101 protein-coding genes (1 of these 101 only partly in view) are annotated in these 113,990 nt (G+C 65.5%); 62 read left to right on the top strand and 39 right to left on the bottom strand.

The window, feature by feature from the left end; genetic code table 11:
• From N0B71_RS00775 to N0B71_RS00760, 4 genes are all read right to left on the bottom strand, one after another.
• Positions 1-915: the 5' portion of an aminotransferase class V-fold PLP-dependent enzyme gene (locus N0B71_RS00775; RefSeq protein ID WP_259756607.1), read on the bottom strand. It extends 291 nt beyond the left edge of the window; 915 of the gene's 1,206 nt are visible here — the first part of the coding sequence; the start codon lies at positions 913-915; its stop codon lies off the left edge, out of view.
• A gap of 94 nt (positions 916-1,009) precedes the next feature.
• Entirely contained in the window at positions 1,010-2,044 is a 1,035-nt protein-coding gene (dapD, locus tag N0B71_RS00770; protein ID WP_259756606.1) for a 2,3,4,5-tetrahydropyridine-2,6-dicarboxylate N-succinyltransferase, read from the bottom strand.
• Between the two features lie 42 nt (positions 2,045-2,086).
• Positions 2,087-2,713, bottom strand: coding sequence for a LysE family translocator (locus N0B71_RS00765; protein ID WP_259756605.1), 627 nt, complete (start codon positions 2,711-2,713; stop codon positions 2,087-2,089).
• Between the two features lie 11 nt (positions 2,714-2,724).
• Complete coding sequence (locus tag N0B71_RS00760) at positions 2,725-3,033, bottom strand: arsenate reductase (protein WP_259759706.1); 309 nt, start codon at positions 3,031-3,033, stop codon at positions 2,725-2,727.
• A gap of 213 nt (positions 3,034-3,246) precedes the next feature.
• On the opposite strand from N0B71_RS00760, the gene N0B71_RS00755 reads away from it, so the two are divergent.
• Positions 3,247-4,908: a Na+/H+ antiporter gene (locus tag N0B71_RS00755; RefSeq protein ID WP_259756604.1), complete on the top strand. Its 1,662-nt coding sequence runs from the start codon at positions 3,247-3,249 to the stop codon at positions 4,906-4,908.
• Between the two features lie 114 nt (positions 4,909-5,022).
• Here the strand turns inward: N0B71_RS00755 and dapC are convergent, their stop codons facing one another.
• The 3 genes from dapC to map form a co-directional block, all read right to left on the bottom strand.
• Positions 5,023-6,219, bottom strand: coding sequence for a succinyldiaminopimelate transaminase (gene dapC, locus N0B71_RS00750; protein WP_259756603.1), 1,197 nt, complete (start codon positions 6,217-6,219; stop codon positions 5,023-5,025).
• Positions 6,220-6,261: 42 nt separating this feature from the next.
• Entirely contained in the window at positions 6,262-8,961 is a 2,700-nt protein-coding gene (locus tag N0B71_RS00745; protein WP_259756602.1) for a [protein-PII] uridylyltransferase, read from the bottom strand.
• Between the two features lie 144 nt (positions 8,962-9,105).
• Positions 9,106-9,888 (bottom strand): type I methionyl aminopeptidase, encoded by a 783-nt coding sequence (gene map / locus N0B71_RS00740; RefSeq protein WP_259756600.1) that lies wholly within the window; start codon positions 9,886-9,888, stop codon positions 9,106-9,108.
• A gap of 320 nt (positions 9,889-10,208) precedes the next feature.
• Here map and rpsB point away from each other — a divergent pair, with 320 nt between their 5' ends.
• From rpsB to ispD, 23 genes are all read left to right on the top strand, one after another.
• Positions 10,209-10,949 carry a 30S ribosomal protein S2 gene (gene rpsB / locus N0B71_RS00735; protein ID WP_259756598.1) on the top strand — a complete coding sequence of 247 codons (741 nt, stop codon included), beginning with the start codon at positions 10,209-10,211 and terminating at the stop codon, positions 10,947-10,949.
• A gap of 125 nt (positions 10,950-11,074) precedes the next feature.
• Entirely contained in the window at positions 11,075-11,944 is an 870-nt protein-coding gene (gene tsf, locus N0B71_RS00730) for a translation elongation factor Ts (RefSeq protein WP_259756596.1), read from the top strand.
• A gap of 205 nt (positions 11,945-12,149) precedes the next feature.
• Complete coding sequence (pyrH, locus tag N0B71_RS00725; protein ID WP_017521181.1) at positions 12,150-12,887, top strand: UMP kinase; 738 nt, start codon at positions 12,150-12,152, stop codon at positions 12,885-12,887.
• Position 12,888: 1 nt separating this feature from the next.
• Positions 12,889-13,446 carry a ribosome recycling factor gene (frr, locus tag N0B71_RS00720; RefSeq protein WP_259756593.1) on the top strand — a complete coding sequence of 186 codons (558 nt, stop codon included), beginning with the start codon at positions 12,889-12,891 and terminating at the stop codon, positions 13,444-13,446.
• A 16-nt stretch (positions 13,447-13,462) separates the two neighbouring features.
• Complete coding sequence (gene uppS, locus N0B71_RS00715; RefSeq protein ID WP_259756591.1) at positions 13,463-14,218, top strand: polyprenyl diphosphate synthase; 756 nt, start codon at positions 13,463-13,465, stop codon at positions 14,216-14,218.
• Positions 14,212-15,027, top strand: coding sequence for a phosphatidate cytidylyltransferase (locus N0B71_RS00710; protein ID WP_259756589.1), 816 nt, complete (start codon positions 14,212-14,214; stop codon positions 15,025-15,027). The genes uppS and N0B71_RS00710 overlap by 7 nt, the downstream gene beginning before the upstream one ends.
• Positions 15,024-16,214 carry a 1-deoxy-D-xylulose-5-phosphate reductoisomerase gene (gene ispC / locus N0B71_RS00705; protein WP_259756587.1) on the top strand — a complete coding sequence of 397 codons (1,191 nt, stop codon included), beginning with the start codon at positions 15,024-15,026 and terminating at the stop codon, positions 16,212-16,214. The genes N0B71_RS00710 and ispC overlap by 4 nt, the downstream gene beginning before the upstream one ends.
• A gap of 16 nt (positions 16,215-16,230) precedes the next feature.
• Positions 16,231-17,583 (top strand): RIP metalloprotease RseP, encoded by a 1,353-nt coding sequence (gene rseP / locus N0B71_RS00700; protein WP_259756585.1) that lies wholly within the window; start codon positions 16,231-16,233, stop codon positions 17,581-17,583.
• Positions 17,584-17,657: 74 nt separating this feature from the next.
• Positions 17,658-20,048, top strand: coding sequence for an outer membrane protein assembly factor BamA (gene bamA / locus N0B71_RS00695; protein WP_259756583.1), 2,391 nt, complete (start codon positions 17,658-17,660; stop codon positions 20,046-20,048).
• Positions 20,049-20,096: 48 nt separating this feature from the next.
• Positions 20,097-20,600: an OmpH family outer membrane protein gene (locus N0B71_RS00690; RefSeq protein WP_259756581.1), complete on the top strand. Its 504-nt coding sequence runs from the start codon at positions 20,097-20,099 to the stop codon at positions 20,598-20,600.
• Entirely contained in the window at positions 20,600-21,661 is a 1,062-nt protein-coding gene (gene lpxD, locus N0B71_RS00685) for a UDP-3-O-(3-hydroxymyristoyl)glucosamine N-acyltransferase (protein WP_259756579.1), read from the top strand. Before N0B71_RS00690 ends, lpxD begins: the two co-directional genes overlap by 1 nt.
• Positions 21,662-21,709: 48 nt before the next feature.
• Positions 21,710-22,150 carry a 3-hydroxyacyl-ACP dehydratase FabZ gene (fabZ, locus tag N0B71_RS00680; RefSeq protein ID WP_259756577.1) on the top strand — a complete coding sequence of 147 codons (441 nt, stop codon included), beginning with the start codon at positions 21,710-21,712 and terminating at the stop codon, positions 22,148-22,150.
• Complete coding sequence (lpxA, locus tag N0B71_RS00675; protein ID WP_259756574.1) at positions 22,147-22,923, top strand: acyl-ACP--UDP-N-acetylglucosamine O-acyltransferase; 777 nt, start codon at positions 22,147-22,149, stop codon at positions 22,921-22,923. Before fabZ ends, lpxA begins: the two co-directional genes overlap by 4 nt.
• 2 nt (positions 22,924-22,925) lie before the next feature.
• Entirely contained in the window at positions 22,926-24,068 is a 1,143-nt protein-coding gene (lpxB, locus tag N0B71_RS00670) for a lipid-A-disaccharide synthase (protein WP_259756572.1), read from the top strand.
• Positions 24,068-24,679 carry a ribonuclease HII gene (gene rnhB, locus N0B71_RS00665; RefSeq protein ID WP_259756570.1) on the top strand — a complete coding sequence of 204 codons (612 nt, stop codon included), beginning with the start codon at positions 24,068-24,070 and terminating at the stop codon, positions 24,677-24,679. Before lpxB ends, rnhB begins: the two co-directional genes overlap by 1 nt.
• 154 nt (positions 24,680-24,833) lie before the next feature.
• Positions 24,834-28,364: a DNA polymerase III subunit alpha gene (dnaE, locus tag N0B71_RS00660; protein ID WP_259756568.1), complete on the top strand. Its 3,531-nt coding sequence runs from the start codon at positions 24,834-24,836 to the stop codon at positions 28,362-28,364.
• A gap of 113 nt (positions 28,365-28,477) precedes the next feature.
• Positions 28,478-29,428 carry an acetyl-CoA carboxylase carboxyl transferase subunit alpha gene (gene accA / locus N0B71_RS00655; RefSeq protein WP_259756567.1) on the top strand — a complete coding sequence of 317 codons (951 nt, stop codon included), beginning with the start codon at positions 28,478-28,480 and terminating at the stop codon, positions 29,426-29,428.
• A 69-nt stretch (positions 29,429-29,497) separates the two neighbouring features.
• A complete protein-coding gene (gene tilS, locus N0B71_RS00650) occupies positions 29,498-30,817 on the top strand; it encodes a tRNA lysidine(34) synthetase TilS (RefSeq protein ID WP_259759705.1) in 1,320 nt (439 codons plus the stop codon).
• 170 nt (positions 30,818-30,987) lie between these two features.
• Positions 30,988-32,616: a CTP synthase gene (locus tag N0B71_RS00645; RefSeq protein ID WP_207885427.1), complete on the top strand. Its 1,629-nt coding sequence runs from the start codon at positions 30,988-30,990 to the stop codon at positions 32,614-32,616.
• 2 nt (positions 32,617-32,618) lie between these two features.
• Positions 32,619-33,464, top strand: coding sequence for a 3-deoxy-8-phosphooctulonate synthase (gene kdsA / locus N0B71_RS00640; protein ID WP_259756564.1), 846 nt, complete (start codon positions 32,619-32,621; stop codon positions 33,462-33,464).
• A gap of 107 nt (positions 33,465-33,571) precedes the next feature.
• A complete protein-coding gene (gene eno, locus N0B71_RS00635; protein ID WP_259756562.1) occupies positions 33,572-34,861 on the top strand; it encodes a phosphopyruvate hydratase in 1,290 nt (429 codons plus the stop codon).
• Positions 34,862-34,923: 62 nt separating this feature from the next.
• Positions 34,924-35,208, top strand: a complete 285-nt coding sequence (ftsB, locus tag N0B71_RS00630) for a cell division protein FtsB (RefSeq protein ID WP_017521200.1) — start codon at positions 34,924-34,926, stop codon at positions 35,206-35,208.
• Positions 35,205-35,903 carry a 2-C-methyl-D-erythritol 4-phosphate cytidylyltransferase gene (ispD, locus tag N0B71_RS00625; protein WP_259756561.1) on the top strand — a complete coding sequence of 233 codons (699 nt, stop codon included), beginning with the start codon at positions 35,205-35,207 and terminating at the stop codon, positions 35,901-35,903. The genes ftsB and ispD overlap by 4 nt, the downstream gene beginning before the upstream one ends.
• Before the next feature lie 370 nt (positions 35,904-36,273).
• Here ispD and yedF read toward each other — a convergent pair whose 3' ends face one another.
• From yedF to N0B71_RS00610, 3 genes are all read right to left on the bottom strand, one after another.
• Positions 36,274-36,522, bottom strand: coding sequence for a sulfurtransferase-like selenium metabolism protein YedF (yedF, locus tag N0B71_RS00620; RefSeq protein ID WP_259756560.1), 249 nt, complete (start codon positions 36,520-36,522; stop codon positions 36,274-36,276).
• Positions 36,488-37,714, bottom strand: a complete 1,227-nt coding sequence (gene yedE / locus N0B71_RS00615) for a selenium metabolism membrane protein YedE/FdhT (protein ID WP_259756558.1) — start codon at positions 37,712-37,714, stop codon at positions 36,488-36,490. Before yedE ends, yedF begins: the two co-directional genes overlap by 35 nt.
• Before the next feature lie 68 nt (positions 37,715-37,782).
• Positions 37,783-38,676 (bottom strand): LysR substrate-binding domain-containing protein, encoded by an 894-nt coding sequence (locus N0B71_RS00610; RefSeq protein WP_259756557.1) that lies wholly within the window; start codon positions 38,674-38,676, stop codon positions 37,783-37,785.
• Positions 38,677-38,891: 215 nt separating this feature from the next.
• Here N0B71_RS00610 and N0B71_RS00605 point away from each other — a divergent pair, with 215 nt between their 5' ends.
• The 8 genes from N0B71_RS00605 to rpoS all read left to right on the top strand — a co-directional run bounded on the left by N0B71_RS00605 (position 38,892) and on the right by rpoS (position 45,918).
• Positions 38,892-40,004: an S-(hydroxymethyl)glutathione dehydrogenase/class III alcohol dehydrogenase gene (locus tag N0B71_RS00605; protein ID WP_259756556.1), complete on the top strand. Its 1,113-nt coding sequence runs from the start codon at positions 38,892-38,894 to the stop codon at positions 40,002-40,004.
• Positions 40,005-40,049: 45 nt separating this feature from the next.
• On the top strand, positions 40,050-40,901 hold the full coding sequence (fghA, locus tag N0B71_RS00600) for an S-formylglutathione hydrolase (RefSeq protein ID WP_259756555.1): 852 nt from the start codon (positions 40,050-40,052) through the stop codon (positions 40,899-40,901).
• 59 nt (positions 40,902-40,960) lie between these two features.
• Positions 40,961-41,434 (top strand): 2-C-methyl-D-erythritol 2,4-cyclodiphosphate synthase, encoded by a 474-nt coding sequence (gene ispF, locus N0B71_RS00595; protein ID WP_259756554.1) that lies wholly within the window; start codon positions 40,961-40,963, stop codon positions 41,432-41,434.
• On the top strand, positions 41,431-42,489 hold the full coding sequence (truD, locus tag N0B71_RS00590) for a tRNA pseudouridine(13) synthase TruD (RefSeq protein ID WP_259756553.1): 1,059 nt from the start codon (positions 41,431-41,433) through the stop codon (positions 42,487-42,489). The genes ispF and truD overlap by 4 nt, the downstream gene beginning before the upstream one ends.
• On the top strand, positions 42,477-43,235 hold the full coding sequence (surE, locus tag N0B71_RS00585) for a 5'/3'-nucleotidase SurE (protein WP_259756552.1): 759 nt from the start codon (positions 42,477-42,479) through the stop codon (positions 43,233-43,235). Before truD ends, surE begins: the two co-directional genes overlap by 13 nt.
• 25 nt (positions 43,236-43,260) lie before the next feature.
• Positions 43,261-43,896: a protein-L-isoaspartate(D-aspartate) O-methyltransferase gene (locus N0B71_RS00580; protein WP_259759704.1), complete on the top strand. Its 636-nt coding sequence runs from the start codon at positions 43,261-43,263 to the stop codon at positions 43,894-43,896.
• Positions 43,897-43,969: 73 nt separating this feature from the next.
• Positions 43,970-44,818, top strand: coding sequence for a peptidoglycan DD-metalloendopeptidase family protein (locus N0B71_RS00575; protein WP_442964641.1), 849 nt, complete (start codon positions 43,970-43,972; stop codon positions 44,816-44,818).
• A 95-nt stretch (positions 44,819-44,913) separates the two neighbouring features.
• Positions 44,914-45,918 carry an RNA polymerase sigma factor RpoS gene (gene rpoS / locus N0B71_RS00570; RefSeq protein WP_054908164.1) on the top strand — a complete coding sequence of 335 codons (1,005 nt, stop codon included), beginning with the start codon at positions 44,914-44,916 and terminating at the stop codon, positions 45,916-45,918.
• Between the two features lie 435 nt (positions 45,919-46,353).
• Here the strand turns inward: rpoS and fdxA are convergent, their stop codons facing one another.
• Both fdxA and mutS read right to left on the bottom strand, forming a co-directional pair.
• Positions 46,354-46,677, bottom strand: a complete 324-nt coding sequence (gene fdxA / locus N0B71_RS00565) for a ferredoxin FdxA (protein WP_259756550.1) — start codon at positions 46,675-46,677, stop codon at positions 46,354-46,356.
• 65 nt (positions 46,678-46,742) lie between these two features.
• The gene (gene mutS / locus N0B71_RS00560) at positions 46,743-49,316 is read right to left on the bottom strand and encodes a DNA mismatch repair protein MutS (protein ID WP_259756549.1); all 2,574 of its coding nucleotides are present in this window, start codon (positions 49,314-49,316) and stop codon (positions 46,743-46,745) included.
• A gap of 82 nt (positions 49,317-49,398) precedes the next feature.
• Between mutS and N0B71_RS00555 the strand changes: the two genes are divergently transcribed.
• From N0B71_RS00555 to recX, 3 genes are all read left to right on the top strand, one after another.
• Positions 49,399-49,911, top strand: coding sequence for a CinA family protein (locus N0B71_RS00555; protein ID WP_259756548.1), 513 nt, complete (start codon positions 49,399-49,401; stop codon positions 49,909-49,911).
• 85 nt (positions 49,912-49,996) lie between these two features.
• Positions 49,997-51,052, top strand: a complete 1,056-nt coding sequence (recA, locus tag N0B71_RS00550) for a recombinase RecA (RefSeq protein WP_017518010.1) — start codon at positions 49,997-49,999, stop codon at positions 51,050-51,052.
• A gap of 5 nt (positions 51,053-51,057) precedes the next feature.
• The gene (recX, locus tag N0B71_RS00545) at positions 51,058-51,522 is read left to right on the top strand and encodes a recombination regulator RecX (RefSeq protein WP_017518009.1); all 465 of its coding nucleotides are present in this window, start codon (positions 51,058-51,060) and stop codon (positions 51,520-51,522) included.
• Positions 51,523-51,571: 49 nt separating this feature from the next.
• Here recX and N0B71_RS00540 read toward each other — a convergent pair whose 3' ends face one another.
• On the bottom strand, positions 51,572-52,645 hold the full coding sequence (locus N0B71_RS00540; protein WP_259756547.1) for a TIGR00730 family Rossman fold protein: 1,074 nt from the start codon (positions 52,643-52,645) through the stop codon (positions 51,572-51,574).
• 168 nt (positions 52,646-52,813) lie between these two features.
• Complete coding sequence (locus tag N0B71_RS00535) at positions 52,814-54,235, bottom strand: MBL fold metallo-hydrolase RNA specificity domain-containing protein (protein ID WP_259756545.1); 1,422 nt, start codon at positions 54,233-54,235, stop codon at positions 52,814-52,816.
• A gap of 124 nt (positions 54,236-54,359) precedes the next feature.
• Here N0B71_RS00535 and N0B71_RS00530 point away from each other — a divergent pair, with 124 nt between their 5' ends.
• Complete coding sequence (locus N0B71_RS00530) at positions 54,360-56,765, top strand: xylulose 5-phosphate 3-epimerase (protein ID WP_259756543.1); 2,406 nt, start codon at positions 54,360-54,362, stop codon at positions 56,763-56,765.
• A 40-nt stretch (positions 56,766-56,805) separates the two neighbouring features.
• Here N0B71_RS00530 and N0B71_RS00525 read toward each other — a convergent pair whose 3' ends face one another.
• Positions 56,806-57,021, bottom strand: a complete 216-nt coding sequence (locus N0B71_RS00525; protein ID WP_017518005.1) for a DUF3820 family protein — start codon at positions 57,019-57,021, stop codon at positions 56,806-56,808.
• A 9-nt stretch (positions 57,022-57,030) separates the two neighbouring features.
• Positions 57,031-57,438 (bottom strand): quorum-sensing-regulated virulence factor family protein, encoded by a 408-nt coding sequence (locus N0B71_RS00520; protein WP_259756538.1) that lies wholly within the window; start codon positions 57,436-57,438, stop codon positions 57,031-57,033.
• Positions 57,439-57,836: 398 nt separating this feature from the next.
• Here N0B71_RS00520 and N0B71_RS00515 point away from each other — a divergent pair, with 398 nt between their 5' ends.
• Positions 57,837-58,553, top strand: a complete 717-nt coding sequence (locus N0B71_RS00515; RefSeq protein WP_259756536.1) for a tRNA-uridine aminocarboxypropyltransferase — start codon at positions 57,837-57,839, stop codon at positions 58,551-58,553.
• 213 nt (positions 58,554-58,766) lie between these two features.
• On the opposite strand, the gene N0B71_RS00510 is transcribed toward N0B71_RS00515, so the two are convergent.
• Entirely contained in the window at positions 58,767-59,645 is an 879-nt protein-coding gene (locus tag N0B71_RS00510; protein ID WP_259756535.1) for a DMT family transporter, read from the bottom strand.
• A 265-nt stretch (positions 59,646-59,910) separates the two neighbouring features.
• Between N0B71_RS00510 and erdR the strand changes: the two genes are divergently transcribed.
• Both erdR and N0B71_RS00500 read left to right on the top strand, forming a co-directional pair.
• Positions 59,911-60,561 carry a response regulator transcription factor ErdR gene (gene erdR / locus N0B71_RS00505; RefSeq protein WP_259756534.1) on the top strand — a complete coding sequence of 217 codons (651 nt, stop codon included), beginning with the start codon at positions 59,911-59,913 and terminating at the stop codon, positions 60,559-60,561.
• 107 nt (positions 60,562-60,668) lie between these two features.
• Entirely contained in the window at positions 60,669-61,040 is a 372-nt protein-coding gene (locus tag N0B71_RS00500) for a diacylglycerol kinase (protein ID WP_024765290.1), read from the top strand.
• A 194-nt stretch (positions 61,041-61,234) separates the two neighbouring features.
• Here the strand turns inward: N0B71_RS00500 and N0B71_RS00495 are convergent, their stop codons facing one another.
• The gene (locus tag N0B71_RS00495) at positions 61,235-62,161 is read right to left on the bottom strand and encodes a LysR family transcriptional regulator (protein WP_259756533.1); all 927 of its coding nucleotides are present in this window, start codon (positions 62,159-62,161) and stop codon (positions 61,235-61,237) included.
• A 219-nt stretch (positions 62,162-62,380) separates the two neighbouring features.
• Between N0B71_RS00495 and fpr the strand changes: the two genes are divergently transcribed.
• Complete coding sequence (gene fpr, locus N0B71_RS00490; RefSeq protein ID WP_259756532.1) at positions 62,381-63,157, top strand: ferredoxin-NADP reductase; 777 nt, start codon at positions 62,381-62,383, stop codon at positions 63,155-63,157.
• A 354-nt stretch (positions 63,158-63,511) separates the two neighbouring features.
• Here the strand turns inward: fpr and N0B71_RS00485 are convergent, their stop codons facing one another.
• Entirely contained in the window at positions 63,512-63,925 is a 414-nt protein-coding gene (locus tag N0B71_RS00485; RefSeq protein WP_259756531.1) for a VOC family protein, read from the bottom strand.
• 60 nt (positions 63,926-63,985) lie between these two features.
• Here N0B71_RS00485 and N0B71_RS00480 point away from each other — a divergent pair, with 60 nt between their 5' ends.
• Positions 63,986-64,288, top strand: coding sequence for a putative quinol monooxygenase (locus N0B71_RS00480; RefSeq protein WP_259756530.1), 303 nt, complete (start codon positions 63,986-63,988; stop codon positions 64,286-64,288).
• 8 nt (positions 64,289-64,296) lie between these two features.
• Here N0B71_RS00480 and tsaA read toward each other — a convergent pair whose 3' ends face one another.
• Entirely contained in the window at positions 64,297-64,995 is a 699-nt protein-coding gene (tsaA, locus tag N0B71_RS00475) for a tRNA (N6-threonylcarbamoyladenosine(37)-N6)-methyltransferase TrmO (RefSeq protein WP_259759702.1), read from the bottom strand.
• 190 nt (positions 64,996-65,185) lie between these two features.
• A complete protein-coding gene (locus N0B71_RS00470) occupies positions 65,186-65,959 on the bottom strand; it encodes an SDR family oxidoreductase (RefSeq protein ID WP_259756529.1) in 774 nt (257 codons plus the stop codon).
• A gap of 173 nt (positions 65,960-66,132) precedes the next feature.
• On the opposite strand from N0B71_RS00470, the gene N0B71_RS00465 reads away from it, so the two are divergent.
• The gene (locus N0B71_RS00465; RefSeq protein ID WP_259756528.1) at positions 66,133-67,710 is read left to right on the top strand and encodes an ArnT family glycosyltransferase; all 1,578 of its coding nucleotides are present in this window, start codon (positions 66,133-66,135) and stop codon (positions 67,708-67,710) included.
• Here N0B71_RS00465 and N0B71_RS00460 read toward each other — a convergent pair.
• The 3 genes from N0B71_RS00460 to rimO are packed head-to-tail and all read right to left on the bottom strand — an operon-like array spanning position 67,658 to position 69,870.
• On the bottom strand, positions 67,658-68,026 hold the full coding sequence (locus N0B71_RS00460) for a DUF2784 domain-containing protein (RefSeq protein WP_259756527.1): 369 nt from the start codon (positions 68,024-68,026) through the stop codon (positions 67,658-67,660). The genes N0B71_RS00465 and N0B71_RS00460 overlap by 53 nt on opposite strands.
• 7 nt (positions 68,027-68,033) lie before the next feature.
• The gene (locus tag N0B71_RS00455; protein ID WP_259756526.1) at positions 68,034-68,495 is read right to left on the bottom strand and encodes a DUF1456 family protein; all 462 of its coding nucleotides are present in this window, start codon (positions 68,493-68,495) and stop codon (positions 68,034-68,036) included.
• Between the two features lie 52 nt (positions 68,496-68,547).
• On the bottom strand, positions 68,548-69,870 hold the full coding sequence (gene rimO, locus N0B71_RS00450) for a 30S ribosomal protein S12 methylthiotransferase RimO (protein WP_259756525.1): 1,323 nt from the start codon (positions 69,868-69,870) through the stop codon (positions 68,548-68,550).
• Positions 69,871-70,114: 244 nt separating this feature from the next.
• Between rimO and N0B71_RS00445 the strand changes: the two genes are divergently transcribed.
• A complete protein-coding gene (locus N0B71_RS00445; RefSeq protein ID WP_259756524.1) occupies positions 70,115-72,019 on the top strand; it encodes a potassium transporter Kup in 1,905 nt (634 codons plus the stop codon).
• 248 nt (positions 72,020-72,267) lie between these two features.
• Here the strand turns inward: N0B71_RS00445 and N0B71_RS00440 are convergent, their stop codons facing one another.
• From N0B71_RS00440 to N0B71_RS00425, 4 genes are all read right to left on the bottom strand, one after another.
• Entirely contained in the window at positions 72,268-72,534 is a 267-nt protein-coding gene (locus N0B71_RS00440; protein WP_259756523.1) for a DUF2790 domain-containing protein, read from the bottom strand.
• A 254-nt stretch (positions 72,535-72,788) separates the two neighbouring features.
• Positions 72,789-73,019, bottom strand: a complete 231-nt coding sequence (locus N0B71_RS00435; RefSeq protein ID WP_259756522.1) for a cbb3-type cytochrome c oxidase subunit 3 — start codon at positions 73,017-73,019, stop codon at positions 72,789-72,791.
• 1 nt (position 73,020) lies between these two features.
• Complete coding sequence (gene ccoN / locus N0B71_RS00430; RefSeq protein WP_259756520.1) at positions 73,021-74,448, bottom strand: cytochrome-c oxidase, cbb3-type subunit I; 1,428 nt, start codon at positions 74,446-74,448, stop codon at positions 73,021-73,023.
• A 151-nt stretch (positions 74,449-74,599) separates the two neighbouring features.
• The gene (locus N0B71_RS00425; RefSeq protein ID WP_259756519.1) at positions 74,600-75,034 is read right to left on the bottom strand and encodes an NUDIX hydrolase; all 435 of its coding nucleotides are present in this window, start codon (positions 75,032-75,034) and stop codon (positions 74,600-74,602) included.
• Between the two features lie 121 nt (positions 75,035-75,155).
• Between N0B71_RS00425 and rluB the strand changes: the two genes are divergently transcribed.
• Positions 75,156-76,544 carry a 23S rRNA pseudouridine(2605) synthase RluB gene (rluB, locus tag N0B71_RS00420; protein WP_442964640.1) on the top strand — a complete coding sequence of 463 codons (1,389 nt, stop codon included), beginning with the start codon at positions 75,156-75,158 and terminating at the stop codon, positions 76,542-76,544.
• Positions 76,545-76,814: 270 nt separating this feature from the next.
• Here the strand turns inward: rluB and N0B71_RS00415 are convergent, their stop codons facing one another.
• From N0B71_RS00415 to N0B71_RS00395, 5 genes are all read right to left on the bottom strand, one after another.
• Positions 76,815-77,741, bottom strand: a complete 927-nt coding sequence (locus N0B71_RS00415) for a GGDEF domain-containing protein (RefSeq protein WP_259756518.1) — start codon at positions 77,739-77,741, stop codon at positions 76,815-76,817.
• A 265-nt stretch (positions 77,742-78,006) separates the two neighbouring features.
• Positions 78,007-78,750: a YciK family oxidoreductase gene (locus N0B71_RS00410; RefSeq protein WP_259756516.1), complete on the bottom strand. Its 744-nt coding sequence runs from the start codon at positions 78,748-78,750 to the stop codon at positions 78,007-78,009.
• A 94-nt stretch (positions 78,751-78,844) separates the two neighbouring features.
• Positions 78,845-79,522, bottom strand: coding sequence for an N-acetylmuramic acid 6-phosphate phosphatase MupP (mupP, locus tag N0B71_RS00405; protein ID WP_259756515.1), 678 nt, complete (start codon positions 79,520-79,522; stop codon positions 78,845-78,847).
• Positions 79,519-80,217: a bifunctional 2-polyprenyl-6-hydroxyphenol methylase/3-demethylubiquinol 3-O-methyltransferase UbiG gene (ubiG, locus tag N0B71_RS00400; protein WP_259756513.1), complete on the bottom strand. Its 699-nt coding sequence runs from the start codon at positions 80,215-80,217 to the stop codon at positions 79,519-79,521. The genes mupP and ubiG overlap by 4 nt, the downstream gene beginning before the upstream one ends.
• Positions 80,218-80,531: 314 nt before the next feature.
• Positions 80,532-81,857 carry a TRZ/ATZ family hydrolase gene (locus N0B71_RS00395; RefSeq protein WP_259756512.1) on the bottom strand — a complete coding sequence of 442 codons (1,326 nt, stop codon included), beginning with the start codon at positions 81,855-81,857 and terminating at the stop codon, positions 80,532-80,534.
• 152 nt (positions 81,858-82,009) lie between these two features.
• Between N0B71_RS00395 and mtnA the strand changes: the two genes are divergently transcribed.
• The 11 genes from mtnA to rarD all read left to right on the top strand — a co-directional run bounded on the left by mtnA (position 82,010) and on the right by rarD (position 96,934).
• Entirely contained in the window at positions 82,010-83,086 is a 1,077-nt protein-coding gene (gene mtnA / locus N0B71_RS00390) for an S-methyl-5-thioribose-1-phosphate isomerase (RefSeq protein WP_259756510.1), read from the top strand.
• A gap of 233 nt (positions 83,087-83,319) precedes the next feature.
• Positions 83,320-86,100 carry a DNA gyrase subunit A gene (gyrA, locus tag N0B71_RS00385; protein ID WP_259756508.1) on the top strand — a complete coding sequence of 927 codons (2,781 nt, stop codon included), beginning with the start codon at positions 83,320-83,322 and terminating at the stop codon, positions 86,098-86,100.
• 14 nt (positions 86,101-86,114) lie between these two features.
• Positions 86,115-87,200, top strand: coding sequence for a 3-phosphoserine/phosphohydroxythreonine transaminase (serC, locus tag N0B71_RS00380; protein WP_259756507.1), 1,086 nt, complete (start codon positions 86,115-86,117; stop codon positions 87,198-87,200).
• On the top strand, positions 87,200-88,297 hold the full coding sequence (gene pheA / locus N0B71_RS00375) for a prephenate dehydratase (RefSeq protein ID WP_259756505.1): 1,098 nt from the start codon (positions 87,200-87,202) through the stop codon (positions 88,295-88,297). The genes serC and pheA overlap by 1 nt, the downstream gene beginning before the upstream one ends.
• Positions 88,297-88,902, top strand: a complete 606-nt coding sequence (gene cysC, locus N0B71_RS00370; protein ID WP_259756504.1) for an adenylyl-sulfate kinase — start codon at positions 88,297-88,299, stop codon at positions 88,900-88,902. Before pheA ends, cysC begins: the two co-directional genes overlap by 1 nt.
• Positions 88,903-88,928: 26 nt before the next feature.
• Complete coding sequence (gene hisC, locus N0B71_RS00365) at positions 88,929-90,041, top strand: histidinol-phosphate transaminase (RefSeq protein ID WP_259756503.1); 1,113 nt, start codon at positions 88,929-88,931, stop codon at positions 90,039-90,041.
• Positions 90,034-92,259: a bifunctional prephenate dehydrogenase/3-phosphoshikimate 1-carboxyvinyltransferase gene (locus tag N0B71_RS00360; protein ID WP_243808804.1), complete on the top strand. Its 2,226-nt coding sequence runs from the start codon at positions 90,034-90,036 to the stop codon at positions 92,257-92,259. The genes hisC and N0B71_RS00360 overlap by 8 nt, the downstream gene beginning before the upstream one ends.
• Entirely contained in the window at positions 92,259-92,948 is a 690-nt protein-coding gene (cmk, locus tag N0B71_RS00355) for a (d)CMP kinase (protein WP_259756502.1), read from the top strand. The genes N0B71_RS00360 and cmk overlap by 1 nt, the downstream gene beginning before the upstream one ends.
• A 400-nt stretch (positions 92,949-93,348) precedes the next feature.
• Positions 93,349-95,031, top strand: a complete 1,683-nt coding sequence (rpsA, locus tag N0B71_RS00350; RefSeq protein ID WP_259756501.1) for a 30S ribosomal protein S1 — start codon at positions 93,349-93,351, stop codon at positions 95,029-95,031.
• Between the two features lie 140 nt (positions 95,032-95,171).
• A complete protein-coding gene (locus N0B71_RS00345) occupies positions 95,172-96,041 on the top strand; it encodes a carboxylate/amino acid/amine transporter (protein WP_259756499.1) in 870 nt (289 codons plus the stop codon).
• Entirely contained in the window at positions 96,038-96,934 is an 897-nt protein-coding gene (rarD, locus tag N0B71_RS00340; protein WP_259756498.1) for an EamA family transporter RarD, read from the top strand. The genes N0B71_RS00345 and rarD overlap by 4 nt, the downstream gene beginning before the upstream one ends.
• A 51-nt stretch (positions 96,935-96,985) precedes the next feature.
• On the opposite strand, the gene N0B71_RS00335 is transcribed toward rarD, so the two are convergent.
• The 3 genes from N0B71_RS00335 to N0B71_RS00325 form a co-directional block, all read right to left on the bottom strand.
• Complete coding sequence (locus tag N0B71_RS00335; protein ID WP_442964639.1) at positions 96,986-97,543, bottom strand: C40 family peptidase; 558 nt, start codon at positions 97,541-97,543, stop codon at positions 96,986-96,988.
• Between the two features lie 391 nt (positions 97,544-97,934).
• A complete protein-coding gene (locus N0B71_RS00330; RefSeq protein WP_259756496.1) occupies positions 97,935-98,339 on the bottom strand; it encodes an NUDIX hydrolase in 405 nt (134 codons plus the stop codon).
• Positions 98,336-98,881, bottom strand: coding sequence for a dihydrofolate reductase family protein (locus N0B71_RS00325; RefSeq protein WP_259756495.1), 546 nt, complete (start codon positions 98,879-98,881; stop codon positions 98,336-98,338). Before N0B71_RS00325 ends, N0B71_RS00330 begins: the two co-directional genes overlap by 4 nt.
• 169 nt (positions 98,882-99,050) lie before the next feature.
• Between N0B71_RS00325 and N0B71_RS00320 the strand changes: the two genes are divergently transcribed.
• The gene (locus N0B71_RS00320) at positions 99,051-100,388 is read left to right on the top strand and encodes a DEAD/DEAH box helicase (protein ID WP_259759700.1); all 1,338 of its coding nucleotides are present in this window, start codon (positions 99,051-99,053) and stop codon (positions 100,386-100,388) included.
• Between the two features lie 192 nt (positions 100,389-100,580).
• Here the strand turns inward: N0B71_RS00320 and N0B71_RS00315 are convergent, their stop codons facing one another.
• Positions 100,581-102,245, bottom strand: a complete 1,665-nt coding sequence (locus N0B71_RS00315) for an MFS transporter (RefSeq protein ID WP_259756493.1) — start codon at positions 102,243-102,245, stop codon at positions 100,581-100,583.
• A 220-nt stretch (positions 102,246-102,465) separates the two neighbouring features.
• On the opposite strand from N0B71_RS00315, the gene N0B71_RS00310 reads away from it, so the two are divergent.
• Positions 102,466-103,776: a phospholipase gene (locus N0B71_RS00310; RefSeq protein ID WP_259756492.1), complete on the top strand. Its 1,311-nt coding sequence runs from the start codon at positions 102,466-102,468 to the stop codon at positions 103,774-103,776.
• Positions 103,777-103,834: 58 nt separating this feature from the next.
• Here N0B71_RS00310 and N0B71_RS00305 read toward each other — a convergent pair whose 3' ends face one another.
• Together N0B71_RS00305 and N0B71_RS00300 are read right to left on the bottom strand one after the other, a co-directional pair.
• Positions 103,835-104,098, bottom strand: coding sequence for a DUF2790 domain-containing protein (locus N0B71_RS00305; RefSeq protein ID WP_259756491.1), 264 nt, complete (start codon positions 104,096-104,098; stop codon positions 103,835-103,837).
• A 660-nt stretch (positions 104,099-104,758) separates the two neighbouring features.
• A complete protein-coding gene (locus N0B71_RS00300; protein ID WP_259756490.1) occupies positions 104,759-106,906 on the bottom strand; it encodes an FUSC family protein in 2,148 nt (715 codons plus the stop codon).
• Between the two features lie 328 nt (positions 106,907-107,234).
• Here N0B71_RS00300 and N0B71_RS00295 point away from each other — a divergent pair, with 328 nt between their 5' ends.
• The 5 genes from N0B71_RS00295 to acs all read left to right on the top strand — a co-directional run bounded on the left by N0B71_RS00295 (position 107,235) and on the right by acs (position 113,498).
• Entirely contained in the window at positions 107,235-108,182 is a 948-nt protein-coding gene (locus N0B71_RS00295; protein WP_259756488.1) for a LysR family transcriptional regulator, read from the top strand.
• Positions 108,183-108,385: 203 nt separating this feature from the next.
• Positions 108,386-109,402, top strand: coding sequence for a TRAP transporter substrate-binding protein (locus N0B71_RS00290; RefSeq protein WP_259756487.1), 1,017 nt, complete (start codon positions 108,386-108,388; stop codon positions 109,400-109,402).
• A gap of 62 nt (positions 109,403-109,464) precedes the next feature.
• A complete protein-coding gene (locus tag N0B71_RS00285) occupies positions 109,465-110,103 on the top strand; it encodes a TRAP transporter small permease (RefSeq protein ID WP_259756485.1) in 639 nt (212 codons plus the stop codon).
• On the top strand, positions 110,100-111,380 hold the full coding sequence (dctM, locus tag N0B71_RS00280; RefSeq protein WP_259756484.1) for a C4-dicarboxylate TRAP transporter large permease protein DctM: 1,281 nt from the start codon (positions 110,100-110,102) through the stop codon (positions 111,378-111,380). Before N0B71_RS00285 ends, dctM begins: the two co-directional genes overlap by 4 nt.
• Positions 111,381-111,542: 162 nt before the next feature.
• Positions 111,543-113,498, top strand: a complete 1,956-nt coding sequence (gene acs, locus N0B71_RS00275; RefSeq protein ID WP_259756483.1) for an acetate--CoA ligase — start codon at positions 111,543-111,545, stop codon at positions 113,496-113,498.
• The last annotated feature ends 492 nt before the right edge of the window (positions 113,499-113,990 follow it).

Raw genomic sequence — 113,990 nt, 5'->3', positions numbered from 1 at the left:
GAGGAAGTCCTCGTGCCCGCCGACCTCGGCGCTGTCCCGGGCGGCCAGCCATTGCAGCGTGGCGCCCAGGGCGATCACCGGACCGATGGGCGGGGTGCCGGCCTCGAAGCCCATGGGCGCGCTGTGGAACTGGGCGTCGAAGTAGTCCGCCACGCGGACCATTTCGCCGCCGAACTGCCAGTGCGCCAGGCGCTCCAGCGCTTCCGCGCGGCCCCAGAGCAGGCCGAGGCCCTCCGGGCCGTAGAGCTTGTGGCTGGAGCAGACGTAGAAATCACATCCCAGCGCCGACAGGTTGTGTCGGCCATGGACCACGCCCTGCGCACCATCCACCACACTCAGCGCGCCGTGCTGGCGGGCCATCCCCAGCAGCTCCGGCAGCGGCTGCCAGGTGCCGAGCACGTTGGACAGCTGGCTGACCGCGAGCAGGCGGGTGCGCGGGCCAATGAGGGGGGCGGCGCGGTTCAGGTCGATACGCCCGCTGGCGTCCAGTGGCAGCACGACGAGCTTCAGGCCACGGCGCTTGGCCAGTTGCTGCCAGGGCAGCAGGTTGGCGTGGTGCTCCAGGGCGCTGACGACGATCTCGTCGCCCGGCTGGAACCGGCCTTCCAGAGCGTAGGCCAGCAGGTTCAGCGCTTCGGTGGCGCCGCGGGTGAAGACGATCTGCGCCGGGCTGCCGCCGTTGAGCCAATTGGCGGCCAGGCTGCGGGTCGCTTCGAAGGCGCGGGTGGCGCGCTCGCCGGGCAGGTGCTGGGCGCGATGCACGTTGGCGGCGCCGCTGGCGTAGTAGCCGGCGAGGGCGTCGATCATGGCGCGCGGTTTCTGCGCGGTGGCGGCGCTGTCGAGGTAGGTCTGGCCTTCGGCCTCGAAGGCGGCGAGGGCCGGGAAGTCGGAGCGCCAGGGCGAGGGAATGGACATGGGCGTGCGGCCGGTTGTGAAGAATGGAAAACGGGGGCCGCAGCCCCCGCTTCTCAAAGCTTAGTGCGTACCCCGCACGAGCGGGGCGCCTAGCTTAGTTGTGCGCGTGCAGCGCCTCATTGAGCTCGATGGCGGTCTTGTTGGTCTTGCACTCGACCGCGCCGGTCTGCGAGTTGCGGCGGAACAGCAGGTCGGCCTGGCCGGCCAGGTCGCGGCCCTTGACGACTTTCACCAGGTTGTTCTGGTCGTCCAGCACGGCGATCTTGGTGCCGGCGGTGACGTACAGGCCGGCTTCGACGATGTTGCGGTCGCCCAGCGGGATGCCGATGCCGGCGTTGGCGCCGATCAGGCAGCCTTCGCCGACGCTGATGACGATGTTGCCGCCGCCGGACAGGGTGCCCATGGTGGAGCAGCCGCCGCCCAGGTCGGAGCCTTTGCCGACGAACACGCCCGCGGAGACGCGGCCTTCGATCATGCCCGGGCCCTGGGTGCCGGCGTTGAAGTTGACGAAGCCTTCGTGCATCACGGTGGTGCCTTCACCGATGTACGCGCCCAGGCGTACGCGGGCGGTGTCGGCGATGCGCACGCCGGCCGGGACCACGTAGTCGGTCATCTTGGGGAATTTGTCGACCGAGAAGACTTCCAGCAGCTTGCCCTTCAGGCGCGCTTCCAGTTGCAGTTCGGCCAGCTCGGCCAGGTCGACGGCGCCCTGGTTGGTCCAGGCCACGTTCGGCAGCAGCGGGAAGATGCCGGTCAGGTTCAGGCCGTGCGGCTTGACCAGGCGGTGGGACAGCAGGTGCAGCTTCAGGTACGCCTCCGGGGTGGAGCTGGGGGCGGCGTCCTCGGCCAGCAGGGTGGCGACCAGCGGCTTCTGGCTCTCGGCCAGGCGGTTGAGCAGGGCGGCCTGGGCGGCATCGACGGTCTCGACGGCGTCGGCCAGCTGGTAAGCCTGGTGGGCGGTGAAGGCGATCGCCTGGTTGCCGCCTTCATAGGCCAGCAGCGGAGCGATGGCAGCGACCAGTTCGGCGCTGGGGTTCAGCAGCGGCTGCGCGTAGAAGACTTCCAGCCAGTTGCCCTGGCGGTTCTGGGTGCCGACACCGAAAGCGATGCTGAACAGGGATTTCGACATGTGGGGGATTCCTTGAAAGAGATTCTCGAAGAACGGATTCGGTCAGGCCGGACGGCGGCTGAGCAGCAGGCCCAGCCCGGCGCTGCCCAGCAGCGCGGCACAACCACGGTTGAACAGGCGCCGGGCGCGTGCGCCGGCGAGCAGCTTGCCGAGGCGGACCCCGGCGAGCCCGTAAAGGGCGATGGCCAGCCATTCCAGCAGCAGGAAGGCTGCGCCGAGTTGGGCGAACTGGGCGCCCACGGCCTGACGCGGATCGACGAACTGCGGCAGGAACGCGGTGAAGATCAGGATGGCCTTCGGATTGCCGGCGGCCACCCAGAACTCCTGGCGGGCCAGGCGCCACAGGCTGGTGGCGGCAACCGCAGTGCCGTTCACCGACAGGTTCGCCGTCGGTGCGCGCCACAGCTGCACGGCGAGCCACAGCAGGTAGCCGGCGCCCACCAGCTTGATCGCCAGGAACAGCCAGGCCGAGGCCTGCAGCACCAGCGCCAAGCCCGAAGCGGCCAGGGCCAGCATGCCCGCGAAGGCCAGCAGCCGACCGCCACCGGCGAGGCTGGCGCGCAGCAGGCCGAAGCGCGCGGCGTTGTTCAGCGACAGCAGGTTGTTCGGTCCCGGCGCCATGTTCAGGGCGAAGCAGGCGGGGAGGAACAGGGGCCAGGCGATGCTCATGGCGTCCGCTCTCAGGCCAGCGCCGCGGCGTAGGCGTCGGGCTTGAAGCCGACCAGGGTGCGGTCACCCAGGTCGAGTACCGGGCGCTTGATCATCGACGGCTGCGCCACCATCAGTTCGATGGCCTTGTCCTGGTCGAGATCGGCTTTCTGCGCGTCATCCAGCTTGCGGAAGGTGGTGCCGGCGCGGTTCAGGACGGTTTCCCAGCCGTGCTCGGCGCACCATTGGCGCAGGTGTTCGCGGTCGATGCCGCTACTCTTGTAGTCGTGAAAGGCGTACTCGACGCCATGCTCGTCCAGCCACACGCGGGCTTTCTTCATGGTGTCGCAGGCCTTGATGCCATACAGCGTCCGCTCACTCACGGGGCGCTACTCCTTTTCGATGCTTTTTTCAGGCGCGGGATTATGCCATTTCCGCGGCCGTTGCGGGACGCCGCCGGGAGGTTGGTGGTTTGCAACAGTTTTTTGCCCGATGCGAGGCTGATCCGCCGGCCATCGGGTGCTTCAATGGAGAGCTGTGCTGGGAGTTCGTCGATGCAAACCGTCTATACCGTCCTCATCCTGCTGCTGGTCGTGGGGGGAACCCGACTCGCCGCGCAGCTCATTGCGCTGCCGTTGCCGCTGATCCAGATCGCCGCCGGCGCCGCGCTGGCCTGGCCCAGCCTGGGGCTGCACGTGGCGCTGGACCCGGAACTGTTCATGTTCCTGTTCATCCCGCCGCTGCTGTTCGCCGATGGCTGGCGCATGCCCAAGGGTGAGTTCTGGAAGATGCGCTGGCCGATCCTCACCCTGGCCTTTGCCCTGGTGCTGTTCACCGTGGTGGGCGGCGGCGTGTTCATCCACCTGCTGATTCCGGAGATTCCCTGGGCCGCCGCCTTTGCCCTGGCGGCTGTGCTGTCGCCCACCGATGCCCTGGCGGTGTCGGCCATCGCCCAGAACCGTTTGCCCAAGCGCCTGATGCATGTGCTGCAGGGCGAGGCGCTGATGAACGATGCCTCGGGTCTGGTGGCGTTCAAATTCGCCATCGCCGCGGCCATGACCGGCACCTTCTCGTTGATGGATGCCAGCCTGAATTTCCTGCTGGTGGCCGTCGGCGGCCTGGCCAGCGGCGTGTTCCTCAGCTGGCTGCTGGGGCGCATCCGCGCCTGGATGATCCGTCGCGGTTGGGACGACCCGGCCACCCATGTGGTGCTGATGCTGCTGCTGCCCTTCGCCTGCTACATGATCGCGGAGGAGCTGGGCGTGTCGGGCATCCTCGCGGCGGTGGCGGCCGGCATGATGCAGAGCTGGGTCGACCTGCTGCCGCGGCAGACCAACACCCGTCTGCTCAACCGCAGCGTCTGGTCGATGCTGGAGTTCGCCTTCAACGGTGTGGTCTTTCTGCTGCTGGGGCTGCAACTGCCGGACATCCTCAAATCGGTCGCCCATCACGCCGACGATGTGATGTGGCGCTCCTCGCTGCTGCTGTTCTACGTGCTGGCAGTGTTCGCCGTGCTGCTCCTGCTGCGCTTTGGCTGGGTCTGGTGCTACTGGAAGGTGTCCGTGCGCTTCGAGCAGTGGTGGGGCATCGAGCTGGGCGGCCGGGCGGGCGAGCCGGTGCTGCGGTTGTCGGCGATCTCCGCGTTGAGCGGGGTGCGCGGGGCGGTGACCCTGGCCGGCGTGCTCTCGGTGCCCCTGCTGCTACACGATGGCTCGGCCTTTCCGCAGCGCGACCTGATCATCTTCATCGCCGCCGGGGTGATCCTGGTGTCGTTGATTGCCGCGACCATTGGCTTGCCGATTCTCCTGCGTGGGTTGCCGGCGGCCAGCAACGACCAGCGCGAGCTGGAGGCGCTGGCCGTCTGGCGCAAGACCGCAGCGGCGGCCATTCGCATGCTGGAGGGCGAGGAGATGCCTGCCAGCGCAGGCGGCGACGCCGACGAAACGGCGCGATTGGCGGAGATGAAGGCGAAGCTGATGGCCGAGTACCGCCATGAGCTGGACCCGGCACCGGACAGCAAGGAAGCCCGCGAGCGCGCCCGTGCCCTGGAGCTGGCCGACCAGGCGCTGAGGATCAAGGCGCTGCGCGCGCAGCGGCTGGAGCTGTACCGGATGCGCCGCGAACACGAGATCGACGACGAGACGATGCGCGAGGTGCTGGGCGAGCTGGACAACCAGGAGGCCTGGGTGACCAGCAAGGCGGGGCGATGGGTGTAGCGTGTTTTGTAGGAGCGACCTTGCTCGCGAACCGAGTCATCCGGCAACGCCGGATCCAGGGGTGTTCGCGAGCAAGCTCGCTCCTACAGATAGGCAACCTACGGCTGTGACCCTTTACAGGCCCTGCACGTAGCGCTTGATGCGTTCGGCGGCTTCCACGCATTCGGCCAGCGGGGCCACCAGTGCCATGCGTACGCGGTTGGCGCCGGGGTTCTCGCCGTTCACCTCGCGGGACAGGTAGGAGCCCGGCACCACGGTAACGTGCTGCGCGTCGAACAGGCCGCGGCAGAACTTGGTGTCGGCGATCGGGGTTTTCGCCCAGAGATAGAAGCTGCCGTCCGGGCGCTGCACGTCGAGCACGCCGCCGAGGATGTCCAGCACCGCGTCGAACTTCTCGCGGTACAGGTCGCGGTTGGCGCGCACGTGGTCCTCGTCCTTCCAGGCCTCGACGCTGGCCAGTTGGGTCTGAACCGGCATGGCGCAGCCATGGTAGGTGCGGTACAGCAGGAATTTCTTCAGCACCTCGGCGTCGCCGGCGACGAAGCCCGAACGCAGGCCCGGCAGGTTGGAGCGCTTGGAGAGGCTGTGGAACACCACGCAGCGCGCAAAGTCCGCGCGGCCCAGCTCGGCGCAGGCGGTCAGCAGGCCGGCCGGCGGGTTCTGCTCGTCGAAGTACAGCTCGCTGTAGCACTCGTCAGCGGCGATGACGAAGTCGTGTTCGTCGGCCAGGGCGATCAGCTTCTTCAGCTCGGCGAGCGGAACGAGCGCGCCGGTGGGGTTGCCCGGCGAGCACAGGAAGAGGATCTGGCAGCGCGCCCAGACCTCTGCCGGCACGGCGTCGAAGTCCGGGTTGAAGCCGTTGCTTTCCAGGCAGGGCAGGTAGTGCGGCTCGGCGCCGGCCAGCAGGGCTGCGCCTTCGTAGATCTGGTAGAACGGGTTCGGGCTGATCACCAGGCCCTTGGCGTTGCGGTCCACCACGGTCTGGGTGAAGGCGAACAGCGCTTCACGGGTGCCGTTCACCGGCAGCACGTGGCGCGCGGCGTCCAGCCAGCCGGCCGGCACCTTGAAGCGGCGCTCGCACCAGGCCGCGATGGCTTCGCGCAGGGCCGGGATGCCCAGGGTCGTGGGGTAAACGGCCAATTGATCGAGACTGTCGGCCAGGGCCTTGGCGACGAAGTCCGGCGAGCGGTGCTTGGGTTCGCCGATGGACAGCGCGATGGGCTTCAGCTCGGCCGGCGGCTGGGCACCGGCCAGCAGGGCGCGGAGCTTCTCGAAAGGGTAGGGCTGGAGCGAGTCGAGGGCAGGATTCATGGCAGGGCTCTTTCGTTCTCAATGCTTCGTTCTAAATGCTGACTAGATACTGATGCGGACCGGCATGCTCGGCTGGCCACCATCGGAGAGGATGTCCACCAGGGCGGTCTGGATGCGTTTGCACAGTTCCGGGTCCGATAGCGGCTGGTTCTGCGCGTCGGTGACGAAGAACACGTCCTCCACGCGTTCGCCCAGGGTGGCGATCTTGGCGTTCTGCACCGACAGGTCGAAATCGAGGAACAGCCCACCGATGCGCGCCAGCAGGCCGGGGCGGTCCGGGGCGATCACTTCCAGCACGCTGACCTGGCGGGCCGCGTCGGTGGAGACGGTCACCAGCGGGGCGAAGGCGAAGTGCTTGAGCTGGCGCGGCACGCGGCGCTGGATGATGGTCGGATACTCGTCCGGGTCTTTCAGGGCGTTGGCCAGACCTTCGCGAATTTCCGCGACTCGCTCGGGATTGTTGCCGATCGAGCCGCCATCGGCGTCGAGCACGATATAGGTGTCGAGGGTGAAGCGGCTGGTGGAGGTGATGATTCGCGCGTCCTGAATGTTCAGGTTGAGCTGGTCCATCGCCGCCACGGTCACGGCGAAGAAGTCGTGCTGGTCGCCGGCATAGATGAAGATCTGCGTGCCGCCCTCGAACTCGCGCTGGGCGGTTTCCTTGATCAGCACCAGGGGCGTGCCGTCGTCGGGGTGCTGCAGGATGGCTTCGGTGTGCCAGGCGACGTCCGCCGCGCTGTGGCGCAGGAAGTAGTCGTCGCCCAACTGACTCCAGAGCTGCTCGGCGTCGTCCTGGTCGATGCCGCCGCGCACGAGGATGTCGATGGCCGCGCTCTGCGTCTGGCGGATCTGCTCCTCGCGGTCCACCGGGTTTTCCAGGCCACGGCGCAGCGCGCGCTTGGTCTCGGTGTAGAGCTGGCGCAGGAGACTGGCGCGCCAGGAGTTCCACAGCGTCGGGTTGGTGGCGTTGATGTCGGCCACGGTGAGCACGTAGAGGTAGTCCAGGTAGGTCTGGTTGCCCATCAACTGGGCGAAGTCGTAGATCACCTGCGGGTCGGACAGGTCCTTGCGCTGGGCCGTGGTGGACATGATCAGGTGGTTCTGCACCAGCCAGGACACCAGGTTGGTGTCCCACGGCGGCAACTGGTGGCGCTGGCAGAAGTGCTCGGCATCCACCGCGCCCAGTTCCGAGTGATCCCCGCCGCGACCCTTGGCGATGTCGTGGTAGAGGCCGGCGATGTAGATCAGCTCGGGCTTGGGCAGGCGCTCCATAATCTTGCTGGCCAGCGGGTACTTTTCCGCCATGTCCGGGCGGCGCAGCTTGCGCAGGTGCTTGATGAGGTTGAGGGTGTGGGCGTCGACCGTATAGATGTGGAACAGGTCGTGCTGCATCTGCCCGACGATCAGGCCGAATTCCGGCAGGTAGCGGCCGAGGATGCCGTAACGGTTCATCCGCCGCAGGTTGCGGTGGATGCCCTCCTGGCACTTGAACAGCTCGATGAACAGGCTGGTGTTGCGGATGTCGTGGCGGAAGTCGTCGTCGATCAGGTGCCTGCTGTCGCGCAGCAGGCGAATCGTGTCCGCGCGCACGCCCTTGATCTCCGGGTGCTGGGCCAGCAGCACGAAGATTTCCAGCAGGGCGAACGGGGTGCGTTTGAAGACGTTGGCGTGGGTGACTTCCAGGTAGCCGTCGCGCAGCTGGAAGCGGCTGTTGAGCGGCTGGATCTGGCCGTTCTCGCCGGCGCGCAGGATCACTTCCTCGAAGTGCTGCATGATCAGGTCGTTCAACTCGGAAACGGCCATCACCACGCGGTAGTACTTCTGCATGAACCGCTCGACGGCCAGCTTGGCGTCGTTGCCTTCATAGCCGAGCAGGCCGGCGATGCGCCGCTGATGATCGAACAGCAGGCGGTCTTCGGCGCGGCCGGCGAGCATATGCAGGGCGTAGCGGACCTTCCAGAGGAATTCCTGGCTGGAGGCCAGCACCGAGCATTCGCTCTCCACCAGGAAACCTTCGCGCACCAGGGCGTGCAGGTTGAGGCTGCCGAAATGACGGCGGGCGACCCAGAGCAGCGTCTGGATGTCGCGCAGGCCGCCCGGCGAGCCTTTTACGTTGGGCTCGAGGTTGTACTCGGTGTCGTTGTATTTGGTGTGGCGGTGGATCTGTTCCTTGCGCTTGGCCAGGTAGAACTGCCCGCTGGGCCACATCTGCCGCGCGCTGGTGGCGTCGAGCATGCGCTGGCGCAAGCTGTCCGGGCCGGAGATGGTCCGGCACTCCATCAGGTTGGTGACCACGGTGAGGTCGGCGCGCGCTTCGTCGGCGCACTCGGCGACCGAGCGCACGCTCTGGCCGACTTCCAGGCCGATATCCCAGAGCAGGGTGAGGAAGCCCTCGATGGGCTCGCGGAAACTCTCCTGGTCCTCGCTGTCGAGCAGGATCAGCAGGTCGATGTCCGAGTGCGGGTGCAATTCGCCGCGGCCATAGCCGCCCACGGCGACCAGCGCGATGTCAGCGTCGTCGCCCCAGTCGAAGCGGTTCCAGGCCTGCTGCAGGATCTGGTCGACGAACCAGGCGCGGTCCTCGATCAGCCGGCGGATGTCGCGGCCGCCATTGAAGCGGGCGTCGAGCACCTCATTGGCCTGTCGAATGGCCTTCTTGAAGGCGGCGATGGGGCTGGATTTGAGGGCCAGTTCCGCCTGGAACTGCCCACGGTCGAACAACTCGGGATCCACCTGCGGCATGGCGGCCTTCCTGATTCAGGGATAGAGGGAGGGCAGGGGCAAGAGGGCGACCGGGCCGTGCGCTTGGCGCAAGGCCCGGTGGCTGTGCCGGGCCGGGATTTCTATGTTCTACCCAGCCGTCGGCAAGAATGCAAACCGCGCGGCTTACGCCGGGGTGCGCGGGAAGCTTTCGTCGTTGCGCAGGGTCAGGATCTCATAGCCGTCGGCGGTGACCAGCACGGTGTGCTCCCACTGCGCGGACAGCTTGCGGTCCTTGGTGATGGCGGTCCAGCCGTCGCCCAGCAGGCGGGTTTCCGGGCGGCCCTGGTTGATCATCGGCTCGATGGTGAAGATCATGCCTTCCTTGAGTTCCAGGCCGGTGCCGGCGCGACCGTAGTGCAGCACCTGGGGCTCCTCGTGGAACACCTTGCCGATGCCGTGGCCGCAGTACTCGCGCACCACCGAGAAGCCGTTCTTCTCGGCGTACTTCTGGATCACCTCGCCGATGTCGCCCAGGCGCGCGCCCGGCTTGACCACGGCGATGCCCTTGTACATGCATTCCTGGGTGATCTGGCAGAGGCGGTCAGCCCATTCCGGGGTCTTGCCGACCAGGAACATCTTGCTGGTGTCGCCGTGGTAGCCGTCCTTGATCACGGTGATATCGATGTTGACGATATCGCCTTCCTTGAGCGGCTTCTCGTTGGGAATGCCGTGGCACACCACGTGGTTGATCGAGGTGCAGATGGACTTGGGGAAGCCCTTGTAGTTCAGCGGAGCCGGAATGGCTTTCTGCACGTTGACGATATAGTCGTGGCAGATGCGGTCCAGTTCGTCGGTGGTAACGCCGGGCTTGACGTGTTCGCCGATCATTTCCAGCACTTCGGCGGCCAGACGGCCGGCGACGCGCATTTTCTCGATGTCTTCGGGCGTCTTGATGGTGACGGTCATGCGACTTCTCTTCAGGCGCTGCGTACGCGCGGGTAAATGAGAGGAATACGCAAGTCTATCAGACTTGCGGCCCTCCTATTAAGGGTAGGGCAGGGCGGACGAGCGGCACGGGTGAGGCGGCGGATTCGATGCCGGACGTCCTTTCGGGTTTTGTTATGGCCGGGGTTGTGGTATAAAGCGCCCCGCTCTGGAGGCTACGGCCATTTCAGGGCATTAACCCACACATGCATCGACACGATGGCCTGGGTGCCTTTCGACACAGTCGGAGGGTTGGCCGTTGGGATGCATGGAGGCCTAACCCGACTTATCGAGGAACTATCATGTCCCAAGTCAACATGCGCGATATGCTGAAGGCCGGTGTGCACTTCGGCCACCAGACCCGTTACTGGAACCCGAAAATGGGCAAGTTCATTTTCGGCGCGCGCAACAAGATCCACATCATCAACCTCGAAAAAACCCTGCCGATGTTCAACGAGGCCCTGACCTTCGTTGAGCGCCTGGCCCAGGGCAAGAACAAGATCCTGTTCGTCGGCACCAAGCGTTCCGCTGGCAAGATCGTTCGCGAAGAAGCTGCCCGTTGCGGCATGCCGTACGTCGATCACCGTTGGCTGGGCGGCATGCTCACCAACTACAAGACCATCCGTCAGTCGATCAAGCGTCTGCGCGAGCTGGAAACCCAGGCCGAAGACGGCACCTTCGCCAAGCTGACCAAGAAAGAAGCTCTGATGCGCTCCCGTGATCTGGAAAAACTGGATCGCAGCCTGGGCGGCATCAAGGACATGGGCGGCCTGCCGGACGCTCTGTTCGTGATCGACGTCGACCACGAGCGCATCGCTATCACCGAAGCCAACAAGCTGGGCATCCCGGTCATCGGCATCGTCGATACCAACAGCAGCCCGGAAGGCGTTGACTATGTTATCCCGGGTAACGACGACGCCATCCGCGCCGTTCAGCTGTACCTGGGCTCCATGGCTGATGCCGTACTGCGCGGCAAGTCCGCCGGTGGCGTGAGCGCCGACGAGTTCGTCGAAGAAGCGCCGGCCGAATCCGCCGAAGGCTGATTCCAGGACGTCCAGACGTCCTACGGTGCGCGGAAAGGGGGCTAGGCCCCCTTTTTGCCACCCTGTACATTCCGCCCGGGCAGCCGGGCGATCTGGTTTTGAGAGCAACTCAAGAGGATTTCGAAATGGCAGAAATTACTGCAGCACTGGTCAAGGAACTGCGTGAGCGTACCGGCCAGGGCATGATGGAGTGCAAGAAGGCACTGGTAGCCGCCGAAGGCGATATCGAGAAAGCCATCGACGACATGCGCGCTTCCGGCGCCATCAAGGCTGCCAAGAAGGCTGGCAACATCGCCGCCGAAGGTTCCATCGCCGTTAAAGTGGCTGATGACAACAAGGCCGCTACCATCATCGAAGTCAACTCGCAGACCGACTTCCTGGCCCTGCAGGATGACTTCAAGGCCTTCGTGGCTGCCAGCCTGGACAAGGCTGTTGCCCAGAAGCTGACCGACGCCGCTCCGCTGATCGCCGAACAGGAATCGGCCCGTGAAGCCCTGGTCGCCAAGTGCGGCGAAAACGTCAACATCCGTCGTCTGGCTCGCGCCGAAGGTGACGTGGTTGGCGCTTACCTGCACGGCCACCGCATCGGCGTTCTGGTCACCCTGAAGGGCGGCAACGCTGACCTGGCTCGCGACATCGCCATGCACATCGCTGCCAGCAACCCGCAGTTCCTGGATCCGTCGCAGGTTTCCGAAGAAGCCGTTGCCAAAGAGAAGGAAATCTTCCTCGCTCTGAACGCCGACAAGATCGCGGGCAAGCCGGAAAACATCGTCGAGAACATGGTCAAAGGCCGTATCTCGAAGTTCCTGGCCGAAGCCAGCCTGGTCGAGCAAGCGTTCGTCAAGGACCCGGAAGTCAAGGTCGGCGACCTGGCCAAGAAAGCCGGTGCTGAAATCGTTTCCTTCATCCGTTACGAAGTCGGTGAAGGCATCGAGAAAGTCGAAGCTGATTTCGCTGCCGAGGTTGCTGCTCAAGTAGCCGCTTCCAAGCAGTAATAGACGGTCTCACGACTGTCGCCCCGCAAGAGGCTGCCCGCTAACGCGCGCGGCCTCTTTGCCAAACTGGGGAAACCAAAAGGGGCGGTTTCCACGGCGCGGGCCCGCACGGCGGGTTAAAGGCGCCGTAAGGCTGGCTGGTCCAAGCTTTCCGCCAAGCGCCCACAAGGCGCACAGCATTCAATCGCCGCAGGAGAAAAAGGTCATGGCTCAGCAGCTGAGCGCTCGTCAACCTCGCTATAAACGCATTCTTCTAAAACTGAGCGGCGAAGCCCTGATGGGCTCCGAGGAGTTCGGCATCGATCCCAAGGTGCTGGACCGCATGGCGCTGGAGATCGGCCAGCTCGTCGGTATCGGCGTGCAGGTCGGCCTGGTGATCGGTGGCGGCAACCTGTTCCGTGGCGCGGCGCTGTCCGCGGCCGGCATGGATCGCGTCACCGGCGACCACATGGGCATGCTCGCCACCGTGATGAACGGCCTGGCCATGCGTGACGCCCTGGAGCGTTCCAACATCACCGCCATCGTCATGTCCGCCATCTCCATGGTCGGCGTGACCGATCACTACGACCGCCGCAAGGCCATGCGCCACCTGAAGAGTGGCGAAGTGGTGATCTTCTCCGCCGGTACCGGCAACCCGTTCTTCACCACCGATTCCGCCGCCTGCCTGCGCGCCATCGAAATAGATGCTGACGTAGTACTCAAGGCGACCAAGGTGGACGGCGTGTACACTGCCGACCCGTTCAAGGACCCGAATGCCGAGAAATTCGAACGCCTGACGTACGATGAAGTGCTCGATCGCAAGCTGGGCGTGATGGACCTGACCGCCATCTGCCTGTGCCGGGACCAGAAAATGCCGCTGCGCGTGTTCAACATGAACAAGCCCGGCGCGCTGCTGAATATTGTTGTAGGTGGTGCTGAAGGCACCCTGATCGAGGAGGATTGAGATGATCAACGAGATCAAGAAGGAAGCGCAGGATCGTATGGGCAAGACCCTGGAAGCCCTGGGCCATGCCTTCGCCAAGATTCGTACCGGCCGTGCGCACCCCAGCATCCTGGATAGCGTGATGGTGTCCTACTACGGTTCCGACACGCCGCTGCGCCAGGTGGCCAACGTCACCGTGGAAGACTCCCGCACCCTGGCCCTGAGCGTCTTCGACAAGACCATGATCCAGGCGGTCGAGAAGGCCATCATGACCTCCGACCTGGGCCTGAACCCGGCGACCGCCGGCACCACCATCCGCGTTCCGATGCCGGCCCTGACCGAGGAAACCCGCAAGGGCTTCACCAAGCAGGCCCGCGCCGAGGCCGAGCAGGCTCGCGTTTCCGTGCGCAACATCCGCCGCGACGCGCTGGCTCAGCTCAAGGACCTGCAGAAAGAGAAGGAAATCAGCGAGGACGAAGAGCGTCGCGCTGGCGAGGAGATCCAGAAGATCACCGACAAGTTCGTCGCCGAGATCGAAAAGGCCCTCGAGGCCAAGGAAACGGATCTGATGGCCGTCTGACGGCCGGGCTCTCGTCATGGAAAAGACCAAGCAGGTGACGCCCGTGCCCCGGCACGTGGCGATCATCATGGACGGCAACAATCGCTGGGCGAAGAAACGCCTGATGCCCGGCGTGGCCGGGCACAAGGCCGGTGTGGACGCTGTCCGTGCGGTGATCAAGACCTGCGCCGAAGCAGGCGTCGAGGTCCTGACGCTGTTCGCCTTCTCCAGCGAGAACTGGCAGCGCCCGGCCGACGAGGTCGGCGCACTGATGGAGCTGTTCCTCATGGCCCTGCGCCGTGAGGTGCGCAAGCTGAGCGCCAACGGCATCCGCCTGCGCATCATCGGCGACCGCAGCCGCTTCGCCCCGGAATTGCAGGCGGCAATGCGCGAGGCCGAAGCGCTGACCGCCAATGGCGGCAGCATGTTGCTGCAGGTGGCGGCCAACTATGGCGGCCAATGGGACATCACCCAGGCGGCGCAACGTCTCGCCCGTGAGGTGCAGGCCGGCCACCTGGCGGCGGAAGAGATCACCCCGGAGCTGATCCAGGGTTGTCTTTCCACCGGTGACCAGCCGCTGCCCGACCTGTGCATCCGCACGGGGGGCGAGCACCGCATCAGCAACTTCCTTCTCTGGCAGCTGGCGTACGCCGAGCTGTATTTCTCCGATCTCTACTGGCCCGACTTCAAGCACGACGCCATGCAGGCTGCGTTGCAGGACTTCGCTTCTCGTCAGCGCCGCTTCGGCAAGACCAGTGAGCAGGTCGAGGCCGAGGCGCCCCCGTCATGTTGAAACAACGAATCATCACGGCGCTGATCCTGCTGCCGATCGCGCTGGGTGGTTTCTTCCTGCTCGACGGTGCGGCGTTCTCGCTGTTCATCGGCCTGGTGGTCAGCCTGGGCGCCTGGGAATGGGCGCGCCTGGCCGGCTATAACGAACAACCTGCCCGCGTCGGCTATGCCGCCGTGGTCGCCGTGCTGATGCTGGTGCTCGCCTGGCTTCCGCAGCTGGCCGGCGCCGTGCTGGTGCTGGCATTGCTCTGGTGGGCCCTGGCGATCGTGATGGTGCTGACCTACCCGGACAGCGCGTCGAGCTGGGGCGGCCGCTGGCGGCGCCTGCTGATCGGTCTGCTGATTCTGCTGCCGGCCTGGCAGGGCCTGGTACTGCTCAAGCAGTGGCCGCTGTCCAACTGGCTGATCGTCGCGGTGATGGTGCTGGTCTGGGCGGCCGATGTCGGCGCCTACTTCTCCGGCAAGGCCTTCGGCAAGCGCAAGCTGGCCCCGCGGGTCAGCCCTGGCAAGAGCTGGGAAGGCTTCTTCGGCGGCCTGGCGCTGTGCCTGGCCATCACCGTTGCCGTCTCCATCTATCGCGACTGGACCGTCCGCGAGTTGCTGCTGGCGTTGCCGTGTGCGGCCATCGTGGTGGCCCTGTCGGTGATCGGTGACCTCACCGAGAGCATGTTCAAGCGCCAGTCGGGCCTCAAGGACAGCAGCAACCTGCTGCCCGGCCATGGCGGGGTGCTGGATCGCATCGACAGCCTGACCGCCGCCATTCCGGTGTTTACCGCGCTGCTCTGGGCGGTGGGCTGGGGTACGCCGTGAGCCATCCGCAGTGGATTACCGTGCTGGGGGCGACCGGATCGATCGGCCTCAGCACCCTGGATGTCATCGGGCGTCATCCGGATCGTTACCGTGTATTCGCGCTCAGCGGCTTCTCCCGCCTGGCTGAACTGGAGGCGCTGTGCCTGCGCCATCGCCCGCGCTGCGTCGTGGTGCCGCACGCCGACCAGGCGCGGGCCTTGCAGGAGCGCCTGAGCGCTGCCGGTCTCGAGGCGCAGGTGCTGGTCGGTGAAGCCGGCCTTTGCGAGATCGCCGCCCATCCCGAGGTGGATGCGGTGATGGCCGCCATCGTCGGCGCCGCCGGCCTGAAGCCCACCCTGGCGGCTGTCGAGGCTGGCAAGCGGGTGCTGCTGGCCAACAAGGAAGCGCTGGTGATGTCCGGCGCGCTGTTCATGAACGCCGTGCGCGCCAGTGGTGCGGTGCTGCTGCCCATCGACAGCGAGCACAACGCGATCTTCCAGTGCATGCCGGCGGATTACGCCCGCGGGCTGGGGCAGGTCGGCGTCCGCCGTATCCTGCTGACCGCTTCCGGCGGCCCGTTCCGCGAGACGCCGCTGGAGCGGTTGCACGACGTATCACCTGAGCAGGCCTGCGCGCATCCCAACTGGTCGATGGGGCGGAAGATCTCCGTCGATTCGGCGAGCATGATGAACAAGGGCCTGGAACTGATCGAGGCCTGCTGGCTGTTCGACGCGCCGCCGTCGAAGGTCGAGGTGGTGATCCATCCGCAGAGCGTGATCCATTCCCTGGTGGATTACGTGGATGGCTCGGTGCTGGCGCAGTTGGGCAACCCGGACATGCGCACGCCCATCGCCCATGCCCTGGCGTGGCCGCAGCGAATCGATTCCGGCGTTTCGCCGCTGGACCTGTTCTCCATCGCCCGGCTGGATTTTTCCGCGCCCGACGAGCAGCGTTTCCCCTGTCTGCGCCTGGCGCGCCAGGCCGCGGAGGCGGGCGGCAGCGTGCCGGCGATGCTCAATGCGGCGAACGAAGTGGCGGTTGCCGCCTTCCTCGAACGGCGCATCCGCTTCACGGATATCCCGGTTATCATCGACGAGGTGCTGAACCGCGAGGCGCCGACGCCGGTCGAATCGCTCGATGCGGTGCTGGCGGCCGACCAGCGCGCACGCGACGCCGCGCAGGCGTGGTTGCAGGAACGCGGGCGCTGAGCCCGAGGAGGTAGCGATGAGCGCCGTTTATATGGTGGTGGGACTGATTGTCGCCCTGGGCGTACTGGTCACCTTCCACGAATTCGGACACTTCTGGGTTGCCCGCCGCTGCGGCGTCAAGGTTCTGCGCTTCTCCGTGGGGTTCGGCACGCCGCTGGTGCGCTGGCATGATCGCCGCGGCACCGAGTTCGTCGTTGCCGCCATTCCCCTGGGTGGCTACGTCAAGATGCTGGATGAGCGCGAAGGCGAGGTGCCAGCCGAGTTGCTCGATCAGGCGTTCAACCGCAAGAGCGTCTTCCAGCGCATCGCCATCGTGGCCGCCGGCCCGGTCGCCAACTTCCTCCTCGCCATCCTGTTCTTCTGGGTGCTGGCCATGCTCGGCAGCCAGCAGATCAAGCCCATCATCGGCTCGGTGGTGGCGGACAGTCCGGCGGCGCAAGCTGGGCTCGTGGCCGGCCAGGAAGTGGTCGCGGTGGACGGCGAGGCCGTTGACGGCTGGAGTGGCGTCAATCTGCAGCTGGTGCGCCGCCTGGGCGAAACCGGCGAGTTGAGCGTCTCGGTGCTGGAGCAGGGCTCCACCGTGCCGGCCGTGCACCAGGTGCGCATCAGTGCCTGGCTGAAGAACGAAGAAAACCCCGATCCCATCGGCGGCCTGGGCATCCAGCCCTGGCGGCCCGCCGTGCCGGCGGTGATCGCCGAACTGGACGACAAAGGCCCGGCCAAGGCCGCCGGGCTGCAGATCGGTGACCGGATCGTCACTCTGGATGGTCAATCGGTCACGGATTGGCAAGAAGTGGTTTCGCGTGTCCGCGCGCTGCCGGAGGGCAAGGTAACCCTGGGCATCGAACGCGCCGGCCAGCGCGAGGAGCTGGCCCTGACCCTGGCGGCCAAAGGGGAGGGCAAAGCCCGCACCGGCTACCTGGGCGCGGGCGTCGCTGGCGGGCAGTGGCCGCCGGAAATGCTCCGCGAAGTGAGCTACGGGCCGGTGGCGGCGGTGGGCCAGGCGCTCTCCCGAACCTGGTCCATGAGCCTGCTAACTCTGGATTCTCTAAAGAAAATGGTGCTCGGGCAGCTCTCGGTAAAAAACTTGAGCGGGCCGATAACCATTGCTAAAGTGGCGGGCGCTTCAGCCCAGTCCGGCGTAGGGGATTTTCTGCATTTCCTCGCCTATCTGAGCATCAGTTTGGGGGTTCTCAACCTGTTGCCGATTCCTGTCCTCGATGGCGGGCATCTGCTGTTCTACATGGTCGAGTGGGTGCGCGGTCGCCCACTGTCGGAGCGGGTCCAGGCTTGGGGGATGCAAATTGGCATCAGCCTGGTAGTCGGGGTCATGTTGTTGGCCCTGGTCAACGATCTGAGTCGACTGTAACCGCCCGTTGGATTTCGGATCTGCCGCCACTTGCGGCAGATTCTTTATTTGTCAGTTGGAATTAAAAGGACTCCATGAAACGCTTTCTGCTTCCCGCGGCCCTTTCCGCGCTGATGATCGCCCAGGTTCACGCCGAGTCCTTCACTGTTTCCGATATCCGGGTCAACGGCCTGCAGCGCGTGTCTGCCGGCAGCGTGTTCGCGGCGTTGCCGCTGAACGTCGGCGAGCAGATCGACGATCGCCGCCTGGTCGAAGCGACCCGCTCGCTGTTCAAGACCGGCTTCTTCCAGGACATCCAGCTCAGCCGCGACGGCAACGTGCTGATCGTCAACGTGGTCGAGCGTCCCTCCATCTCCAGCATCGAGATCGAGGGCAACAAGGCCATCACCACCGAAGACCTGATGAAGGGCCTGAAGCAGTCCGGCCTGTCCGAAGGCGAGATCTTCCAGCGTGCGACCCTCGAAGGCGTGCGCAACGAACTGCAGCGCCAGTACGTGGCCCAGGGCCGCTACTCCGCCGAGATCGAAACCGAAGTGGTGCCGCAGCCGCGTAACCGCGTCGCGCTGAAGATCAACATCAACGAAGGCACCGTGGCGGCCATCGCCCATGTCAACGTGGTGGGCAACACCGTCTTCTCCGAAGAAGACCTGACCGACCTGTTCGAACTGAAGACCACCAACTGGCTGTCCTTCTTCAAGAACGACGACAAGTACTCCCGCGAGAAGCTCTCCGGCGACCTGGAGCGTCTGCGTTCCTACTACCTGGACCGCGGCTACATCCACATGGATATCGCCTCCACCCAGGTGTCGATCACCCCGGACAAGAAGCACGTCTACATCACCGTCAACGTCAACGAAGGCGAGAAGTACACCGTCAGCGACGTGAAGCTCTCCGGCGACCTGAAGGTGCCGGAAGACGAAGTGAAGAAGCTCCTGCTGGTGAAGAAGGGCCAGGTGTTCTCCCGCAAGGTGATGACCACCACCTCCGACCTGATTACCCGCCGCCTGGGTAACGAGGGCTACACCTTCGCCAACGTGAACGGCGTTCCCGAGCCGAACGACGAGAACAAGACCGTCTCGATCACCTACGTGGTCGATCCGGGCAAGCGCGCCTACGTCAACCGCATCAACTTCCGTGGCAACACCAAGACCGAGGACGAAGTACTCCGTCGCGAAATGCGCCAGATGGAAGGCGGCTGGGCCTCGACCTACCTGATCGACCAGTCCAAGCAGCGCCTGGAGCGTCTGGGCTACTTCAAGGAAGTCAACGTCGAGACCCCGGCGGTTCCGGGTACCGACGACCAGGTCGACGTCAACTACAGCGTGGAAGAGCAGCCCTCCGGCTCGATCACCGCCAGCGTGGGCTTTGCCCAGAGCGCCGGCCTGATCCTCGGTGGCTCGATCAGCCAGAACAACTTCCTGGGTACCGGTAACAAGGTCAGCATCGGCCTGACCAAGTCCGACTACCAGACCCGCTACAACTTCGGCTTCGTCGACCCCTACTGGACCGTCGACGGCGTGAGCCTGGGCTACAACGCCTTCTACCGCAAGACCGACTACGACAAGCTCGACGTCGACGTTTCCAGCTACTCGGTGAACAGCCTGGGTGCTGGCGTCAGCATCGGCTACCCGATCAGCGAAACCTCGCGCCTGACCTACGGCCTGACCGTGCAGCGCGACGAGATCGACACCGGCGCCTACACCGTCGACGAGATCTTCGACTTCATCGAGAAGGAAGGCGACAGCTTCACCAACTTCAAGGCGTCCATCGGCTGGTCCGAATCGACCCTGAACAAGGGCGTGCTGGCCAACCGCGGCCACTCCCAGAGCCTGGTGCTGGAAACCACCATTCCGGGTAGCGACCTGTCGTTCTACAAGCTCGATTACCGCGGCCAGATCTTCGCCCCGCTCACCGAAACCTACACCATGCGCTTCCATACCGAGCTCGGTTACGGCGGCGCCTACGGCGATACCGATCGCCTGCCGTTCTACGAGAACTACTACGCCGGCGGTTTCAACTCGGTGCGTGGCTTCAAGGACAGCTCGCTCGGCCCGCGCAGTACGCCCAGTAAGGCAGATCCGGCCACTACGCCGCCAGGGACGAATGGTCCGGACGCGAATGGCCGTTACACTGATCCGGACACCGATCCGCAAGCCTTCGGCGGTAATATCCTGATCACCGGCGGTGCGGAACTGCTGTTCCCGCTGCCGTTCGTGAAGGACCAGCGCCAACTGCGTACCGTGCTGTTCTATGACATCGGTAACGTGTTCGACACCGACTGCCCGATTTCCACCACCCAGGGCTGCGATGGCGTCAAGTTCCAGGACATGGCGATGTCCGCCGGTGTCGGTCTGACCTGGATCACCGCGCTGGGCCCGCTGAGCTTCAGCCTGGCGACCCCGATCAAGAAGCCGGACAACGCCGAGACCCAGATCTTCCAGTTCTCCCTGGGACAGACCTTCTAATTGGCCGTATCGTTGTAATGACAACCATGCTTTGTGCAGGAGTGCATTGTGCGTAAGTTGACCCAGTTCGTCCTGATCACCGCCGCCCTGGCAGCGAGCCCCGCGTTCGCCGACATGAAGATCGCGGTGCTCAACTATCAGATGGCACTCCTCGAGTCGGATGCGGCCAAGCAGTACGCCGTGGACGCCGAGAAGAAGTTCGGCCCGCAACTGAGCAAGCTCAAGGCGCTGGAAACCGACGCCAAGTCCCTGCAGGACAAGCTGGTCAACGGTGGCAGCAAGATGTCCAATTCGGAGCGTGAAAAGGCCGAGAGCGACTTCAAGCAGAAGGCCCGCGACTTCCAGTTCCAGTCCAAGGAGCTGAACGAAGCCAAGGCCGTCGCCGATCGTGACATGCTCAAGAAGCTCAAACCGAAGCTGGACCAGGCCGTCGAGGAGACCATCAAGAAAGGTGGTTACGACCTGGTGGTCGAGCGTGGTGCCGTGGTCGACGTGAAGCCGCAGTACGACATCACCCGCCAAGTCATCGAGCGCATGAACCAACTGCGCTGATGATGACTGAGCAGTCCTTTACCCTCGCCGAACTGGCTGCGCAACTCGATGCCGAGTTGCGCGGCGATCCCGCTCAGGTGATCAGCGGGCTGGCTACCCTGCAGGACGCAGGCGCCGGCCAACTGAGCTTCCTGGCCAATCCGCAGTACCGCAAGTTCCTCGACGGCAGCCAGGCCAGCGCCGTGTTGCTGACCGCCGCGGACGCCGAAGGCTATGACGGCAATGCGCTGATCGTTGCCAATCCCTATCTGGCCTATGCCGGCCTGTCCCACCAGTTCGACCGCAAGCCGAAGGCCCCGGTCGGCATTCATCCCACCGCGGTGGTCGATGAAGGGGCGCAGGTCGATGCGACGGCCAGTGTCGGTCCCTATGCGGTGATCGAGGCGGGTGCGCAGATCGGCGCGAACGTCACCATCGGTGCCCACTGCTTCGTCGGCGCGCGCAGCGTCATCGGCGAGGATGGCTGGTTGGCACCGCGCGTGACGCTCTATCACGACGTGCGTATCGGCAAGCGCGTGGTGATCCAGTCCGGCGCCGTGCTGGGTGGCGAGGGCTTCGGCTTCGCCAACCACAAGGGCGTCTGGCAGAAAATCGCGCAGATTGGCGGCGTTACCCTGGGGGATGACGTCGAGATCGGCGCCAATACCACCATCGATCGGGGCGCGCTGTCCGATACCCTGGTGGGCAATGGCGTGAAGCTGGATAACCAGATCATGATCGCCCACAACGTGCAGATCGGTGATCACACCGCCATGGCCGGCTGCTGCGGGATTTCCGGCAGCGCCAAGATCGGCAAGCATTGCATGCTCGCTGGCGGCGTGGGGCTGGTCGGTCACATCGAGATCTGCGACAACGTCTTCGTCACCGGGATGACCATGGTGACCCGTTCGATTACCGAACCGGGCTCCTACTCCTCCGGTACCGCCATGCAGCCCGCGGCGGAATGGAAGAAAAGCGCCGCGCGCATTCGTCAGCTGGATGACATGGCCCGTCGTCTGCAGCAGCTGGAAAAGCGCCTGGCCGCCGTGACCCCAAGCGGAGACGCTCCATCAGATGCGTGATCCACGCATTTTTTGGCGTTTCCCTTTTCTGAACAGGCTCCCCTGAACATGATGGACATCAACGAGATTCGCGAATACCTGCCTCATCGCTACCCTTTCCTGCTGGTGGATCGGGTGGTGGAGCTGGACATCGAAGGCAAGCGCATTCGCGCCTACAAGAATGTCAGCATCAACGAGCCGTTCTTCAATGGCCACTTCCCGCAACATCCGATCATGCCGGGCGTGCTAATCATCGAGGCCATGGCCCAGGCGGCCGGCATCCTCGGTTTCAAGATGCTCGACGTGAAGCCGGCCGACGGCACCCTGTATTACTTCGTCGGTTCCGACAAGCTGCGCTTCCGCCAGCCGGTACTGCCGGGTGACCAGTTGCAGCTCAATGCCCAGTTCATCAGCGTCAAGCGCGGCATCTGGAAGTTCGACTGCCATGCCACCGTCGATGACAAGCCGGTATGCTCGGCCGAAATCATCTGTGCGGAACGCAAACTATGAGTTTGATCGATCCTCGCGCCATCATCGACCCGCGCGCAAAGCTGGCTGACGACGTACAGGTGGGCCCCTGGTCCATGGTCGGGCCGGATGTGGAGATCGGCGAAGGTACGGTGATCGGTCCGCACGTGGTGGTCAAAGGCCCCACGAAGATCGGTAAGCACAATCGGGTTTTCCAGTTCTCCAGCGTCGGTGAAGATACCCCCGACCTGAAGTACAAGGGCGAGCCGACTCGCCTGGTGATCGGCGACCACAACGTGATCCGCGAGGGTGTCACCATCCATCGCGGCACCATCCAGGATCGTTCGGAAACCACCATTGGCGACCACAACCTGTTCATGGCCTACGTTCACGTCGGCCACGACAGTGTGATCGGCAACCATTGCATTCTGGTGAACAACACCGCCCTGGCGGGTCATGTTCATGTGGATGACTGGGCGATCCTCTCCGGGTACACCCTGGTCCACCAGTTCTGCCGCATCGGTGCACACGCCTTCTCCGGCATGGGCACCACCATCGGCAAGGACGTCCCGGCCTATGTCACGGTCTTCGGCAACCCCGCCGAGGCCCGCAGCATGAACTTCGAGGGCCTGCGCCGTCGGGGCTTCAGCGCCGAGTCGATCCAGGCGCTGCGTCGGGCCTACAAGGTGGTCTACCGCCAGGGCCTGACGGTGGACGAGGCGTTGGCCGAGCTGGGCGAGGCCTCCGAGCAGTTCCCGGAAGTCGCCGTGTTCCGCGACTCCATCCAGAGTTCCACCCGCGGCATCACCCGCTGACCATGCAACCGACCGCACGCAAGCTGCGCGTCGCCCTGGTCGCGGGCGAGGCGTCCGGCGATATCCTCGGCTCCGGCCTCATGCAGGCGCTCAAACAGCGCCACCCCGACATCGAGTTCATCGGTGTCGGCGGTCCGCGCATGCAGGCCGAAGGGCTGCAGTCGCACTTCCCGATGGAGCGCCTGGCCGTCATGGGCCTGGTGGAGGTGCTTGGCCGTCTGCGCGAACTGCTGCGCCGGCGCAAGGACCTGGTGAAGATGCTGATCGCGGCCAAGCCGGACGTGTTCATCGGCATCGATGCGCCGGACTTCAACCTGAACATCGAATTGAAGCTGCGCCGCGCGGGCATCCGCACGGTGCACTACGTCAGCCCGTCGGTCTGGGCCTGGCGGCAGAAGCGCGTCCTGAAGATCAAGCAAGCCTGCGACCTGATGCTCGCGCTGTTTCCCTTCGAGGCGCGCTTCTACGAAGAACATGCGGTGCCGGTGCGTTTCGTCGGTCATCCGCTGGCCAACACTATTCCGTTGGAAGCCGACCGTGCCGGGGCGCGCCAGCGTCTCTGCCTGCCGCCGGATGCCGGTGTCGTGGCGCTGCTGCCGGGAAGTCGGGGAGGGGAGGTCGGCAAGCTCGGCGCGCTGTTCCTCGATACCGCCCAGCGCCTGCTGGCGGATCGCCCCGATCTGCGCTTCGTGCTGCCCTGCGCCAGTCCCGAGCGCCGCGTGCAGATCGAAGCGATGCTCGCCGGTCGCGACCTGCCGGTGCAGTTGCTCGATGGCGCCTCCCACGAGGCGCTGGCCGCCTGCGACGCGGTGCTGATCGCCTCCGGCACCGCGACGCTGGAAGCCTTGCTGTACAAGCGGCCCATGGTCGTCGCCTACAAGGTGGCGCCCATGACCTACCGCATCCTCAAGCGCCTGGTGAAGAGCCCCTACATTTCGCTGCCCAACCTGCTGGCCGGCCGCCTGCTGGTGCCCGAGCTGATCCAGGATGCGGCAACGCCCGAGGCGCTGGCCACGACGCTGCTGCCGCTGCTCGATGACGGTCGCGTGCAAACCGAATCCTTCGACGCCATCCACCGCGCCCTGCGCCAGGATGCGTCCGCGCAGGCCGCCGATGCGGTGCTCGCCCTGGTGGAGAAACGCTGATGCAGATGGGCCTGGATTTCACCCTGGTGGAAGAACTGGTCGCCGGCGTCGACGAGGTGGGCCGTGGCCCGCTGTGCGGGCCGGTGGTCACGGCGGCGGTGATCCTGGACCCGGCGCGCCCGATCCAGGGGCTCAACGACTCGAAGAAGCTCAGCGAAGCCCGTCGCGAGGCACTGTTCGACGAGATCCGCGAGAAGGCCTTGGCCTGGTTCATCGCCCGTGCCGATGTGCACGAGATCGACCAGTTGAACATCCTGCATGCCACCATGCTGGCCATGCAGCGCGCTGTGGAAGGCTTGAGTGTTACGCCAAAACTGGCGCTGATCGACGGTAACCGCTGCCCGAAGCTCAAGGTGCCTTCCGCGCCGGTGGTGCAGGGCGACGCCAAGGTGCCGGCCATTGCCGCGGCATCGATCCTGGCCAAGGTCAGCCGTGACCGCGAGATGCAGGAAATGGAAGTGCTGTACCCCGGCTATGGGATCGGCGGGCACAAGGGCTATCCCACCCCCGTGCACCTGGAAGCCCTCAAGCGCCTGGGCCCGACGCCCATCCATCGGCGCTCCTTCGGCCCGGTACGCGACCTGCTGGAAAATCCCGCCGGCATCCTGTAACACCCTGTTATTACTCTGGAATTCCTCGCGGCCAGCGCCCCGCCGATGACCCCGGTCAGCCGGCGCGACGGCTGGCCGATTGATCCCTGTAGCTTTGCGGACGGCCCCGGTACAATCCGGGGCTTGCCGTTTTTCGCGTTTGCCAAGGACCACCATGACCGCCACCTTCGTTCACCTGCGTCTGCACACCGAATTCTCCCTGGTCGACGGCCTGGTACGGGTCAAGCCGCTGATCAAGGCGGTTGGCGCAGCGGGCATGCCGGCGGTGGCGGTAACCGACCTGAACAACATGTGTTCGCTGGTGAAGTTCTACAAGACCGCCATGGGCGGTGGCATCAAGCCGATCTGCGGCGCCGATATCTGGCTGGCCAACCGCGACGATGACGGCCCGCTGACCCGCCTGACGTTACTGGTGATGAATCCCAAGGGCTACCGCAACCTGACCGAGCTGATTTCCCGTGGCTGGCAGGATGGTCAGCGCAACGGCGAGATCATCATCGAGCGGCAGTGGGTGAAGGAGGCCGCCGAAGGCCTGATCGCGCTGTCCGGCTCCAAGGAGGGCGAGATCGGCATGGCCCTGCTGGAAGGCGACGATGCGCTGGCCGACTCGCTGCTGGCCGAGTGGCTGGAGGTCTTCCCGGATCGCTTCTACCTCGACATCCAGCGCACCCACCGGGTCAACGACGAAGAGCACGTGCATGCCGCGGTCGCCCTGGCCGAGCGTAGCGGTGCGCCCCTGGTGGCCACCAACGATGTGCGCTTCATCAAGCAGGAAGACTTCGAGGCGCACGAAACCCGCGTGTGCATCGGCGAAGGCCGTGCCCTGGATGATCCGCGCCGCTCGCGCAACTACTCCGACCAGCAGTATCTGAAAAGCCCGGAGGAAATGGCCGAGCTGTTCAGCGACATCCCCGAGGCTCTGGCGAACTCCGTCGAGATCGCCAAGCGCTGCAACATCGACGTGCAGCTGGGCAAGTACTTCCTGCCCAACTTCCCGATTCCCTTCGAAGGCATGGACATCAACGACTACCTGCGCCATGTCTCCTACGAGGGGCTGGAGGAGCGCCTGGCGGTGCTGTGGCCGAAGGAAACCACGCCCAACTACGAAGAGAAGCGGCAGATCTACGTCGACCGCCTGGAGTTCGAGCTGGGCACCATCATCCAGATGGGCTTCCCCGGCTACTTCCTGATCGTGATGGACTTCATCAAGTGGGCCAAGAACAACGGTGTGCCGGTCGGCCCCGGCCGGGGGTCGGGCGCCGGCTCGCTGGTCGCCTACGTGCTGAAGATCACCGACCTCGATCCGTTGGCCTATGACCTGCTGTTCGAGCGATTCCTCAACCCCGAACGTATTTCCATGCCCGACTTCGACGTCGACTTCTGCATGGAAGGCCGTGACCGGGTGATCGACTACGTGGCCGGTGCCTACGGCCGTAACGCGGTCAGCCAGATCATCACCTTCGGCTCCATGGCCGCGAAGGCGGTGGTGCGTGACGTGGCGCGGGTACAGGGCAAGTCCTACGGCCTGGCGGACAAGCTGTCGAAGATGATCCCCTTCGAAGTGGGCATGACCCTGGAGAAGGCCTTCGAGCAGGAAGAAATGCTGCGCGACTTCCTCAAGTCCGACGAGGAGGCCCAGGAAATCTGGGACATGGCCCTCAAGCTCGAAGGCATCACCCGCGGTACCGGCAAGCACGCCGGCGGTGTGGTGATCGCGCCGACCAAGCTCACCGACTTCGCCCCCATCGCCTGCGACGAAGAGGGCGCGGGCCTGGTGACCCAGTTCGACAAGGACGACGTGGAGGCCGCCGGCCTGGTGAAGTTCGACTTCCTCGGCCTGCGTACCCTGACCATCATCAAGTGGGCGATGGAGATCATCCATCGCATCCAGCGCAAGAACGGCGAGACCGAGCTGGTCGACATCGACCGCATCCCGCTGGACGACAAGAAGACCTACGACCTGCTGCAGAAGGCGGAAACCACCGCGGTATTCCAGCTTGAATCGCGCGGCATGAAGGAGCTGATCAAGAAGCTCAAGCCGGACTGCCTGGAAGACCTCATCGCACTGGTGGCACTGTTCCGCCCGGGCCCCCTGCAATCGGGCATGGTGGACGACTTCATCAACCGTAAGCACGGCCGCGAAGAGATTTCCTACCCCCACCCGGACTACCAGTACGCAGGCCTTGAGCCCGTGCTCAAGCCCACCTACGGCATCATCCTGTACCAGGAGCAGGTGATGCAGATCGCCCAGGTGATGGCGGGCTACAGCCTCGGCGGCGCGGACATGTTGCGTCGCGCCATGGGCAAGAAGAAGCCCGAGGAAATGGCCAAGCAGCGCGGCGGCTTCATCGAAGGTTGCGCCGGCAATGGCATCGACGCCAACCTCGCGGGCAACATCTTCGACCTGGTGGAAAAGTTCGCCGGCTACGGCTTCAACAAGTCCCACTCGGCCGCCTACGGGCTGGTGTCGTACCAGACCGCCTGGCTGAAGACCCACTGGAAAGCCCCGTTCATGGCCGCGGTACTCACCGCGGATATGCAGAACACCGACAAGGTGGTGACGCTCATCGAAGAGTGCCGCCACATGAAGTTGCGCATCCTCGCGCCGGACGTGAACAACTCCGAGTTCCGCTTCACCGTGGATGACGAGGGCCAGATCGTCTACGGCCTCGGCGCGATCAAGGGCGTTGGCGAAGGCCCGGTGGAAGCCATCACCGAGTGCCGCAACGAAGGCGGGCCGTTCAAGAACCTGTTCGATTTCTGCGATCGCATCGACCTCAAGCGCGTCAACAAGCGCACCCTGGAGGCGCTGATTCGCGCCGGTGCGCTGGACCGCCTCGGCCCGCACTTCCACGAGGAGCAGAAGGCCTACCACGCCCACGTCGACATCAACCGCGCGGTGCTGCTGGCGTCCATGGAAGAAGCCGTGAAGGCCGCGGAGCAGACCTCGCGCAGCCATGACAGCGGCCACATGGACCTGTTCGGCGGCGTCTTCGCCGAGCCCGAGGCCGACGTCTACGCCAACCATCGCAAGGTCAAGGAGCTCAATCTCAAGGAGCGCCTGAAGGGCGAGAAGGACACCCTCGGCCTTTACCTGACCGGCCACCCCATCGACGAGTACGAAGGCGAGGTGCGACGTTTCGCCCGCCAGCGCATCGTCGAGCTCAAGCCGGCACGCGATACCCAGACCGTCGCCGGCCTGATCGTCAACCTGCGGGTGATGAAGAACAAGCGCGGCGACAAGATGGGCTTCGTGACTCTGGATGACCGCTCCGGCCGTATCGAGGCCTCGCTGTTCGCCGAAGCCTTTGCCGCCAACCAGGCGCTGTTGCAGACCGACGCGCTGGTGGTGATCGAAGGCGAAGTCAGCCAGGACGATTTCTCCGGTGGCCTGCGCCTGCGCGCCAAGCGCGTGATGGGGCTCGAAGAGGCCCGCACCTCCCTGGCGGAAAGCCTGCGGGTGCGGGTGCATGCCGACGCGCTCAAGGGCGACCGCCTGCGCTGGCTGGCCGACCTGTGCACGCGTCACCGCGGCAGCTGCCCGGTCACCGTCGATTACAGCGGCGAGTCGGCCCGTGCGTTGCTGCAGTTCGGCGAGCAGTGGCGGATCGACCCCGCAGACAACCTGATTCAAGCGTTGCGTGACCAGTTCGGCCGCGACAACGTCTTCCTGAACTACCGCTAGCGTGAGCGGTGGCCGAAGGCCGCCCGCCCGCCAGTCTCGACCCTCGGCGCCCGATACCGTAAGGTAGGCGCCTACGGACCAGGCCCAGCCGCCAACAGAACGACGGATAGCCCATGAACCCGAATTTTCTCGATTTCGAACAGCCCATTGCCGACCTGCACGCCAAGATCGAAGAGCTGCGCCTGGTCGGCAACGACAACGCGCTGAACATCACCGACGAAATCTCCCGTCTGCAGGAGAAGAGCAAGGCGCTGACCGAGAACATCTTCGGCAACCTGTCCAGCTGGCAGATCGCCCAGCTCGCGCGCCATCCGCGTCGTCCTTACACCCTGGACTACATCGAGCACATCTTCACCGAGTTCGAAGAGCTGCACGGCGACCGTCATTTCGCCGATGACGCTGCCATCGTTGGCGGCGTTGCCCGCCTGGAAGACCAGCCGGTGATGATCATCGGTCACCAGAAGGGCCGCGAAGTACGCGAGAAGGTGCGCCGCAACTTCGGCATGCCGCGTCCGGAAGGCTACCGCAAGGCCTGCCGCCTGATGGAAATGGCCGAACGCTTCAAGATGCCGATCCTCACCTTCATCGACACCCCCGGCGCCTACCCGGGCATCGATGCCGAGGAGCGTGGCCAGAGCGAAGCCATCGCCTGGAACCTGCGCGTCATGGCGCGCCTGAAAACCCCGATCATCGCCACCGTCATCGGCGAAGGCGGTTCCGGCGGCGCGCTGGCCATCGGCGTCTGCGACCAGTTGAACATGCTGCAGTATTCCACCTACGCGGTGATCTCGCCCGAAGGTTGTGCCTCCATCCTCTGGCGTACTGCCGAGAAGGCGCCGGAAGCGGCCGAGGCCATGGGCATCACCGCCAACCGCCTGAAGGACCTGGGGATCGTCGACAACGTCATCCCCGAGCCGCTGGGCAGCGCCCACCGCGACCCGGCGGCCATGGCGCAGACCATCCGCCAGTCCCTGCTCGGCCAGCTGGACACCCTGAACCAGCTGAGCACCGACGAGCTCCTGGCGCGCCGCTACGAGCGCCTGATGAGCTACGGCGTCGCCTGATCGACGCCTTCGGCGCAGCGTGGGTGACGAGGTATGCTGGCCTCGTCCCCGACCCTGCCGACCTGCGCCATGTCTGCTGAACTCGAATCCCGACTGCTGAGTGTTCTCGCCCCCTGGCGCTGTGCGCCGGCGTGGCGTGTCGCCTTGTCCGGCGGGCTGGATTCCACCGTTCTCCTGCACCTGCTGGTGCGACTCGCTTCCCGCGAGGCCGTGCCGCCGATCACCGCTATTCATGTGCACCATGGCCTGCAGGCCGTGGCCGATGCCTGGCCCGCGCGTTGCCAGCGCTTTTGCGATGAACTGGGCGTGCCCTTGCAGGTTGCCCGCGTGCGCGTCGACGACGGCGCGAGCCTCGAGCGCGCTGCGCGTGACGCTCGCTATGGCGTATTCACCGCGGCGTTGGGAGAAGGCGAATGCCTGCTGACCGGCCAGCACCGCGATGACCAGGCGGAAACCGTGCTGTTCCGGCTGTTCCGGGGTGCGGGGGTGCGCGGCCTGTCTGGCATGGCCGCCAGCCGTCCGCTGGGGGCCGGCATGCTGCTGCGTCCGCTGTTGGGGATAACGCGCGCTGAGCTTGAGCGCTATGCCCGCAACGAGAAACTCAGCTGGGTCGAGGACCCGTCCAACGCCTGCGATGACCATGACCGCAACTACCTGCGCAACCAGATACTGCCGGGCATCGTCCAGCGCTGGCCCGCGGCCGTCGAGACCATCGCCCGCAGCGCCGAGCACCTGGCGGAAGCCGACGGGTTGCTGGGCGAACTGGCACAGAACGACCTGCACCAGGCGGGGGCGCGTAACGAATACATCGGCATGCCATTGCCATCGTTGGCCATCGCGGCCCTGGCCGAATTGAGCGAGCCGCGCCAGCGCAATGCATTGCGTCACTGGCTCGCGCCTCTCGCGCGCCTGCCGGACAGCGCGCACTGGGCCGGTTGGCAGGACCTGCGCGATGCCCGTGAAGACGCCGAGCCGATCTGGCGCCTCGCCGATGGCGAGCTGCGCCGTGCCCACGGCCGGCTCTGGTGGCTGGCCAGGTCCTGGTTCGGCTTCGTGCCGTCTGATCAGGCCTGGCGCGATCCTTCGCAGCCGCTTCTGCTGCCCACCAATGGTTCGCTGCATTTCGAGGGTGCGCCGCCGAGCGGGCCGCTGGTGGTGCGTTACCGACAGGGCGGAGAGACCATGACGCTGGTCGGACGCGGCAGTCGGGACCTCAAGCGGCTGCTCAACGAAGCGGCCATTCCGGCCTTCCTGCGCGGTCGTCTGCCGCTGCTCTGGCGCGCCGACGAACTGCTCGGCGTGGCGCTGCTGCCGGGCCTGCGGGTGGAGGTGGGGCAGGGGTGGACGCTGCGTTGGACACCTCCGACGAATGACTCGGGTTTGAGCTGATAGCCGCTTTCCGGTAGACTACGCTCCCGTCTTGTACTGCTCCCGTCGATTCCCCCGGAATCAGCGGGAGTTCGCTATTTTCACGACGAAGTCGTGAGCCGGGTCTTGTACCCGACACCTTCGCTTCCCCGGCGGCCGAGCCGCCTAAACGCTGACATTCAGGGCTTTTCATGACGCGCTACATCTTCGTCACGGGTGGTGTTGTTTCTTCATTGGGGAAAGGCATCGCCTCGGCTTCCTTGGCTGCCATTCTGGAAGCGCGTGGCCTGAAGATCACGATGCTCAAGCTGGACCCCTACATCAACGTCGATCCGGGCACCATGAGCCCGTTCCAGCACGGTGAGGTGTTCGTCACCCACGACGGCGCGGAAACCGACCTCGATCTGGGCCACTACGAGCGCTTCGTTCGTACCACGATGACCCAGAACAACAACTTCACCACCGGCCGCGTCTACATGGACGTGCTGCGCAAGGAGCGCCGTGGTGACTACCTGGGCGCCACCGTGCAGGTGATTCCGCACATCACCGACGAGATCAAGCGTCGCATCATCAAGGGCGCCGGCGATGCCGACGTGGCCCTGGTTGAAGTTGGCGGCACCGTGGGTGACATCGAGTCGCAACCCTTCCTCGAGGCCATCCGCCAGCTGCGCGTGGAGATCGGCTCGCGCCGCGCCATGCTGATGCACCTGACGCTGGTCCCGTACATCGCCACCGCGGGCGAGACCAAGACCAAGCCGACCCAGCATTCGGTCAAGGAACTGCGCTCCATCGGCCTGCAGCCGGACATCCTGGTCTGCCGTTCCGACCATCCGGTGGACGTCTCCTCCCGTCGCAAGATCGCCCTCTTCACCAACGTGGAAGAACGCGCGGTCATCTCGCTGGAAGACGTCGACACCATCTATCGCATCCCCTCCGTGCTGCACGCCCAGGGCGTCGATGACCTGGTCGTCGAGCGCTTCGGCCTGGAGTGCGGCCCGGCCGACCTGTCCGAGTGGGACCGCGTGGTCGACGCCAAGCTCAACCCCGAGCGCGAAGTCACCATCGCCATGGTCGGCAAGTACATGGAACTGCTCGACGCCTACAAGTCGCTGATCGAAGCCATGACCCACGCGGGCATCCAGAGCCGCACCAAGGTCAACCTGCGCTACATCGACTCCGAGGACATCGAGCAGCAGGGCACCAGCCTGCTCGAAGGCGCCGACGCCATCCTGGTGCCGGGCGGCTTCGGCCTGCGCGGCGTGGAAGGCAAGATCACCGCCGTGCAGTACGCCCGCGAGAACAAGGTTCCGTACCTGGGCATCTGCCTGGGCATGCAGGTGGCCGTCATCGAGTACGCCCGCAACGTGCTGGGCTGGACCGATGCCAACTCCACCGAATTCGACAAGTCCAGCGGCCATCCGGTCGTCGGCCTGATCACCGAATGGCAGGACGCCACCGGCGCCACCGAAGTGCGCACCGAGGCTTCCGACCTGGGCGGCACCATGCGCCTGGGCGCCCAGGAGTGCCTGCTGTCCGCCGGCACCCTGGTGCACGACTGCTACGGCAAGGACGTGATCGTCGAGCGTCACCGTCACCGCTACGAAGTGAACAACAACCTGCGTCCGCAACTGGAAGCCGCCGGCCTGAAGATTTCCGGCCGCTCCGGCGACGGCGCGCTGGTGGAAGTCGTGGAAGCGCCGGACCATCCGTGGTTCGTGGCCTGCCAGTTCCACCCGGAATTCACCTCCACCCCGCGTGATGGCCACCCGCTGTTCAGCGGCTTCGTCAACGCCGCCCTGAAACAAGCCGGGAAAGCCTGAGCATGAGCCAGAAGATCATCCGCGTCGGTGATATCCAGATCGGCAACGACCTGCCGTTCGTGCTGTTCGGCGGCATGAACGTGCTGGAGTCGCGCGACCTGGCCATGCAGGTCTGCGAAGAGTACGTGAAGGTCACCCAGAAGCTGGGTATCCCCTACGTGTTCAAGGCCAGCTTCGACAAGGCCAACCGTTCCTCGATCACCTCGTTCCGTGGTCCAGGCATGGAAGAGGGGCTGAAGATCTTCGAAGAGATCAAGAAGACCTTCAACGTGCCGGTCATCACCGACGTGCACGAGCCCTACCAGGCCGCTCCGGTGGCCGAGGTCTGCGACATCATCCAGCTGCCGGCCTTCCTGTCCCGGCAGACCGACCTGGTCGTGGCCATGGCCAAGACCAATGCGGTGATCAATATCAAGAAGGCCCAGTTCCTCGCGCCGCAGGAGATGAAACACATCCTGCGCAAGTGCGAGGAGGCCGGTAACGACCAGCTGATCCTCTGCGAGCGTGGCTCCTCCTTCGGGTACAACAACCTGGTGGTGGACATGCTCGGCTTCGGCATCATGAAGCAGTTCGAGTACCCGGTGTTCTTCGACGTGACCCATGCCCTGCAGATGCCGGGCGGCCGCGCCGATTCCGCCGGCGGTCGCCGCGCCCAGGTCACCGACCTGGCCAAGGCCGGCATGAGCCAGGGCCTTGCCGGCCTGTTCCTGGAGGCCCATCCGGACCCCGAGAACGCCAAATGCGACGGCCCGTGCGCGCTGCGCTTGAACAAGCTCGAGCCTTTCCTGTCCCAGCTCAAGCAGCTGGATGACCTGGTCAAGAGTTTCCCCACCATCGAGACTGCCTGAGAATCCGCTCGTTGCGCCCCGTAGCGTCAAGCTCGGCGGGGCATCGAGCAGGTTCTGATGTCTCACCAGCCGCCCCGTTTATCTCTATCTTCGGAGTGTTATCAAGAATGGCAAAGATCGTCGACATCAAGGGCCGTGAGGTCCTGGACTCCCGCGGCAACCCGACCGTTGAAGCGGACGTGATCCTGGACAACGGCATCGTCGGCAGCGCTTGCGCCCCGTCCGGTGCATCCACCGGTTCCCGCGAGGCCCTCGAACTGCGCGATGGCGACAAGAGCCGTTACCTGGGCAAGGGCGTGCTGAAAGCCGTGGCCAACATCAACGGCCCGATCCGCGACCTGCTGCTGGGCAAGGACGCGGCTGACCAGAAAGGTCTGGATCACGCGATGATCGACCTCGATGGCACCGAGAACAAAGGCAAGCTGGGCGCCAACGCCATCCTGGCCGTGTCCCTGGCTGCCGCCAAGGCCGCCGCTCAGGCCAAGGGCGTGCCGCTGTACGCGCACATCGCCGACCTCAACGGCACCCCGGGCCAGTACTCCATGCCGGTTCCGATGATGAACATCATCAACGGCGGCGAGCACGCCGATAACAACGTCGACATCCAGGAGTTCATGGTTCAGCCGGTGGGCGCCAAGAACTTCGCCGACGCGCTGCGCATGGGCGCCGAGATCTTCCATCACCTCAAGGCCGTGCTGAAGGCCCGTGGCCTGAACACCGCCGTGGGTGACGAAGGCGGCTTCGCACCGAACCTGGCTTCCAACGAAGACGCCCTGGCCGCTATCGCCGAAGCCGTCGCCAACGCCGGCTACAAGCTGGGCGAAGACGTGACTCTGGCCCTGGACTGCGCCTCCTCCGAATTCTTCAAGGACGGCCAGTACGACCTCGAAGGCGAAGGCAAGGTGTTCAGCGCCGAAGGTTTCGCCGACTACCTGGCCGGCCTGACCCAGCGCTACCCGATCATCTCCATCGAAGACGGCATGGACGAGTCCGACTGGGCTGGCTGGAAAGTCCTGACCGACAAGATCGGCGCGAAGGTGCAACTGGTCGGTGACGACCTGTTCGTGACCAACACCAAGATCCTCAAGCGCGGCATCGACGAGAAGATCGGCAACTCGATCCTGATCAAGTTCAACCAGATCGGCTCGCTGACCGAGACCCTGGAAGCCATCCAGATGGCCAAGGCCGCCGGTTTCACCGCCGTGATCTCGCACCGTTCGGGCGAAACCGAGGACAGCACCATCGCTGACCTGGCCGTCGGCACTGCCGCTGGTCAGATCAAGACCGGTTCCCTCTGCCGCTCCGACCGCGTTTCCAAGTACAACCAGCTGCTGCGTATCGAAGAGCAGCTGGGCGCCAAGGCGCCGTACCGTGGTCGCGCGGAATTCCGCGGCTGATCCGAGTCTGGTACGGTGAAGGGGTGGCAGGAGCCACCCCTTTGCGTACAGGGAGCTGAAGGTTGAGGTTACGTAGCCCTTACTGGCTGTTCGTCGTGCTGATCCTGGCGCTGGCCGGCCTGCAGTATCGCCTGTGGGTTGGCGATGGCAGCCTGGCGCAGGTGCGCGACCTGCAGAAGCAGATTGCCGACCAGCAGGGCGAGAACGAGCGCCTGCTCGAGCGTAACCGCATCCTCGAGGCGGAAGTCGCCGAGCTCAAGAAAGGCACCGAGACGGTCGAGGAACGTGCCCGCCACGAACTCGGCATGGTCAAGGACAAGGAAACCCTCTACCAGCTCGCGCAATGACCACTCCCGCCTTCTGGGCCGTGATTCCGGCCGCCGGCATCGGTTCGCGGATGCGCGCCGACCGCCCCAAGCAATACCTCGACCTCGCCGGTCGCAGCATTCTCGAACGTACCCTCGACTGTTTCCTCGGCCATCCCCGGCTCAAGGGGCTTGTGGTCTGCCTGGCCACCGACGATCCCTGGTGGCCGACCCTGCCGAGCGCATCCAATGAACGCATCCAGTGTGCCGACGGCGGCCGCGAGCGTGCCGATTCCGTGCTCAATGGACTGCTGCGCCTGACCGAACTGGGCGCCGGCAGTGATGATTGGGTGCTGGTGCACGACGCCGCGCGGCCGAACCTGGCGCGGTCCGATCTCGATCGCCTGCTGGATGAGCTGGAATTCGACGCCGTCGGTGGGCTGCTGGGCGTTCCCGCCCGGGATACGTTGAAGCGCGTCGGCGCCGACGGCCGCGTGGTCGAAACCATCGACCGCAGCGTGGTCTGGCAGGCCTACACCCCGCAGATGTTCCGCCTCGGTGCGCTGCACCGCGCGCTCGCCGATGCCCTGGTGGCCGACGCGGCGATCACCGACGAGGCATCTGCCATGGAATGGGCGGGCTACCAGCCGCGCATGGTGGAAGGGCGCATCGACAACATCAAGGTCACCACCCCGGAAGACCTGCAGCGCCTGCAGCGCCATTTCGCCAAGCCCTGATTCCGCTCGCGACCGCCACGCCGCCGGCGTAGCACCGGACTCCTGTAGGAGCGGGCCATGCCCGCGATCGTGCGCATCTCGCGCTCCTGCAGGTTGAGCGAGGCGTAGGAGCAACTGTCTTCCTTCTGGCAAGTTTGTACCGACGTTTCCCCCTCCCCCCAGCCCTCTCCCGGAGGGAGAGGGAGCAGGTTGTGCCGGCTGATGTTGTAATTTCATCCTGCACCGAACGGTCCCCTCTCCGTCGGGGAGAGGGTTAGGGTGAGGGCAGGCCCGAGCGCTGGGATATCACTGTAGGAGCGGACTTCGTCCGCGACAGGTTCGAACCGCGCCGGAAGCCATCGCGGACGGAGCCCGTTCCTGCGAAGGCGTTTCAGCCCAGCAGCGGCACCTCGATCAGGAAGCGGAACAGCGCCCCGTGCTGCTCCACTGCCAGGCAGTGGTAGCCGTGGCGCTGGGTGTCTTCCGGAATGCCATGCACCGACTGCGAACAATCGGTGATCACCTCCAGCAGATCGCCCGGCTTCAGGGTCGCCAGGGTTTCCAGGGTAGCGATGGCGTTGTAGGGGCAGTGTTCGCCGCGCAGATCAAGCGACAGCGTCGGCGTCTTGGTGTCGGGCATCGGACGGTTTCCGTTTACGGGTGAATCGTTTTGCGTTCAGTTGCACCAGCAGCATGCACAGGGCAAGGCCGGCGAAGGTGATCAGCAACCCGCCGCCAGGACCGAACTCCTGCAGCAGGTTGAGCTTGGGATAGGGCAGGGCGAGGCGGGTGCCGAGCTCGTCCCAGTACACCGCGACCAGGGTGCCGCCGATCACGTTGCCGATCCCCACCACCCAGAAGTGCACCTGGCCTTCCATCGAACGGTACATCCAGCCGGTCTCGCAGCCACCGGCCAGGACGATGCCCAGGCCGAACAGCACCCCGCCGATCACCGCATTCGGGCCCATCCAGAAAATCTTCGGCGGCAGGCCGTTGTGAATGGCGGCGAAGGTGCCGACGCAGGCGGCTGCCATGCCCAGCAGAATGCCCATTGCGGCCTGGGTGCGGCCGGTGGTCCAGAGGTCGCGCGCGGCGCTGGTGAAGCAGATCTGCGCACGTTCGATGAGCCCGCCGAACAGCAGGCCGAACAGGCAGGCCATGCCCAGCACCAGCGAGACCTCGAAGCGCCAGGCGGCGAACAGGGCGGCAATCGCCAGCACGCCCATGCCCAGGCGCCACTGCAGCTGGGCGCGGCGAGCCAGGGCCTCGGCGCTCGGCAGTGCCGCCGCCTTGCCGCCGACCTTCAGCGGAACGCGCAGGAAGGGCAGCAGGCTGATCTTCACGCCGAACCAGGCGCCGAGCACGGTGGCGAACATGAAGGCCCAGGCGTGCACCGAGAACATCGGGATACCGGTGAAGAACGCCGCCAGGTTGCAGCCCATCGCCAGGCGCGCGCCGAAGCCGGCGATCACTCCGCCAATCAGACCCTGTACCAGGCGCCGCTTGCTGGTTGGCCAGCGCAGGCTGACGTTGCCCGCCCAGAGCGCACAGATCAGCGCGCCGAAGAACATGCCGATGATCATCACGCCGTCGATGCGGTCCAGCGGGGTGCCTTGCAGGCCGATGATCTTGAAGTAGCTCCATTCCTGCGGCTGCAGGCCGAACCAGGACAGCACATGGCCGCCCCAGCGGGTGAACTCGCCGGTGACCGCCCAGAAGGTGCCGGTCATGGCGAAGTAGTAGGCCGAGATCACACCGAGGGCGACCAGGGTCGGCAACGGCGTCCAGAAGCGCAGGAGGTAGCGCTCGCGAAAGGAGTAGAGGGCTGACATGTCGTCGTCCTTGAACCGTGGAGTAGGAAACCGGGCATTCTAGCGAACGCCAATTCCTGCCGTTTGCTTCACGACAACGGAGAGTGCTCAAGATGCTGTAGGCCTTCCTTGAGATGGTCCACCAATTGGCGAACCTTCGGGGACAAATGCCGCTGCTGCGGATACAGCGCCCAGACCCCCGTGTTCGGCGGCTGGTGCGCCTCCAGCAGGGATACCAGGCGGCCGCTGCGCAGATGTTCCAGCACGTAGTAGTCCGGTAGCTGGCACAGGCCGAAGCCGCGCAGTGCCGCATCCAGCACCGCCTGGCCGCTGTTGCAGCGCCAGTTGCCCTGCACCCGGTGCTGGGTTTCGCGACCGTCCTCGAGGAAGCTCCACTGGTCGCTGCTGCCCACCAGGCAATTGTGCCGCGCCAGCTCCGCCACGCTCTGCGGGGTGCCGTGGCGATCCAGGTATTGCGGCGTCGCGCACAGGTACATCACCCGCGGCGCCAGGCGGGTCGCCACCAATCGCGAATCGCTGAGGCGGCCGAGGCGGATGGCCAGGTCGAAGCCTTCGTGGAGCAGGTCCAGCTGGCGGTTGGACAGCTCGATCTCGACCCGCAGCTGCGGAAACTCGGCCATGAATTCGTTCACCAGCGGCACCACGAAACGCTCGCCATAGGCCACGGCGCAGGTCATGCGCAGCAGGCCCTTGGGTTCGGCGGAGAGATCGCTGACCGCGCGCAACGCTTCCTCGCGGGCGTCCTGCAGGCGCCGGCAATGCTGCAGGAAGGTCTGCCCGGCTTCGCTCAACGTCACCTTGCGCGTGCTGCGGTAGAGCAGGCGTGTCTGCAGGCGCTCCTCCAGGCGTGCGACCTGGCGGCTGACGTGGGACGACGACACGCCCAGGCGCTCGGCGGCGGCCGTGAATTGGCCGGTTTCGGCGACGGCGACGAATTCGTCCAGTCCTTCCCAGCGGTGCATGTGGATTATCCCTGTATTGCAATAATGTTTTGATTATTGCCTGATTATTCCCTGAAACGGGGTTTTCTACACTTCCCAGGCTTTGGGCTGCGCATTTGCCGTGTGGCCCGATCGCTCCCCGACGTGGCTGTGGCCCGTCCCGGTTTCTCGGCCGCCGCGCCGAACCCGTCCGCCCTTGGCGGGCGTTGTCGTTTCCATCGTTCAGGAGTTTCCCGATGATCAAGTCCCGTGCCGCCGTCGCCTTCGCCCCCAACAAACCGTTGGAAATCGTCGAAGTGGATGTGGCGCCGCCGCAGAAGGGCGAGGTGCTGGTGCGCATCGTTGCCACCGGTGTCTGCCACACCGACGCCTACACCCTGTCCGGCCAGGATTCCGAGGGTGTGTTCCCGTGCATCCTGGGCCACGAAGGTGGCGGCATCGTCGAAGCGGTGGGCGAGGGCGTGACCTCGCTGAAAGTGGGCGACCACGTGATCCCGCTGTACACCGCCGAATGCCGCGAGTGCAAATTCTGCAAATCCGGCAAGACCAACCTCTGCCAGGCCGTGCGCGCCACCCAGGGCAAAGGCCTGATGCCCGACGGCACCAGCCGCTTCTCCTACAACGGCGAGCCGATCTACCACTACATGGGCTGCTCGACCTTCTCCGAGTACACCGTGCTGCCGGAAATCTCCCTGGCGAAGATTCCCGAGGAAGCGCCGCTGGAAAAGGTCTGCCTGCTCGGCTGCGGCGTGACCACCGGTATCGGCGCCGTGCTGAACACCGCCAAGGTGGAAGAGGGTGCCACCGTGGCCATCTTCGGCCTGGGCGGGATCGGCCTGGCCGCGATCATCGGCGCGAAGATGGCCAAGGCCTCGCGCATCATCGCGGTGGACATCAACCCCGCCAAGTTCGACATTGCCAAAGAACTGGGCGCCACCGACTTCGTCAATCCCAAGGATCATCAGAAACCGATCCAGGAAGTCATCGTCGAAATGACCGATGGCGGCGTGGACTATTCCTTCGAGTGCGTGGGCAACGTCCAGCTGATGCGTGCCGCGCTGGAGTGCTGCCACAAGGGCTGGGGCGAATCCACCATCATCGGCGTTGCCGGCGCCGGCCAGGAAATCAGCACCCGCCCGTTCCAGCTGGTGACCGGTCGCGTCTGGCGCGGTTCCGCCTTCGGTGGCGTGAAAGGCCGCACCGAGCTGCCCAGCTATGTGGAAAAGGCGCAAAAGGGCGAGATCCCGCTGGATACCTTCATCACCCACACCATGGGCCTGGAGAAGATCAACGAGGCGTTCGACCTGATGCACGAAGGCAAGAGCATCCGCTCCGTCATCCATTACTGATCGAACCGCCGGGCGCCCCGTGCGCCCGGCCTCACAGGAGGCTCCATGACGGATTCCATCGAACTCATCAGCAGCCAGAAGAGCTTCGGCGGCTGGCACCAGCGCTATCGCCACCGCTCCGCCACGCTGGGCTGCGACATGGTCTTCGCGGTCTACCTGCCGCCCCAGGCCGAGCCCGAGGCCGGCCTGCCGGTGCTGTACTGGCTGTCCGGGCTGACCTGCACCGACGAGAACTTCATGCAGAAGGCCGGCGCCCAGCGTGTGGCGGCGGAGCTGGGCATCGTCATCGTCGCGCCGGATACCAGCCCGCGCGGCCCGGACGTGCCGGGCGACCCGGATGGCGCGTGGGACTTTGGCCTGGGCGCCGGCTTCTACGTCAATGCCACCCAGGAACCCTGGGCGCGTCACTACCGCATGCACGACTACGTGGTGCAGGAGCTGCCGGCGCTGATCGAGGCGAACTTCCCGGTGTCGCTGAAGCGCGGCATCAGTGGCCACTCCATGGGCGGCCACGGCGCGCTGATCTGCGCCCTGCGCAATCCCGGACGCTATCGGTCGCTGTCGGCGTTCGCCCCCATCAGCCACCCGAGCGACTGCCCCTGGGGGCAGAAGGCGCTGGGGCGCTTCCTCGGTGAAGACCCGGCCGCCTGGCGCGAGTGGGATGCGGTCGAGTTGCTGGGTAACGCCAGCGAGCGCCTGCCGATCCTGGTGGACCAGGGCGACCGCGATGACTTCCTCGCCGTGCAGCTCAAGCCCCAGGCCCTGCGGGACGCGGCGGCTGCGGCCGGCCACCCGCTGGAGCTGCGCCTGCAGCCGGGGTACGACCACAGCTACTACTTCATTGCGAGCTTCATCGAAGATCACCTGCGTCACCACGCCGCGGCGCTCTGCGACTGACACCCACAGGGCAGTGATCCGGTAGAATCGACGCCCTGACATTTACAGGGCGTTTTTTCATGCGTATCGGACATGGCTACGACGTACACCGCTTCGGCGAGGGCGACTTCATCACCCTGGGCGGCGTGCGTATTCCCCACAGGTTCGGGCTCGTCGCGCACTCCGACGGCGACGTACTGCTGCACGCGCTCTCCGATGCCCTGCTGGGCGCCTGCGCGCTGGGCGACATCGGCAAGCACTTCCCCGATACCGACCCGCAGTTCAAGGGCGCCGACAGCCGCGCACTGCTGCGCCATGTTCTGAGCCTGGTGGAAGCCAAGGGCTGGAAGGTGGAAAACGTCGACACCACCATCATCGCCCAGGCGCCGAAGATGGCGCCGCACATCCAGCGCATGCGCGAAACCATCGCCGCTGACCTGAAGGTCGAGCTGGAACAGGTCAACGTCAAGGCCACCACCACCGAGAAACTCGGCTTCACCGGCCGCGAGGAAGGTATCGCGGTTCACGCCGTCGCCCTGCTGGCCCGCGCATGACCGAGCTGGAACTGCTGGGCCCGCGCGCCCATGGCGAATCCTGCGGCCGTGCGGTGCTCAAGGCCGTGGCCGAAGACTTCCAGGTCGACGAGGTGCTGGACATCCCGCTTTCCGGCGACGGCGAACACCTCTGGCTGTGGGTCGAAAAGCGCGGCCTGAACACCGAGGAGGCCGCCCGCCGCCTGGCCCGTGCGGCCGGTGTGCCGGTGAAGATGATCAGCTATGCCGGCCTCAAGGATCGCCAGGCGCTGACCCGCCAGTGGTTCAGCCTGCACCTGCCGGGCAAGTCCGACCCGGACCTGGCGGGCGCCGAGGATGACAGCCTGCGCATCCTCGAACGCAACCGCCACCGCCGCAAACTGCAGCGCGGCGCGCACTCGGCGAACGGCTTCACCCTGCGCCTGACCGAGCTGCAGGCGGATCGTGAGCGACTCGAAGCGCGGTTGAAGGCCATCGTCGCCCAGGGCGTGCCGAACTACTTCGGCACCCAGCGTTTCGGCCATGACGGTGGAAACGTCTTCGACGCCCGCGGCTTTGCCGAGCGCGGCAAGTTGCCGGAACACCGCAACATGCGCTCGCGACTGCTGTCGGCGGCGCGCAGCTACGTTTTCAATCAGGTGTTGGCGCGCCGGGTGGCCGAAGGCACCTGGAACCGCGCGCAGGTCGGCGACCTGCTGGCGTTCACCGACAGCCGCAGCTTCTTCCCTGCGGGGGAGGCGGAATGCACCGATCCGCGCCTTGCCGCGCTGGACCTGCACCCCACCGGCCCGCTGTGGGGCGAGGGCGATTCACCGGCGGCGAACCGGCCCGGCGAGATGGAGCGCAGCGTGCAACACACTGAGATGGCGCTTTGCCAGTGGCTCGCCAGTGCGGACATGGCGCACGAACGGCGCATTCTGCGCCTCCCCATCCCGGGCCTTACATGGCATTATCCCGCCCCTGACATTCTGCAACTGGAATTCGTCCTGCCGGCTGGCTGCTTCGCCACCGTGGTAGTGCGCGAGCTGATCGACCTCGTGCCGGCAGGGCAGACGGAAAGCCCATGCGCATATTGATTGCCAACGACGACGGGGTCACTGCACCCGGTATCGCCGCGCTTCACGACGCGCTGTCCGCGTATGCGGACTGCATCGTGATCGCCCCGGAAACCGACCGTAGCGGAGCGAGCAGCTCGCTTACGCTGGATCGGCCGCTGCATCCCCATCGCCTGGGCAATGGCTTCATCAGCCTCAACGGCACCCCGACCGACTGTGTGCACCTGGGGCTCAATGGCCTGCTGGACGAACTGCCGGACATGGTCGTCTCGGGCATCAACCTCGGCGCCAACCTGGGTGACGACGTGCTCTATTCGGGCACCGTGGCGGCGGCCTTGGAGGGACGCTTCCTGTCCCGTCCGGCCTTCGCCTTCTCGCTCTGCTCGCGGCTGACTAACAACCTGCCCACCGCGATGCATTTCGCCCGCCTGCTGGTGGAGTCCCACGACAAGCTCGACCTGCCGCCGCGCACCGTGCTCAACGTGAACATCCCCAACCTGCCGCTGGACCGCATCAAGGGCATCCAGCTGACCCGCCTGGGCCATCGGGCCCGCGCTGCGGCGCCGGTGAAAGTGGTCAATCCACGCGGCAAGGAAGGCTACTGGATCGCCGCTGCCGGCGATGCCGAGGATGGCGGGGAGGGCACCGATTTCCACGCGGTCATGCAAGGCTACGTGTCCATCACGCCGCTGCAGATGGACCGGACCTTCCGGGAGGCGTTCAATGTCCTTGGCGACTGGCTCGGAGGGATCGACCATGGCCAATGAATTGTCCCGTCGCGGTGGGATCGGCATGACCTCCCAGCGCACCCGTGAGCGTCTGATCCAGCGCCTGTATGAAGAAGGCCTGTCCAACGCCCACGTGCTGGAGGTGATCCGCCGTACGCCGCGCCATCTCTTCGTTGACGAGGCGCTGTCGCACCGTGCCTACGAAGACACCGCGCTGCCCATCGGGCACAACCAGACCATCTCGCAACCTTTCATGGTGGCGCGGATGACCGAGCTGCTGCTGGCCGCCGGCCCGCTGGACAAGGTGCTGGAGATCGGAACCGGTTCCGGTTACCAGACAGCCGTGCTGTCGCAGCTCGTGGAACGGGTATTCTCCGTCGAGCGCATCCAGGCCCTGCAGGACCGTGCGAAAGAACGTCTTGTGGAGCTAAACCTGAGAAATGTTGTCTTTCGTTGGGGCGATGGCTGGGAAGGCTGGCCTGCCCTGGCGCCTTACAACGGCATCATCGTCACCGCAGCGGCGGCTGAGGTCCCTCAGGCACTGCTGGACCAACTGGCTCCCGGGGGGCGGCTGGTGATTCCGGTCGGCGGTGGCGAAGTGCAGCAGCTGATGCTGATCGTCCGCACCGAGGATGGCTTCCAGCGCCAGGTGCTGGATTCCGTACGCTTCGTCCCGCTGCTCAACGGTCCGCTAGGCTGAGAGCAAGCCGGTCAAGGCTGCGGTAACTGCCGGCCAGTGAGGCTGGACGTCAATTCATGGATAAGGGGGATGGGTGAGCTTGACAGCGACCCTGCGTCAACGGAACTGGATCAAGGGCCTGGGCCACGTCGTGGTGGCCATTGCCGTTTGCTCTCTGCTGGCGGCCTGTTCTTCAACTTCACGCAGCACGACGACCGTCGTAGACCGCAACGCCCAACAGAAGCCGACTGTCACCAGCGGCCAATACGTCGTGCGCCCCGGTGACACGCTGTACTCCATCGCCTTCCGCTACGGCTGGGACTGGAAGGCCCTGGCGGCGCGCAACAATATTTCGGCGCCCTATACCATCCGCCCCGGCCAGGCCATCCGCTTCGATGGCGGTGCGTCGAAAGCGCCGTCTGTCGCGAAAAACAATACGCCTGTCGCTCCGGTAGTTGTCAACAAACCGGCTACCCAGCCTGCCACTGCCAGTAAACCGACCAGTCCCGCCGCCACCACGCCGACGCAGCCGCCCGCCAGCAGCGCAACTCCGGCCGTGGCAGGGGGCGCTCCCGGGGGGTGGATATGGCCAACCAATGGCACTCTTATTGGCCGTTTTGCATCAAACGGCAGTTTGAATAAAGGGATTGATATAGCGGGGCAATTGGGCCAGCCTGTCCTAGCTGCGTCTAATGGCACGGTTGTGTATGCCGGTAGTGGTTTGCGGGGCTACGGCGAACTCGTGATCATCAAGCACAGCGATACCTACGTAAGCGCCTACGGTCACAACCGCAGGTTGCTGGTGCGGGAAGGGCAACAGGTCAAAGTCGGGCAGAACATTGCCGAGATGGGCTCCACAGGGACTGACCGGGTGAAGCTGCACTTCGAGATTCGCCGCCAGGGTAAGCCTGTAGATCCGCTGCAATACTTGCCAAGTCGTTGACGGTAGCTGTTCCCCTGCGTGGGTGAGCGGGCCTAGGTGTCCTAAGGATAAGGAAGCACCTGGGCTTGTTGTCGAACTCAGCAAGGGATAACGACATGGCACTTAAAAAAGAAGGGCCGGAGTTTGACGTCGATGATGAAGTGCTCCTGCTGGAGCCTGGCATCATCCTCGAAGAGTCATTTGCCGAAGAGCAGGTATCGCTTCGAGTCACTCCTAAAGCCACCTCTCTCTCGTCTCTCAAGCAACACAAACACATCGACTACAGCCGCGCACTCGACGCGACCCAGCTGTATCTGAATGAAATCGGTTTCTCGCCACTGCTCACTCCGGAGGAGGAAGTCCACTTTGCGCGCCTCGCGCAGAAGGGCGACCCGGCCGGTCGGCGGCGAATGATCGAAAGCAACCTGCGTCTGGTAGTGAAGATCGCGCGACGTTACGTCAATCGCGGCCTTTCCCTGCTCGACCTGATCGAAGAGGGCAACCTCGGGCTGATCCGCGCGGTGGAGAAATTCGACCCCGAGCGCGGCTTCCGCTTCTCCACCTATGCAACCTGGTGGATTCGTCAGACCATCGAACGGGCCATCATGAACCAGACCCGCACCATCCGGTTGCCGATCCACGTGGTGAAGGAGCTCAACGTCTACCTGCGGGCCGCGCGCGAGCTGACCCACAAGCTGGACCACGAGCCGTCACCCGAGGAAATCGCCAACCTGCTTGAAAAGCCGGTGGACGAGGTCAAGCGGATGCTCGGTCTGAACGAGCGGGTCACCTCAGTGGATGTTTCCCTGGGCCCGGATTCGGATAAGACCCTGCTCGATACCCTGACCGATGACCGTCCCACCGACCCCTGCGAACTGCTGCAGGACGATGACCTCAGCGAGAGCATCGATCTTTGGCTGTCGGAACTGACCGACAAGCAGCGCGAGGTGGTGATTCGCCGCTTCGGCCTGCGCGGCCATGAAAGCAGCACCCTGGAGGAAGTCGGCCAGGAAATCGGCCTGACCCGCGAGCGGGTTCGGCAGATCCAGGTCGAGGCCCTCAAGCGTCTGCGGGAGATCCTCGAGAAGAACGGCCTGTCGAGCGACGCACTGTTCCAGTAGCGTCCAGGTCGACAACGAAGAAGCCCGGATGATCCCGGGCTTTTTTATGCGCCATGCTGTAAGCATTCGCTTACATGACGTGTGAGCGTTCAGCTTGAATCCCCGCCAGCTTCGACGTCGATTATTTCTATCTAATTGTTTTTTAAGGATTTTATTTTTATCGCCCGAAGCGAAAAGAGCCGGGTGTGCGAAAGTGCCCCAGTTGCCGCGATCCGGCAGGCGGGTAATATCACTCCCGCGTACACGGAAAGACGCAGGCCGGTAAGGATGTCGGTCAGGACCCCCGCAGGATGCGGTTCATCAGGATGATGAATAGGGAATAAAGAGTGGGCGGGTTATCCCGCCCCTTTTTTTTGCCCGCAGAAAAGTGACGCCCCGAAAAAGAGAAAGGCCCGCACTTGGCGGGCCTTTCGCGTTTCTGCAGAGCAGCGCAGATCAGCGCTCCAGGAACTGCAGCTTGTTCGGCTTGCCGTCCCACTCTTCGGCGTCCGGCAGGGAATCCTTCTTCTCGGTGATGTTCGGCCATACATCGGCCAAATCCTTGTTCAGCTCGATGAACTCCTGCATGCCATCCGGGACTTCGTCCTCGGAGAAGATCGCCTGTGCCGGGCACTCCGGTTCGCACAGGGCGCAGTCGATGCATTCATCCGGGTGGATGACCAGGAAGTTCGGGCCTTCGTAGAAGCAGTCCACCGGGCATACTTCCACGCAGTCGGTGTATTTGCACTTGATGCAGTTGTCGGTGACGACGAAGGTCATTTCTAATTTTCTCCTCAGGCGGGCGGCTAAGCGCGCGCGATTCTAGCAGCTTGTCCCGCGATCCGTCAGACTCGCGTCTTCCATGCATATAACAATTCGAGAGCTTGGCGCGGCGTCAGGTCATCAGGGCTGACACGCGTCAGCTCTTCGATGATGGGGTGCGGCAGGCTGGCGAACAGGTCGCTCTGCAGTGGCGCCGGGCTTTTCGGGTCATTGGAGCGCGGCGCCTCGTGGGGCAGGCTGGTGGTTTCCAGACGTGCCAGGTGCTCGCGGGCGCGCTGAATGACCGCACCCGGCACGCCGGCCAATTGCGCGACCGCCAGGCCATAGCTCTGGCTGGCCGGGCCGGGCAGCACGTGGTGCAGGAAAACGATGCGCTCGTTGTGTTCAGTGGCGTTCAGGTGCACGTTGGCCACCGCCGGCTCGCTTTCCGGCAGTACGGTCAGCTCGAAATAGTGCGTCGCGAACAGGGTGAAGGCGCGCAGTCGGGCCAGATGCTCGGCGGCGGACCACGCGAGCGACAGGCCATCGAAGGTACTGGTGCCGCGGCCCACTTCGTCCATCAGCACCAGGCTGCGGTCGGTGGCGTTGTGCAGGATATTCGCGGTTTCGCTCATTTCCACCATGAAGGTGGAGCGGCCGCCGGCAAGGTCGTCCGACGACCCGATGCGGGTGAAGATGCGGTCCACCAGGGACAGCTCGCAGCGCGCCGCCGGGACGAAGCTGCCGATGTGCGCCAGCAGCACGATCAGCGCCGTTTGCCGCATATAGGTCGATTTACCGCCCATGTTCGGGCCGGTAATCACCAGCATGCGGGTGTCTTCGTCGAGGTTGAGGTCGTTGGCGACGAACGGCGTATCCAATACCTGCTCGACGACCGGATGGCGGCCTTGCTCGATGAGAATGCCAGACTCTTCGACGAAGCGCGGACGGTTCAGGTCGAGGTTCAGTGCGCGTTCGGCCAGGTTGGCCAGGACGTCCAGCTCCGCCAGGGCGGCGGCGGTGTCCTGCAGCGGCGCCAACTGCGCGATCAACAATTCCAGCAGCTCTTCGTAGAGCTGCTTCTCGCGGGCCAGCGCGCGACTCTGGGCTGACAGAGCCTTGTCTTCGAAGGCTTTCAGTTCCGGAGTAATGAAGCGTTCGGCGCCTTTGAGGGTCTGGCGGCGAATGTAGTCGGCCGGGGCCTGTTCGGCCTGCACGCGGGGCAGTTCGATGTAGTAACCGTGGATGCGGTTGTAGCCGACCTTCAGGTTCGGCAGGCCGGTGCGGGCCTTTTCCCGAATCTCCAGGTCCATCAGGTACTGGCCGGCGTTTTCGCTGAGCATTTGCAGCTCGTCCAGCTCGGCGTCGTAGCCGCGTGCGATGACGCCGCCGTCGCGGATCACTGCCGGCGGGTTCTCGATCACGGCGCGAACCAGCAGGTCAGCCAGTTCCGGATAGGTGCGGATGCTATTGGCCAGCTCACCCAGGTGCGGGGCTTCCAGCTCGGTCATGCCGCTCTGCAGCTCCGGTAGCGCGGCGAGGGCATCGCGCAGGCGGGCGAGGTCGCGCGGGCGGGCGTTGCGCAGGCCGATCCGGGCGAGGATGCGCTCGACGTCACCGATTTCCTTCAGCTGCGGCTGGAGGATTTCGAAGCGATAGCGCTCCAGCAGGCAGGCGATGGATTCCTGGCGGGCTTCCAGCACGGCGCGGTCGCGCAACGGGCGGTTCAGCCAGCGGGTCAGCAGGCGGCTGCCCATGGCGGTCTGGCAGCGGTCGACCACCGATTGCAGGGTGTTGTCGCGTCCGCCGGCGAGGTTGGTATCCAATTCCAGATTGCGACGGCTGGCGCCATCGAGGATCACGGTATCGTCGATGCGCTCGTGGCGCAGGCTGCGCAGGTGCGGCAGGGCGGTGCGCTGGGTTTCCTTGGCGTAGGCCAGCAGGCAGCCGGCGGCACCGATGGCCAGGGTCAGGTCCTGGCAGCCGAAGCCCTTGAGGTCCTGGACGCCGAACTGCTGGCACAGGCTCTTCTTCGCCGAGTCGCGATCGAAGTCCCACGGCGCGCGGCGGTGCGCGCCGCGGCGCTTCTCGGCCGGCAGGCCCTGGGGCCAGTCATCGGGGATCAGCAATTCGGCAGGGTTCATGCGCTCCAGTTCGGCCAGGAGGGTTTCCCAGCCTTTTATTTCCTGGACGTTGAAGCGGCCGCTGGTGATGTCCAGCACGGCCAGGCCGAACAGGCGCTCGTCGCCCAGCACGGCGGCGATCAGGTTGTCGCGGCGCTCGTCGAGCAGCGCTTCGTCGCTGACAGTGCCGGGGGTGAGAATGCGCACGACCTGGCGCTCCACCGGGCCCTTGCTGGTGGCCGGGTCGCCAATCTGCTCGCAGATCACCACCGATTCGCCGAGCTTCACCAGCTTGGCCAGGTAGCCTTCGGCGGAGTGGAACGGGATGCCGGCCATGGGAATGGACGTGCCGGCAGACTGGCCGCGGGCGGTCAAGGTGATGTCCAGCAGCTTGGCGGCCTTCTTGGCGTCCTCGTAGAACAGCTCGTAGAAGTCGCCCATGCGGTAGAACATCAGTTGATCCGGGTGCTGGTTCTTCAGCTTCCAGTACTGCTGCATCATCGGTGTGTGGGCGGAGAGGTCGCTTTGACTCATGGCTTCTGGCTGTCCGGCTTCAACATGCAAAAGCGCCTAGTGTACGGTATCCGCCTGGCCTTCTTTAACCCCGGAGCGCACTGTGCCTGTCACCGATTCCGTCATTACCGATCTCGCTGCCCGATTGGGCGCCCGGCTCGCTGCCAACCATTTGCGCGTCACCACCGCCGAATCCTGCACCGGCGGCGGAATCGCCGAGGCGATCACGCGCATCGCCGGCAGCTCCGCCTGGTTCGAGGCGGGCTACGTGACCTATTCCAATGGTCAGAAGACCCGTCAGCTGGACGTGCCGGCCGCGCTGTTCGCCCAGGTCGGTGCGGTGAGCCGGGAAGTGGTCGAGGCGATGGTCGCCGGTGCCCTGCCGCGCAGTGGGGCGGACATCGCCGTGGCGGTGAGCGGAATTGCCGGGCCGGACGGCGGTTCTGCCGAGAAGCCGGTGGGCACGGTCTGGCTGGCCTGGAGGAAAGGCGAACAGGTGTTCAGCGAACGGCGCCTGTATGCCGGTGATCGGGAAGCGGTGCGCCGGCAAACCGTGGCGACTGCTCTGGAAGGGCTGTTGCGACTGGCGGACGGGGAAAATCCGATTCAGGGGTAGGCGAGCGGCTTGCCCTGTGGAATAATACTGGCTACTTATACAGTTGTTCGTGGCCGCCCGGCCGCCTGACTTCGCGAGGACTTCAATGGACGACAACAAGAAGCGCGCCCTGGCCGCGGCCCTGGGACAGATCGAACGCCAATTCGGCAAAGGCGCGGTCATGCGCATGGGCGACCATGAGCGCCAGGCGATTCCCGCCATCTCCACCGGCTCGCTGGGCCTGGACATCGCGCTGGGCATCGGCGGTCTGCCGAAGGGCCGTATCGTCGAGATCTACGGTCCGGAATCCTCGGGTAAGACCACCCTGACCCTGTCGGTCATCGCCCAGGCCCAGAAGGCCGGCGCCACCTGCGCCTTCGTCGACGCCGAACACGCCCTGGACCCGGACTACGCCGGCAAGCTGGGCGTCAACGTCGATGACCTGCTGGTTTCCCAGCCGGACACCGGCGAACAGGCCCTGGAAATCACCGACATGCTGGTGCGCTCCAACGCCGTTGACGTGATCATCGTCGACTCCGTGGCCGCCCTGGTACCGAAAGCCGAAATCGAAGGCGAGATGGGCGATCAGCACGTTGGCCTGCAGGCCCGTCTGATGTCCCAGGCGCTGCGCAAGATCACCGGCAACATCAAGAACGCCAACTGCCTGGTCATCTTCATCAACCAGATCCGCATGAAGATCGGCGTGATGTTCGGCAACCCGGAAACCACCACCGGCGGTAACGCGCTGAAGTTCTACTCCTCCGTCCGTCTCGACATCCGCCGCACCGGCGCGGTGAAGGAAGGCGACGAAGTGGTCGGCAGCGAAACCCGCGTCAAGGTCGTGAAGAACAAGGTCGCGCCGCCGTTCCGTCAGGCCGAGTTCCAGATCATGTACGGTCGCGGCATCTACCGCACCGGCGAGATCATCGACCTGGGCGTACAACTGGGCCTGATCGAGAAGTCCGGCGCCTGGTACAGCTATCAGGGCAGCAAGATCGGCCAGGGCAAGGCCAACGCCGCCAAGTTCCTGGAAGACAACACCGAGATCTGCAACACCCTCGACAAGGCCATCCGCGAGCAACTGCTGACCAACCAGCCGGCGCCGACCAAGGCCGAACTCGCTGCGGCGGAAGCCGAAGCGGAAGCTGAAGCCGATTACTGATCGCGATGGCCGTCGAGCTCGATAACCCCGTCGCGGTGCGACGGGTCGCCATGGACCTGCTGGCACGACGCGAGCATGGCCGGGCGGAGCTCTCGCGCAAGCTGCGGCAACGCGGTGCGACGCAGGATCTGATCGACCCCGCCCTCGACCGCCTGGCCGAGGAGGGGTTGCTCAATGAAAGCCGTTACCTGGAAAGCTATATCGCCAGTCGCGCACGAGCCGGTTACGGTCCGGTGCGGATTCGCGAGGAGCTGTCGCAGCGTGGTTTGCCCCGTGGCGAGATCGACGGAGCACTGAGCGAGTCGGACGTCGACTGGAATGAAAACCTGCGTGAAGTCTGGCGCCGCAAGTTTGCCCGGCTGCCGCAGGACGCTCGCGAACGAGCCCAGCAGGGCCGGTTCCTGAGCTATCGGGGTTACTCGATGGAGGCGATCAGCCGGTTGCTGAGTGGCCGACGATCGGATGATTGAATGAAGAAGGCACCCTTTGGGTGCCTTTTTGTTTTCGGGACAGGGGCTATCAGCGTTCCCAGTTCTCCGGCTGGTTGATGAAGTTCAACAGCTCACGCAAACGCCCCTGGTCGCGGCCGTTGAAGGCGAAGGCCAGGCGGGTGAGATGGGAGAACTCCGGCTCATCCAGCTCCGATTCGCTATAGGGCTGCTGGTGGAAGCCATCGCTCACGCACAGGCTGCCGAATTCCTGCTCCAGCAATTGCAGCGCCCGCACGCTCAGGGGGTGGTTGAGGCGGATCACGAAGCGATCCTTGAGCCAGCGGCTGGAGTGGAAGTTGCTGTAGAACTGGGCAATTTCCTCTGCAGCTTCATCGGCGGTGTGCACCAGTTTCATCAGGTTCATGTCGCTGGGCAGGATGTAGCCGTTGTCCTGCAACTGCTCCTTGATGAATTCCAGGGCGTGGTCCCAGTAGTGCCCGCCCGGCTGGTCGAGCAGTACCACGGGTACCAGCGGGCTCTTGCCGGTCTGGATCAGGGTGAGCACTTCCAGCGCCTCGTCCAGCGTGCCGAAGCCGCCAGGGCACAGCACCAGAGCGTCGGCTTCCTTGACGAAGAACAGCTTGCGCAGGAAGAAGAAGTGGAACGACAGCAGGTTGCTGGTGCCGTCCACGGTGCGGTTGGCGTGTTGCTCGAAGGGCAGGGTGATGTTGAAGCCGAGGCTGTTTTCCAGCCCGGCGCCTTCATGGGCAGCGGCCATGATGCCGCCGCCGGCGCCGGTGATGACCATCAGGTCGTAACGGGCCAGGGTTTCGCCCAGTTCCCGGGCCAGGGCATACACAGGGTGGTCGGCCGGCGTGCGGGCCGAACCGAATACGGTGACTTTGCGGCGACGTTTGAACTGCTCCAGGGTGCTGAAGGCGTGCTCCATCTCGCGCAGGGTCTGCAGCATGATCTTGGCGTCCCAGCGGTTGCGGTCTGCCTGGGCCATGCGCGCCACGGTGGTGAGCATTTCGCGGTACAGCGGCAGGTTCTGGCTGTTGCCAGGCGCGGCCAGTTCGGCCAGTTCCTCGATCTTCTGCGCCAGGTCGGTGCCGCTGGTCTGGAAGTGTCTGGAGAGGTAGTCGTCGGGCTCATAGGGCATGTTGATACTCCTTGTTCATCAACCCCTGATCGCCTGTCCATGGGCGGCGCCGGCCACGCAGGGTGGCTCTGGCGGGGATGCAGTGGCGCTTCGCCGCACGCACAGGGTTCAGCAGGAGGCCTGCGCAGTCTGGCACGCGGGGTGTGACAGTCGGTGCGGCCTCGATATTCAGATGGCGATCCGGTCTCCGGGCTCCGGAATGTTGGCCGTCCAGTTCAGGCGATCCTGGAGTGCACCCTTGAGTACATCCATCTTTTCCCGCTCGCCATGTATCAGGTATAGCTCGGGTTTGTTCTCGAAGTGCTCAACCCACTGAATTAATTGTGATTGTCCCGCGTGCGCGGAGAATCCGCCGAGGGTGTGGATCTGCGCCTTGACGCTGATGCGCTGACGCAGGATGCGCACCGTCTCGGCGCCGTCGACGATGGCGCGGCCGAGCGTGCCCTGGGCCTGGAAGCCGGGGAAGACGATGTGGCATTCCTCGCGCCAGAGGTTGTGCTTGAGATGGTGCACGATGCGCCCGCCGGTGCACATGCCGCTGCCGGCGATGATGATGGCGCCGCTCTTGATGCGGTTCAGCGCCATGGATTCCTCGGCGCTCTGGGTGGTGCGCAGGACCGGCAGCCATTCGCCGACCTTGGCGGTGCCGGTGCCGCGCATGTATTCGCGGTCGACGTCGGCGATCTCGCCGATGTGTTGCAGGTAGATGTTGTTGGCCTGGGCGGCCATGGGGCTGTCGAGGTAGACCACCTGTTGCGGCAGGCGACCTTCCTGGTAGAAGCGCCCGAGGTAGTAGATCAGGTCCTGCGTGCGGCCCACGGCGAAGGAAGGGATCAGCACGTTGCCGCCTTCGTTCTGGGCGCGCTGGAGGATGCCGGCCAGTTCCAGCAGGGTGTCGTTGGCGTCTCGGTGGTCGCGGTCACCGTAGGTGGATTCGAGCAGCACCACGTCGGCGCGGGTCAGTGGCGTTGGCGTGCGCATCAGCGGCGAGCAGGTGCTGCCCAGGTCGCCGGAGAACACCAGGCGCCGGGTCGAACCGAATTCATGGATTTCCAGCTCGACGATGGCCGAGCCGAGAATATGCCCGGCGTTGTGGAAGGTCACGCGGATGCCGCGCGCCACGTCCACGGTGCTGCCGTAGCTGACACGACGGCGCTGGTTCAGGGCGCGGGAGGCGTCTTCCACGGTGTACAGCGGTTTGACCGGCGGCTTGTTCAGGCGCGTGCGCCACTTGTTCTCCCACTCGGCGTCCTTCTCCTGGATGTGCGCCGAGTCCATCAGCATCAGCTCCAGCAGATCGCAGCAGGATTCGGTGGCGTAGATCGGGCCCTTGTAACCTTCCTTCGCCAGGCGCGGCAGCAGGCCGCTGTGGTCCAGGTGGGCGTGGGACAGGACGACGGCGTCGAGTTCCTTCGGGTCGAAGGGGAAGGGGGTGCGATTGCTCGCCTCGTTCTCCAGGGTGCCCAGGTGATGGCTGCGCCCCTGGCGCATCCCGCATTCGAGCAACACGCGGACGCCGTCGCGGGTCTCCAGAAGGTAGCAGGAACCGGTGACTTCCTGGATCGCGCCGATAAAGGTGAGAAGCGCCATGTCGTCTCCTTGTGGGAATTCTCGTTCAGCCTTGCCCGAATGGTCGGGATGGTCGTTGATACATGTCAGCGCCAGTCCGATCTGTAGCGACCTAGACTTCCTGCATAGCCAAGGGAGAGCCGTCATGTCACAGATCCTGCCAAGCCCCGAGGAGCTTGCCGCCCATGCGGCAGCCGAGCCGGAATATGCCCGCTGGCTGCAAGGCCGTGGTCCGCTTCAGCATAGCGTGCAGACCCAGGCGGCGGTCTTTCGTGTCGCTCATCAATTGGTCCAGTCGGGTCTGCAACCTGACCTGGCTGCCGTCTACAGGCTGTTCGGCGCGCTGGATCGCCTGACCTGCGCCGGCCTCTGGCTGGTGGCGCACATGACCTATGCCAAGCGTGTACGCCTGGATGGCGCACCCTTGCAGGCCGAGGACTTCAAGGCTCAGCCCGAGGGCCATACCGGCGGCGCGTTGAACATGGTGCCGGCCTACGCCGGCTACCTTGCCCTCAATGCGTTGAGTGGCAAGACCCGCGGTTGGCTGATGGGGCAGGGACACTGCGTGGCGGCCATCGATGCGCTCAACGTGCTGACCGGCAACCTGCACCCGGAGCAGGCAGCCGCCTACGGCGACGGCGCGGCCGGGCTGGACCGGCTGGTGCAGGACTTCTACAGCTACGCGCAGACACCGGAGGGCAAGGTCGCCGCGCCGCTGGGCAGCCACGTCAACCCGCACACCGCCGGTGGGATCGCCGAGGGCGGCTACCTCGGGTTCGCCGAGCTGATGTACGCGCACATGCCGCTGCCGGGCGAGACCCTGGTGGCGTTTCTTTCCGACGGCGCCGCCGAGGAGCAGCGCGGCAGCGACTGGATTCCCCGCTGGTGGCGCGCCGAGGACTGCGGCACGGCCCTGCCGGTGATGATCGCCAATGGCCGGCGCATCGAGCAGCGTACCGACCTGGGCACACACGAAGGGCTGGAAGGCTTCAAGCTGCACCTGCGGCGCTGCGGCTTCGACCCGATCAGCTTCGACGGCCGCGACCCGGCGGCCTTCGTCTGCGCCCTGTGGGAAATGGAGCAACGCCTGCAACACCGCGTCGATGAGAAGGAACGCGGCATCCTGCGCTATCCGCTGCCGATTCCCTATGGCATTGCCGAAACGACCAAGGGCTATGGCTTCTATGGCGCCGGCAGCAACGCCGCGCACAACCTGCCGCTGCCCGGCAACCCCAGCGAGGACGCCGCGGCGCGGGAGCTGTTCAACCAGCACGCGGCGCCCCTCTGGGTCGAACCCGACGAGTTGGCCGCGGCCTGCCGGCTGTTCAGCGACTCCCACGGCGGGCGGGTGCTGGAGCGTGACAACCCGCTGGCGGTGCGCCGGCCCATCGAGCCGTCAATCCCGCCGCTGCAGTACCGCAACGATCAGTGCTCGCCCATGGCGGCGCTGGACCGCTTCTTCGTCGACCTGTGCGCTGCCAACCCTGACCTGCGCGCCCGCGTGGGCAACCCGGACGAGTTGGCCAGCAACCGCCTGGGTGGCGTACTCAAGGCGCTGCGGCACCGGGTGAGCGAACCGGAAAGCGAGTTGGAGGCGGTGGACGGCCGGATCATTACGGCGCTCAACGAAGAGGCCGTGGTTTCCGCCTGCCTGGCCAACCAGGGCGGGCTGAACCTGGTGGCCAGCTATGAAGCCTTCTGCGTGAAGATGCTCGGCGCGGTACGCCAGACGCTGATCTTCGCCCGCCAGCAGAAGGAGGCCGGGCGACCGGCGGGCTGGCTCGGCTGGTCGCTGGTGGCGACCTCGCACACCTGGGAGAACGGCAAGAACCAGCAATCCCACCAGGACACGACCTTCTGCGAAGCGCTGCTGGGCGAGATGAGCGACATGGTGCGGGTGGTCTTCCCGGCCGACCACAACAGCCTGCTGGCGCTGCTGCCGGACATCTACCGCAGCCGCGGGCAACTGGCGTGCATCGTGGCGCCCAAGCGCGAGCGGCCATCGGTGTTCACCCAGGCCCAGGCCGAGCAACTGGCGCGCGACGGCGCGATCCTGATGGACGAGCACCCGGGCGCCGAGCCGCTGCTGCTGATCGCCAATGGCAGTTACCAGCTGGCGGAGATGCGCCGCGCCGCCCTGCGGCTGGAAGAGGCCGGCTATCCCTACCGGCTGGTGTATCTGCAGGAGCCGGGGCGCTTCCGTGCCCCGCGCGACAGCTGGGAACTGCAGTCGCTGGCCGACGAGTCCGTGGCCATGCGCCTGTTCCCCGACCATTACCAGCGCCGCGTGCTGCTCACCCACATGCGCCCGGAAGTCGCCCGCGGGCACCTCTGGCCGATCCTGCCGGATGCGCTGAAGACGGCGGTGCTGGGGTATCGCAACCAGGGTGGCACGCTGGACGAGGCGGGCATGCTGTTCGCCAACCGTTGCAGCTGGGGGCATGTGCTGGCGGCGTGCGCACGCTTGCTGGACGTGCCGCGCAGTGCCCTGCTCGCGCCGGACGAGGCGGCCGCGGTGGCCGGCAAGGACAGCCCGGCCGTGCTGCGTTGACCGGCCCTGGCGCCATCACCGCAAGGTGCTGGCGCCGGCGTCAGCGCTTGAGCGGTTTGATCAGGCCGTCGAGGCCGTCGATCTTCAGTTCCAGGGTCAGTTGCATCAGCCGGCCCAGTTCACCGGGCGGGAACTGCCCCTTCTTGTAGAACCACAGCAGATACTCGTCCGGCAGGTCCACCAGCATGCGGCCCTGGTACTTGCCGAAGGGCATCGGCGTGCGCGCGATCTTCAGCAACTGTTCCTTGTCGAGCATCGCGGCGGCTTACTTCTGCAGCTTGATCTTGCAGCTGCCGGCGTCGAAGCGCTCGGTGGCGACCGGTGCGTTGGTCTTGTACTCCGTGAAGCTGTACGTGAGGATCGCACCCTTTGCCAGCAGCTGGCGGTAGGCCGTGTTGCCGCAGACGCTGTCGCCCAGCTGGCTGCGCACGCTGTCGGGGTTTTCGCGCATGCGCTGGGCATGGCTGGCGCGCACGCTCAGGTGGTTGATCAGTTGCGGACCTTCGACCGTGTAGCCCTGGTCGAGGATGTCCTCGTTGATGGCGCGCGGGGTGCCTTCGCTGCTTTCCTTGGCGACCTTTTCCAGGGTCTGGGTCAGTTCGAAGTCCTTCTTCGACGCGGCGTGCGCGACGGGAATGACGAGGCAGAGGGCGAGGGCGGTGAGGCGCAGCATGGGCATCTCCTGACAATGGTGCCGATTCGACCATGGCAAACCTTCCGGGTTCGCCGGTCACAAGCCGCCTATTGTCCCTTAAAACGGCCCGCCTGCCGAGAAACTGTTACCTCAGGCCGCCGCTCCCGTCGCCGGGCGGCCAACCGCGTCAAAGGATAGGGAGACAGTCGCGGCCGGTGAGCCCGCCGCCCACGCCAACGGTGCAACTACCAGGGAGCGTACCGACAGGAGATCCCCGTCCGGCCCTGAACCACAGCCCGAAGGCCCTGGGCGCAAGAAACCGCCGGGCCGCCCGCAGGGAGGCGGGCGGCGGCTCTGGTACAATCGCGGTCCGTAACCGTCGTCCCGTTCGAGCCTTCGATGTATCGTCCGATCCTCCGCACCCTGGTGGCCACCCCATGAGCCACGCCGTCGCCCGCCTGCGCGATGAGCGCCTGGCCCGCTGCCTGAAGCCGTTCCTCGCCCGTGGGTCGCGCTCGCCGCGCTGCCCTGGCTGCCGCCTGCGGCCGAACTACTGCATGTGCAGCCTGCGCCCGCAGGTGGAGTGCCATTCGGCGATGTGCCTGGTGATGTTCGATACCGAGCCGCTCAAGCCGAGCAACACCGGCTGGCTGATCGCCGAGACGGTGCCCGAGACCTGGGCGTTCGGCTGGTCGCGCATCGAGGTGGACCCGGCGCTGCTGGCGCTGCTCGATGATCCGCAGTGGCAGCCGTACGTGGTGTTCCCCGGCGAGTTCGTCCCGCCCGAGCGCGTGGTCACCACGGTGGAGCCGCAGGACGGCAAGCGCCCGCTGTTCATCCTGCTCGACGCCACCTGGAACGAAGCGCGCAAGATGTTCCGCAAGAGCCCGTACCTCGACCGCTTCCCGGTGCTGAGCATCACCCCCGACGCGCTGTCGCGCTACCGCCTGCGCCGCTCCAAATTCGACGAGCACCTGTGCACCGCCGAGGTGGCCGCGTTGTGCCTGGGCCTGGCCGGCGACCGCCGCGCCGGCGATGCACTGGACGCCTACCTGGACGTGTTCAGCGAGCGCTACCTGGGCTCCAAGCGCCAGCAGCCGCTGGATGAGCAGAGCCCGGCGCATCTGGCGTTGAGGCCGTTTACCCAGCGTTGATCGGATTGTTCCTGCGCCTAGTGCAGGAGCGGGCCATGCCCGCGATCGCGCGCATGGCGCGCTCCTACAGTTGGGCGCTGAGCTGAACCGCAGGGTGGGGAGCCCAGGGGATACTCCCGCTGCTATGGGGCGATGGGTATCGCTGCGCTCAACGCCATCCTACCCGGGTGGCCACGGCAGCCGCGAACCGCATCGCTACGGACCCGAAGGCGGTCAGGCCGCTTCAGCCCGCTTCGGCCACAGCTGCGCCACCAGCATGCCGGCGAGCATCAGTGCGCAGCCGGCGTAGCCACGCAGGTGCAGGGTTTCGTCGAGGAACAGCGCGCCCGCGATGGCGGCGAACACGGCCTCCAGCGAGAGGATGATCGCCGCGTGGGAAGCGATGGCGTGCTTCTGCGCGATGACCTGCAGGGTGAAACCGGTGGCGACGCCGAACAGGCCGCCGTAGATCAGGGCTGGGCCGGCCTGGATGATGGCGTCCAGGTGGATTTCCTCGAACACCAGCGCCAGGATCATGCTCACCACCGCGCAGGTGGCGAACTGCAGGAAGGCCAGGCGGATCGGGTCGTAGCGGCTGGCGAACAGGCCCACCAGCAGCACGTGGCCGCCCCAGACGAAGGCGCCAGTCAGTTGCAGCCAGTCGCCGGAGGCGACGTGGAAGTCCGGGCCGATGCTCAGCATCGCCATGCCGATGACGGCCAGCGCGGCGCCCAGCCAGGTGCCCATGCCGGCGCGATGGCCGATCAGCAGGCCGAGCAGCGGCACGATGATCACGTACAGGCCGGTGATGAAGCCGGAGTTGGTCACGCTGGTGAACATCAGGCCGACCTGCTGCAGGTTGATCCCCACGGTCAGCGCGGTACCGATGGCCAGGCCGGCGAACAGCAGGCCGCGGTTGAACGGCTGGGCGCCACGCTTGCTCGACCAGGCCAGCAGTGGCAGCAGCGCCACGGCGCCGAGGGTGAAGCGCAGGCCGGTATAGAGGAAGGGACCGATGGCATCCATCCCGAGGCGCTGCGCGACGAAGGACACCCCCCAGATCATGGCGGTGAACAACATCAGGATATCGGCGCGCAGCGCTTGGCTTTTCATCGTGTTCTCGTAACAGGCAGGAAAAAAAGCGGAACTCTGCCGTAACGCCCGGCCTTTGGAAAGGGGCGCGGGTTCCTGGCGGGCACAGTGGCAGGGGCTTCCAGGCCATACTGCGAGTACTGTGGAGGACGCATTCGCGGCGGACACCGGCGCTGGTCTTTGCGTACAATGCGGCAAGCAGTGCTCTATCCGTGCTCCGACCTTTCCTGCGCAAGCCCGGCTGTTATCCACGGCGGGACATTGGCGCGGCCTTCAAGGAAAATTCATGGCTTCCTACGAGATCCTGATCGCTGACGATCACCCGCTGTTCCGCAGTGCTCTGCACCAGGCCCTGAGCATCGGCCTGGGCCCCGAGGCGCGACTGTCCGAGGCGGCGAGTATCGCGGAGCTGGAGGTGCGGCTGAACGAGAAGGCCGACTGGGACCTGGTGCTGCTGGACCTGAACATGCCCGGCGCCTACGGCTTCTCCGGCCTGGTGCTGCTGCGCGGGCAGTACCCGCAGATTCCGGTGGTGATGGTCTCGGCCCAGGAAGAGGCCGCGGTGGTACAGCGCTCCCGCGAGTTCGGCGCCAGCGGTTTCATTCCCAAGTCCAGCGACCTGGGCACCCTGCAGCAGGCCGTGCGCGCGGTGCTCGACGGGGATGTGTGGTGGCCGCCGCAGGTGGATGCCGTGACCGAGATGAGCGAGGAAGTCCGCGCGGCCAGCGCCGGCCTGGCCAGCCTGACGCCGCAGCAGTTCCGCGTGCTGACCATGGTCTGCGAGGGCCTGTTGAACAAGCAGATCGCCTTCGAGCTGAGCGTCTCCGAAGCCACGGTGAAGGCGCATGTCACGGCGATCTTCCGCAAGCTGAACGTGCGCACCCGCACCCAGGCGGCGCTGTTGCTGGCGCAGATGGAGTCGGTGCCGGGGGCCTGAGGCTTTCACGCTTCGGCGCTGGGGCCGTCACATTCTGTAATGGCCTTGACCCCTTTTTGACGATCGCTGGTATAGAGTGCCGCGACCTTTGCCTGTGAGAACCGCACGTGTCCGCTTCCCCCTTCAAGGGCCAGACCGGCCTGAAACGCATCTTCAATGCCGCCGGCTACTCCCTGGCCGGTTTCGCCGCCGCCTTCAAGGGTGAGGCCGCCTTCCGCCAGCTGGTGCTGATCAACGTCATCCTCATCCCGCTGTCGTTCTTCTGCGACGTGACCCGTGGCGAGCGCGCGCTGATGATCGCCGTGTGCCTGCTGGCGCTGATCGTCGAGCTGCTCAACTCCGCCATCGAGGCGGTGGTGGACCGGGTCTCCCTGGAGCGCCACCCGCTGTCGAAGAACGCCAAGGACATGGGCAGTGCCGCCCAGTTCGTGGCGCTGACCATCATCACCGTGACCTGGGCAGGCATTCTGCTGGGTTAGTCCTCGTAGGAGCGAGCTTGCTCGCGAACCTGCAAGGCTCGGTGCTTTTTTTTCCGTTCGCGAGCAAGCTCGCTCCTACAGGTGGCATGAAACTCCTGTAGAAGCGGACTTCGTCCGCAATGATCCTCGTCGCGGGGCGGATCGCGGACGAAGTCCGCTCCTCCGAAAAGCGCAGAGCGCAGGGCGAGCGCCCATCAGGGAATCATCGGCAGGACGATATCGTCACTGCGCGTCACCCCGGCGGTTTCGCTGCGGCACAGTTCGAGGAACTCGCGCATGGTCGCGGTCTGGTACTTCTGCCGGTGCCAGATGAAATAGAACTGCCGGCGCAGGTCCAGCTCCGGGGTCTCCACCGGCACCAGGCTGCCGCGGCGGAATGCATCGCGTAGCGCCAGGCGCGAGATGCAGCCGATCCCCAGCCCCGACTCCACGGCGCGCTTGATCGCCTCGGTGTGCTCAAGCTCCAGCCGCACATTCAGCGGCTCCACGTGGTGGCGCATGGCCTGGTCGAAGGTCAGCCGCGTGCCCGAGCCCTGTTCCCGCAGGATCCACGCTTCTTCCGTCAGCTGTTCCAGGCTCGCGCGCCCCTCGCTGGCCAGTGGGTGCTGCGGAGCGCAGAACACCACCAGCTCGTCCTCCATCCACGGCTGCACCTCGATGTCCGGGTGCTGGCAATCGCCTTCGATCAGGCCCAGGTCCAGTTCGTAATGCGCCACGCGTTGCACCACATGGGCGGTGTTGTGCACGTGCAGGCGCACCCGGCAGTCGGGCTGGCGCTGCATGAAGGTGCCGATCAGCAGCGTGGCCAGGTAGTTGCCGATGGTCAGGGTGGCGCCCAGGTCCAGCGAGCCGAAGGCGCTCTTGCCGTTGAGCATGTTCTCGATTTCGCTGCCACGGTCGAGCAGGGCCACCGCCTGGGGCAGCAGCTGGCGACCGAGGGCGTTGAGGGTCAGGCGCTTGCCGGAGCGGTCGAACAGTTTGCAATCGAACTGCCGCTCCAGCTCGCCCAGCGCGGTGCTGGTGGCCGACTGCGACATGGACAGCGCCTCGGCGGCACGGGAGACGCTTTCCTGCTGGGCGACGGCAACGAAGACTTCGAGCTGGCGCAGAGTGAACTTCATCGGGGGCTCCGGCAGACGCTGCGCGACATTTCGTCACCCCGATGTAGGAAGCCCCTGACGGTATCCTTTGGCGGCGACGTGACGGCCTTATCTGCGTTTTGGATTAGCAATATCCAGATAATTTATTTTGCGGATATTGTCGCCGCCTATAAAATGTCGCGCAATTGCGCTACGTCCGGGATCTGCTGGGGTGCGCCACGTTTCTCCTAGGAGTCCTTGATGAGCAACCTGTACACCGAGCGCGTTCTCAGCGTGCACCACTGGAACGACACCCTGTTCAGCTTCAAGACCACCCGCAACCCGGGTCTGCGCTTCAAGACCGGTCAGTTCGTGATGATCGGCCTGGAAGTCAACGGTCGTCCGCTGATGCGCGCGTACAGCATCGCCAGCCCGAACTACGAAGAGCACCTGGAGTTCTTCAGCATCAAGGTCCCGGATGGTCCGCTGACCTCGCGTCTGCAGCACCTGAAGGAAGGCGACGAGCTGATGGTCAGCCGCAAGCCCACCGGCACCCTGGTGCTGGATGACCTCAAGCCCGGCAAGCACCTGTACCTGCTGAGCACCGGCACCGGCATGGCGCCGTTCCTGTCGGTCATCCAGGATCCGGAAGTCTACGAGAAGTTCGACAAGGTCATCCTGGTCCACGGCGTGCGCTGGGTCAGCGAGCTGGCCTACGCGGACTTCATCACCAAGGTTCTGCCGGAGCATGAGTACTTCGGTGACATGGTGAAAGAGAAGCTGATCTACTACCCGCTGGTCACCCGTGAAGAGTTCCGCAACATGGGCCGCCAGACCGACCTGATGCGCAGCGGCAAGCTGTTCGCCGACATCGGCCTGCCACCGATGAATCCGCAGGACGACCGCGCGATGATCTGCGGCAGCCCGAGCATGCTCGACGAGACCAGCGAAGTGCTTAACGGCTTCGGCCTGACCATCTCGCCGCGCATGGGCGAGCCGGGCGATTACCTGATCGAGCGCGCCTTCGTAGAAAAGTAAGCCGAGAAGTAAGAAGCGCACGACGCTTCGGTCGAAAGAACGCCGCGGCTCCCTTGGGAGCGCGGCGTTTTTTTATGCGCGGATTTTATGAAGCAAGAGCCCCAAACCCTAACCCTGGCTGCGAGCCCCGCTGCTGAGGGATAGGGGACCGTTCGGTGCGGGTTGAACCCATGAGCGCCAACCGATACGACCTGCTTTTCGTAGGAGCGAGCTTGCTCGCGAACCTGCAAGGCACGGTGCCTTACCGTTCGCGAGCAAGCTCGCTCCTACAAGGGCGTCAAGCAAGGCGCATTATTCCGTGGGGTAGGCCACGGCGTGTTGCCGTTCGCGAGCAAGCTCGCTCCTACAGGGGCGTCAGGCCAGGCGCTGCCCGGAAACCGCCGGGTGATACAGCGGCTGCACCTTGTTCCCCGCCGGGTCGAGCAGGTGGAAGCTGCGCGCGCCGTCGCCATGGTCGAAGGGGCGATCCAGCAGGGTCACGCCGCGCGCCTTGAAGTACTGATACCAGGCTTCCAGTTCCTCCACGCTGTCGACGATGAAGCCGTAGTGGTCCATGGTCTGCAGGCCGTTGGCCGCACCGGCGCCGCGGCCCAGGGAGAGGTTGTCGTTGCCGCAGGTGAGGTAGACCAGGTCCTCGTTGGCGCGGTTGAGCACCTGCATGCCGAGCACGTCGACGTAGAAGCGCTCGCATTCCTCGAGGTTCGGCACCAGCAGGGCGAGGTGGCGCAAGCCGTTGAGGCGGCCGGGGCGGGCAGGGAGATCGGACATGGACGCGGTTCCTTTTTTGTATACAATTTGTTTTCAAATTTAAAACAAAAGGAACGCCCTGTGTACAGTCTGTTCATCAGGACCCGCGTAAAGCCCGGCAGCGCCGACGACTTTCTCCACGCCATCAAGGCCAACGCCGCCGCTTCGGTCTCCAGCGAGCCCGGCTGCCTGGTCTTCGATGTATCCCAGGATCGCCTCGATCCGGACGTGATCTACCTCTACGAGATCTATCGCGATGACGCGGCCTACGAGGCGCATACGCAAACCGCGCATTTCCGCGACAGCCGGCCGCTGGTGGAGCCGCTGATCGTCGAGCAGACGTGCTTCGAGAGCGATGTGGTCGCCCTCAATCCGGTAGATTGACGCGGTGTTCAGTCGGCGGCGCGTTGCAGGTCCAGGACGCGGATCTCGCCGTCGGCGGGGTAGTGCCAGTGCACGTCCAGGTCCCACAGGCGCACGCCGTAGCGGCGTTCGGGCGGCGGCTTCTGGTAGGCCGGGCGCGGGTCCTGGGCGAGGCATTGCTCGATCAGCTCGCGCACCGGCTGGCCGAGGCGCAGGCCATGCTCATGGGCCTGGCGCAGGGCCTCGTCGCTCCAGTGCACGGCGATGGGCGCGGGGGGCGTGTCGGCGATGGCGTTGCGGGCGTCGGCAACGATGTCGGCGTAGGGCACGTAGGGTTTGATGTCGATCACCGGCGTGCCGTCCAGCAGGTCGATGCCGGACAGCCACAGGCGACCGGGCTCGACCTTCTCCAGCTTCACCACTGATTGGCCAAGGCCGTTGGGCCGGTGGGTGGCGCGGGTGGCGAACACGCCCATGGACTGGTTCCCGCCCAGGCGCGGCGGGCGAACCTTCAGCCTCGGCTTGTCTTCCAGCGCCTGGTGGAAGAGGAAGATCAGCCAGACATGGCTGACCTGCTCCAGGCCCGCCACCGCATCGCCGCTGTCGAACGGCGGCAGCAATTCCAGCACGCCGGTCGCGGCCGGGGCCAGTTGCGGCTGGCGCGGGATGGCGAACTTCTCCTTGAAGCAGGAGCGGACGTGGCCGATCGGCGAGATGCTGTAGGACATGGCGGCGGGTGCGGTTGCAGGGGCCGCCATGGTACCCGATTCGAAGCTTTTCAGAAGTTGCTCAAAACCTTGCGAGCTAGAGCAGAGCAAGGCGAAAGCAGGCGATGAAGCGCAGTTTACATGTCGTAAATGAGCATTCAGCGCCTGCTTTCAACGCCGCTATGCCGACGCGCAGCAGGTTTTGCCAAGGTCAGCCGAGGTGGAAGCCGCCGTCGATGGGGATGATATTGCCGGTCATGTAGGCGCCGGCGGCGCTCGCCAGGCTGATCGCCAGGGCGGACATCTCTTCCTCGCGCCCCCAGCGGCGCATGGGGATCACGGCGGTGTCCTCGGCCATGGCCTGCTCGTCGTTGGCGATGTGGCGGGTCATCTTGCTGGGGAAGCGGCCGGGGGCGATGACGTTGACGTTGATATGGTCGCTCACCAGTTCACGGGCGAGCATGCGCGACAGCTGGTGCAGTGCGGCCTTGCTCGGGCCGTAGGCGTAGGCGTTCTCGCCGTGGGAAGTGACGCCGGCCACCGAGCCGATGTTGATCACCCGCGCCGGGTTCTGCGCGCTCCCGGCTTTCTTCAGCAGCGGCAGCAGTTGCTGGATGCAACTGAACACGGCGGTGACATTGAGCTGCATGACCTTCTCCCAGCCCGAGGCCGGATAGCTGTCCAGCGGCGCGCCCCAGGTGGTGCCGGCGTTGTTCACCAGGATGTCCAGATGGTCCAGGCGCTCGTTCAGCTCGTCGGCCAGGGCGCGGGCGCCTTCCTCGGTGGCGAGGTTCGCTGGCAGGCCGATGCAGTGGCCGTATTGCGACAGCTCGGCGGCGGTGTCGGCGCAGGCGGCGCCGTCACGGGCGCAGATGATCACGTCGGCGCCGGCTTCGAGCAGGCCCTGGGCGATCATCCGGCCGATGCCACGGGTGCCGCCGGTGACCAGCGCGGTGCGTCCGGCGAGGGAGAAGTACGGGTGCATGGGGCTCTCCTGAGTGGGGGGTGGCCTCACCCTAGCGGGATCGCCGGGGCGCTCCGAGCACTATCCAAACGGCAAATGCCGGCGCATTACGCCGTGGCTGCATTTTCTTAACCGGCGCATAACCTTCGCTGCCCTAGTGTCCCGCGCACGTTCGAGAGGCCGGGGGCCGGGTGATGCAAGGTTGGAGTAAGGAGCGCAAGTCGCTGGCGCTGTTGCTGGGCGCCACGCTGGTCATGCTGGTCGCCGGTTTGTGGGCGCGTGAGGTGTGGGGGCCGGAGGTGCGCTGGGCGGATATCGCCCTGCAGATGCTGCAGTCGGGCGATTACTTCGACCCGTACCTGCGCGGCGCGCCGTATTACGACAAGCCCTTGCTGTCCTATTGGCTGATCACCGCGCCGGCCAGCCTGTTCGGTCTCAATCACTGGACGCTGCGCGCCAGCAGTGTGCTGGCGGGGCTGGGCAGCGTCTGGCTGACCGGGTGGCTGGGCGAGCGCCTGCTGCGCAAGGGTACCGGGTTGCTGGCCGGCTGGCTGCTGGCGACCACCTTCTACTTCCTGTTCTGGGCGCGGGTGGCGACGGCGGACATGCTCACGGTGTTCGGCGTGCTGGCGGCACTGGCCTGGTACTGGCGTGACCCGGAAGACACGCGCTTCTCCGGCTACCTGGGCTTTTTCCTGATCCTCTCGCTGACCTCGCTGTGCAAGGGGCTGATCGGCTTCATCCTGCCCGGGCTGGTGTTGCTGCCACACCTGTTCAGCGAGGGGCGCTGGCGCCGGCACCTGAACCTGCGCCTGGTGGCAGGGCTTCTGGTGGCTGGCACCGTGTACGCGATTCCCTTCGTGTTGTCGCACCTGTATGGCCAGCCCAGCTATGGCGAGAGTGGGCTGGCGCTGGTGTTCCGCGAGAACGTGGTGCGCTTCTTCCAGCCCTTCGACCACGAGGGGCCGATCTACACCTACCTGCTGTACCTGCCCGCGTACACGCTGCCCTGGGCGCCGTTGTGGATGCTCGGTCTGTGGTTCGCCGCGCGCCGCTGGCAGCACCTGGCGCCCAACGCGCGCTGGCTGGTCTGGGCGCTGCTGTTGCTGTTCGTGTTCTTCACCGCCAGCGGCAGCCGGCGCAGCTACTACGTGTTGCCGCTGGTGCCCTTCGCCCAGTTGCTGGGGGCCTGGTGGGTGGTGGAGTCGCGGCAGGAGCGCGGGCTGGCGGGGTTGAGACGCGTCTGGCCGCGCCTGGTAGGAGCGGGTGCGGTGGCAATGCTGCTGGTGCTGGGCGTGGCGTACCCGTGGAGCAATGGCGGCGGCGGGATTCCAGTCTTTGCCAGGGACGTGCGCGCCGCGGCGGAACAGACCGCGCCCTGGTCGCAATGGCGAGTGCTGGTCCTCGGCGATGACGATGCGCGGTTGCCGATGTACCTGGAGCAGCGTGGCCAGCCCCAGGCGCACCCGTTCTTCTATGTCCACTCCGGTTACCCACAGGGCGACAGCGCCGCGTTGTTCGCCTGGCTACGTCAGCGCACTGGCGAGGAGTGGGACCCGGCGCGCACGCTGATCATTTCCCAGGTGACCCACGAAGGGACGAAGCCGCTGAACTGGCTGCTGGCCGATCACCGGCTGATCGAATCGACGCTCAACAATGGCCAGCGCCTGGGCCATGCGAAGAACAAGGAGGCCAGCCTGGCCTATCTGCCGCTGGCTGTCAGCGCGAGCGCAGCGCCCGGCGCAGCAGGAGCAGGTACGGCGGCACGGTGACTGCCACCACCACCGCGCCAAGGACGACCTGGGTCGCCTTGGTCAGGCCGGCGGGGTAGATTAGCGGGATCAGGTAATGCTCGATGAACCCGCCCGGATAACCCTGGCCGCCGGCCAGGGCGCGGAAGTGGTTTTCCAGTGGGGTGAGCGGGCAGTAGAGGTGGAGGAATTCCACCGCCATGCCCCAGGCCGCCGCTGGCACGTGCAGCCAGGCCAGGCGCGGCCAGCGCAGCGCCAGCAGGCCGCCGAGCAGCACGAAGAGGATGAACCCCAGGTGCAGCAGCACCACGGCGTCGGCGGCGAGGCGGTAGAGCACGGCAGCCTCAGCGCTGCTGGCGCTGGGTCAGGCCCTTGAGGAAATTGCGCAGCAACTGGTCGCCGCAGGGGCGGTAGTTGCTGTGACCGGGCTTGCGGAACAGCGCGCCCAGCTCGCCCTTGGTGACGATGAAGCCAACGCTGTCGAGGATCGCCAGGATGTCGTCGTCGCGCAGTTCGAAGGCCACGCGCAGCTTCTTCAGAGTGATGTTGTTGGTCAGCGGCAGCTCCACCGGCGGCAGCGGGCGCGATTCGTCGCGGCCGCGGCGATGCACGATCAGGCCGTCGAGGAAATGTGCCAGCACGCGGTCGCTGCATGGCTTGAAGTCCGGCTCGTCGTCGCGCGCGAGGAAGGCGCCGATGTCCTCGGTGCTGAGGTTGAAGCCGGCCAGCGCGGCGATCTCGGCCACCTGCGCATCGCGGATGTCCAGCAGGTAGCGCAGGCTGCGCAGTACGTCGTTGTTGGTCATGTGCATCCCGATAGCAGAAATGAAAAGCCCCGCATCGGCGGGGCTTTGCGGATCAGACCAGTTCGGCCCAGAGGTCGTACTCGTCGGCGTCGGTGATGCGCACGCGCACCTTGTCGCCCGGCTTCACATCGAAGGTGTCGATGTACACCGCGCCGTCGATTTCCGGGGCGTCGGCGAAGGAGCGGCCGACCGCGCCTTCATCGTCCACTTCGTCGATCAGCACGTCGATTTCCTTGCCGATCTTCAGTTGCAGGCGCGCGGCGGAGATTGCCTGCTGGTGCGCCATGAAGCGCTCCCAGCGGTCCTGCTTGACGTCGTCGGGTACCACGTCCAGGCCCAGGTCGTTGGCCGGCGCGCCTTCCACCGGGGAGTACTGGAAGCAGCCGACGCGGTCGAGCTGGGCTTCGGTCAGCCAGTCCAGCAGGTACTGGAAGTCTTCCTCGGTCTCGCCGGGGAAGCCGACGATGAAGGTGGAGCGGATGGTCAGCTCGGGGCAGATCTCGCGCCACTTCTTGATGCGCGCCAGGGTCTTGTCCTCGAACGCGGGGCGCTTCATGGACTTGAGCACTTTCGGGCTGGCGTGCTGGAAGGGGATGTCCAGGTAGGGCAGCAGCTTGCCCTCGGCCATCAGCGGGATCACGTCGTCGACGTTGGGGTACGGGTACACGTAGTGCAGGCGCACCCATACACCCATGGAGGAGAGCGCCTGGCACAGCTCCAGCATGCGGGTCTTCACCGGCTGGCCGTCCCAGAAGTCCATCTTGTACTTCAGGTCCACGCCGTAGGCGCTGGTGTCCTGGGAGATGACCAGCAGTTCCTTGACGCCGGCCTTGACCAGGCGCTGGGCTTCGCTGAGCACGTCGCCCACCGGGCGGCTGACCAGCTTGCCGCGCATGGACGGGATGATGCAGAAGCTGCAGCTGTGGTTGCAGCCTTCGGAAATCTTCAGGTAGGCGTAGTGGCGCGGGGTCAGCTTGATGCCCTGCGGCGGCACCAGGTCGATCAGCGGGTTGTGCTCGGCCTTGGGCGGGATCACCTCGTGGACGGCGTTGACCACCTGCTCGTACTGCTGCGGGCCGGTCACGGCCAGCACGCTGGGGTGCACGTCACGGATGCTGTCTTCGGCGACGCCCATGCAGCCGGTGACGATTACCTTGCCGTTCTCGGCGATGGCTTCGCCGATGGCGTCCAGGGACTCGGCCTTGGCGCTGTCGATGAAGCCGCAGGTGTTCACCACCACCACGTCTGCGTCCTGGTAGGTGGGGACGATTTCGTACCCTTCCATGCGCAGCTGGGTGAGGATTCGTTCGGAGTCGACAGTCGCTTTCGGACATCCGAGCGATACAAATCCTACTTTGGGTGTGGCGGTGGACATGTGCGGCTAACCTCGAAGGGCGCGCTGGCGGCGCCTCTGATCAAAAAGTGCGCAATTCTAGCGGCGTCCCGCGCACTTGACCAGCCTCTCTGGGACAAGCTGTCGCACGCCGCCTGACAGCCCGGTTTGCCCGGTAATTGTGGGCAACAGGCTCTATAGTCATTCAGAACCTTCGTACTCGGCTCTTGCATCGACGAAAGGGTCGGAGCAGGATGCGCCGAATTTTTTTGAGGAATCTTGTTACATGTCCGATGCAAGCGCCGGCACCGTTGAGCATGAGCAGCCCCATTCCAGCTCCGCGATCGGCCTGATGGTCGGCGCCGTGGGCGTCTGCTACGGCGATATCGGCACCAGCCCGCTGTATACCCTCAAGGAAGTCTTCATCGGTGGTTATGGCGTCCAGGCCAACCACGATGGCGTGCTGGGGGTGCTGTCGCTGATCTTCTGGTCGCTGATCTGGGTCGTGTCGATCAAGTACGTGATCTTCGTGCTGCGCGCCGACAACCAGGGCGAGGGCGGGGTGATGGCGCTGTCCGCGCTGGCCCGCCGCGCCGCCACCGGCAAGCACCGCTTGCAGGCGATGGTGGTGGTCGCCGGCCTGATCGGCGCGGCGCTGTTCTATGGCGACAGCATGATCACCCCGGCGATCTCGGTGCTCTCGGCCATCGAGGGCCTGGAGATCGCCTTCGACGGCCTGGAGCACTGGGTGGTGCCGCTTTCGCTGATCGTGCTGGTCGGCCTGTTCCTCATCCAGAAGCACGGCACGGCGCGCATCGGCATTCTCTTCGGGCCGGTGATGGTGGCGTGGTTCGTGGCGCTGGCGGCGCTCGGCGCCTACGGCGTGTCGCGCGAGCCGGAAGTGCTGAAGGCGATGAACCCGGCCTGGGCGGTGAATTTCTTCATTTCCCACCCGGGCATCGGCGTGGCCATCCTCGGCGCCACCGTGCTGGCGCTGACCGGCGCCGAAGCGCTGTACGCCGACATGGGCCACTTCGGCCGCAAGCCCATCGCCCGCGCCTGGTTCGCCCTCGTGCTGCCGGCGCTGGTGCTGAACTACTTCGGCCAGGGCGCGACCATCCTGGTCAACCCGGAGGCCGCGCGTAACCCGTTCTACCTGACCGCGCCGGGCTGGGCGCTGGTGCCGATGGTGGCGCTATCCACCGCGGCCACGGTGATCGCGTCCCAGGCGGTGATTTCCGGCGCGTTCTCGCTGACCCGCCAGGCCATCCAGCTCGGCTTCGTGCCGCGCATGGTGATCCAGCACACCTCCAGCCACGAGCAGGGGCAGATCTACATCGGCATGGTGAACTGGGCGCTGATGGTGGGCGTGGTGCTGCTGGTGCTGGGCTTCGAGTCTTCCGCTGCCCTGGCCTCGGCCTACGGCGTGGCGGTGACCGGCACGATGCTGATGACCACCCTGCTGATGGGCGTGGTGATCTGGCTGCTGTGGAAGTGGCCGCTGTGGCTGGCGATTCCGTTCTTCCTGATGATGCTGTTCGTCGACACGCTGTTCTTCGCCGCCAACCTGCCCAAGGTGGTCCAGGGCGGTGCCTTCCCGGTGGTCGCCGGTATCGGCCTGTTCATCCTGATGACGACCTGGAAGCGCGGCCGCCAGCTGCTGGTGGACCGCCTCGACGAGGGCTCGCTGCCGCTGCCGCTGTTCATCTCCAGCATCCGCTCGCAGCCGCCGCATCGCGTGCAGGGCACCGCCGTGTTCCTCACCGCGCGCACCGACGCCGTGCCCCATGCGCTGTTGCACAACCTGCTGCACAACCAGGTGCTGCATGAGCAGGTCGTGCTGCTCACCGTGGTCAACGAAGACAGCCCGCGCGTGCCGCCGGACCGCCGCTTCGAGGTGGATGCCTATGGCGAAGGCTTCTTCCGCGTGGTGCTGCACTTCGGCTTCATGGAGGACCCGGACATCCCGCAGGCGCTCAAGCTGTGCCACCTCAACGAGCTGGACTTCAGCCCGATGCGCACCACCTACTTCCTCAGCCGCGAGACGGTCATCCCGTCCAAGCTGATCGGCATGGCGCGCTGGCGCGAGGCGCTGTTCGCCTTCCTGCTGAAGAACGCCAACGGCAACCTGCGGTACTTCAATCTGCCGCTGAACCGGGTAATCGAGCTGGGGACGCAGGTGGAAATCTGAGTTTTCGCTGCATGAAAAAACGCGCCGATGGGCGCGTTTTTTATTGGGGCGGCTGTGGGCACGTTGTAGGAGCGAGCTTGCTCGCGAACGGATTTCCCGGCAGCAGCAGAGCCAGGCAGGTTCGCGAGCAAGCTCGCTCCTACAGGGGGGAAGATTTTTCAGACGGGGATGTCAGGATCGCCCTCCGACCGCCACCACAGGCTCGCGGGGTTTGGCCAAGACGGCCGGAGGACGATGCGCGGTGAGGCTCAGCCCTGGCTGGTGCTGCCGCCCCATTCGAGGAAGCGGACCTTGTGAGTCTCGCCCTGATGATCCTGGTAGACCATGTATGCCGGCACGATGCCGACCTTGCCGGAGTTGTCGGTGCGGTGCAGAACCTTGTCGACGTCCAGGGACATGCCGTAGTGGTATTCGGTGACCGGCAGATCGGCGCCGGGGTTCTTGATTGCGTCCTGGGCAAAAGCCATCGGGGCGAGGCTGGAGATGACAGCCGACACGACAGAGGCAAGCTTCATTCTGTATTTCCTCGGTGAAGGGCCTGTGGCCCTTGAATGGGTTTGAAAGCCCCACCGGGGAGCACTGGCATCGATGATGTCTGTCCTGGGGTCCAGACAGGACAGGGGACGATGCGTCAGGCGTCCATCAGGTGGCGGGGCACGGGAGTGATATTCCTCCTCGCGGCTCCCGCCGGGAAATTGATGTGCTTGCTAATGAAAATTGATGGAGGTGATGCGGCGCTCTGTCGCAGGTGTCTCCGTCAGGGGCCGCGCTAGGGCTGCCAGTCGCGCCAGTGCCGGCAGTCGCCCCGGCAGCGGCCGGGGCAGGCGCAGCCGGTGCGGCTGCGGCCCGTGGCCTTCTCCATGCGCCGGGCGACCTCCTCGTCGTCGGCGAAGGGCAGCATGCTGGCCTCCTCGATATCGCGCCCACGGTGCGCGCGCAGGCTCCAGCCGACGCCGAGGTACAGCGCCAGCAGGCCGCCCAATTCCAGCCAGGGCGTCATCTCAGGCCATCCGCTCGGCAACGCGCATGGCCTCCGGGCGCGCCTGTCGCACGGTCATCCAGGTGTTCCAGGCCATCAGCAGCATGCCGCCGAGGAACATCAGGCCGCCGCTCATGCGCACCACGAAGCCGGGGTGGCTGGCAGCCAGCGCTTCGACGAAGGAGTAGGTCAGCGTGCCGTCGGCATTGACCGCCCGCCACATCAGGCCCTGGGTGATGCCGTTGACCCACATCGAGGCGATGTACAGCACGGTGCCGATGGTGGCCAGCCAGAAGTGCGCGTTGATCAGCCCGATGCTGTGCATCTGCTCGCGACCGAAGACCTTGGGGATCAGGTGGTAGAGCGAGCCGATGGAGATCATCGCTACCCAGCCCAGGGCGCCGGCATGCACGTGGCCGATGGTCCAGTCGGTGTAGTGGGAGAGGGCGTTGACGGTCTTGATGGCCATCATCGGGCCTTCGAACGTGGACATGCCGTAGAACGCCAGGGACACCACCAGGAAGCGCAGGATCGGATCGGTGCGCAACTTATGCCAGGCGCCGGACAGCGTCATCATGCCGTTGATCATGCCGCCCCAACTCGGCGCCAGGAGGATCAGCGACATCACCATGCCCAGGCTCTGCGCCCAGTCCGGCAGCGCGGTGTAGTGCAGGTGGTGCGGGCCGGCCCAGATGTACAGGGTGATCAGCGCCCAGAAGTGCACGATGGACAGGCGGTAGGAGTACACCGGGCGCCCGGCCTGCTTGGGCACGAAGTAATACATCATCCCCAGGAAGCCGGTGGTCAGGAAGAAGCCCACCGCGTTATGGCCGTACCACCACTGCACCATGGCGTCGGTGGCGCCGGCGTACACCGGGTAGGACTTGAACCAGTCCACCGGAATCGCCAGGTGGTTGACGATGTGCAGCATCGCGGTGACCAGGATGAAGGCGGCGAAGAACCAGTTGCCCACATAGATGTGCGACGTCTTGCGCTTCATCAGCGTGCCGAAGAACACCACGGCGTAGGCGACCCAGACGATGGCCATCCACACCGCGCCGGTGAATTCGATCTCGGCGTATTCCTTGGTGGTGGTGTAGCCCAGCGGCAGGCTGATCAGCATCACCACGATCAGCGCCTGCCAGCCCCAGAAGGTGAAGGCCGCCAGGCTGTCGGAGAACAGCCGCGTCTGGCAGGTGCGCTGCACCGTGTAGTAGCTGGTGGCGAACAGTGCGCAGCCGCCGAAGGCGAAGATCACCAGGCTGGTGTGCAGCGGACGCAGGCGTCCGAAACTGGTCCATGGCAGGTCCAGGTTCAGTTGCGGCCAGACCAGCTGGGAGGCGATCAGCACCCCCATGGCCATGCCGACGACGCCCCAGACCACCGTCATGATGGCGAACTGGCGAACCACCTTGTAGTTGTACGCCTGCTCCGTGCTTTTCGTGTTCATGCTGGATTCCCGCTTGTGACAGAACGTCCGGGCGCGCCAGGGACTTCACGTCCGGCGCGCTCCGGTGAGCGGGCAATCTAGGAAAATGCGCGGGCAGGAAACAGATTCAGATAGGCCGCGCAAATACGGATCAGCGGCCGCTGGCGCGGTATCAGGCGATGTCCAGCCGCCCTGCGAGGAAATGCCGCAGGCGTTCCTGCAGGTAATCCACTGCCTGGTCGTGGGCGAGGTATTCGCTAACCCGCATCAGGCGCCAGTACTGGCCTTCGTCGCCGAAACGGATGGCCTCGAACTCGGCCTGCTCCAGCCGCGCCACCAGGAACCACGCCCAGGGCGCCGGGCCGTGGGTGGCGGGGTAGCGGCGCTGCCATTCGATGCGTGGCTCGTCCAGGCGCAGGGCGAACTCTTCCTCCAGCTCGCGCAGCGCGCATTGCGCCGGGGTTTCGCGGCCCTCGCGGCCGCCGCCGGGGAAATCCCAGCAGCCGGGGTAGGGGATGCCGGGCTTGTCGTCGCGCTTGTAGACCACCAGTTGGCCGGCGTGGAACAGCGCGAGCTTGGCGCCGGTGAAGTCGTCTTCGTGCTGCATGGCTTCATTCCCCGTTCAAGTCGGCTAGTCTTTCCCGACTGCGGACGGTGCTTTGCCGCCCGCAAGCGCGTATGATGCGCGACCTTTTTATTCGTTGCATGCCACACCGGGAGGTGCCCAGATGACCGACACGCACGAAAACCTTGAAGAACTTACCCCAGCCCCGGCCGGCGAGAAACTGCAGAAAGTCCTCGCCCGCATGGGCGTCGGCTCGCGCCGCGACGTCGAGGCCTGGATCGAAGAAGGCCGCGTCAAGGTCAACGGTGCTGTGGCCACCCTCGGCCAGCGCGTGGGCGACCGCGATGCCATCGCCGTCGACGACCGCCTGCTCAAGCGCGAGAAGATCGAAGAGCACGTCCGTCGCGTGCTGATCTACAACAAGCCCGAAGGCGAAGTCTGCACCCGTGACGACCCGGAAGGCCGCCCCACCGTGTTCGACCGTCTGCCGCGCCTGCGCAGCGGCCGCTGGATCAACGTCGGCCGCCTGGACATCAACACCACCGGCCTGCTGATGTTCACCACCGACGGCGAACTGGCCAACCGCCTGATGCACCCGTCCTACGAGATGGACCGCGAGTACGCCGTGCGCGTGCGCGGCGAAGTCGACGAAGAGATGATCGAGCGCCTGAAAGCCGGCGTGATGCTCGAGGACGGCCCGGCCAAGTTCAGCGACATCCAGGAAGCGCCCGGTGGCGAAGGTTTCAACCACTGGTACCACGTGGTGGTGATGGAAGGCCGTAACCGCGAAGTCCGCCGCCTGTGGGAGTCCCAGGGCGTGGTGGTCAGCCGTCTGAAGCGCGTGCGCTTCGGGCCGGTATTCCTGACTTCCGAGCTGACCATGGGCCGCTACCGCGAGATGGGCCAGCGCGAGCTGGACATCCTCAGCGAGGAGGTCGGCCTGGCGCCGGTCGCCCTGCCGGCGGTATCCACCAAGACCAAGGAAAAGGTCGAGCGCCAGGAGCGCAAGCTCGGCAAGAAGCTGGCGCCCAGCGAGCGTCCGGGCCGTGGCTCGCGTACCCGCACCGAGCGCGCCGAAGGCGAGCGTCCGCAACGCGCTCCGCGTCCGGCCGCTGGCGAGCGCCCGGCCCGTGCACCGCGTGATGGCGACGAGCGTCCGGCCCGCGCCCCGCGCGGCGACGACACCCGCGCGCCGCGCAAGCCGCGCGATGTGGGCAGTGATCGTCCCGCCCGTGCTCCGCGTGACGCAGGTGACCGCCCGGCCCGTGGCCCGCGCAGCGACGCTGGCGAAGGTCGCGCTCCGCGCAAACCGCGTGATGCCGGCGGTGATCGTCCTGCCCGCGCGCCGCGCGATGGCGCCGAGCGTCCGGCCCGTGGCCCGCGCAGCGATGCCGGCGAAGGCCGCGCTCCGCGCAAGGCACCGAGCGACCGTCCGGCGCGTGAGCAGGGTGCTCCGCTGGCCGAGCGTCCCGGCAAGCCGGCGCGCAAGCCGATCGCCAAGCGTCGTCCGCAGGCTGCCGGTGACGGCATGCGTCCGGGCTTCAAGCGCTAAGCGATAGCGGTCAAAAGGGCTCCTCGGAGCCCTTTTTTATTGCCTGGGATTTGCTGGCCGGAGGCCTGGTAGGAGCGAGCTTGCTCGCGAACGAGTATCCCGGCGGCTCCGACATCAGGCGGGTTCGCGAGCAAGCTCGCTCCTACAGGTGTTCAAGCGCGTGTAGGAGCGGGCCATGCCCGCGATCGCGCCCATGGCGCGCGCTCCTACCGTCCAGCCCCGGCGACGCCGTGGTCCGTTGGTGAACTCAGGGAACGGAAGGCCTTCGGATCAGCTGGCGCAGGCCAGCCGATTGCGTCCGTCGCGCTTGGCTTCATACAGCGCGGCATCGGCGCGGCGCAGCAGGTCGTCCACCGACTCGCCGCCATGGAGCGTGGCGCAGCCCAGGCTGATCGACAGCGGCAAGCGCTTGCCGTTGACGGCCAGGTTCAGCTCTTCCACGGCAGCGCGCAGCCGTTCGCCCACCTGCACGGCAGCAACGCCGGGAGTGTTGGAGAGCAGCACGAGGAATTCCTCGCCACCGAAGCGGAATACCATGTCGACGTTGCGCAGGCTGTTCTTCAGCGCCGTGGCCACGGCGCGCAGGGCATCGTCGCCGACACTGTGGCCGTACTCGTCGTTGATCTGCTTGAAGTGGTCCAGGTCGAGCATGAGGATCGACAGCGGCAGCAGATGGCGCCGCGCGACCTCGACCTCGCGGGTCAGCGTCTGGTCCATGGCGATGCGGTTGCCGGTGCCGGTCAACGCGTCGCGCAGCGCCGACTGCACGGCGGCGCGGTAGAGCAGGGCGTTGCGCAGCGGATAGAGCAGACAGGCCATCAGCGACTCCAGCTGCGCCAGCTCGGCCTCGGCGAAGCGCCGGGCGCGGCGGAAGCTGATCTCGCCCAGGTATTCGCTGCCATGGGTCAGGCGGTAGTCGGCACTGTGCCGCGCCGCGTCGCCGAACTCCAGGCGCAGGTCGGCGCCGGCATGGGCATAGGCCAGGTACTCCACGGGCAGCAACTGCTGGATCTCGCGGAAGAACACCGCCAGGATGCGCTCCGCCTCCAGGCTCACCTGCAATTGCAGGTTCAACTGCTGGCGCAGCTCCAGCAGTTCCAGCGGACGCCGCGAGGGTTTGCGGAGGTCCTGGCTGGTGGCGCGCTGGAGCTTGGCGGCATCGAAATCGATGGTGTTGGACTGCTTGGGAGGAACCATGGCGGTGACCATTTTTACGGCGTTTGCGAAGGACAGAGCGATTTCCGTGCCAGGGCAGGAAAAGGCCTGAAAAGACGCCGTATTGACCGACCGGTGGCGGTCGGGGTTCCGCAGCGAGGGAGGTTTCGCCAGAAGTCTGGCGAAATGATGGCACTTTGCCGGAGGGCGCCGGTAAGCGGAGCCGGAAAATTGGCGGGAAGCGGCGTCGTTGCTGGGCTACAGGCCGACGCCGCTGGTACGTCCGTACCGTATCTTGCGGAGTGAATCAGTCCTGGGCGTTGAACGCCTGGCCATTCACGCCCTTGCTGTCCGGGCCCATCAGGTACAGGTAGACCGGCATGATCTCTTCGGGCGCCGGGTTGTTGAAGGCGTTCTCGCCCGGGTAGGCGTGGGCGCGCATGGCGGTACGGGTGGCGCCGGGGTTGACGCTGTTGGCGCGCACGCTGGAGATATCCTCGCACTCGTCCGCCAGCACCTGCATCAGCCCTTCGGTGGCGAACTTCGATACCGCGTAGGCGCCCCAGTAGGCACGGCCCTTGCGGCCGACGCTGCTGGAGGTGAAGACCACCGAGGCATCCTCGGAGAGCTTGAGCAGCGGCAGCAGGGTATGGGTGAGGCTGAACATGGCGTTGACGTTCACCTGCATGACGCGGGTGAAGTTCTCGGTGGAAATCTGCTCGATGGGCGAACGCAGGCCGAGGATCGACGCGTTGTGCAGCAGGCCGTCGAGCTTGCCGAACTCCTGCTCGATGGTGGCCGCCAGTTCGTCGTACTGGTGGGGCTGGGTGGTTTCCAGGTTCAGCGGGATCACCACCGGTTCCGGATGCCCGGCGGCGACGATCAGGTCATAGACCTCGTTGAGGTAGTCCTCGGTCTTGCCCAGCAGCAGCACGGTGGCGCCGTGGGCGGCGAAGGCCAGCGAGGCGGCCCGGCCGATGCCGCGACCGGCGCCGGTCACCAGGATGACGCGGCCCTTGAGCAGGTCGGGGCGGGCGGAATAGTCGAACATGGGGGCTCCTTCGGAGAGCGGCAAGCGACAAGCGGCACCGTGCGGCTTTGGGCTTGAGGCTTGAGGCTTGCGGCGTGTGGCTTGGGCTGCTGCTTCAGCAGCTGCAGAGGGCGCGATCGAGGACGGCGAGCAGGTCGCGGGGCGCGTCGACGATGACGTCGGCGCCCCAGTGCGCGGGGTTGTCGTCCGGGTGGATGTAGCCGTAGCGCACGGCGGCGGTCTTGGTCCCGGCGGCGCGGCCCGATTCGATATCGCGCAGGTCGTCGCCGATGAACAGCACCTCGGACGGGTCGACCTTGAGCTGGCTGCAGGCCAGCAGGAGCATTTCCGGGTCCGGCTTGCTGTTCTTCACGTGGTCCGGGCAGACCAGCACGGCTGAGCGCTCGGCCAGGCCCAGTTGCTCCATGATCGGCGCGGCGAAGCGCACCGGCTTGTTGGTCACCACCCCCCAGATCAGGCGCGACTGCTCGATGCTGTCCAGCAGCTCGGCCATGCCTTCATACGGGCGGGTGAGCACGGCGCAATGCGCCTGGTAGCGGTCGAGGAACTCCTGGCGCAGGGGCTCGAAGCCGGGGGCTTCCGGATCCATGTCGAAGGCCGCGGCGACCATGGCGCGGGCGCCACCGGAAACCACGTCCTGGATGCGCTGGTCGGCCACCGGCGCGCGGCCGTGGGCCTTGAGCATCGCCTGGCACACGGCGATGAAGTCCGGCGCGGTGTCCAGCAGCGTGCCGTCCATGTCGAAGAGAACCGCTCTGAGCATGCGACTCACTCCTCGCGCAGGGTCTGGATCATGTAGTTGACGTCGACATCGCCCGCCAGCTTGTAGTGCTTGGTCAGGGGGTTGTAGGTCAGGCCGATGATGTCCTTGACCGCCAGGCCCGCATCCCGCGACCAGGCGCCCAGCTCGGAGGGGCGGATGAATTTCTTGAAGTCGTGGGTGCCGCGGGGCAGCAGGCGCATCACGTATTCCGCGCCGACGATGGCGAACAGGTAGGCCTTCGGGTTGCGGTTGATGGTGGAGAAGAACACCTGGCCGCCGGGCTTGACCATCTTGTGGCAGGCGCGGATGACCGAGGCCGGGTCCGGCACGTGTTCGAGCATCTCCAGGCAGGTCACCACGTCGAACTGCCCGGGCATTTCCTCGGCCAGCTCTTCGGCGGTGATGCGGCGGTATTCCACCGGCACGCCGGATTCCAGCTGGTGCAGCTGGGCGACCGCCAGGGGCGCTTCGCCCATGTCGATGCCGGTGACGGTGGCGCCGCGCTGGGCCATGGCTTCGCTGAGGATGCCGCCGCCGCAGCCGACGTCCAGCACTTTCTTGCCGGCGAGGCTGACGCGCTCGTCGATCCAGTTGACGCGCAGCGGGTTGATGTCGTGCAGGGGCTTGAACTCGCTTTCGCGGTCCCACCAGCGGTGGGCGAGGGCCTCGAATTTGGCGATCTCGGCGTGGTCGACGTTGCTCATGGTGTCCCTATTGATCGAAAAGCTGGAAACGAAGGCTGACTATGATGCCAGCTTCGCGGAATGGATGGGGCGCGGCATGACAGATTGTCGCAGCTTCCGTTTCCTGGCGGTGTCTGCGCCCACGGCTTCCCTCTCCCTAACCCTGGCGGCGCGCCCCGCTCCGAAGGGAGAGGGGACTGGATCGGCGCGAGCTTTGATACTGGCGCATCGCTTGATGCCGTGGTGGCTGGAAACGCAGAAACCTTCGCTCCGCTCGGAACGCCGCCTCTCCCTTCAGGGAGAGGGCTGGGGAGAGGGGGCTTGCAAACGCGGGGTCAGCCCCCGGCGATCTTCCGACCCCACTCGCCCGCCACGGCAATCAGCCGCTCCTCATCCAGTCGGGTGAGCCTGCCGTCGTCCAGCAGCTGCTTGCCGCCAACCCACACGTGGCGCACGCAGTCGCGGCCGCTGGCGTAGATCAGCTGGGAAACCGGCTCGTACACCGGCTGTTGTGCCAGCCCGGAGAGGTCGAACGCGGTCAGGTCGGCCGACTTGCCCAGTTCCAGGCTGCCGGTTTCCTGCTCCATGCCCAGCGCGCGGGCGCCGTTCAGTGTGGCCATGCGCAGGGCGCGGTGGGCATCGAGGGCGGTGGCCTGGCCAGCCACGGCCTTGGCCAGGAGGGCGGCGGTGCGGGTTTCGCCGAGCAGGTCCAGGTCATTGTTGCTGGCCGCCCCATCGGTGCCGATGGCGACGTTGACGCCGGCCTGCCACAACCGCTCCACCGGGCAGAAGCCGCTGGCCAGCTTGAGGTTCGATTCCGGGCAATGCACCACCGAGCTGTTGGTTTCCACCAGCATGGCCAGGTCTTCGTCGTTCACCTGGGTCATGTGCACGGCCTGGAAGCGCGGCCCGAGCAGGCCGAGGCGGTGCAGGCGGGCCAGCGGGCGTTCGCCGTGCTTCTCCAGCGCCTGCTGGACCTCGAAGGCAGTCTCGTGGACGTGCATGTGGATGCCGGCGTCCAGTTCCTCGGCCAGCATCAGGATGTTTTCCAGCTTGTCGTCGCTGACGGTGTACGGCGCGTGCGGGCCGAAGGCTACCTTGATGCGTGGGTGGTGCTTGAGGTCGTCGCGCAGCGCCAGGCCCTGGCGGATCGCCTCGTCGGCGTCGCGCGCGCCGGGCACCGGGAAATCCAGCACGGGCGCGCTGATCTGCGCGCGCACACCGGCCTTGTGCACCACCTCGCAGGCGACCTGCGGGAAGAAGTACATGTCCGAGAAACAGGTGATGCCGCCCTTGAGCTGCTCGGCGATGGCAAGCTCGGTGCCGTCGCGGACGAAGTCTTCGCCGACCCATTTGGCCTCGGCCGGCCAGATGTGCTCCTGCAGCCAGGTCATCAGCGCCAGGTCGTCCGCCAGGCCGCGGAACAGGCTCATCGCCGCGTGGCCGTGGGCGTTGATCAGACCGGGGGAGAGCAGCATGCCCGGCAGCTCGCGGGTTTCCGTGGCCGGGTGGCGCAGGGCCTCGGCGCGCGGGGCGAGCAGGGCGATGCGGCCGTCGCGGATGCCCAGGCCGTGATCGCGCAGGACGACGCCGGCGGGCTCCACGGGGACGATCCAGGTGGGGAAGAGCAGCAGGTCGAGCGGGACTTTTTCGGTCGGCATGAAGCGCATCCTGGGCGCGTGGATAAAGGCGCCGAGTATAGCCGAGCGCCGGGGCCTAAGGCTCGGTATACTCCGCCGTTTCCCGGTGTTTCCGGGGCGATTTCCGTGGCGCCGGAGCGGCCCGCGATTCCATTGAAATGAAGAGGTGTTCCATGCGTGAGCGACTGTTGGCGGCCGAACGGGTCACGGCCATTGATTGGCGCAAGGGCACACTCCGACTGCTGGACCAGCGCCTGCTGCCGCTGGAGGAAACCTGGCTGTCCTACGAGACGGCCGAGGGCGTCGCCGACGCCATCCGTCAGATGGTGGTGCGGGGCGCGCCGGCCATCGGCATCGCTGCCGCCTATGGCCTGGTGCTGGGCCTGCGCGCCCGTGTGGCCGCCGGCGGCGACTGGCGCGCGGCGCTGGAGGAGGACTTCACCGTCCTCGCCGAATCGCGTCCCACGGCGGTCAACCTGTTCTGGGCGCTGAACCGCATGCGCGACCGCCTGGAGCGCCTGAAGCCGGGCGAGGACCCGCTGCCGCTTTTGGAGGCCGAGGCCGTGGCGATCCACGAAAGCGACCGCGAGGCGAACCTGACCATGGCCCAGCTGGGCGTGGACCTGATCCGCAAGCACCACGGCGGCCCGCAGAAGATCCTCACCCACTGCAATACCGGCGCCCTGGCCACCGGCGGCTTCGGCACCGCGCTGGGCGTGCTGCGCGCAGCGCACCTGGAAGGGCTGATCGAGCGCGTCTACGCCGACGAGACCCGCCCCTGGCTGCAGGGCGCTCGCCTGACCGCCTGGGAGCTGGCCAACGAGGGTGTTCCGGTCACCCTGAATGCGGATGCGGCCGCCGCGCACCTGATGAAGACCGAAAGCATCACCTGGGTCATCGTCGGCGCCGACCGCATCACCGCCAATGGCGACGTCGCCAACAAGATCGGCACCTACCAGCTGGCCGTGACCGCCATGCACCATGGCGTGCGCTTCATGGTTGTGGCGCCCAGTTCGACCATCGACATGGGCCTGGAAAGCGGCGAGGACATCCCGATCGAGGAGCGCGACGGTCGCGAACTCCTGGAAATCGGCGGCAAACGTGTCGCGGCCGACGTCGAAGCCTTCAATCCGGTGTTCGACGTGACCCCGGCCGATCTGATCGACGCCATCGTGACCGAGCGCGGCGTGGTCGAGCGCCCGGACGCCGAGCGGATGGCCCAGCTGATGAGCCGCAAGCGCCTGCACTGACGGGGCCTGCGGCAATTCATCGAGGGGCTTGGGCAAGGGTAGGGTTTGACCCTGGCTTGTGGTAAGCTCCGACGGTTCTTGATGGGGCATTTTTTCGCCCCCCACAGCATCGCGGATCAGCGGCCAAGTCGTTGATTTGTAGAGAGTCGGTGGCGCTTTGATGGCGCACCGCGCTCCGCCGGGCTCAGGACGAGCGTGGCGGAGTCCCATTTGAAAAAGGAACCAGGCTTCTCATGGGCGAACTGGCCAAAGAAATCCTCCCGGTCAACATCGAAGACGAACTCCGACAGTCCTACCTCGATTACGCCATGAGCGTGATCGTCGGTCGTGCCCTGCCCGATGCGCGCGACGGCTTGAAGCCCGTGCACCGGCGCGTCCTGTACGCCATGAGCGAACTGGGCAACGACTGGAACAAGCCCTACAAGAAGTCCGCCCGTGTGGTCGGCGACGTGATCGGTAAGTACCACCCGCACGGCGACACCGCGGTATACGACACCATCGTCCGCATGGCCCAGCCCTTCTCGCTGCGCTACATGCTGGTCGACGGCCAGGGCAACTTCGGTTCGGTGGACGGCGACAACGCCGCGGCCATGCGATACACCGAAGTGCGAATGGCCAAGCTCGCCCATGAGCTGCTGGCGGACCTGGACAAGGAAACCGTCGACTGGGTGCCCAACTACGACGGCACCGAGCAGATCCCGGCGGTCATGCCGACCAAGATCCCGAACCTGCTGGTCAACGGTTCCAGCGGTATCGCCGTGGGCATGGCGACCAACATCCCGCCGCACAACCTCACCGAGGTGATCGACGGCTGCCTGGCGCTGATGGACAACCCCGAGCTGTCCATCGACGAGCTGATGAACTACATCCCCGGCCCCGACTTCCCGACGGCGGGCATCATCAACGGCCGTGCGGGCATCATCGAGGCCTATCGCACCGGCCGTGGCCGCATCTATATCCGTGCCCGCGCCACCATCGAGGACATGGAAAAGGGCGGCAACCGCCAGCAGATCATCATCACCGAGCTGCCCTACCAGCTGAACAAGGCCCGTCTGATCGAAAAGATCGCCGAGCTGGTGAAAGAGAAGAAGATCGAAGGCATCACCGAGCTGCGCGACGAGTCCGACAAGGACGGCATGCGCGTGGTCATCGAGCTGCGCCGCGGCGAAGTGGGCGAGGTCGTGCTGAATAACCTCTACGCCCAGACCCAGCTGCAGAGCGTCTTCGGCATCAACGTGGTGGCCCTGGTCGACGGCCAGCCGCGCACGATGAACCTCAAGGAAATGCTCGAGGTGTTCATCCGTCACCGCCGTGAAGTGGTGACCCGCCGGACCGTCTACGAACTGCGCAAGGCCCGCGAGCGCGGCCACATCCTTGAAGGCCAGGCCGTCGCGCTGTCGAACATCGACCCGGTGATCGAGCTGATCAAGACCTCGCCGACCCCGGCCGAAGCCAAGGAACGCCTGATCGCCACCGCCTGGGAATCCAGCGCCGTGGAGGCCATGGTGGAGCGCGCCGGTGCCGATTCCTGCCGTCCGGAAGACCTGGATCCGCAGTACGGCCTGCGCGAGGGCAAGTACTACCTGTCGCCGGAGCAGGCCCAGGCCATCCTGGAACTGCGCCTGCACCGCCTGACCGGCCTGGAGCACGAGAAGCTCCTGTCCGAATACCAGGAAATCCTCACCCTGATCGGCGAGCTGATCCGCATTCTGACCAGCCCCGAGCGCCTGATGGAAGTCATTCGCGAGGAGCTGGAGAAGGTCAAGGCCGAGTTCGGCGATGCCCGCCGCACCGAGATCGTCGCGTCGCAGATGGACCTGACCATCGCCGACCTGATCACCGAAGAAGAGCGCGTGGTGACCATCTCCCATGGCGGCTACGCCAAGTCCCAGCCGCTGGCTGCCTACGAGGCCCAGCGTCGCGGCGGCAAGGGCAAATCCGCCAGTGGCGTGAAGGACGAGGACTACATCGAACACCTGCTGGTCGCCAACAGCCACGCCACGCTGCTGCTGTTCTCCAGCAAGGGCAAGGTCTACTGGCTGCGCACCTTCGAGATCCCGGAAGCCTCCCGCACGGCCCGTGGCCGTCCGCTGGTGAACCTGCTGCCGCTGGACGAAGGCGAGCGCATCACCGCGATGCTGCAGATCGACCTGGAAGCCGTGCGTGCCCAGTTCGCCGGTGAAGAGGGCGATGACGACGACGTGGTCGCCGAGCAGGTCGCCGAGGTGGTGGAAGCCGAAGAAGGCGAAGAGGGCGATGACGCCGACTTCAGCCAGGACGAGCCGACCGGCGCGTACATCTTCATGGCCACCATGAAAGGCACCGTGAAGAAGACCCCGCTGATCCAGTTCACCAAGCCGCGTTCCAACGGCCTGATCGCCCTGAAGCTGGAAGAGGGCGACTCGCTGATCGCCGCCGCCATCACCGACGGTTCGAAGGACGTGATGATGTTCTCCAACGCCGGCAAGGTGATCCGCTTCAAGGAAAGCAAGGTGCGCATCATGGGTCGTAACGCCCGTGGCGTGCGCGGCATGCGCCTGGCCGACGACCAGCGCATCATCTCCATGCTGATCCCCGAGTGCCGCGAGGCGCAGATCCTCACCGCCTCCGAGCGTGGCTACGGCAAGCGCACCCCGCTGGCCGACTACCCGCGTCGCGGTCGTGGCGGCCAGGGCGTGATCGCCATGGTGATCAACGAGCGCAACGGCAATCTGGTGGGTGCCGTGCAGGTGCTGGACGGCGAGGAAATCATGCTGATTTCCGACCAGGGCACCCTGGTGCGTACCCGTGTCGACGAAGTGCGCGGCGCTGGCCGTAACACCCAGGGCGTGATCCTCATCAAGCTGGCCGCCGACGAGACCGTCGTGGGTCTGGAGCGGGTGCAGGAGCCGACCGTGGTGGAAGGCGAAGACGACGTCATCGACGGCGAGATCGTCGACGGCGAGGTCTCGGACGAGAACCCAGAAGCAGGCGAAGCTGCGGCGGAAGAAGCCCCGCAGGCCAGCGAAGACTGATAGCGAGAGTGGATGTGAGCAAGCGAGCCTTTAACTTCTGCGCCGGTCCCGCGGCGCTTCCCACCGAGGTGCTGGAGCGCGCCCGCGCCGAACTGCTGGATTGGCAGGGCAAGGGGCTGTCGGTCATGGAGATGAGCCACCGTAGCGACGACTACGTGGCCATCGCCGAGAAGGCCGAACAGGACCTGCGCGACCTCATGGGCGTGCCGTCGAACTACAAGGTGCTGTTCCTGCAGGGCGGTGCCAGCCAGCAGTTCGCCGAGATCCCGCTGAACTTGCTGCCCGAAGATGGCGTGGCGGACTACGTGGAAACCGGCATCTGGTCGAAGAAGGCCATCGAAGAGGCTCGCCGCTACGGCAACGTCAACGTGGTCGCCAGCGCGTCCAAGTACGACTACTTCGCCATTCCCGGTCAGAACGAGTGGAACCTGTCCAAGGACGCGGCCTATCTGCACTACGCGTCCAACGAGACCATCGGCGGCCTGGAATTCGACTGGATTCCGGAAGTCGGCGACGTCCCGCTGGTGGTGGACATGTCCTCGGACATCCTCTCGCGCCCGACCGACGTGTCGAAGTTCGGCCTGATCTACGCCGGCGCGCAGAAGAACATCGGCCCGAGCGGCCTGGTGGTCGTCATTGTTCGCGAAGACCTGCTGGGCCGCGCCCGCAGCATCTGCCCGACCATGCTCAACTACAAGGTCGCCGCCGATAACGGCTCCATGTACAACACCCCGGCGACCTATTCCTGGTACCTCTCCGGCCTGGTCTTCCAGTGGCTGAAGGAGCAGGGCGGCGTCGAGGCGATGGAGAAGCGCAACCGCGCCAAGAAGGACATGCTGTACGGCTTCATCGACAGCAGCGACTTCTACACCAACCCGATCCAGCCCAGCGCCCGCTCCTGGATGAACGTGCCGTTCCGCCTGGCCGACGAGAAGCTCGACAAGGTCTTCCTCGAAGGCGCCGACGCACGCGGCCTGCTCAACCTGAAGGGCCACCGTTCGGTGGGCGGCATGCGTGCCTCCATCTATAACGCCCTGGGCCTGGACGCCATCGAAGCCCTGGTCGGCTACATGGCCGAGTTCGAGAAGGAGCACGGCTGATGAGCGACGCTGACCAGCTCAAGGCTTTGCGCGTACGCATCGACAGCCTCGACGAGAAGATCCTCGAGCTGATCAGCGAACGCGCCCGCTGCGCCACCGACGTGGCGCGCGTGAAAATGGCCGCGCTGCCCGAAGGCGAGAAGCCGGTGTTCTACCGGCCCGAGCGCGAGGCCTGGGTGCTCAAGCACATCATGGAGCTGAACAAGGGCCCGCTGGACAACGAGGAAGTCGCGCGTCTGTTCCGCGAGATCATGTCCTCCTGCCTCGCCCTGGAGCAGCCGCTGAAAGTGGCCTATCTCGGCCCGGAAGGCACCTTCACCCAGGCCGCGGCGCTCAAGCACTTCGGCCATGCGGTGATCAGCACGCCGATGGCGGCCATCGACGAAGTGTTCCGCGAAGTTGCCGCCGGTGCGGTGAACTTCGGCGTAGTGCCGGTGGAAAACTCCACCGAGGGCGCGGTCAACCACACCCTCGACAGCTTCCTCGAGCACGACCTGGTGATCTGCGGCGAGGTGGAGCTGCGCATCCACCACCACCTGCTGGTGGGCGAGAACACCAAGACCAACAACATCACCCGTATCTACTCCCACGCCCAGTCCCTGGCCCAGTGCCGCAAGTGGCTGGACGCGCACTACCCGAACGTCGAGCGCGTGGCGGTCTCCAGCAACGCCGATGCCGCCAAGCGAGTGAAGAGCGAGTGGAACAGCGCGGCGATCGCCGGCGACATGGCGGCCAGCCTGTACGGCCTGGACAAGCTGCACGAGAAGATCGAGGACCGTCCGGACAACTCCACGCGCTTCCTGATGATTGGCAACCAGGAAGTGCCGCCCACCGGCGACGACAAGACCTCCATCATCGTCTCCATGCGCAACAAGCCGGGCGCGCTGCATGAGTTGCTGGTGCCGTTCCACAACAACGGCATCGACCTGACCCGCATCGAGACCCGCCCGTCGCGCAGCGGCAAGTGGACCTACGTGTTCTTCATCGACTTCGTCGGTCACCACAAGGACCCGCTGATCAAGGATGTGCTGGAGAAGATCAACAGCGAAGCCGTCGCCCTGAAGGTGCTGGGTTCCTATCCCAAGGCCGTGCTCTGATGCCCAGCAGTCGAAATATTCGCTGGCAGCCGTCGGTGGTCGATCGCAAGAGCCGCTCGTGGATCAAGGGGCAGCGCCCGTGTCTGATCTGGCTGACGGGGCTGAGCGGCTCCGGCAAGTCGACAATCGCCGACGCTCTCGAACATCGACTGCATGCGTGTGGTCGGCATACCTACCTGCTCGATGGCGACAACCTCCGCCACGGCCTCAATCGTGACCTGGGCTTCAGTGCCGAGGACCGCTGCGAGAATATCCGCCGGGTAGGCGAGGTGGGCGCGCTGATGGTGGATGCGGGGCTTATCGCCATTGCGGCGTTCATCTCGCCGTTCCGGGCCGATCGCGACCTCGTCCGTGCCTTGCTGCCCGAGTGCTTTGTCGAGGTTCATGTTTCCACCCCGCTGAGCGTCTGCGAGGAGCGCGACCCCAAGGGTCTTTACCGCAAGGCGCGGGCCGGCGAGCTGAAGCAGTTCACCGGTATCGACTCCCCGTTCGAAGTCCCGGAGGCCGCGGAACTGGCCATCGATACCTCCACGTTGACGGTCGAGGAAGCGGTCGACCGCATCTGCAATTACATGGTGGCCGCCGGTTACATCGACTCATTCTGAGCGGCCCCACTCGAGAGAGATGCCCCATGAGCTGTGATTTCCTTGCCCTGGCCCAGCCGGGTGTGCAGAAGCTTTCCCCCTATGTGCCGGGCAAGCCGGTCGATGAACTGGCCCGCGAGCTGAAGCTCGACCCCGCCGGCATCGTCAAGCTGGCCAGCAACGAAAACCCGCTGGGCCCGAGCCCGAAGGTCCTCGAGGCGATCCGTGCCGAACTGGCCGAACTGACCCGCTATCCCGACGGCAACGGCTTCGAGTTGAAGAGCCGCCTGGCTGAGCGTTGCGCCGTCGACACCGCGCAAGTCACCCTGGGCAACGGCTCCAACGACATTCTCGACCTGGTGGCCCGCGCCTATCTGGCCCCCGGCCTGAACGCCGTGTTCAGCCAGTACGCCTTCGCCGTCTACCCGATCTCCACCCAGGCCGTTGGCGCCCAGGGCAAGGTCGTGCCGGCCAAGGACTGGGGCCATGACCTGGAAGCCATGCTGGCGGCCATCGATGCCAACACCCGCGTGGTCTTCATCGCCAACCCGAACAACCCCACCGGCACCTGGTTCGGCCCGGACGCGCTGGAGCGCTTCCTGTCGCAGGTTCCGGAGAGCGTCCTGGTGGTACTCGACGAGGCCTACATCGAGTACGCCGAAGGCGAGGAGCTGCCGGACGGCCTGAAGTACCTGGCCCGCTACCCGAACCTGCTGGTGTCGCGCACCTTCTCCAAGGCTTATGGCCTGGCGTCGCTGCGCGTCGGCTACGCGATCTCCTCGGCGCAGGTCGCCGACGTGCTCAACCGCGTGCGCCAGCCGTTCAACGTCAACAGCCTGGCCCTGGCCGCCGCCTGCGCCGCGCTGGACGATGCCGAGTACCTCGCCGAGGGCAAACGCATCAATGACGAGGGCATGGTGCAGCTGGAAAACGGCCTGCGCGCACTCGATCTGCAATGGATCCCCTCCAAGGGCAACTTCATTGCCGTCGATCTGAAACGCGACGCCGGCCCGGTCTACCAGGCCCTGCTCGCCGAAGGCGTGATCGTCCGTCCGGTGGGGGGCTACGGCATGCCGCAGCACCTGCGCATCTCCATCGGCCTGCCGGCCGAGAACGCCCGCTTCCTCGAAGCGCTGGCCAAGGTGCTTGCCCGTGCCTGATGTCCAGCCGCACAAGCTGCGCCGCCTGGTGGTGGTGGGGCTCGGCCTGATCGGCGGTTCCTTCGCCAAGGGCATCCGCCAGAAGGGGCTGTTCGAGGAAGTGGTCGGCGTCGACCGTGACCCGGAAACCCGCCGCCTGGCGGTGGAGCTTGGCGTGGTCGACCGCTGCGAGGAAAGCCTCGCAGCCGGCTGTCGCGACGCCGACGTGATCCAGCTCGCCGTGCCGATCCTGGCCATGGAGAAGGTCCTCGGCGAACTCGCTACCTTCGACCTGGGCAACGCCATCCTCACCGACGTCGGCAGCGCCAAGGGCAACGTGGTACGGGCCGCGAAGGCGGTGTTCGGCGGCATGCCGGCGCGCTTCATTCCCGGCCACCCGATCGCCGGTTCCGAGCAGAGCGGAGTGGAGGCGGCCAACGCGAAACTGTTCCGCCGTCATAAAGTCATCCTCACGCCGCTGGATAATGCCGACGCGGATGCGGTCCGGTGCGTCGAAAGTCTCTGGCGCGAGCTGGGCGCGGATGTCGAGCAGATGGACGTCGAGCACCACGACGAAGTCCTGGCGGCGACCAGCCACCTGCCGCACCTGCTGGCCTTCACGCTGGTCGACTCGCTGGCCAAACGCAGCGAGAATCTGGAAATCTTCCGCTATGCCGCTGGCGGCTTCCGCGACTTCACGCGGATCGCCGGCAGCGACCCGGTGATGTGGCACGACATCTTCCTCGCCAACCGCGAGGCGGTGCTGCGCATCCTCGACGTATTCCGTGACGACCTCGACGCCCTGCGCGAGGCCGTCGACAAGGGGGACGGGCAGCAACTGATGGGCGTCTTCACCCGCGCCCGCGTTGCCCGCGAGCATTTCAGCAAAATCCTGGCCCAACGGGCCTATGTGGACGCCATGCACAACAATGACCTGATTTACCTGGCCCAGCCGGGTGGCCGCCTGTCCGGACGTGTTCGCGTACCGGGCGACAAGTCCATTTCCCACCGCTCGATCATGCTCGGCTCCCTGGCCGAAGGCACGACCGAAGTGCAAGGCTTCCTCGAAGGCGAAGACGCCCTGGCCACTATTCAGGCGTTCCGCGACATGGGCGTGGTCATCGAAGGCCCGCACCACGGCCGCGTGACCGTCCACGGCGTTGGCCTGCACGGCCTGAAGCCGCCGCCCGGTCCGATCTACCTGGGCAACTCCGGCACCTCCATGCGCCTGCTCAGCGGCCTGCTGGCAGCCCAGCCGTTCGACTCCACCTTGACGGGCGACCCGTCGCTGTCCAAGCGTCCGATGAACCGCGTCGCCAAGCCGCTGCGCGAGATGGGCGCGGTGATCGAGACCGGCCCCGAAGGCCGTCCGCCGCTGACCATCCGTGGCGGCAAGAAGCTCACCGGCATGCATTACGACATGCCGATGGCCAGCGCTCAGGTGAAATCCTGCCTGCTGCTCGCCGGCCTCTATGCAGCCGGCCAGACCTCCACCACCGAGCCGGCTCCGACCCGCGACCACACCGAACGCATGCTGCGCGGCTTCGGCTACCCCGTCGACGTCGAGGGCGCTACCGCCCGCGTCGAGTCCGGCCACAAGCTCACCGCCACCTCCATCGAAGTTCCGGCCGACATTTCCTCGGCCGCCTTCTTCCTGGTCGCGGCGAGCATCGCCGAAGGTTCCGACCTGACCCTGGAGCACGTCGGCATCAACCCGACCCGCACCGGCGTCATCGACATCCTCAAGCTCATGGGCGCCGACATCACCCTGGAAAACCAGCGTGAAGTGGGCGGCGAGCCGGTTGCCGACATTCGCGTGCGTTCGGCCCAGCTGAAGGGCATCGACATCCCCGAAGACCTGGTGCCGCTGGCCATCGACGAATTCCCGGTACTCTTCGTCGCCGCCGCCAACGCCCAGGGCCGCACCGTCCTGCGCGGTGCAGAAGAGCTGCGCGTGAAAGAGTCCGACCGCATCCAGGTCATGGCCGACGGCCTGATCGCCCTGGGCGTGAAGTGCGAGCCGACCCCGGACGGCATCATCATCGATGGTGGCAGCTATGGCGGCGGCGAAGTCTGGAGCCATGGTGACCACCGTATCGCCATGTCTTTCAGCGTGGCCTCCCTGCGTGCCGGCGCGCCGATCCGCATCCACGACTGCGCCAACGTCGCGACCTCCTTCCCGAACTTCCTCGGGTTGGCCTCCGGCGCGGGCATCCGCGTCGCCGAGGAGAAGAACTGATGAACGCTGAATGGCCGGTCGTCGCCATCGACGGCCCCAGCGGCTCCGGCAAGGGCACCGTCGCCGGCCTGCTGGCCAAGCGCCTGGGCTGGAACCTGCTGGACTCCGGCGCGCTGTACCGCCTGCTGGCGTTCGCCGCCGGTAACCACGGTATCGACCTGACCAACGAGGAAGCCCTCAAGGTTCTGGCCGCGCACCTCGACGTGCAGTTCACCCACGCCAAGGGCGGGCAGGGCCAGCACATCATCCTCGAAGGCGAAGACGTCACCGACACCATCCGCACCGAACAGGTCGGCGCCGGCGCCTCGCAGGTCGCCGCGCTGCCGGCGGTGCGTGATGCGCTGCTGCAACGCCAGCGTGCCTTCCTCGAAGCGCCCGGCCTGGTGGCCGACGGCCGTGACATGGGCACCGTGGTCTTCCCCGGCGCCCAGCTGAAGATCTTCCTCACCGCTTCGGCCGAGGAGCGCGCCCGCCGCCGCTACCTGCAGCTGAAGAACAAGGGAATCGACAGCGACCAGGCGCAACTGGCCGAAGAAATCCGCACCCGCGACGAGCGCGACAGCCAGCGCGCCGTGGCGCCGCTGAAGCCGGCCAAAGGTGCAATCCTGGTGGACTCCACCTCGATGGGCATCGACGAGGTGGTCGACAGCATCCTCGCTGAGGTTTCGCGCCTGGGCCTGGCTGACTAGTCGAGCGGCAACAAATGAAAATCCCCGGCAGTGCCGGGGATTTTTCTTTAAGGGTGGGGCGGGGCCGCAGAATGGATCTGACAGGCGGTTCCCCCACCTTCCGAGGTTGGGCGAAAATGAAAGAACGAGGCTGGAGTCGGCAAGGGCATTGGACGCCAGGGCCGTCGATTGACGCAATCGCTATCCATTGCTACCATTCCAGACCTTGTATCGGGAGGGTTTCGCCCATATTGAGCGAAGCGTTCCCTTAAAATCTGAATGTGGAGCATCCGTTTCGGCGGGTGCAACAGGGGGCCGGCGGGATACCAGTCTTGATCCCGCTGGCTTCTTTTTCATCACTTGACCGTGTTCGCTGGTGGCGCGGAATCGGGCTTACAAGCCTTTGACTACAGGTATAGACATGAGCGAAAGCTTCGCAGAACTCTTTGAAGAAAGTCTGAAATCCCTCGACATGCAGCCGGGTGCAATCATCACCGGCATCGTGGTCGACATCGATGGTGACTGGGTCACCGTCCATGCCGGTCTGAAATCCGAGGGCGTCATCCCGGTCGAGCAGTTCTACAACGAACAGGGCGAGCTGACCATCAATGTGGGTGACGAAGTCCACGTTGCGCTGGACGCGGTAGAAGATGGCTTCGGTGAAACCAAGCTGTCCCGCGAGAAAGCCAAGCGTGCCGAGAGCTGGATTGTTCTGGAAGCTGCTTTCTCTGCCGACGAAGTGGTCAAGGGCGTCATCAACGGCAAGGTCAAGGGTGGCTTCACCGTTGACGTCAACGGCATCCGCGCGTTCCTGCCGGGTTCGCTGGTCGACGTGCGTCCGGTGCGTGACACCACTCACCTGGAAGGCAAAGAGCTCGAGTTCAAGGTCATCAAGCTGGACCAGAAGCGCAACAACGTTGTCGTTTCCCGCCGCAGCGTGCTGGAAGCCGAGAACAGCGCCGAGCGCGAAGCCCTGCTGGAATCCCTGCAGGAAGGCCAGCAGGTCAAAGGTATCGTCAAGAACCTCACCGACTACGGTGCGTTCGTTGACCTGGGCGGCGTCGATGGTCTGCTGCACATCACCGACATGGCCTGGAAGCGTATCAAGCATCCGTCGGAAATCGTCAACGTTGGCGACGAGATCGATGTCAAGGTTCTGAAGTTCGACCGCGAGCGCAACCGCGTATCCCTGGGCCTGAAGCAACTGGGCGAAGACCCATGGGTTGCCATCAAAGCCCGTTACCCGGAAGGCACCCGTGTTACCGCGCGCGTCACCAACCTCACCGACTACGGCTGCTTCGCCGAGCTGGAAGAGGGCGTGGAAGGCCTGGTACACGTTTCCGAAATGGACTGGACCAACAAGAACATCCACCCGTCGAAAGTCGTTCAGGTTGGCGACGAAGTGGAAGTTCAGGTTCTGGACATCGACGAAGAGCGTCGTCGTATCTCCCTGGGCATCAAGCAGTGCAAGTCCAACCCGTGGGAAGACTTCTCCGGCCGCTTCAACAAGGGCGACAAGATCTCCGGCACCATCAAGTCGATCACCGATTTCGGTATCTTCATCGGCCTGGAAGGCGGCATCGACGGTCTGGTTCACCTGTCCGACATCTCCTGGAACGAAGTTGGCGAAGAAGCCGTTCGCCGCTTCAAGAAGGGCGACGAGCTGGAAACCGTCATCCTCTCCGTTGATCCGGAGCGTGAGCGCATCTCCCTGGGCATCAAGCAGCTGGAAGACGATCCGTTCTCCAACTACGCCTCGCTCAACGAGAAAGGCACCATCGTTCGCGGTACCGTGAAGGAAGTTGACGCCAAAGGCGCTGTCATCAGCCTGGGCGGCGAAATCGAAGGCATCCTGAAAGCCTCCGAAATCAGCCGTGACCGCGTTGAAGACGCTCGCAACGTCCTGAAAGAAGGCGAAGAAGTCGAAGCCAAGATCATCAGCATCGACCGTAAGAGCCGCGTCATCTCCCTCTCCATCAAGTCCAAGGACGTTGATGACGAGAAAGATGCGATGAAAGAACTGCGTCACAAGCAAGACGCAGAAAGCACTGGTCCGACCACCATCGGTGACCTGATCCGTGCTCAGATGGAGAACCAGGGCTAATCCCTGCTTCCTCATCCAAGGAAAAGGGCGACTTCGGTCGCCCTTTTTCGTTTCTGCCTTTCACTGGGCGCGGGCGCGCAGTGCTTTTCCTACGCTGGAACTGACGCTATGTTGCCTGCCCCGTTCCGGTCGCCTTATCCATGCCTTACCTGCTTTTTGTCACCGTCCTCTGGGCGTTCTCCTTCAGCCTGATTGGCGAGTACCTCGCCGGGCAGGTCGACAGCTATTTCGCCGTGCTCACCCGTGTGGTGCTGGCCGGCCTGGTATTCCTGCCGCTCACCCGCTGGCGTGGCGTCGAGCCGCGATTCATCGCCGGGGTGATGCTGGCGGGCGCGCTGCAGTTCGGCATCACCTACGTCTGCCTGTACCAGAGCTTCCGCGTGCTGACGGTGCCGGAGGTGTTGCTGTTCACCGTATTGACGCCACTGCACGTGGCGCTGATCGATGATGCGCTAAACCGCCGCTTCAACGCCTGGGCGCTGCTGGCCGCCGCCGTGGCGGTACTGGGCGCCGGCATCATTCGCTATGACGGCGTCAGCGGCGACTACATCCAGGGCTTCCTGCTGCTGCAACTGGCCAACGCGACCTTCGCTGCCGGGCAGGTGTTCTACAAACATCTCGTGCAGCGTTATCCCTCGGACATCCCACAGTACCGCCGCTTCGGCTACTTCTTCGTCGGTGCGCTGGTGATCGCGCTGCCGGGCTGGTTGCTGTTCGGCAATCCGCAGAAGCTGCCGACCACCGAACTGCAATGGGGCGTGCTGGTGTGGATGGGCCTGTTGGCCACGGCGCTGGGCCAGTTCTGGTGGAACAAGGGCGGCACGCAGGTGGACGCCGGCACCCTGGCGGTGATGAACAACCTACACGTGCCGGTGGGCCTGCTGATCAACCTGCTGATCTGGAACGAGGCGGCCGACCTGCCGCGCCTGGCGCTGGGTGGTGCGGTGATCGTCGCGTCGCTGGGCGTCAATCGTTTCGGCCTGCGCCGTCGAAAGGAGCGCTTCGCATGACCATTTCCGGACGTGGTGTAGCGCTCTCCCTGGCGTCATCCGTGCTCTTCGTGACGCTGCCCGGTTACATCCATTCGCTGGAGCCGCTGACCAGCGTCCAGGTGATCGCACACCGGGTGGTGTGGTCCATCCCCATGGTCCTGCTGCTGGTGCTGTTCACCCGCCAGGGCGGCGTGCTGCGCGACGCGGGCCGGCGCCTGCTGCGCGAGCCGTGGTTGCTGGCATGCTTCCCGCTGACGGCAGCGATGATGCTGATCCAGTGGGGCGTGTTCATCTGGGCGCCCATGGTCGGGCGGACGCTGGAGTTGTCGCTGGGCTACTTCCTGCTGCCGCTGACCATGGTGCTGTGTGGTCGCTTGTTTTATGGCGAGCGCCTGACCCCGCTGCAGGCCATCGCGGTGGCCTTTGCGCTGGCGGGCGTGCTGCACGAGTTGTGGCTGACCCGCGCATTCTCCTGGTTCACCCTGATTACCGCGCTGGGCTATCCGCCGTACTTCATGCTGCGCCGCAAGATGGCGGTGGATTCGCTGTCCGGCTTCGTCTTCGAGATGCTCGTGCTGTTGCCGTTCGCCCTGGTGACCCTGTGGCTGACCGACAGCGGCAAGGTGCTGGAGGCAGTACCCCGACTGTGGGCGCTGCTGCCGCTGCTGGGGTTGATCAGCGCGCTGGCATTCGGCGCCATGATGGCGGCCAGCCGGCTGCTGCCGATGGGGCTCTTCGGGATTCTGAGCTACGTCGAGCCGGTGCTGTTGTTCGCCATTGCCGTGCTGTTCCTCGGCGAGGCGTTCAATCCGGCGCAGATCTGGACCTACGGGCCGATCTGGATCGCCGTGCTGCTGACCGGTTGGGATAGCGCGCGGTTGTTGCGCCGGCAGGCGCGCCGCGGCCTGTAAGGGAAGGGCGAGAAAGGAAGGCGCTCTCCCGCACGGGGAGAGCGCGCGCTGTCAGTCGAAGCTGCGACCGACGTCGGCCTTGGCCAGGGTTTCCGGCAGGATACGGCGGGCGGCGGTGTAATGCTTCTTCCAGTAGTCACCACCGAGGTCGGAGACGCGGACCTTCTGGCCGCGACGCGGCGCATGGACGAACTGGTTGTCGCCGACGTAGATGCCGACATGGTCGACATTGCGGCGGTTGTGGATGCGGAAGAACACCAGGTCGCCGGGCTGCAGGTCGTCGCGGGCCACTTTCGAGTTGCCGCGCATGCTGTACATCTGCTGCGCGGTGCGCGGCAGGTCGACTTCATCGACGTTCTGGAAGACGTAGTTCACTAGGCCGCTGCAATCGAAGCCGCGCTTGGGCGAGGTGCCGCCCCAGCGGTAAGGCGTGCCGATCATGCTGTAGGCGCGCTGGGTCACCTGGTGCGCCTCGCTCTTGGTCTGCTTGACCGGCTTGGCGTTGTAGGTCAGCAGGGCGCTGCCCTGGACTGGAATACGCAGATCAACCGGTGCGGGTTGATAGGTGCGGGAAATCTTGGAGGAGGCGGTTGCCTCGGTGGCGGCCAAGAGGGTCGCCAAGCCTATGGAAAGGCATGTCAAAAGTGTACTTCGCATTCGGCATGTCTTCTTGCTGGTTGATATCGCCCAGGCTCCGCTGGATCGCCATTGTTGTCGGCGTGGTTTCCTTTGGTCCGCTCAAAAATTCCACGCATTCTGAACGACTTTTCATGACGATTCGTACCGTTTGTCGATTCTGACAAATGCCCTGTGACTTGTAGGACACGACGTGACATGTGCTCTGACGCATCAGTCACACCCCGACCTTATAGCCGCAAGCCTTATAAACCGGGGGTTCTGGCGCAAATGCCCAGCCCGCGCAAATTGCTGGCGAAAAGCCAGGCAAAAAGGATTTCTTAAGGAAAAACCCGACGAAATGCAGGTAATTGAGCTGAACAAATTAGCTCAGATGAGCAAGCAGAGCGGGGAGGACCTGCTCGCGCAGCAGCGGGGCGAGGTGATGAGGGTAGGCGCCGGCCGGGTCGAGCCAGGCGAGCTCCTCCAGCTCGGCGGCGGGCTGGACGGCGTGGGGCAGGGCGGCAATGAAGACGTGGGCCTCCACGCGCATGTCCGGTTCGTTGGCCGCCTTGGCCTGGAAATGGCCCAGCGGCGTCAGCGCGGAGCTTGCCAGGTGCAGGTCGAGTTCTTCGCCCAGTTCGCGCAGCAGGGCCTGGACGGAGGTTTCGCCGGGTTCGTGCTTGCCGCCCGGCAGCATGAAGGCCTGGGTTCCGCGCTTTCGCACCAGCAGCAGGCGTCCGGCTTCATCCAGCAGGCAGGCGGCGGCGATACGAATGGTGGCGGTCATGGCGAGGGCGTTTCCTTCAGAACCTGGTAGCGCATCTGCACGATGCCGCTGGGGAAGCTGCGTTGTTCGAGCAGTTGCAGGCGTTGTTCGAGGCCGATGCTGAACAGGGGGATGCCAGCGCCGAGCAGGTGCGGAATGATGCTGACGATCACCTCGTCAAGCAAGCCTGCGGCGAGGAAATTGCCCGCCAGGCTGCCGCCGCCGACCAGCCAGATGCGTTCGCAGCCGCGCGCCTGCAATGAGGCGAGGGCGTCCAGCGGCGTGAAGTGCTCCAGCGCCACCTGAGGCGCAGCCTTGGGCAGATGGTTGGAACGAGTCATCACCAGCGTGGGTTTGTCCGGATAGGGCCAATGCTGCTGGTTCAGGCAGAACAGGTAGGTGGCCCGGCCCATGAGCAGGCCATCGATGCTGGCGTAGAAGGCGTTGTAGCCATGGTCGTCGGCCTCGCCGCCGTATCCTTCGAGCCAGTCTACGCTGCCGTCGGGGCGAGCGATGTAGCCGTCGAGGCTGGCGGCCACGTAGTAAATGAGAGTCGCTGGCACCTGTATGCTCCTTTTTGTCAGGCCCACCAGAGCATGGCATCGCCCTTGGCCGAGCGCCGCTACGTTTGTCGGGTTATTGACGCGGCGGCCGTCGGATGGGGCGTTGGCAATATTTCCAGCGCGCAGGCTCGGCAAACATTAAGCTATGCAGCTATTTGGTCTTTACGTGATATCGAGGTCTGCCTTGTTCTCCCAATTCGCCCTGCACGAACGCCTGCTCAAGGCGCTCGATTCGTTGTCCTTCACCGAGCCGACCCCGGTCCAGGCTGCGGCCATCCCGAAGGCCCTGGAGGGACGCGACCTGCGGGTGACCGCGCAGACCGGCAGTGGCAAGACCGCCGCCTTCGTGCTGCCGCTGCTGCATCGCCTGCTCGCCGAGGAAAAGCCCAAGAGCGGCGCCCGTGCGCTGATCCTGCTGCCGACCCGCGAGCTGGCCCAGCAGACCCTCAAGGAAGTCGAGCGCTTCGCCCAGTTCACCTTCATCAAGGCCTGCCTGATCACCGGTGGTGAGGACTTCAAGGTGCAGGGCGCGCGGCTGCGCAAGAATCCGGAGATCATCATCGGCACGCCCGGCCGCCTGAACGAGCAGTTCAACGCCGGCAACCTGCCGCTGGGCGACGTGGAAGTGCTGGTCCTCGACGAAGCCGACCGCATGCTCGACATGGGCTTCTCCGAGGACGTGCTCAAGCTCGCCGCGCAGTGCCCGGCGCAGCGCCAGACCCTGCTGTTCTCCGCCACCAGCGGCAGCGGCCTGCACGCCATCGTCGAGCAGGTCCTGCGCGAGCCGGAAAACCTGCAGCTCAACCGCGTCAGCGAGCTGAACGAAGAGGTCAGCCAGCAGGTGATCCTGACCGACGACGTCGGCCACAAGGAGGCCCTGCTGCAGTGGCTGCTGAGCAACGAGACCTATGAGAAGGCGATCGTCTTCACCAACACCCGCGTGGCGGCCGACCGCCTGACCGGCCGCCTGATTGCCGCTGGCCACAAGGTCTTCGTGCTGCACGGCGAGAAGGACCAGAAGGACCGCAAGCTGGCCATCGAGCGCCTGAAGCAGGGCGCGGTGAAGATCCTCGTCGCCACCGACGTGGCCGCCCGGGGCCTGGACGTCGACGGCCTGGACCTGGTGATCAACTTCGACATCCCGCGCCGTGGCGACGAGTACGTGCACCGCATCGGTCGTACCGGCCGCGCGGGTGCGGCCGGCACCGCGATCTCGCTGGTGGGCCACGGCGACTGGAACCTGATGTCGAGCATCGAGCGTTACCTCAAGCTGCGTTTCGAGCTGCGGACCATCAAGGAACTCAAAGGCACCTACAAGGGGCCGAAGAAGGTCAAGGCGTCGGGCAAGGCTGCCGGCACCAAGAAGAAAAAAGACGACGCGAAGAAGACCGGCAGCAAGGCGCCGGCGAAGAAGAAACCCGCGGCCAGGCCCAAGGCGGGCCCGTCGAAGGTGGTGAGCCAGGACGGCCTGGCGCCGCTCAAGCGCAAGAAGCCGGCGGCGGAGTAATCAGCGGAGCTTCGTGCTGGGGCGTGCCCTCTCCCCAACCCTCTCCCTGAAGGGAGAGGGGCTGTCCGCGCTATTCTGGCTGCGGTGCGCCCCGATTGACCTCGCCACGCTTCCGTCTGGGGGCTGCAAGGTGCCCAGGCGTTTGATCCAGTCCCTTTCCCTTCAGCGAGAGGGACTCTTGATGTTGGATTCCTACCCCAGCGTTTCCGGCGGCGCCTCGTAGCTGCCCGACTCATAGCTCACCCCATGGCGGATCACCGGCGGCGCGTCGCCCGCGTGCAGGCTGGTGACGTTGTCGATGATGGTCTTGTCCTCGATGGTCAGGCGATCGAGCATGCGCAGGTGGCCGATCCAGTTGTCCACCAGGAACAGTTCCTGCCAGATTTCCGGGTTGCTCACGTCGCGGTACAGCGCCCAGCGCTCCGCGCCGTTGCGCAGGCGCAGGCGACGCAGCGGCTTGGCCGCGCGGACGAAGTCACGGGTGCGCTCTGCGGGAATCCGGTATTCGATGGACACCAGCACCGAGCCGCGTTCGGGGTTGAACACGAAGGTTGGCTGCCCCGGCACACCGCCCGGCGCGCGGGCGATGCTGGTGGAGTCCAGCTCCGGCAGCCGCGAGTTGTACAGCAGCGCTACCGAGACCAGCAGCAGGCAGCCGGCGGCGATCAGCGCCCCCTGCACACCCATGGTTTCGGCGAAGTGCCCCCAGAGGAACGAGCCGGCCGCCAGCCCGCCGTAGATGGCGGTCTGGTACAACGCCAGGGCCCGGGCCTTGACCCAGTCGGGCACGAGGATCTGCACCGCCGAATTGTAGGTGGCCACGGCGGCGATCCAGCAGGCTCCGCCGAGCACCAGGGCGGGGAAGATCACCCAGAGGTTGTCGACCCAGCCCAGGGTCAGTATCACCAGCGCCAGCGTGGCGGCGGCGAAGCTGATCAGGTGACTGCTGCCCAGCCACTGCCGCGCCTTGCTCACCATGGTGCTGGCGACGATGGCGCCCAGGCCCAGGGCACCGAGCATGTAGCCGTACACCGAGGCGCTGCCGTCCGGGTTGCGGTGCGCCAGCAGCGGCAGCAGCGCCCAGATCGCGCTGGCGGAGAGGCCGAACACCGCCGAGCGCAGCATCACCAGGCGGGTGACGCTGGAATATTGGGTGAAGCGCAAGGCGGCGATCACGCCTTCGAAGATGTGCTCCGGCGGCAGGGTGCGTTTGGGCACGTCGCGGCGCCATTGCCAGATCGCCCAGATCAGCGCGGCGTAGCACAGGCAGTTGAAGAGGAACACCCAGGAGGCCCCGGTGGCCGACAGCAGCAGGCCGCCGATGGCCGGGCCGACGGCGCGGGCGACGTTGTAGTTGACGCTGTTGAGCAGTACGGCGTCGCCGAGCATGCGCGGTGGCACCTGCTCGTTCACCGCCGCCTGCCAGGCAGGAATGGTGATCGAACTGCCCAGCGACAGCCAGAGGATCGACACGATCAGCAGCAGCGGGTCGAGGTAGCCCATGAACGCCAGCGCCGTCACCAGCGCGGCGCCGGAGAGCTCCACCGTCAGGCCCACCAGCATGATCTTGCGGCGGTCGTGGTTGTCGGCCAGCACGCCGGACATGATCGACAGCAGCACCAGCGGCAGCGCCGAGGCGACCTGGATCATCGCCACCATCAGCGGGCTGGCGTGGGCCTCGGTGACCACCCAGGCGGCGGCCACCGATTGCGCCCAGGTGCCCAGGTTGGCGAACAGGTTGCAGATCCAGATGATGCGGAACGCGGCGATGCTGAAGGGAGCGAGGACGCCACTGCGGGGTTCGACTGGATCGGGCTTGAGCGGGAGGTCTTGCTTGGGTGAAACGGACTGCAGCATGGGGACGCCCTTATTTCGAGTGGCCGGCACGCGCGTGGAGCCGGTGCCTTTCCATGCCGGGCAAGTGTAGTGGCTGGGACCGTATGCGCCATTGATGATGGTCAGCCGTGGCGTTATCGGTGACTCGCGCTGGCAGGCTTCGACAGTGCTGGCGGGGCTTCGGATTGTTAGGCTGCGTCGGAATTTTCCGTCTTGCATTGCCAATAAGAGCGAAGAGCCGATGAAGCGACTTTCCACCTGCCTGCTGGCCGGCCTGCTGGCCCTGCCGCAAAGCCTCTGGGCCTGGTCCAATCACACCCTTGGCAGCTACCTCGCCTTGCGACAATTGCCGGCGCTCACCCAGGCGCCCGATGTCGAGGTGGAACCGCTGGAGAGCTTCATCAGCCAGCAGCGGGCCGGCCTGGTGAAGCTCCTGGACGAGCAGGAAGCCTACGCCCGCGAGCACTTCCGACAGTACCCGCCGCGCCCGGACGACCTGCGCCTGGCCGAAGACGGTCGCGACGACCTGCGCAAGGCGTTCCTCATGGCATTGCGGCTGAACCCCGAGATCAAGCTGGCCACCGCCGTGCAGCCACCGCCCGGCGGCGAGTTGCCAGGCGATGAGTTGCACAAGCATGTGGCGCTGCAGCCGGCGGACGTTCTGGTGTTCCGCAACCTGTCCGGCTGGAACCAGTGGCGCTTCGTGCAACTGCAGGCGGGGGAGAAGGTGCCCGCCCTGGACGTCCTGGCCAGCGCCGCCGACGAGCCGGACTTCGGCCACGACATCAACCTGTTCAGCGACAATCCCGGCGACGCCGGCCAGCGCTACGGTTTCGGCACCCAGCCGTTCGGCGATCCGCGCTACGAGTTCAGCTCCCAGGCGCCGTTCCACATGGGCTTCTACCACGAGGACGCGGTCATCTTCACCGGCGCGCCGTACCTGGAACGCAACTGGCCCGAGTGGCGCGCGTACCAGTTCCATGGCCTGGCGCGCTTCGCCTTCGACACGGGGCATCCGTACTGGGGGTACCGCTTCCTCGGGTGGGCGATGCATTACATCCAGGACATGACCCAGCCCTATCACTCGACGCCGCTGCCGGGCGAGACCACCGCCAGCATGCTATGGACGGCGGGCAAGTCCATGGCCGGCTTCGACGCCGACAAGCAGGCGGCGATCCAGCGTGTGGCGGACCGGCATACGGGGGTTGAGCGGTACGAGGTCGACTGGCTGCGCGAGACGCTGCGCCAGGGGGGCGAGTCGCCGTTGCTCGCGGCGTACGCCGATGTGAGCGGCGACGGCAGTTATCCACCTTATTCGACGGCGTATCTGCGCGAGGTGGTGGCAAGCGAGTCCCATGCCCATGCGGCGGCGTTCGATGCCGCGATCGGCCATTGGCTGGACAACGAGAAGGTGCCGGCGGGGGATTTCAGCGCAGGGAACTCACCGGAGCCGTTCCGCCACGACGCGGCGCTGGATGAGCAGATCGTGCAGTTGATCCGCCACTTCGGTGCGCACAGCCGCAATATCGCCAGGGCGGCGCTGCAGCCGTAAGCGGTGGGCGGCATTCCCGCCGAGGCTGCGTGGGCCACGGCGGGAACGCGCGAATCGCTTAGCCGCCGGAGCAGCCGTTGCCCCACACCTGGTATTCGACCGTGTGGCGCTGACCCTGGGAGTCTTCGTAGGTCATGCGTGCCGGCACGATACCGCACTGGTTGGAGACGTCGGTGGTCGAGATGACGTGGGCGACGTCCAGTTTCATGTCGTAGGTGTACTGCTCCACGGCCGCGCTTGGTGCCTGGCCGGCGGCGTTCGCCTGCTCGGCCAGGGCGAGCGAGGAGAAGCCCAGCATGGCCAGGATGACTACAGCTTTCATGAATTTACCTGCCTTGTTCCCGGTGTCCGGACGTGACGGGTCCGTGACGTTCAGCTCATGGCTGCGTCGGGAAACGTTGGGGATGAGGATGGGTCTTGGGTGTGTTGCGGCGCGCGCTGTAACAGCACGGAAATAATAGGATTTGCCTGACCCAAGTCATATATCCAGGCGCCAACAAGACTTCGTACTCAGAGGCAACAATCCAGAATTGACGCGGCTTGCAGGGGTGGTTCTGCGGCGGGCGGTCGCGGAGATTCGGCTTCTGCATAAGTGAAGTATCGGCACTGGGGCATCCCTCACCCCAGCCCTCTCCCTCCGGGAGGGGGGCGACCTGTGCCGGCTAATGTCGCGTTTTCATCCTCCACTGAACTGCCCCCTCTCCCTCCGGGAGCGGGGGCGACCTGTGCCGGCTAATGCCGCGTTTTCATCCTCCACCGAACTGTCCCCTCTCCCTCCGGGAGAGGGTTAGGGTGAGGGCCGACCAGGGCGAAAAGCTGTCTGGCGGGAGCGGCTCTGGCGCGGCTGGACACTCATCGCGGACGGAGTCCGCTCCTACGATCCATGGGAGTTTTGTGCCGTGCGGTTCGCGAGCAAGCTCGCTCCTACTGGGAGGGCATGACGCTCTTCGTAGGAGCGAGCTTGCTCGCGAACCCGCCGGACTCAGTCGCGCAGCGGCGACTGCGGATCGAGCAGCGAGGTGCGGATGAAGTGCAGGTAGCTGCACACCCGGCGCAGGGGGGAGGAGTCGAAGTGCGGCGGGCGGCGATCATCCGTGCTGCGGGTCGCGTGGATGGCATGCTCCACCGCCGCCAGGGCGCGCTGGCGGTTGCTCTCGCTGGGCTGGAGGAACAGGCGGATCAATGCCCGGCCCAGCGCGCGGATCGCCCGGCGCCAGGGCATGCGCTCGGCGTACCAGGGCTCCTTCGGCAGAGCCTCCTGCTCGCGGCGCAACTCGATGATCGACAGACCGATCTCCTGCACCTGGAAGGTCCAGCGCAACAGCCGGCGCTGCACATCGGGACGGCCTGTGGATAACCCGTAGGCCTGGTTCAGCAGGTCGCGGGTGCCGCTTTCGAAGTTCGACGACAGCCCCTTCAGCGGATCGCTGATCACCCGCACCACGCGCAGGCGCAGCTGGGCTTCCAGGCGCTCCCACAGCCACGGCCGGTTCGGCGGCAGGATGACGATGGCCGCGACCACCGCCATGCCCATGGAGAGCAGCATCGCCAGGTATTCGTTGATGAAGGTGTAGGCGTCGTAGCGTGCCACGTTGGCCGGCAGCGAGGCGATGCAGAACCACACCAGCAGGCCGACGCCATAGCCGCTCCATTGGGGCCGGGTGATCAGGAAAGCGCCAAGGGCGAACACCGGGGCGAGCACGAAGCACAGCAGCGGGAAGCCGTCGATATGCGGCAGCACGCGGAAGGTGAGAATGAAGCCCAGGGTGGCGCCCAGCAGGGTGCCCAGGGTCAGTTGCAGGGACTGGCGCTTGGGATTGGGCGAGGCGGAGGAGAGCGCGGCGATCAGCACCGAGGTCAGGGCGAAGGTGGCGCCGCTGAGCCAGGACGTCTCGATCCAGAATACTCCGCCGACGATCACCAGCAGCGCACAGCGAAAGCCTGCGACGGCGGCGGCCAGCGCATTGGCCTTGGGCGTGAAGCGCTCCTTCCACTGCTCGCGCGCGTGCTTGTGCGCGGCCAGCGAGGCGTGGGTCTGGGCGTAGTTGTGCATGTCATCGGCGAAGCGGTAGAGCAGCTCGGCGGCGGTTTCGAAATCCAGCTGGTCGGCTTCGCGCGGGCAGGTGTGGCCCAGGTTGGCACGGGCCTCGCGGATGCGCGGCATCAGGTGGTGCTTGCACAGTTCCAGTTGCACGCTCAGGCGCTCGGCGTCCGCTTCGCCGAGCGGCCGGCCATGCCAGCTGGCGAGCAGTTCGCTGACGTCGATCAGGCAGGGCATCAGCACCTCCAGCACGTTGCTGGCCTGGCGTTCGCGCAGGCGGTCGAGCAGGCGCTGCAAGGCGTGGAAGCGTGTGGTCAATTGCATGAATTCGCTGTTCAGGCGCGCCAGGCGACCGCTGCGCAGGCGCATGTGCGGGTCTTCGAAGGCGGTGACGTTGCGCAGGCTTTCCAGGCCCACCACCTCGGCGGCGAGCCGCGCGCTGGCCTGCTCGAAGCGCTCGCGCTCCAGCGTGCCGTTGAGACCCGCGCTGGCGAGGCCGGCGAAGTCGCCGAAGCGGGTGTTCAGCGCATTGCGCAGGGCGGCGCTGCTGGTCTGCGGCAGGACCACGGCGCTGACCACGCCGGTGCAGAGAATCCCCAGGGTGATCTCGATCACCCGCCACAGCGCCTGCATGAAGGCGCCCTCCGGGTGCAGGGTGGCGGGGATGCCGATCATCACCGCGGTGTAGCCGGCCAGCAGGCAGGCGTAGGCGCGGAAGTCCCGGTAGCGCGCGGCGCCCGCCGTGCACAGGCCGACCCAGATCGCCACGCAGAGCAGGAACAGCACGCGCTCCTGGGCGAACAGGGCGATGAAGGTGACCATCACCGTGAGCCCGGCCAGCGTGCCTAGGATGCGGTAGAAACTTTTCGCCAGCACCTGGCCGCTCTGCGGTTGCAGCACGATGAAGGCGCTCACCAGCACGGTGTTGGGCTGCGGCAGCTCCAGCCGGTAGGCCAGCCACAGCGCGGTGAAGGCGGTGATCAGGGTCTTGAGGATGAACATCCAGGTCACGCCGTCGGTGTGCGCCCAGTCGGACAGGGCGAAGCGCACCGCGGCGGCCTTGGGCAGGCGCACGGACAGACTGCTCATCGGGCTTATCTCGGCAGGCGGTAATCGGGCTGGATCGGCTGGAAGGCGTAGCGAAGGGGTGGAAGCACGTTGCACGAAAGGCGGAGCACGGCTGCTTGTCCTGGGGCGTGGCGGGAGACCGCGTTGGGGAGGGCGATTCTAGAAGTGCGCCGGGGACAGGATAAGCTGACGGATGGGCGAATTATTGTTACCTGAAAGTACAATAATCCCCGGCGGGCACCTGTGCGACAATTCGCCGCCTGTCATGAATCTGTAACAAGGCGTTGCTTGCCATGCACCGTTGCAGAGACCGCCCGCCGTGGCGTGGACAGGCTCTTCTGGAGAAATGATGGACCTGCTGCACAACATGCGTGCCTTCGTCTGTGTCGCCGAGACCGGCAGCTTCACCGCCGCCGCCCAGCGCATGGACCTCACCACCGCCTACGTCTCGCGGACGGTGGCCAAACTCGAAGCGCACCTGCGCACTCGCCTGCTGCATCGCACCACCCGCCGCATCGCCCTTACCGAAGCCGGCCAGCGCTACCTGCAGCGCTGCCAGCAGATCCTCGGCTACATCGAGGAAGCCGAGGCCGAGGCCGGCGATGCCCACGCCCGCCCCCACGGCAAGGTGAAGGTGCATGCCATGACCGGTATCGGCCAGCACTACCTGATCCGTGCGATCGCGCAGTACTGCGAGATCTACCCCGAGGTCACCTTCGACCTGACCCTGGCCAACCGCATCACCGACATCCTCGACGAGGGCTACGACATCTCCGTGGTGATCGCCCAGGAATTGCCGGACTCGGGCTTCGTCTCCAAGCGCATCGGCAAGACCTACAGCGTGCTCTGCGCCTCGCCCGAGTACGTGGCGCGGCACGGCATGCCGACGAAGCTCGGCGAGCTGACCGAGCACCGCTGCCTGCGCCTGGTGAACTCGGTGATGTCGCTGGACAAGTGGCTGTTCGACGGCCCCGACGGCCAGGAAATGGTCGGCATCAACCACAGCCATTTCCAGGTCAATACCGCCGACGCCATGACCGAGGCGGTGCGTGCCGGGATGGGCATCGGCGCGCTGCCGGTGTATTCCGCCGTGCACGGGTTGCAGGATGGCAGCCTGGTCCGCGTGCTGCCGGCCTACAGCCTGTTCCATCTCAACGTCTATGCGCTGTATCCGTCGCGGCAGTACCTCGACGCGAAGATCCGCACCTGGGTGGAGTTCCTGCGCGACTGCGTGCCCGGCATGCTGGAAGAGCACGAGCGGATGATGCTCGAGCACCGCACGCGGCTACCCGCCTGAGGCCCGTTCCCCGGCCCTGAACCCAGGAATACTCCAGTGCCCGGCCCGTGCCGGGCGCTGCTTTTTCTGCCTGGCGTTTTGTCTGTACGAACGCCGCTTTGGGAAAAGACGAATTCTCCGAACGCCAGCATTTGCGTCAGTCTCCTCACGAGCCTGCCGCCAGGCTCACCTCGCAAGCACAAGAACAAATTGAGGGTGACGCGATGTTTGGATCGATAGGGCGGGCCTTGCTCGCCGTCCTGGCGTTGGCCTGCGCCTCAGCCAGCCAGGCTGCCGATGAACCGCAGGCTGCCAACGAGCCGATAGTGATCAAGTTTGCCCACGTGGTCGCGGAGAACACGCCCAAGGGGCAGGGCGCGCTGCTGTTCAAGCGCCTGGCCGAAGAACGCCTGCCCGGCCGGGTGCGCGTGGAGGTCTACCCCAACTCCTCGCTGTTCGGCGATGGCAAGGAGATGGAGGCGCTGTTGCTGGGCGACGTGCAGATGCTCGCGCCGTCCCTGGCCAAGTTCGAGCAGTACACCAAGAAGGTGCAGATCTTCGACCTGCCGTTCCTCTTCGACGACATCGACGCTGTCGACACCTTCCAGCGCAGCCCGCAGGGCCAGAGCCTGCTGACCAGCATGCAGGGCAAGGGCATCCTCGGTCTGGCGTACTGGCACAACGGGATGAAGCAGCTGTCGGCCAACCGCCTGCTGCTCGAGCCCGGCGATGCGCGCGGCCTGAAGTTCCGCGTGCAGGCCTCCGATGTGCTCAACGAGCAGTTCCGCCAGTTGCGCGCCATCTCCCGCAAGATGTCCTTCGCCGAGGTCTACCAGGGCCTGCAGACCGGCGTGGTGAATGGCACCGAGAACACCTGGTCGAACTACGAGAGCCAGAAGGTCAACGAGGTGCAGAAGTACTTCACCGAGTCCAATCACGGCCTGGTGGACTACATGGTCATCACCAACGCGGCGTTCTGGAACGGCCTGCCGCCGGACCTGCGCGGCGAGCTGGAGACGATCATGGCCGAGGTCACCGTGAAGGTGAACGCCGAAGCCGAGCGCCTGAACCGCGACGCCCGCCAGCGCATCCTCGCCAGCGGCACCAGCGAGATCCACCCGCTCACCGCGCAGCAGCGCGCCGACTGGCGCGAGGCGATGCAGCCGGTATGGCAGAAATTCCGCGACAACGTCGGCGCCGATTTCCTCCAGGCCGCCGAAGCCGCCAACCGTCCCCATTGATTCCGCCCGGCCCTGCCGGCTGGCGGGGCGTCCTGGCGTTCCTTCGTTGTGGAGAATTTTCGATGAACCGACTCGTGCGCGTGTGGAACCACGTCGAGGAAGGCGCCATCGCCTTCCTGCTGGCGGCCATGACGCTGGTGACCTTCGTCTACGTGGTGGTGACCAACGTCTTCACCCTGTTCTATGACCTGGGCGATCGCCTGCCCTCGATCCAGGGACCGTTCTACGCCATCGGCGATGCGATCCTGGGCGTTGCCCAGGACATGTCCTGGAGCAACGCGCTGACCAAGGCGCTGTTCGGCTGGCTGATCTTCCTCGGCATCGCCTACGGCGTGCGTACCGCCGGCCACCTGGGCGTGGATGCGCTGGTGCGCCTGGCGCCGCGCCCGGTGCAGCGCGGCATCGGCGTGCTCGCCTGTCTCTGCTGCCTGGGCTACGCCGGCCTGTTCATGGTCGCCAGCTACGACTGGGTGAAGACCCTGTTCATCGCCGGCATCGGCGCGGAAGACCTCGACCACTTCGGCATCCTGCAGGCCTACGTCGCGGTGATCGTGCCCATCGGCTTCGGCCTGGTGGTCCTGCGCTACCTGGAAATCCTCATCAACCTGTTGCGCGGCCGCCAGCTCGGCCTGGGGCTGGCCGACGAGGCCGCGGAGGCCTCGAAGCTGGCCGGCGGAGACGCCGTGGAGAATCGTCCATGACCGTGATGATGCTATTCCTCCTGCTGTTCGTCTTCATGTTCATCGGCGTGCCCATCGCCATCTCCCTGGGGCTCTCCGGCGCGCTGACGATCCTGCTGTTCAGCCCGGATTCGGTGCGCTCGCTGGCGATCAAGCTGTTCGAGACATCCGAGGCCTATACGCTGCTGGCGATCCCGTTCTTCCTGCTCTCCGGCGCCTTCATGACCACTGGCGGCGTGGCCCGGCGGCTGATCGACTTCGCCAACGCCTGCGTCGGCCACATCCGTGGCGGCCTGGCGATTGCCGCGGTGTTGGCGTGCATGCTGTTCGCCGCGCTGTCCGGCTCCTCGCCGGCGACCGTGGCGGCAGTGGGCTCGATTGCCGTGGCGGGCATGGTGCGCTCGGGTTACCCGCGCGAGTTCGGCGCCGGGATCATCTGCAATGCCGGCACCCTGGGCATCCTGATCCCGCCGTCGATCGTCATGGTGGTGTACTCCGCCGCCACCGAGACCTCGGTGGGCAAGCTGTTCGTCGCCGGCGTGGTGCCCGGGCTGCTGCTGGGCGTGATCCTGATGGTGGTGATCTACATCGTCGCGCGGGTGAAGACGCTGCCGGCGCAACCGCGCGCCAGCCTGCGCGAATGGCTGTCCGCCGCGCGCCGGGCGATCTGGGGGCTGCTCCTGCTGGTGATCATCCTCGGCGGCATCTACTCGGGGCTGTTCACGCCCACCGAGGCGGCGGCGGTGGCGGCGGTGTACTCGGCCTTCGTCGCGCTGTTCGTCTACAAGGACATGCGCCTGCGCGACTGTCCCAAGGTGCTGGTGGAGTCGGGGCGGCTGAGCATCATGCTGATGTTCATCATCGCCAACGCCATGCTCTTCGCCCACGTGCTGACCACCGAGCAGATCCCCCAGCAGATCACCGAGTGGGTGATGCAGGAGGGGCTGACGCCGATCGGCTTCCTGCTGATGGTCAACGTGGTGCTGCTGGTGGCCGGCAGTTTCATGGAGCCTTCGGCCATTGTGCTGATCCTCGCGCCGATCTTCTTCCCCATCGCCATGCGCCTGGGCATCGACCCGATCCACCTGGGGATCGTCATGGTGGTGAACATGGAGATCGGCCTGGTGCACCCGCCGGTGGGGCTCAACCTGTTCGTCACCTCGGCGGTCACCGGCCTGCCGCTGGGTTCGACCATCCGCGCGGCGCTGCCCTGGCTGATGATCCTGCTGCTGTTCCTGATCCTGGTGACCTACGTGCCCTATATCTCGCTGGCGCTGCCCCACGCCCTTGGTATGTGACAGGTTGTCGCGGCCCCATGCGCCCGCTGTGAAAACAACGGCTTATGGGGCCCATCACTACGACTAAGGATTGGTAAGACCATGGTCGTATGGTTCGGGGGAGGGTGTCGCCGTTACAACTGATGGCAACAAAAACAACACTCTTCACCGAGGTAAAACGCCATGACAGCGGCATCCGTGTACCCCGTGCGTCCCGAAGTGGCCGCGACCACTCTGACCGACGAGGCCACCTACAAGAAGCTGTACCAGCAGTCGGTGGTCAACCCCGACGGCTTCTGGCGCGAACAGGCCCAGCGCATCGACTGGATCAAGCCGTTCACCAAGGTCAAGCAGACCTCCTTCGACGACCACCACGTGGACATCAAGTGGTTCGCCGATGGCACGCTGAACCTCTCCTACAACTGCCTCGACCGCCACCTGGCCGAGCGCGGCGACCAGATCGCCATCATCTGGGAAGGCGACGATCCTTCCGAGCACCGCGAAATCACCTACCGCGAACTGCACGAACAGGTCTGCAAGTTCGCCAACGCCCTGCGCGGCCAGGACGTGCACCGTGGCGACGTGGTGACCATCTACATGCCGATGATCCCCGAGGCCGTGGTGGCGATGCTGGCCTGCGCCCGCATCGGTGCGATCCACTCCGTGGTGTTCGGCGGCTTCTCTCCCGAAGCCCTGGCCGGCCGCATCATCGACTGCCGCTCCAAGGTGGTGATCACCGCCGACGAAGGCGTGCGCGGCGGCAAGAAAACCCCGCTCAAGGCCAACGTCGACGACGCGCTGACCAACCCGGAAACCAACAGCGTGCAGAAGATCATCGTCTGCAAGCGCACCGGCTCGCCCATCAAGTGGAACCAGCACCGCGACGTGTGGTTCGAGGACCTGATGAAGGTCGCCGGCAACAGCTGCGCGCCGAAGGAAATGGGCGCCGAGGAGCCGCTGTTCATCCTCTACACCTCCGGCTCCACCGGCAAACCCAAGGGTGTGCTGCACACCACCGGCGGTTACCTGGTGTACGCCTCGCTGACCCATGAGCGCGTGTTCGACTACCGTCCGGGCGAAGTCTTCTGGTGCACCGCCGACATCGGCTGGGTGACCGGTCACACCTACGTCGTCTACGGCCCGCTGGCCAACGGTGCCACCACCGTGCTGTTCGAGGGCGTACCGAACTACCCGGACATCTCCCGCGTCGCCAAGATCGTCGACAAGCACAAGGTCAACATCCTCTACACCGCGCCCACCGCCATCCGCGCCATGATGGCCGAGGGCAAGGCCGCGGTCGAAGGCGCCGACGGTTCCAGCCTGCGCCTGCTGGGTTCGGTGGGCGAGCCGATCAACCCCGAAGCCTGGCAGTGGTACTACGAGACCGTCGGCCAGTCGCGCTGCCCGATCGTCGACACCTGGTGGCAGACCGAGACCGGCGCCTGCCTGATGACCCCGCTGCCGGGCGCCCATGGCCTGAAGCCGGGCTCCGCCGCCAAGCCGTTCTTCGGCGTGGTGCCGGCGCTGGTGGACAACCTGGGCAACATCCTGGAAGGGTCCACCGAGGGCAACCTGGTGATCCTCGACTCCTGGCCGGGCCAGGCCCGTACGCTGTACGGCGACCACGACCGCTACGTGGACACCTACTTCAAGACCTTCAAGGGTATGTACTTCACCGGCGACGGCGCCCGTCGCGACGAGGACGGCTACTACTGGATCACCGGGCGTGTGGATGACGTGCTCAACGTTTCCGGCCACCGCATGGGCACCGCCGAGATCGAGAGCGCTCTGGTCGCCCACCCGAAAGTGGCCGAGGCCGCGGTGGTTGGCGTGCCGCACGACATCAAGGGGCAGGGCATCTACGTCTACGTCACCCTGAATGCCGGCGAGGAATCCAGCGAGCAACTGCGCCAGGAACTGCGCGCCTGGGTGCGCAAGGAAATCGGCCCGATCGCCACGCCGGATGTGATCCAGTGGGCGCCCGGTCTGCCGAAGACCCGCTCGGGCAAGATCATGCGCCGCATCCTGCGCAAGATCGCCACGGCCGAGTACGATTCCCTGGGTGACATTTCCACCCTGTCCGATCCGGGTGTGGTGCAGCACCTGATCGACACGCACCAGGCCATGCGCGCGGCCTGATCCTAGGCCCATGAAAAACGCCCCGCTTGCCGGGGCGTTTTTCATTTCCGCGTTCTTATGCCAATGGCACGCCGATGCCGAAGTGCCCGCCGAGCACGAACGTCGAATGGTGTGGGGCGCAGCGATACCCATCAGTTTCGGCCGCGGTGGAATGCGGTTCGCGAGCAAGCTCGCTCCTACAGTCGGGTCGCACGCCTGCATTTCGTAGGAGCGAGCTTGCTCGCGAACAGATCCCAGGGCGAATAGCGCTGAGCCATATCCGCTCTGCCTGTTGCGCCGCAGAGACGCGATAAACCAAGGCGCGAGAGTTCGTCGCGGAGGATTTCGCGGACAAGGTCCGCTCCTGCGGTGTGCTACTCACCCACCGGTAACATTTCCCCGCGACAAAATGAGGCGCCCGGAAACATTTCGCACAGGCTCGGTGCGTCTTTTCTGTTGGCGCAGAATGAGTCAATATCGCGCACCCCGCGTGGGGCCTGGGATTTGTTATTT

It is taken from the genome of Pseudomonas sp. GCEP-101 (assembly GCF_025133575.1).
GTDB classification, from domain to species: Bacteria; Pseudomonadota; Gammaproteobacteria; order Pseudomonadales; family Pseudomonadaceae; genus Pseudomonas; species Pseudomonas nitroreducens_B.
The sequence above is the reverse complement of the archived record's forward strand: the minus strand, read 5'-3'. Positions and strand labels throughout refer to the sequence as shown.

What these genes read in the sequence shown, in the direction of transcription:
- yedF (WP_259756560.1), bottom strand. Translation starts at nt 36,522, where the DNA reads ATGCCCGACACCAAGACGCCGACGCTGTCGCTTGATCTGCGCGGCGAA.
- cysC (WP_259756504.1), top strand. Translation starts at nt 88,297, where the DNA reads ATGCCCAGCAGTCGAAATATTCGCTGGCAGCCGTCGGTGGTCGATCGC.
- truD (WP_259756553.1), top strand. Translation starts at nt 41,431, where the DNA reads ATGACCGAGCTGGAACTGCTGGGCCCGCGCGCCCATGGCGAATCCTGC.
- N0B71_RS00315 (WP_259756493.1), bottom strand. Translation starts at nt 102,245, where the DNA reads ATGCTGCAGTCCGTTTCACCCAAGCAAGACCTCCCGCTCAAGCCCGAT.
- yedE (WP_259756558.1), bottom strand. Translation starts at nt 37,714, where the DNA reads ATGTCAGCCCTCTACTCCTTTCGCGAGCGCTACCTCCTGCGCTTCTGG.
- N0B71_RS00440 (WP_259756523.1), bottom strand. Translation starts at nt 72,534, where the DNA reads ATGAAGCTTGCCTCTGTCGTGTCGGCTGTCATCTCCAGCCTCGCCCCG.
- N0B71_RS00710 (WP_259756589.1), top strand. Translation starts at nt 14,212, where the DNA reads ATGTTGAAACAACGAATCATCACGGCGCTGATCCTGCTGCCGATCGCG.
- N0B71_RS00495 (WP_259756533.1), bottom strand. Translation starts at nt 62,161, where the DNA reads ATGAAGTTCACTCTGCGCCAGCTCGAAGTCTTCGTTGCCGTCGCCCAG.
- N0B71_RS00765 (WP_259756605.1), bottom strand. Translation starts at nt 2,713, where the DNA reads ATGAGCATCGCCTGGCCCCTGTTCCTCCCCGCCTGCTTCGCCCTGAAC.
- mutS (WP_259756549.1), bottom strand. Translation starts at nt 49,316, where the DNA reads ATGAGTCAAAGCGACCTCTCCGCCCACACACCGATGATGCAGCAGTAC.
- N0B71_RS00330 (WP_259756496.1), bottom strand. Translation starts at nt 98,339, where the DNA reads ATGACCGCCACCATTCGTATCGCCGCCGCCTGCCTGCTGGATGAAGCC.
- ispD (WP_259756561.1), top strand. Translation starts at nt 35,205, where the DNA reads ATGACCACTCCCGCCTTCTGGGCCGTGATTCCGGCCGCCGGCATCGGT.
- erdR (WP_259756534.1), top strand. Translation starts at nt 59,911, where the DNA reads ATGGCTTCCTACGAGATCCTGATCGCTGACGATCACCCGCTGTTCCGC.
- rseP (WP_259756585.1), top strand. Translation starts at nt 16,231, where the DNA reads ATGAGCGCCGTTTATATGGTGGTGGGACTGATTGTCGCCCTGGGCGTA.
- kdsA (WP_259756564.1), top strand. Translation starts at nt 32,619, where the DNA reads ATGAGCCAGAAGATCATCCGCGTCGGTGATATCCAGATCGGCAACGAC.
- N0B71_RS00345 (WP_259756499.1), top strand. Translation starts at nt 95,172, where the DNA reads ATGCCTTACCTGCTTTTTGTCACCGTCCTCTGGGCGTTCTCCTTCAGC.
- N0B71_RS00285 (WP_259756485.1), top strand. Translation starts at nt 109,465, where the DNA reads ATGAACCGACTCGTGCGCGTGTGGAACCACGTCGAGGAAGGCGCCATC.
- tilS (WP_259759705.1), top strand. Translation starts at nt 29,498, where the DNA reads ATGTCTGCTGAACTCGAATCCCGACTGCTGAGTGTTCTCGCCCCCTGG.
- acs (WP_259756483.1), top strand. Translation starts at nt 111,543, where the DNA reads ATGACAGCGGCATCCGTGTACCCCGTGCGTCCCGAAGTGGCCGCGACC.
- bamA (WP_259756583.1), top strand. Translation starts at nt 17,658, where the DNA reads ATGAAACGCTTTCTGCTTCCCGCGGCCCTTTCCGCGCTGATGATCGCC.
- N0B71_RS00510 (WP_259756535.1), bottom strand. Translation starts at nt 59,645, where the DNA reads ATGAAAAGCCAAGCGCTGCGCGCCGATATCCTGATGTTGTTCACCGCC.
- recA (WP_017518010.1), top strand. Translation starts at nt 49,997, where the DNA reads ATGGACGACAACAAGAAGCGCGCCCTGGCCGCGGCCCTGGGACAGATC.
- N0B71_RS00515 (WP_259756536.1), top strand. Translation starts at nt 57,837, where the DNA reads ATGAGCCACGCCGTCGCCCGCCTGCGCGATGAGCGCCTGGCCCGCTGC.
- mtnA (WP_259756510.1), top strand. Translation starts at nt 82,010, where the DNA reads ATGCGTGAGCGACTGTTGGCGGCCGAACGGGTCACGGCCATTGATTGG.
- fghA (WP_259756555.1), top strand. Translation starts at nt 40,050, where the DNA reads ATGACGGATTCCATCGAACTCATCAGCAGCCAGAAGAGCTTCGGCGGC.
- N0B71_RS00540 (WP_259756547.1), bottom strand. Translation starts at nt 52,645, where the DNA reads ATGCCCTATGAGCCCGACGACTACCTCTCCAGACACTTCCAGACCAGC.
- fpr (WP_259756532.1), top strand. Translation starts at nt 62,381, where the DNA reads ATGAGCAACCTGTACACCGAGCGCGTTCTCAGCGTGCACCACTGGAAC.
- N0B71_RS00530 (WP_259756543.1), top strand. Translation starts at nt 54,360, where the DNA reads ATGTCACAGATCCTGCCAAGCCCCGAGGAGCTTGCCGCCCATGCGGCA.
- pyrH (WP_017521181.1), top strand. Translation starts at nt 12,150, where the DNA reads ATGGCTCAGCAGCTGAGCGCTCGTCAACCTCGCTATAAACGCATTCTT.
- tsf (WP_259756596.1), top strand. Translation starts at nt 11,075, where the DNA reads ATGGCAGAAATTACTGCAGCACTGGTCAAGGAACTGCGTGAGCGTACC.
- N0B71_RS00305 (WP_259756491.1), bottom strand. Translation starts at nt 104,098, where the DNA reads ATGAAAGCTGTAGTCATCCTGGCCATGCTGGGCTTCTCCTCGCTCGCC.
- N0B71_RS00580 (WP_259759704.1), top strand. Translation starts at nt 43,261, where the DNA reads ATGACCTCCCAGCGCACCCGTGAGCGTCTGATCCAGCGCCTGTATGAA.
- rarD (WP_259756498.1), top strand. Translation starts at nt 96,038, where the DNA reads ATGACCATTTCCGGACGTGGTGTAGCGCTCTCCCTGGCGTCATCCGTG.
- N0B71_RS00295 (WP_259756488.1), top strand. Translation starts at nt 107,235, where the DNA reads ATGGACCTGCTGCACAACATGCGTGCCTTCGTCTGTGTCGCCGAGACC.
- N0B71_RS00300 (WP_259756490.1), bottom strand. Translation starts at nt 106,906, where the DNA reads ATGAGCAGTCTGTCCGTGCGCCTGCCCAAGGCCGCCGCGGTGCGCTTC.
- N0B71_RS00425 (WP_259756519.1), bottom strand. Translation starts at nt 75,034, where the DNA reads ATGCAGCACGAAGACGACTTCACCGGCGCCAAGCTCGCGCTGTTCCAC.
- recX (WP_017518009.1), top strand. Translation starts at nt 51,058, where the DNA reads ATGGCCGTCGAGCTCGATAACCCCGTCGCGGTGCGACGGGTCGCCATG.
- accA (WP_259756567.1), top strand. Translation starts at nt 28,478, where the DNA reads ATGAACCCGAATTTTCTCGATTTCGAACAGCCCATTGCCGACCTGCAC.
- N0B71_RS00310 (WP_259756492.1), top strand. Translation starts at nt 102,466, where the DNA reads ATGAAGCGACTTTCCACCTGCCTGCTGGCCGGCCTGCTGGCCCTGCCG.
- uppS (WP_259756591.1), top strand. Translation starts at nt 13,463, where the DNA reads ATGGAAAAGACCAAGCAGGTGACGCCCGTGCCCCGGCACGTGGCGATC.
- ccoN (WP_259756520.1), bottom strand. Translation starts at nt 74,448, where the DNA reads ATGAACACGAAAAGCACGGAGCAGGCGTACAACTACAAGGTGGTTCGC.
- rimO (WP_259756525.1), bottom strand. Translation starts at nt 69,870, where the DNA reads ATGTCCACCGCCACACCCAAAGTAGGATTTGTATCGCTCGGATGTCCG.
- rluB (WP_442964640.1), top strand. Translation starts at nt 75,156, where the DNA reads ATGACCGACACGCACGAAAACCTTGAAGAACTTACCCCAGCCCCGGCC.
- N0B71_RS00485 (WP_259756531.1), bottom strand. Translation starts at nt 63,925, where the DNA reads ATGTCCGATCTCCCTGCCCGCCCCGGCCGCCTCAACGGCTTGCGCCAC.
- frr (WP_259756593.1), top strand. Translation starts at nt 12,889, where the DNA reads ATGATCAACGAGATCAAGAAGGAAGCGCAGGATCGTATGGGCAAGACC.
- pheA (WP_259756505.1), top strand. Translation starts at nt 87,200, where the DNA reads ATGAGCGACGCTGACCAGCTCAAGGCTTTGCGCGTACGCATCGACAGC.
- rnhB (WP_259756570.1), top strand. Translation starts at nt 24,068, where the DNA reads ATGCAGATGGGCCTGGATTTCACCCTGGTGGAAGAACTGGTCGCCGGC.
- N0B71_RS00645 (WP_207885427.1), top strand. Translation starts at nt 30,988, where the DNA reads ATGACGCGCTACATCTTCGTCACGGGTGGTGTTGTTTCTTCATTGGGG.
- N0B71_RS00395 (WP_259756512.1), bottom strand. Translation starts at nt 81,857, where the DNA reads ATGCCGACCGAAAAAGTCCCGCTCGACCTGCTGCTCTTCCCCACCTGG.
- tsaA (WP_259759702.1), bottom strand. Translation starts at nt 64,995, where the DNA reads ATGTCCTACAGCATCTCGCCGATCGGCCACGTCCGCTCCTGCTTCAAG.
- N0B71_RS00465 (WP_259756528.1), top strand. Translation starts at nt 66,133, where the DNA reads ATGCAAGGTTGGAGTAAGGAGCGCAAGTCGCTGGCGCTGTTGCTGGGC.
- dapC (WP_259756603.1), bottom strand. Translation starts at nt 6,219, where the DNA reads ATGAATCCTGCCCTCGACTCGCTCCAGCCCTACCCTTTCGAGAAGCTC.
- dapD (WP_259756606.1), bottom strand. Translation starts at nt 2,044, where the DNA reads ATGTCGAAATCCCTGTTCAGCATCGCTTTCGGTGTCGGCACCCAGAAC.
- fabZ (WP_259756577.1), top strand. Translation starts at nt 21,710, where the DNA reads ATGATGGACATCAACGAGATTCGCGAATACCTGCCTCATCGCTACCCT.
- rpsB (WP_259756598.1), top strand. Translation starts at nt 10,209, where the DNA reads ATGTCCCAAGTCAACATGCGCGATATGCTGAAGGCCGGTGTGCACTTC.
- N0B71_RS00760 (WP_259759706.1), bottom strand. Translation starts at nt 3,033, where the DNA reads ATGAAGAAAGCCCGCGTGTGGCTGGACGAGCATGGCGTCGAGTACGCC.
- N0B71_RS00755 (WP_259756604.1), top strand. Translation starts at nt 3,247, where the DNA reads ATGCAAACCGTCTATACCGTCCTCATCCTGCTGCTGGTCGTGGGGGGA.
- map (WP_259756600.1), bottom strand. Translation starts at nt 9,888, where the DNA reads ATGACCGTCACCATCAAGACGCCCGAAGACATCGAGAAAATGCGCGTC.
- rpsA (WP_259756501.1), top strand. Translation starts at nt 93,349, where the DNA reads ATGAGCGAAAGCTTCGCAGAACTCTTTGAAGAAAGTCTGAAATCCCTC.
- N0B71_RS00525 (WP_017518005.1), bottom strand. Translation starts at nt 57,021, where the DNA reads ATGCTCGACAAGGAACAGTTGCTGAAGATCGCGCGCACGCCGATGCCC.
- fdxA (WP_259756550.1), bottom strand. Translation starts at nt 46,677, where the DNA reads ATGACCTTCGTCGTCACCGACAACTGCATCAAGTGCAAATACACCGAC.
- N0B71_RS00605 (WP_259756556.1), top strand. Translation starts at nt 38,892, where the DNA reads ATGATCAAGTCCCGTGCCGCCGTCGCCTTCGCCCCCAACAAACCGTTG.
- N0B71_RS00610 (WP_259756557.1), bottom strand. Translation starts at nt 38,676, where the DNA reads ATGCACCGCTGGGAAGGACTGGACGAATTCGTCGCCGTCGCCGAAACC.
- N0B71_RS00745 (WP_259756602.1), bottom strand. Translation starts at nt 8,961, where the DNA reads ATGCCGCAGGTGGATCCCGAGTTGTTCGACCGTGGGCAGTTCCAGGCG.
- dnaE (WP_259756568.1), top strand. Translation starts at nt 24,834, where the DNA reads ATGACCGCCACCTTCGTTCACCTGCGTCTGCACACCGAATTCTCCCTG.
- lpxA (WP_259756574.1), top strand. Translation starts at nt 22,147, where the DNA reads ATGAGTTTGATCGATCCTCGCGCCATCATCGACCCGCGCGCAAAGCTG.
- dctM (WP_259756484.1), top strand. Translation starts at nt 110,100, where the DNA reads ATGACCGTGATGATGCTATTCCTCCTGCTGTTCGTCTTCATGTTCATC.
- N0B71_RS00410 (WP_259756516.1), bottom strand. Translation starts at nt 78,750, where the DNA reads ATGTTCGACTATTCCGCCCGCCCCGACCTGCTCAAGGGCCGCGTCATC.
- N0B71_RS00415 (WP_259756518.1), bottom strand. Translation starts at nt 77,741, where the DNA reads ATGGTTCCTCCCAAGCAGTCCAACACCATCGATTTCGATGCCGCCAAG.
- eno (WP_259756562.1), top strand. Translation starts at nt 33,572, where the DNA reads ATGGCAAAGATCGTCGACATCAAGGGCCGTGAGGTCCTGGACTCCCGC.
- gyrA (WP_259756508.1), top strand. Translation starts at nt 83,320, where the DNA reads ATGGGCGAACTGGCCAAAGAAATCCTCCCGGTCAACATCGAAGACGAA.
- N0B71_RS00455 (WP_259756526.1), bottom strand. Translation starts at nt 68,495, where the DNA reads ATGACCAACAACGACGTACTGCGCAGCCTGCGCTACCTGCTGGACATC.
- N0B71_RS00470 (WP_259756529.1), bottom strand. Translation starts at nt 65,959, where the DNA reads ATGCACCCGTACTTCTCCCTCGCCGGACGCACCGCGCTGGTCACCGGC.
- hisC (WP_259756503.1), top strand. Translation starts at nt 88,929, where the DNA reads ATGAGCTGTGATTTCCTTGCCCTGGCCCAGCCGGGTGTGCAGAAGCTT.
- N0B71_RS00535 (WP_259756545.1), bottom strand. Translation starts at nt 54,235, where the DNA reads ATGGCGCTTCTCACCTTTATCGGCGCGATCCAGGAAGTCACCGGTTCC.
- lpxB (WP_259756572.1), top strand. Translation starts at nt 22,926, where the DNA reads ATGCAACCGACCGCACGCAAGCTGCGCGTCGCCCTGGTCGCGGGCGAG.
- N0B71_RS00290 (WP_259756487.1), top strand. Translation starts at nt 108,386, where the DNA reads ATGTTTGGATCGATAGGGCGGGCCTTGCTCGCCGTCCTGGCGTTGGCC.
- rpoS (WP_054908164.1), top strand. Translation starts at nt 44,914, where the DNA reads ATGGCACTTAAAAAAGAAGGGCCGGAGTTTGACGTCGATGATGAAGTG.
- surE (WP_259756552.1), top strand. Translation starts at nt 42,477, where the DNA reads ATGCGCATATTGATTGCCAACGACGACGGGGTCACTGCACCCGGTATC.
- N0B71_RS00520 (WP_259756538.1), bottom strand. Translation starts at nt 57,438, where the DNA reads ATGCTGCGCCTCACCGCCCTCGCCCTCTGCCTCGTCATTCCCGTCGCG.
- ubiG (WP_259756513.1), bottom strand. Translation starts at nt 80,217, where the DNA reads ATGAGCAACGTCGACCACGCCGAGATCGCCAAATTCGAGGCCCTCGCC.
- N0B71_RS00445 (WP_259756524.1), top strand. Translation starts at nt 70,115, where the DNA reads ATGTCCGATGCAAGCGCCGGCACCGTTGAGCATGAGCAGCCCCATTCC.
- N0B71_RS00435 (WP_259756522.1), bottom strand. Translation starts at nt 73,019, where the DNA reads ATGACGCCCTGGCTGGAATTGGGCGGCCTGCTGGCGCTGTACCTCGGC.
- lpxD (WP_259756579.1), top strand. Translation starts at nt 20,600, where the DNA reads ATGATGACTGAGCAGTCCTTTACCCTCGCCGAACTGGCTGCGCAACTC.
- cmk (WP_259756502.1), top strand. Translation starts at nt 92,259, where the DNA reads ATGAACGCTGAATGGCCGGTCGTCGCCATCGACGGCCCCAGCGGCTCC.
- ispF (WP_259756554.1), top strand. Translation starts at nt 40,961, where the DNA reads ATGCGTATCGGACATGGCTACGACGTACACCGCTTCGGCGAGGGCGAC.